This window comes from Sorangium sp. So ce448, assembly GCF_051520915.1.
GTDB lineage: Bacteria > Myxococcota_A > Polyangia > Polyangiales > Polyangiaceae > Sorangium > Sorangium cellulosum_B.
Map to the genome: position 1 here is coordinate 4228528 of NZ_CP150343.1, position 115343 is coordinate 4343870.

The 115343-nt window shown below is 72.2% G+C and carries 94 protein-coding genes (2 of these 94 only partly in view); 46 read left to right on the forward strand and 48 right to left on the reverse strand.

Translation table 11 applies throughout. The features are described 5' to 3' along the window. Together WMF45_RS16145 and WMF45_RS16150 are read right to left on the reverse strand one after the other, a co-directional pair. On the reverse strand, positions 1–1280 hold the 5' portion of the coding sequence (locus WMF45_RS16145; RefSeq protein ID WP_437717776.1) for a UDP-glucose dehydrogenase family protein. Its footprint begins 22 nt before the window's first position; only the first 1280 of its 1302 coding nucleotides appear in the window; it begins with the start codon at positions 1278–1280; its stop codon lies beyond the left edge, outside the window. 182 nt (positions 1281–1462) lie between these two features. Continuing rightward, entirely contained in the window at positions 1463–3151 is a 1689-nt protein-coding gene (locus tag WMF45_RS16150; protein WP_437717777.1) for a L,D-transpeptidase, read from the reverse strand. 393 nt (positions 3152–3544) lie between these two features. On the opposite strand from WMF45_RS16150, the gene WMF45_RS16155 reads away from it, so the two are divergent. Both WMF45_RS16155 and WMF45_RS16160 read left to right on the forward strand, forming a co-directional pair. Next, a complete protein-coding gene (locus WMF45_RS16155; RefSeq protein ID WP_437717778.1) occupies positions 3545–4666 on the forward strand; it encodes an AAA family ATPase in 1122 nt (373 codons plus the stop codon). Next, positions 4659–5411, forward strand: a complete 753-nt coding sequence (locus WMF45_RS16160) for a hypothetical protein (RefSeq protein WP_437717779.1) — start codon at positions 4659–4661, stop codon at positions 5409–5411. Before WMF45_RS16155 ends, WMF45_RS16160 begins: the two co-directional genes overlap by 8 nt. On the opposite strand, the gene WMF45_RS16165 is transcribed toward WMF45_RS16160, so the two are convergent. From WMF45_RS16165 to WMF45_RS16180, 4 genes are all read right to left on the reverse strand, one after another. Then, positions 5356–6813: a hypothetical protein gene (locus WMF45_RS16165; RefSeq protein WP_437717780.1), complete on the reverse strand. Its 1458-nt coding sequence runs from the start codon at positions 6811–6813 to the stop codon at positions 5356–5358. The genes WMF45_RS16160 and WMF45_RS16165 overlap by 56 nt on opposite strands. Positions 6814–6952: 139 nt before the next feature. Then, positions 6953–7357, reverse strand: coding sequence for a hypothetical protein (locus WMF45_RS16170; RefSeq protein WP_437299832.1), 405 nt, complete (start codon positions 7355–7357; stop codon positions 6953–6955). A gap of 147 nt (positions 7358–7504) precedes the next feature. Continuing rightward, on the reverse strand, positions 7505–8263 hold the full coding sequence (locus tag WMF45_RS16175; RefSeq protein WP_437717781.1) for a CDP-alcohol phosphatidyltransferase family protein: 759 nt from the start codon (positions 8261–8263) through the stop codon (positions 7505–7507). Positions 8264–8351: 88 nt separating this feature from the next. Next, on the reverse strand, positions 8352–9557 hold the full coding sequence (locus WMF45_RS16180; RefSeq protein WP_437717782.1) for a serine/threonine-protein kinase: 1206 nt from the start codon (positions 9555–9557) through the stop codon (positions 8352–8354). A gap of 75 nt (positions 9558–9632) precedes the next feature. On the opposite strand from WMF45_RS16180, the gene WMF45_RS16185 reads away from it, so the two are divergent. From WMF45_RS16185 to WMF45_RS16210, 6 genes are all read left to right on the forward strand, one after another. Further along, on the forward strand, positions 9633–10364 hold the full coding sequence (locus WMF45_RS16185; protein WP_437717783.1) for a 2TM domain-containing protein: 732 nt from the start codon (positions 9633–9635) through the stop codon (positions 10362–10364). A 39-nt stretch (positions 10365–10403) separates the two neighbouring features. Next, entirely contained in the window at positions 10404–10589 is a 186-nt protein-coding gene (locus WMF45_RS16190; RefSeq protein ID WP_437717784.1) for a hypothetical protein, read from the forward strand. A 381-nt stretch (positions 10590–10970) separates the two neighbouring features. Further along, positions 10971–15443, forward strand: coding sequence for a DEAD/DEAH box helicase (locus tag WMF45_RS16195; RefSeq protein ID WP_437717785.1), 4473 nt, complete (start codon positions 10971–10973; stop codon positions 15441–15443). 210 nt (positions 15444–15653) lie between these two features. Continuing rightward, entirely contained in the window at positions 15654–16541 is an 888-nt protein-coding gene (locus WMF45_RS16200; RefSeq protein ID WP_437717786.1) for a hypothetical protein, read from the forward strand. Between the two features lie 164 nt (positions 16542–16705). Next, entirely contained in the window at positions 16706–17974 is a 1269-nt protein-coding gene (locus WMF45_RS16205) for an efflux RND transporter periplasmic adaptor subunit (RefSeq protein WP_437717787.1), read from the forward strand. Between the two features lies 1 nt (position 17975). Beyond that, positions 17976–21296: an efflux RND transporter permease subunit gene (locus WMF45_RS16210; RefSeq protein ID WP_437717788.1), complete on the forward strand. Its 3321-nt coding sequence runs from the start codon at positions 17976–17978 to the stop codon at positions 21294–21296. A gap of 27 nt (positions 21297–21323) precedes the next feature. On the opposite strand, the gene WMF45_RS16215 is transcribed toward WMF45_RS16210, so the two are convergent. From WMF45_RS16215 to epmA, 3 genes are all read right to left on the reverse strand, one after another. Beyond that, complete coding sequence (locus tag WMF45_RS16215) at positions 21324–21716, reverse strand: DUF423 domain-containing protein (protein WP_437717789.1); 393 nt, start codon at positions 21714–21716, stop codon at positions 21324–21326. A gap of 65 nt (positions 21717–21781) precedes the next feature. Further along, the gene (locus tag WMF45_RS16220) at positions 21782–22333 is read right to left on the reverse strand and encodes a hypothetical protein (RefSeq protein WP_437717790.1); all 552 of its coding nucleotides are present in this window, start codon (positions 22331–22333) and stop codon (positions 21782–21784) included. Then, on the reverse strand, positions 22330–23655 hold the full coding sequence (epmA, locus tag WMF45_RS16225; protein ID WP_437717791.1) for an EF-P lysine aminoacylase EpmA: 1326 nt from the start codon (positions 23653–23655) through the stop codon (positions 22330–22332). Before epmA ends, WMF45_RS16220 begins: the two co-directional genes overlap by 4 nt. Positions 23656–23935: 280 nt before the next feature. On the opposite strand from epmA, the gene WMF45_RS16230 reads away from it, so the two are divergent. After that, entirely contained in the window at positions 23936–26149 is a 2214-nt protein-coding gene (locus tag WMF45_RS16230; RefSeq protein ID WP_437717792.1) for an MYXO-CTERM sorting domain-containing protein, read from the forward strand. Between the two features lie 136 nt (positions 26150–26285). Here WMF45_RS16230 and WMF45_RS16235 read toward each other — a convergent pair whose 3' ends face one another. The 7 genes from WMF45_RS16235 to WMF45_RS16265 form a co-directional block, all read right to left on the reverse strand. Next, positions 26286–26759: a hypothetical protein gene (locus WMF45_RS16235; RefSeq protein WP_437717793.1), complete on the reverse strand. Its 474-nt coding sequence runs from the start codon at positions 26757–26759 to the stop codon at positions 26286–26288. 44 nt (positions 26760–26803) lie between these two features. Further along, on the reverse strand, positions 26804–27460 hold the full coding sequence (pgsA, locus tag WMF45_RS16240; protein WP_437717794.1) for a CDP-diacylglycerol--glycerol-3-phosphate 3-phosphatidyltransferase: 657 nt from the start codon (positions 27458–27460) through the stop codon (positions 26804–26806). Then, a complete protein-coding gene (locus tag WMF45_RS16245; RefSeq protein WP_437717795.1) occupies positions 27450–29144 on the reverse strand; it encodes a tetratricopeptide repeat protein in 1695 nt (564 codons plus the stop codon). The genes pgsA and WMF45_RS16245 overlap by 11 nt, the downstream gene beginning before the upstream one ends. A 37-nt stretch (positions 29145–29181) precedes the next feature. After that, positions 29182–29907, reverse strand: coding sequence for a 1-(5-phosphoribosyl)-5-[(5-phosphoribosylamino)methylideneamino]imidazole-4-carboxamide isomerase (gene hisA / locus WMF45_RS16250; protein ID WP_437717796.1), 726 nt, complete (start codon positions 29905–29907; stop codon positions 29182–29184). 74 nt (positions 29908–29981) lie between these two features. Continuing rightward, on the reverse strand, positions 29982–30953 hold the full coding sequence (locus WMF45_RS16255) for a hypothetical protein (RefSeq protein WP_437717797.1): 972 nt from the start codon (positions 30951–30953) through the stop codon (positions 29982–29984). A gap of 97 nt (positions 30954–31050) precedes the next feature. Next, entirely contained in the window at positions 31051–32628 is a 1578-nt protein-coding gene (locus WMF45_RS16260) for a protein kinase domain-containing protein (protein WP_437717798.1), read from the reverse strand. A 107-nt stretch (positions 32629–32735) separates the two neighbouring features. After that, positions 32736–33119 carry an SUMF1/EgtB/PvdO family nonheme iron enzyme gene (locus WMF45_RS16265; RefSeq protein WP_437717799.1) on the reverse strand — a complete coding sequence of 128 codons (384 nt, stop codon included), beginning with the start codon at positions 33117–33119 and terminating at the stop codon, positions 32736–32738. Between the two features lie 232 nt (positions 33120–33351). On the opposite strand from WMF45_RS16265, the gene WMF45_RS16270 reads away from it, so the two are divergent. From WMF45_RS16270 to WMF45_RS16285, 4 genes are all read left to right on the forward strand, one after another. After that, positions 33352–34194, forward strand: a complete 843-nt coding sequence (locus tag WMF45_RS16270) for an SIR2 family NAD-dependent protein deacylase (RefSeq protein WP_437717800.1) — start codon at positions 33352–33354, stop codon at positions 34192–34194. Between the two features lie 20 nt (positions 34195–34214). Then, positions 34215–34772, forward strand: a complete 558-nt coding sequence (locus tag WMF45_RS16275) for a non-canonical purine NTP pyrophosphatase (protein ID WP_437717801.1) — start codon at positions 34215–34217, stop codon at positions 34770–34772. A 135-nt stretch (positions 34773–34907) separates the two neighbouring features. Next, the gene (locus tag WMF45_RS16280; protein WP_437717802.1) at positions 34908–35945 is read left to right on the forward strand and encodes an aldo/keto reductase; all 1038 of its coding nucleotides are present in this window, start codon (positions 34908–34910) and stop codon (positions 35943–35945) included. Between the two features lie 89 nt (positions 35946–36034). Further along, positions 36035–36784: an HAD-IB family phosphatase gene (locus tag WMF45_RS16285; RefSeq protein ID WP_437717803.1), complete on the forward strand. Its 750-nt coding sequence runs from the start codon at positions 36035–36037 to the stop codon at positions 36782–36784. A 72-nt stretch (positions 36785–36856) separates the two neighbouring features. Here the strand turns inward: WMF45_RS16285 and WMF45_RS16290 are convergent, their stop codons facing one another. Then, positions 36857–37333 carry a pyridoxamine 5'-phosphate oxidase family protein gene (locus tag WMF45_RS16290; RefSeq protein WP_437717804.1) on the reverse strand — a complete coding sequence of 159 codons (477 nt, stop codon included), beginning with the start codon at positions 37331–37333 and terminating at the stop codon, positions 36857–36859. A gap of 383 nt (positions 37334–37716) precedes the next feature. Between WMF45_RS16290 and WMF45_RS16295 the strand changes: the two genes are divergently transcribed. Next, positions 37717–38649, forward strand: coding sequence for a sensor histidine kinase (locus WMF45_RS16295; RefSeq protein WP_437717805.1), 933 nt, complete (start codon positions 37717–37719; stop codon positions 38647–38649). Between the two features lie 10 nt (positions 38650–38659). Here WMF45_RS16295 and hisH read toward each other — a convergent pair whose 3' ends face one another. Then, positions 38660–39337, reverse strand: a complete 678-nt coding sequence (hisH, locus tag WMF45_RS16300) for an imidazole glycerol phosphate synthase subunit HisH (protein WP_437717806.1) — start codon at positions 39335–39337, stop codon at positions 38660–38662. 3 nt (positions 39338–39340) lie between these two features. Beyond that, positions 39341–39928 carry an imidazoleglycerol-phosphate dehydratase HisB gene (hisB, locus tag WMF45_RS16305; protein WP_437717807.1) on the reverse strand — a complete coding sequence of 196 codons (588 nt, stop codon included), beginning with the start codon at positions 39926–39928 and terminating at the stop codon, positions 39341–39343. 168 nt (positions 39929–40096) lie between these two features. Between hisB and WMF45_RS16310 the strand changes: the two genes are divergently transcribed. The 4 genes from WMF45_RS16310 to WMF45_RS16325 all read left to right on the forward strand — a co-directional run bounded on the left by WMF45_RS16310 (position 40097) and on the right by WMF45_RS16325 (position 45307). Then, positions 40097–41710, forward strand: a complete 1614-nt coding sequence (locus WMF45_RS16310) for a protein kinase domain-containing protein (protein WP_437717808.1) — start codon at positions 40097–40099, stop codon at positions 41708–41710. Then, positions 41707–42801 (forward strand): PEGA domain-containing protein, encoded by a 1095-nt coding sequence (locus WMF45_RS16315; protein WP_437717809.1) that lies wholly within the window; start codon positions 41707–41709, stop codon positions 42799–42801. The genes WMF45_RS16310 and WMF45_RS16315 overlap by 4 nt, the downstream gene beginning before the upstream one ends. Further along, entirely contained in the window at positions 42798–43706 is a 909-nt protein-coding gene (locus WMF45_RS16320; RefSeq protein ID WP_437717810.1) for a hypothetical protein, read from the forward strand. The genes WMF45_RS16315 and WMF45_RS16320 overlap by 4 nt, the downstream gene beginning before the upstream one ends. A gap of 752 nt (positions 43707–44458) precedes the next feature. Then, a complete protein-coding gene (locus tag WMF45_RS16325; protein ID WP_437717811.1) occupies positions 44459–45307 on the forward strand; it encodes a hypothetical protein in 849 nt (282 codons plus the stop codon). 19 nt (positions 45308–45326) lie between these two features. On the opposite strand, the gene WMF45_RS16330 is transcribed toward WMF45_RS16325, so the two are convergent. Together WMF45_RS16330 and WMF45_RS16335 are read right to left on the reverse strand one after the other, a co-directional pair. Further along, positions 45327–47423, reverse strand: coding sequence for a thrombospondin type 3 repeat-containing protein (locus WMF45_RS16330; protein WP_437717812.1), 2097 nt, complete (start codon positions 47421–47423; stop codon positions 45327–45329). 89 nt (positions 47424–47512) lie between these two features. Next, positions 47513–49267, reverse strand: coding sequence for an OmpA family protein (locus WMF45_RS16335; protein WP_437717813.1), 1755 nt, complete (start codon positions 49265–49267; stop codon positions 47513–47515). A 175-nt stretch (positions 49268–49442) separates the two neighbouring features. On the opposite strand from WMF45_RS16335, the gene WMF45_RS16340 reads away from it, so the two are divergent. Both WMF45_RS16340 and WMF45_RS16345 read left to right on the forward strand, forming a co-directional pair. Next, positions 49443–50453, forward strand: coding sequence for a PEGA domain-containing protein (locus WMF45_RS16340; RefSeq protein ID WP_437717814.1), 1011 nt, complete (start codon positions 49443–49445; stop codon positions 50451–50453). A gap of 5 nt (positions 50454–50458) precedes the next feature. Next, entirely contained in the window at positions 50459–52420 is a 1962-nt protein-coding gene (locus WMF45_RS16345; protein ID WP_437717815.1) for a hypothetical protein, read from the forward strand. 154 nt (positions 52421–52574) lie between these two features. Here WMF45_RS16345 and WMF45_RS16350 read toward each other — a convergent pair whose 3' ends face one another. From WMF45_RS16350 to WMF45_RS16365, 4 genes are all read right to left on the reverse strand, one after another. Beyond that, a complete protein-coding gene (locus tag WMF45_RS16350; protein WP_437717816.1) occupies positions 52575–53624 on the reverse strand; it encodes a hypothetical protein in 1050 nt (349 codons plus the stop codon). Between the two features lie 28 nt (positions 53625–53652). Next, positions 53653–55167: a peptidoglycan-binding protein gene (locus WMF45_RS16355; protein ID WP_437717817.1), complete on the reverse strand. Its 1515-nt coding sequence runs from the start codon at positions 55165–55167 to the stop codon at positions 53653–53655. A 104-nt stretch (positions 55168–55271) separates the two neighbouring features. Next, a complete protein-coding gene (locus tag WMF45_RS16360) occupies positions 55272–56207 on the reverse strand; it encodes a hypothetical protein (RefSeq protein ID WP_437717818.1) in 936 nt (311 codons plus the stop codon). Further along, positions 56197–56826, reverse strand: a complete 630-nt coding sequence (locus WMF45_RS16365) for a peptidoglycan-binding protein (RefSeq protein ID WP_437717819.1) — start codon at positions 56824–56826, stop codon at positions 56197–56199. Before WMF45_RS16365 ends, WMF45_RS16360 begins: the two co-directional genes overlap by 11 nt. A gap of 128 nt (positions 56827–56954) precedes the next feature. On the opposite strand from WMF45_RS16365, the gene WMF45_RS16370 reads away from it, so the two are divergent. From WMF45_RS16370 to lon, 3 genes are all read left to right on the forward strand, one after another. Continuing rightward, entirely contained in the window at positions 56955–57530 is a 576-nt protein-coding gene (locus tag WMF45_RS16370) for a hypothetical protein (RefSeq protein ID WP_437717820.1), read from the forward strand. 83 nt (positions 57531–57613) lie between these two features. Next, positions 57614–58465 carry a hypothetical protein gene (locus tag WMF45_RS16375; RefSeq protein ID WP_437717821.1) on the forward strand — a complete coding sequence of 284 codons (852 nt, stop codon included), beginning with the start codon at positions 57614–57616 and terminating at the stop codon, positions 58463–58465. Positions 58466–58517: 52 nt separating this feature from the next. Beyond that, positions 58518–60932, forward strand: coding sequence for an endopeptidase La (lon, locus tag WMF45_RS16380; RefSeq protein ID WP_437717822.1), 2415 nt, complete (start codon positions 58518–58520; stop codon positions 60930–60932). Positions 60933–61003: 71 nt separating this feature from the next. Here lon and WMF45_RS16385 read toward each other — a convergent pair whose 3' ends face one another. The 4 genes from WMF45_RS16385 to WMF45_RS16400 form a co-directional block, all read right to left on the reverse strand. Then, entirely contained in the window at positions 61004–65050 is a 4047-nt protein-coding gene (locus WMF45_RS16385) for a UvrD-helicase domain-containing protein (protein ID WP_437717823.1), read from the reverse strand. After that, positions 65047–68190, reverse strand: a complete 3144-nt coding sequence (locus tag WMF45_RS16390; RefSeq protein WP_437717824.1) for a PD-(D/E)XK nuclease family protein — start codon at positions 68188–68190, stop codon at positions 65047–65049. Before WMF45_RS16390 ends, WMF45_RS16385 begins: the two co-directional genes overlap by 4 nt. Positions 68191–68697: 507 nt before the next feature. Continuing rightward, positions 68698–69528 (reverse strand): hypothetical protein, encoded by an 831-nt coding sequence (locus WMF45_RS16395; protein ID WP_437717825.1) that lies wholly within the window; start codon positions 69526–69528, stop codon positions 68698–68700. Between the two features lie 167 nt (positions 69529–69695). Next, positions 69696–70298, reverse strand: coding sequence for a bactofilin family protein (locus WMF45_RS16400; RefSeq protein ID WP_437717826.1), 603 nt, complete (start codon positions 70296–70298; stop codon positions 69696–69698). 241 nt (positions 70299–70539) lie between these two features. Between WMF45_RS16400 and WMF45_RS16405 the strand changes: the two genes are divergently transcribed. After that, positions 70540–71919 carry a hypothetical protein gene (locus WMF45_RS16405; RefSeq protein WP_437717827.1) on the forward strand — a complete coding sequence of 460 codons (1380 nt, stop codon included), beginning with the start codon at positions 70540–70542 and terminating at the stop codon, positions 71917–71919. 34 nt (positions 71920–71953) lie between these two features. Here the strand turns inward: WMF45_RS16405 and WMF45_RS16410 are convergent, their stop codons facing one another. Beyond that, positions 71954–72529, reverse strand: a complete 576-nt coding sequence (locus tag WMF45_RS16410; RefSeq protein ID WP_437717828.1) for a DUF99 family protein — start codon at positions 72527–72529, stop codon at positions 71954–71956. A gap of 61 nt (positions 72530–72590) precedes the next feature. On the opposite strand from WMF45_RS16410, the gene WMF45_RS16415 reads away from it, so the two are divergent. Further along, positions 72591–73265 (forward strand): hypothetical protein, encoded by a 675-nt coding sequence (locus tag WMF45_RS16415; RefSeq protein ID WP_437717829.1) that lies wholly within the window; start codon positions 72591–72593, stop codon positions 73263–73265. A 59-nt stretch (positions 73266–73324) separates the two neighbouring features. Here WMF45_RS16415 and WMF45_RS16420 read toward each other — a convergent pair whose 3' ends face one another. Then, on the reverse strand, positions 73325–74293 hold the full coding sequence (locus WMF45_RS16420) for a COX15/CtaA family protein (RefSeq protein WP_437717830.1): 969 nt from the start codon (positions 74291–74293) through the stop codon (positions 73325–73327). A 190-nt stretch (positions 74294–74483) separates the two neighbouring features. On the opposite strand from WMF45_RS16420, the gene WMF45_RS16425 reads away from it, so the two are divergent. The 7 genes from WMF45_RS16425 (at position 74484) to WMF45_RS16455 (ending at position 81163) form a co-directional block, all read left to right on the forward strand. After that, entirely contained in the window at positions 74484–75647 is a 1164-nt protein-coding gene (locus WMF45_RS16425; RefSeq protein ID WP_437717831.1) for a diguanylate cyclase, read from the forward strand. Between the two features lie 22 nt (positions 75648–75669). Continuing rightward, positions 75670–77133 (forward strand): sigma-54-dependent transcriptional regulator, encoded by a 1464-nt coding sequence (locus WMF45_RS16430; RefSeq protein ID WP_437717832.1) that lies wholly within the window; start codon positions 75670–75672, stop codon positions 77131–77133. Positions 77134–77334: 201 nt separating this feature from the next. After that, positions 77335–78606 carry a TolC family protein gene (locus WMF45_RS16435; protein WP_437717833.1) on the forward strand — a complete coding sequence of 424 codons (1272 nt, stop codon included), beginning with the start codon at positions 77335–77337 and terminating at the stop codon, positions 78604–78606. Between the two features lie 120 nt (positions 78607–78726). Next, positions 78727–79518, forward strand: coding sequence for a cytochrome c biogenesis protein (locus WMF45_RS16440; RefSeq protein ID WP_437717834.1), 792 nt, complete (start codon positions 78727–78729; stop codon positions 79516–79518). Positions 79519–79522: 4 nt separating this feature from the next. Then, a complete protein-coding gene (locus WMF45_RS16445) occupies positions 79523–79801 on the forward strand; it encodes a CcmD family protein (RefSeq protein WP_437552714.1) in 279 nt (92 codons plus the stop codon). Further along, positions 79801–79944, forward strand: coding sequence for a hypothetical protein (locus WMF45_RS16450; RefSeq protein WP_012235483.1), 144 nt, complete (start codon positions 79801–79803; stop codon positions 79942–79944). Before WMF45_RS16445 ends, WMF45_RS16450 begins: the two co-directional genes overlap by 1 nt. Before the next feature lie 79 nt (positions 79945–80023). Next, on the forward strand, positions 80024–81163 hold the full coding sequence (locus WMF45_RS16455) for an acyl-CoA dehydrogenase family protein (protein ID WP_437552715.1): 1140 nt from the start codon (positions 80024–80026) through the stop codon (positions 81161–81163). A 22-nt stretch (positions 81164–81185) separates the two neighbouring features. Here the strand turns inward: WMF45_RS16455 and WMF45_RS16460 are convergent, their stop codons facing one another. Together WMF45_RS16460 and WMF45_RS16465 are read right to left on the reverse strand one after the other, a co-directional pair. Next, positions 81186–82151, reverse strand: coding sequence for an FHA domain-containing protein (locus WMF45_RS16460; RefSeq protein WP_437717835.1), 966 nt, complete (start codon positions 82149–82151; stop codon positions 81186–81188). A gap of 259 nt (positions 82152–82410) precedes the next feature. After that, on the reverse strand, positions 82411–82560 hold the full coding sequence (locus tag WMF45_RS16465; protein WP_157906681.1) for a hypothetical protein: 150 nt from the start codon (positions 82558–82560) through the stop codon (positions 82411–82413). Positions 82561–82899: 339 nt separating this feature from the next. Here WMF45_RS16465 and WMF45_RS16470 point away from each other — a divergent pair, with 339 nt between their 5' ends. Continuing rightward, complete coding sequence (locus WMF45_RS16470; protein WP_437717836.1) at positions 82900–84108, forward strand: protein phosphatase 2C domain-containing protein; 1209 nt, start codon at positions 82900–82902, stop codon at positions 84106–84108. Then, complete coding sequence (locus tag WMF45_RS16475; RefSeq protein WP_437717837.1) at positions 84105–84830, forward strand: pseudouridine synthase; 726 nt, start codon at positions 84105–84107, stop codon at positions 84828–84830. Before WMF45_RS16470 ends, WMF45_RS16475 begins: the two co-directional genes overlap by 4 nt. Here the strand turns inward: WMF45_RS16475 and WMF45_RS16480 are convergent. The 6 genes from WMF45_RS16480 to argJ form a co-directional block, all read right to left on the reverse strand. After that, positions 84796–85899 (reverse strand): dipeptide epimerase, encoded by a 1104-nt coding sequence (locus tag WMF45_RS16480; protein WP_437717838.1) that lies wholly within the window; start codon positions 85897–85899, stop codon positions 84796–84798. The genes WMF45_RS16475 and WMF45_RS16480 overlap by 35 nt on opposite strands. 25 nt (positions 85900–85924) lie before the next feature. After that, positions 85925–86536: a TlpA family protein disulfide reductase gene (locus tag WMF45_RS16485; protein ID WP_437717839.1), complete on the reverse strand. Its 612-nt coding sequence runs from the start codon at positions 86534–86536 to the stop codon at positions 85925–85927. Positions 86537–86556: 20 nt separating this feature from the next. Further along, a complete protein-coding gene (gene fabZ, locus WMF45_RS16490; RefSeq protein WP_012235490.1) occupies positions 86557–87024 on the reverse strand; it encodes a 3-hydroxyacyl-ACP dehydratase FabZ in 468 nt (155 codons plus the stop codon). A gap of 41 nt (positions 87025–87065) precedes the next feature. Continuing rightward, on the reverse strand, positions 87066–87662 hold the full coding sequence (locus WMF45_RS16495) for an OmpH family outer membrane protein (RefSeq protein ID WP_437717840.1): 597 nt from the start codon (positions 87660–87662) through the stop codon (positions 87066–87068). Positions 87663–87710: 48 nt separating this feature from the next. Beyond that, on the reverse strand, positions 87711–88586 hold the full coding sequence (locus tag WMF45_RS16500) for a hypothetical protein (RefSeq protein WP_437717841.1): 876 nt from the start codon (positions 88584–88586) through the stop codon (positions 87711–87713). A gap of 318 nt (positions 88587–88904) precedes the next feature. Continuing rightward, positions 88905–90080, reverse strand: a complete 1176-nt coding sequence (gene argJ, locus WMF45_RS16505) for a bifunctional glutamate N-acetyltransferase/amino-acid acetyltransferase ArgJ (protein ID WP_437717842.1) — start codon at positions 90078–90080, stop codon at positions 88905–88907. A 125-nt stretch (positions 90081–90205) separates the two neighbouring features. On the opposite strand from argJ, the gene WMF45_RS16510 reads away from it, so the two are divergent. From WMF45_RS16510 to WMF45_RS16540, 7 genes are all read left to right on the forward strand, one after another. Beyond that, positions 90206–91822, forward strand: coding sequence for a hypothetical protein (locus WMF45_RS16510; protein WP_437717843.1), 1617 nt, complete (start codon positions 90206–90208; stop codon positions 91820–91822). Between the two features lie 9 nt (positions 91823–91831). Continuing rightward, positions 91832–92692, forward strand: a complete 861-nt coding sequence (locus tag WMF45_RS16515; RefSeq protein ID WP_437717844.1) for a hypothetical protein — start codon at positions 91832–91834, stop codon at positions 92690–92692. A 153-nt stretch (positions 92693–92845) separates the two neighbouring features. Further along, positions 92846–95113 carry a DUF2169 family type VI secretion system accessory protein gene (locus WMF45_RS16520; protein WP_437717845.1) on the forward strand — a complete coding sequence of 756 codons (2268 nt, stop codon included), beginning with the start codon at positions 92846–92848 and terminating at the stop codon, positions 95111–95113. 79 nt (positions 95114–95192) lie between these two features. Next, entirely contained in the window at positions 95193–96653 is a 1461-nt protein-coding gene (locus WMF45_RS16525) for a serine/threonine-protein kinase (RefSeq protein ID WP_437717846.1), read from the forward strand. A gap of 148 nt (positions 96654–96801) precedes the next feature. Then, entirely contained in the window at positions 96802–97470 is a 669-nt protein-coding gene (locus WMF45_RS16530) for a hypothetical protein (protein ID WP_437717847.1), read from the forward strand. 197 nt (positions 97471–97667) lie between these two features. Continuing rightward, positions 97668–97916: a hypothetical protein gene (locus tag WMF45_RS16535; protein WP_437717848.1), complete on the forward strand. Its 249-nt coding sequence runs from the start codon at positions 97668–97670 to the stop codon at positions 97914–97916. Between the two features lie 464 nt (positions 97917–98380). After that, positions 98381–99244, forward strand: a complete 864-nt coding sequence (locus WMF45_RS16540) for a glycoside hydrolase family 11 protein (RefSeq protein WP_437717849.1) — start codon at positions 98381–98383, stop codon at positions 99242–99244. Positions 99245–99294: 50 nt separating this feature from the next. Here WMF45_RS16540 and WMF45_RS16545 read toward each other — a convergent pair whose 3' ends face one another. Together WMF45_RS16545 and WMF45_RS16550 are read right to left on the reverse strand one after the other, a co-directional pair. Beyond that, positions 99295–100104, reverse strand: a complete 810-nt coding sequence (locus WMF45_RS16545) for a fumarylacetoacetate hydrolase family protein (protein WP_437717850.1) — start codon at positions 100102–100104, stop codon at positions 99295–99297. A gap of 136 nt (positions 100105–100240) precedes the next feature. Further along, a complete protein-coding gene (locus WMF45_RS16550; RefSeq protein WP_437717851.1) occupies positions 100241–100963 on the reverse strand; it encodes a class I SAM-dependent methyltransferase in 723 nt (240 codons plus the stop codon). Positions 100964–100992: 29 nt separating this feature from the next. Between WMF45_RS16550 and WMF45_RS16555 the strand changes: the two genes are divergently transcribed. Beyond that, positions 100993–101661, forward strand: a complete 669-nt coding sequence (locus tag WMF45_RS16555) for a DUF2293 domain-containing protein (protein WP_437717852.1) — start codon at positions 100993–100995, stop codon at positions 101659–101661. Between the two features lie 27 nt (positions 101662–101688). On the opposite strand, the gene WMF45_RS16560 is transcribed toward WMF45_RS16555, so the two are convergent. Further along, positions 101689–102306, reverse strand: coding sequence for an HAD-IA family hydrolase (locus WMF45_RS16560; protein ID WP_437717853.1), 618 nt, complete (start codon positions 102304–102306; stop codon positions 101689–101691). A gap of 321 nt (positions 102307–102627) precedes the next feature. On the opposite strand from WMF45_RS16560, the gene WMF45_RS16565 reads away from it, so the two are divergent. Then, positions 102628–103824, forward strand: a complete 1197-nt coding sequence (locus WMF45_RS16565; protein ID WP_437717854.1) for a vWA domain-containing protein — start codon at positions 102628–102630, stop codon at positions 103822–103824. Between the two features lie 85 nt (positions 103825–103909). On the opposite strand, the gene WMF45_RS16570 is transcribed toward WMF45_RS16565, so the two are convergent. From WMF45_RS16570 to WMF45_RS16595, 6 genes are all read right to left on the reverse strand, one after another. Next, positions 103910–104974 carry an LNS2 domain-containing protein gene (locus WMF45_RS16570; RefSeq protein WP_437717855.1) on the reverse strand — a complete coding sequence of 355 codons (1065 nt, stop codon included), beginning with the start codon at positions 104972–104974 and terminating at the stop codon, positions 103910–103912. Positions 104975–105023: 49 nt separating this feature from the next. Beyond that, the gene (locus tag WMF45_RS16575) at positions 105024–106202 is read right to left on the reverse strand and encodes an acyl-CoA dehydrogenase family protein (RefSeq protein ID WP_437717856.1); all 1179 of its coding nucleotides are present in this window, start codon (positions 106200–106202) and stop codon (positions 105024–105026) included. 117 nt (positions 106203–106319) lie between these two features. Beyond that, on the reverse strand, positions 106320–107768 hold the full coding sequence (locus WMF45_RS16580) for a serpin family protein (protein WP_437717857.1): 1449 nt from the start codon (positions 107766–107768) through the stop codon (positions 106320–106322). Positions 107769–107880: 112 nt separating this feature from the next. After that, positions 107881–108693, reverse strand: coding sequence for a hypothetical protein (locus WMF45_RS16585; protein WP_437717858.1), 813 nt, complete (start codon positions 108691–108693; stop codon positions 107881–107883). 300 nt (positions 108694–108993) lie between these two features. Next, positions 108994–109701, reverse strand: coding sequence for a hypothetical protein (locus tag WMF45_RS16590; RefSeq protein WP_437717859.1), 708 nt, complete (start codon positions 109699–109701; stop codon positions 108994–108996). Positions 109702–109818: 117 nt separating this feature from the next. Next, complete coding sequence (locus WMF45_RS16595) at positions 109819–111483, reverse strand: aminotransferase class I/II-fold pyridoxal phosphate-dependent enzyme (protein WP_437717860.1); 1665 nt, start codon at positions 111481–111483, stop codon at positions 109819–109821. 393 nt (positions 111484–111876) lie between these two features. On the opposite strand from WMF45_RS16595, the gene WMF45_RS16600 reads away from it, so the two are divergent. The 3 genes from WMF45_RS16600 to WMF45_RS16610 form a co-directional block, all read left to right on the forward strand. Next, positions 111877–113238 (forward strand): sigma-54-dependent transcriptional regulator, encoded by a 1362-nt coding sequence (locus tag WMF45_RS16600; protein ID WP_437717861.1) that lies wholly within the window; start codon positions 111877–111879, stop codon positions 113236–113238. Positions 113239–113333: 95 nt separating this feature from the next. Next, positions 113334–114653, forward strand: coding sequence for a PhoH family protein (locus WMF45_RS16605; protein WP_437717862.1), 1320 nt, complete (start codon positions 113334–113336; stop codon positions 114651–114653). Positions 114654–114722: 69 nt separating this feature from the next. Next, positions 114723–115343: the 5' portion of a tyrosine/phenylalanine carboxypeptidase domain-containing protein gene (locus WMF45_RS16610; protein ID WP_437717863.1), read on the forward strand. Its footprint extends 489 nt past the window's final position; only the first 621 of its 1110 coding nucleotides appear in the window; its start codon is at positions 114723–114725; the stop codon falls past the right edge of the window.

A 115343-nucleotide genomic window follows, 5' to 3' on the forward strand; every position in this document is an offset into this window, starting at 1 on the left:
TAGACGAACCCCATGCCGCGGAGCTCGTCCGGCTCCCAGATGTTGCGCCCGTCGAAGAGCGCCGGGGAGCTCAGGATGCGCTTCAGCCGGTGGAAGTCCGGGCGCCGGTACTCGTGCCACTCGGTGACGACGACCAGCGCGTCCGCGCCCTCGGCCGCGCCGTACATGCCGTCGCTCAGGAGGATGCGGTTCCCGTAGATGGCGCGCACGTTCGGCATCGCCTGCGGATCGTGCGCCTGGACCGTCGCGCCCGCCTCGAGCAGCGCGTCGATGAGCGTGAGCGCCGGCGCCTCGCGGATGTCGTCCGTCTGCGGCTTGAACGCGAGCCCCCAGACCGCGATCGTCTTCCCCTTCAGCGCGCCGTCGAAGTAGGCGCTCACCTTGCTGGCGAGCAGCCGCTTCTGCCGCGCGTTGATCCGCTCGGTCGCCCGGACGATCTCCAGATCGTGCCCGACGGAGCCCGCGGTGTAGAGGATGGCCGAGAGGTCCTTGGGGAAGCACGACCCGCCGAACCCAGGGCCGGCGAACAGGAACTTCGTGCCGATGCGCGGGTCGGCCCCGACGCCCTTGCGCACGAGCTCGATGTCCGCGCCGACCTTCTCCGCGAGCACGGCCAGGTCGTTCATGAACGAGATGCGCGACGCGAGCAGCGCGTTGGCGGCGTACTTGGTGAGCTCGGCCGAGCGCGCGTCCATGAGCTGGATGCGATCGCTCGCCCGCACGAACGGGTTGTAGAGGTGGCGCAGGATCTCGCGGGCCTTCGGGTCGTCCGATCCGATGATCACGCGGTCGGGCTTCATGAAGTCGTTGACCGCGTCACCCTCCTTGAGGAACTCCGGGTTCGACGCGACAGCGAACGGCTGGGTGGCGTTCGCGCCGATGATCTGCCGGAGCCGGTCCGCCGTCCCGACGGGGACCGTGCTCTTCGTGGCGATCACCTTGAAATTGTTCAGGTTCTTGCCGATCGTCTCGCCGACGGCCTCGACGGCGGAGAGGTCGGCGGAGCCGTCGTCCGCCTGGGGCGTACCGACGGCGATGAAGACGATCTCGGCGTCGCGGATGGCGGCGGCGACGTCTGTGGAGAACCGGAGCCTGCCGTCGCGGGTGTTCTTCGCGATCAGCACGTCGAGGCCGGGCTCGTAGATCGGCACCTCTCCGCGCTTCAGCATCTCGATCTTGGCAGCGGACACGTCGACGCACGCCACGTCATTCCCGAAATCCGCGAACCCCGCGCCGGCGACGAGGCCGACATACCCTGTTCCCACGACGGCAAGCTGCATGGGCGGGACGCTACCACGACCCCGGCGCCGTTCGAGCCGGCAGTCGCACGGAGTGTGGCCTCCGATCGATCTGTCCCGCTCCTCTCGCGTGCGAGCGCGCCGAGCGTTCGCGCTGCCCTTGCCTGCCCGAGCCGAGGGGCTGCCGGGCGCGTGGTGGTCGTGGCGCCGTGGCGCCGCGCGGCTCAGGGGTGGACGAACACCACGGTGCCGGTCAGCGAGCGCGCTGCGCCGTGCCATCCCGGCGGGACGGCCGGCTCGGTCCAGAAGAACAGGCGGCGGGCGTCCTCTGGAGACAGGTTGATGCAGCCGTGGCTCTTGGGCCGGCCGAACTTGTCGTGCCAGTACGCGCCGTGCAGCGCATAGCCCTCCTCGAAGTACTGCACGTAAGGCACGTCGCGCAGCTCGAACTCCTCACCGACGGTGTCCGAGTCCATGGTGCTCGTGACGAACTTCGTGTGAATACGGAAGATCCCGCGCTTGGTCGCGGTGCTGGACTCGTGGTCCTCGAGCCCCGCCTCGCCGCTCGAGATCAGCGTCGCATAGACGGGCTTCGTGCCCTCGTAGGCGACGAGCACCTGCTTCGTGATGTTGACGTCGAGCCACTTCTCGCCGTTCTTGCCCCAGGCAGGCATCTTCTTGGCAGGGTCGATGCGGCCTGCGTGGCGGTCGTCGACCCAGTCGCCGTCCTTCGTCTCGTAGTGCAGCTTGCCGCCGAAGAACTGCTGTTTGCCGGTGAGGGGCACGGCGGAGCGCCACTCGAGCTCTCCGCCGTCGACGAGCTTCTTGCCCTCGACGCGCCATCGCTTGCCGCCGGCGCGGCGCACGAGCGCGAACGGGAAGTCGATGTCCTTGCCGATCTCGACGCCGTGGAACTCGGAGCCGCGGATGGGGCGGAACCTGTCGGCCGGGACGACGCGCAGATCGGTGGTGACGTTGTAGCGCCGGCCCTCGTGGAGGAACGACTCGAGGAAGGCCATCCCGTTGCGCCGCGAGACCTCGTCGATCTTCACGGCGTCGCTCGTCTTGATGAGGCCGGAGAGGTTGGGGGCGCGCCGGCCGTCGCGCAGATACCAGGGGATCTCGCGATCGGTGATGCGCTGCGCGAGCGCGTCGAGCGCGGGCGGGGCGGGCTCGGCGCTCCATTTGAGCCAGACGTCGAGGCCGTAGGTGGCGCCGCTCTCCTCGTCCTTGGCCCAGCGATCGAGGTGCTTCTTGAGGCTCGGCTCGAAGCGCGCGACATCGTCCTCGGTGGGGATGCGCGCGTAGGCCGGGCCGCCGCGCGTGACGGTCCCGTACATGTACGGGAGCTTGTGGGTGACGTCGGGGCGGCGGGCCGTGGCGCGGACGATCTCGTCGTTCAGGTCGAGCGTCGCATCGGGGCCGACGCACACGTACCCGAACGGCTTGATCTTGCGGAAGCCCCCGGGGCAGCCGGACGTGCCGGCGGGCTCGGGATCCGTCTCCACGACCGCGCCGGCGCGCAGGAAGCCGACGGGCTTCGCGTCGGCGCTGGGCCGCGCAAGGACGCGGGTGAGCATCGAGGTGCTGGCGAGCCGCGGGCGGCCCTCGGGGATCGGCGCCGGCGGGGTGGCGACGCCGCCGAGCGAGACGATGGGCGGGCCCTCGGGCAGGCCGGGCGGCGGCTCGTCCTCGGCCGGGGCGGGGGAGGCGGGAGAGGAGCTGGAGGCAGGGCCCTGCGCGGCGGCCTCCTTGGCGCTAGCGCTGCCGGGGGCCTCGAGTGGCGCGTCGGGGGTGCTCCCGGACCGGGGCTGGCCGCAGCCCGAGAGGAGCGCACCGAGGGCGAGGAACGCGAACGCAGGGCGGCGCGCCGCGGGTGAAGCTGCGGCGCGCGGTCGGGGCGGCGTGTCCATGGCGCGGCGACGGTAATGCACGGGAGGGGGAGGAGGGCCAGTTTTTGGCGGCGCGTGTTCTGTGGGCGGTTGGCGCGCCTCTCTCCAGGTCCTGGAGGAATGGCGGCGCCACACCGCGGACCGTGACGCTGAGATGCGCGGCACGTGTGCACGATGACGGACCGACGCCGAGCGGGGCGCCGTGCGACGAGCCAGCGCCGCGCAGCGGAATAGAGCCGCGTTTCAGGGCAACACGCCGCGGCGGGAGCGATCTCGCTCCTCCGCGCAGCGAGAAGCCGGGCGATCTCGTTGCTGGAGGAAGCCGGAGGGCGAGCAGGTCAGGCGGGCGAGGTGGCCGGGATGGACGGGGTCGTCTAGGCTCCCGGGGCCCGCGGAAGGCTTCGGTGCACGCCCATGATCGAGACCGTCAGCTTCAAGAATTTCAAAGCGCTGCGGGACATCCGTTTCCCGCTCGAGCGGTTCACGGTGCTGGTAGGGCCGAACGCCTCTGGGAAGACGAGCGTGCTTCAAGGGCTGGCAGCTCTCCACGCGGAAGACCCGTGGTCAGCTCTGGAAGGTGAGCGACATCCGTCCGTGGTCCGCTCTCACGGCACCAGCGATCCGATCGAGATTCGATGCACGGGCACCTGGAGGGGCAAGGCGGGCTCGATCGAGCTTCGTGCAGAGGAATACGACGAAACGCACTGGGGAAGGTACGTGACCGTTCACTACGGTGACCACGAGCTCACCTATCCGGGAGGTAGCTCTCATTTGTCAGAGGACGATCGAGAGGCGATAGATGCTGTTCGCCCTCCGGCGGACCTGCTCAGGCTCGACGCGACCAAGCTTGCCCAGCCGTCCTACAGCGCCTCGCTCGTGCCGCGAATCGATCCGGACGGCGATGGCCTGGCCGCCGTGCTCGCCGAGATGCTCATCTCGCGCGCGGACGACTTCCGACGTGTCGAGGAGGCGCTGCGTGCAGTCATTCCGTCCGTGGAGAGGATCCGCCTGGAGAGGTCAGCGGTGAGGCGGCCCGAGGTCCAACGGGTGACCATCAACGGCCAGACGACGACGAGCACCGTAGAGCGCGAGTACGTTGGCCATCGTGTCGTGCTGGACACGCGCGGTGCGGCCGGTCTACCAGCCCATGCCGCGAGCGAGGGGACGCTTATCGTGCTGGGTATCTTAACGGCGATCATCGGTCGTAGGAGCGCGCACTTGCTCCTTATCGACGACCTTGAGCGTGCGATCCACCCGAGGGCCATCGCCGATCTGGTCGGGCAGATCCGCAAGCTGCTCGACGCGCTTCCTGACCTGCAGATCGTCGCGACGAGCCACTCCCCCTACCTCATCGATCATCTCGAGCCTGAGGAGGTTCGACTGATGAGCGCCGACGAGACCGGCGCCGTGAGGTGGGCCCGGTTGAACGATCATCCGCAATTTCAGCGCTGGAAGGAGTTCATGCGCCCAGGGGAGATCTGGAGCATGGTCGGCGAGGAATGGGTGCGCGATCGAGGCCCGCAGCCCCATGCCTGAGCAGGCGGCCTACTCGATAGCGATCGTCTGTGAAGCGGACGCCGACCGGCGCACGGCCTGCGTGCTGTCCGATCGAGCGCTCTGCGAAAATGTCGACTGGATTGACTCGGAGACGATCGACTTCCTTCGCAATTATCACGGTATCTGCCGGCAGGATTCTTACCTGAAGTGGACGAGCATGAAGGGGATGGCGAGGGAGCGGCATGTCGTCGCGCACGGGTTCTCCGGCGGAAGACCGCGCGAACCAGACGCAGCGATGGCCGAGCAGGCCCTGAAGCTCCTCGCCACGCTCGGCTCTCCTCCAGATGTTGTGATCCTCACGCGTGACGCGGACAAGCTGAGCCGACGTCGCGAGGGCTTCGAGCAGGCGCGGGACTCACAGCCGTGGCCCTTCGCGGTCGTCATCGGCGTCGCCAATACCAAGCGAAAGTGCTGGATCCTCGCTGGCTACGAGTCTCGCGACGACGCCGAGAGAGCGCTCCTCGAGCGCGAGCACAAGGATCTGGGTTTCGACCCCCGCTTGGGCGCCGAGCGGCTCACGGCGAGCGAGGAAGGCGCGAAGCGCGATGCGAAGCGGGTGCTCCATGCGCTCACGGGAGGGGATCCAGAGCGGGAGGAAGCATGCATGAAAGACCCTCCCTTGACCACCCTGAAGCAGCGAGGCGCCGCGACCGGGCTCATGGACTACCTCACGGAGATCGAAGAGCGCCTCGTGCCCCTGTTCGACCCGGTCGCGAAGCGCTGACCATCGACCTTCCCGGCTCCCTTGGCCGAGGCGCGGCGCCGCGCCTCCACGCGGGGCGCGGCGCCGCGTCGTCGCGCACGATCAGGGTGAACGGATACCGCTCTTCACGTCTCGCGTCGGGATCGTAGGCGCCGGTGGGCAGCGCGGTCACCACGAGCGTTCGTTTCCCGTCGGCTGCGAGCTTCAGCTCCGCGGAGCCGGACGACAGATCCAGGACCTCGCCATCCGAGTCGGGCGTCAGCCCGGGGACGGCCTGGACGACGAAGCGGCGCCTCGCGTCGTCGGGCGCCTCGAGCGACACCCGGAGCGATCGTGGCGTGTCCGTTCCTGCCGAGAGCTCGATATAGCTGGTGCCGAGCAACATCGGCGCGCGCTCGCGGACGTCGATCCTGCCCGGCCTGGCCTCGACCTGGGCCGCCAGCGAGAGCTTCGCCGCCGCGAGGTTCTGAAGGCCGCCCGCGAAATGGCGGAAATGGCGGTCGTCGATGTGATCGCCGGTGTACCAGCGCCAGCGCGCGAGCTCGGGGACGGCCTCGACATAGCTCATGCCCGCCGCCTCTCGGAGCATCGAATCGAGCGCATCGACGAAGTCAGGCTCGTTGGGCTGCGCGCCGTCGCCTGTGGCGGGGGCGTCGCGCGACCCGAGCCACATGCGCGAGACGAACCGCGGATCGCCGTCGAAGAACCGATCTTTGAGGTAGAGCAGCACCATGGAGGCGCCGTACATGGACCATGTCTCGTAATGGTCGTTGTGGTCGATCGCCCATTCCGGGTGCCTCTGGAAATCGGCCAGGCCCTCATCCGCATAGCGATCCGCGCGGACCTGGTCGAGGAACGTCGCCGACATCTCGAACACGACGGGGCTCTCGCTCCAGTCGTCCGCGGCCTGCGAGGCGTGCGCCATCTCGTGCACCACGGTCTCCTCGAGAGCGGAGCCGCCGTAAGGACCCCACGGATCGACGATCATGTAGGGGTGCCGGTCGTCCCATGAGGTCGACGGCTCGCCCCCGAGGACGTCGACGAGGCAGCTGCGGTGGCCTCTCCACACGAACACATCGAGCGCGTCGTCCGGCCCGCACTCTCCGCCATCGCCGATGGGCGGGCGCATGCCGATCTGGCGCACATGATAGTCCCAGCCCTCCTCGACGAACGCGAGGACCTGGCGCGCGGTGTCGCGCTCTTCCGCCTTGTAGTGGTGCACGAGCACGGGGAGGGTCGAGGATCGAAGGGAGAAAGGGAACATCTCCTCGAAGTCGGCTCGCCCACAGATGCTCTCGCCTTCCGGCAAAGGGTGCTTGTACTCCGAAGGTGTGGCCGGGGTCCTGTCATCGCCCTCTGTGCCGCAGCCTACGGGCCCGAGGCCGAGGGTGAAGCAAGCCAGCCAGGGAAGGGATCTCCGCATCGAGGCGCTTTAACCGAGCCTCCGGGAAGCTTGCAAGGAGCGGTTGCCAGCATGGCCGCGCCGCGCGCGGCGCGCGAAGTGGAGCAGCACCCGGCTGCGTGCGCGCCAAAGGTGCTGCCCTGTCACCGCGGCAGTCGTGCTAGGCGGACTGGTCGAGCTCTCGCAGGATGTCGCGGAGCGCCTGGGCCTCCGCGCGCTCGAGGACCAGGGGCGCCGACACGCACGTGGGCGCGTGGTCGCGATACTCCACGGGCTGGAAGGCGGCGAGCGCACCGGACGCGGTATAGGCGAGATCCAGGCGCACCGCGGAGGTGTCCGGCTCGCCCTCCCCATCCAGAGCGAAGGGGAGCTTCGCGATGGCGGCGAAGTCCCGCCTCTCCAGGGCGGCAGTGAGCGCTCCGATCGGGCAGGTGAAGTAGCGGAACCCTTCTTCCACCTTCTCACCCGTGGGCGTGTACACGGTCTCGCTCAGGATCAGCCATTTGCGGCGGGTGGCGAAGCGAGGGTCGGCGCGCATGAAGTCGGACAGATCTTGGATCTCCATCGCGCGTTCATACCGCAACCGGGCCCAGGATCTCCACCAGTCCGTCAGGGCGGATCATGCAGTTCGGTCATCGCACACAGGAACGCAGGGTAGTCGTCTCGACGCATTCGCCCGATGACATGGCCCTACGGCGGGGGCGATGAGGGACTACGATCGTCCGAACCTGAGCAGCAGCCCGAGCCAGCCCTTCGCCAGGTAGAGGAGGTTGATCAGCACATACATCCAGAAGAACACGTCGAGCCGGTCCGCGAGCGCGAACGCCCAGATGTGGCTCGGGTAGTGGTTCAGGAAGCGCAGGAACGTCATCACGAGCGCCGCCGCCCGGGCGGCGGGCGACCGGGGCCGCTCCCCCGTGGCGGTCTCGTAATAGGCGGAGACCGAGGTCTCCTTGCCGCTGATCTCCGGGCGGCGGACGAAGTTCGTGAGCGAGATCGCCGAGGCGATCACCGCGACCCCGACGACGCCGGCGAGCAGGAAGCGCGGGTCTCCGCCGGGCCAGCGGCCGCCGTCCAGCCCGAGGCCGCCGGCGCTGAAGAGGCGCATCGAGAGGGCGCCCGAGAGGAGCACCGCCTTGAGCTCGTCGGTGAAGAAGTCGAAGAGGTGGCCCTCCTTCGACGCGAGCTGCTTGTGGCGCGCCAGCATCCCGTCGGCGCAGTCGAGGAGGTAGCTCAGCTCGAGCACGGCGATGGCGACGAGGCCCCCCGCCGCCGTGGGCAGCGCGACGAGCAGCGCCGCCGCGACGACGAACACGGCGAGGTTGAGCAGCGTCACCTGGTTCGGCGTGATCGCGGTCCGCGCGAGGAGCGCGACCACGCCGCCGGCGAGCGGGCGCATCAGGTAGGTGTTGAAGAGCTGATCGTGCTTCTTCCGCGTGGCCAGGTAGATCCGCTTCGCTTCGCCGAGCATGGCCGGCGCATCCTAGCCGAGCGGCTCCCGTCTTGCTCGGGCGGCAGCGGCGCTTTCGCCCCGGCTGGCGGACCCGCCCGCCGCCAGGTCAGCGCCGCGCCGGGCGCGAGGCGGGCGCGGCCGCGTCGAGCGGCTCGTCGCTCCAGTCGACGGCGATCGAGTCCTCCTTCGCGGCCTCGGGGCGCACCCACTCCTTGGTGATGGAGCCGCCGCTCACGGGCGGCTCGTCGCTCCAGTCGACGGTGATGCCCGTGATGCCCTCGACAGCGGTCGAGACGCTCGCGGGCCTCACCGGGATCGTGGCGGGCCCGCTCTCGTCCGCGGCGCCACGGGGCGACGGCTGCTCTCGCAGCGTGATCGCGTCCGGAGCGAGCGCGTGCGCGAACCGCGACGCGCGCGGGGGCGGCTCGCTGCGCAGGAGGGCGCGCACGTCCTCCAGCATCTGGCGCGCGTCGGGGTAGCGCTGGTCGCGGTCGAAGGCGAGCGCGCGATCGACGACGAGGCACACGTCGCGCGGCGCGTGCGGCGCGCGCTGCGCGAGCGGCGGCGCCGGCTCCCTGCCCATCTTCAGCAGGAGGTCGAAATCGGTGCTCGCCTCGTGGACATGGCGGCCGGCGATCAGCCGGAACATGGTGGCGCCGACCGCGAAGAGGTCGGCGCGGGTGTCGATGTCGCGGCCCTTCGCCTGCTCCGGCGGCATGTACGGCGTCGTGCCGAGCACCAGGCCCATCCGCGTGAGCTCCCCCTGGAGGCTGGAGTCCTGGCGGATCCGCGCGAGCCCGAAATCGAGGACCTTGATGCGCGGGCCGCCGCCGTGCGCGGGCGTGTCCCCTGCGCCGTCGCCGACGACGTACAGGTTGGGCGGCTTGATGTCGCGGTGGATGATCCCCTGCGCGTGCGCCGCGGCGAGCGTGTCGAGCACCTGCGCGGTGAAGCGGAGCACCTCCGCCAGCTGGAGGCCGCCGAGGCGGCGCTCGCGCTCGGCGAGCGACTCACCCTCGAGGAGCTCCATCACCAGGAACGGCGCCCCGTCCTCGGCGACGTCGATGTCGCGGATCTCGACGGCGCCCGGGTGGCGGAAGCGGTTCGCGGCCTGGGCCTCGCGCTCGAACCGGTCGCAGATCTCCTTCGACTTCGCGGCCTGCGGGTGCAGGATCTTGAGCGCGTCCCGGCGGCCGATCCGGTGGACGCCGACGTAGACGGCGGCCATGCCGCCGGCGCCGAGCAGCCGCTCCAGCGTCCACTTGTTGCGGATCGTGGTCCCCACGCGTTGTGAGGCGGTTTCGCTGCTCATGGGGTCCTTGCCTTCATGGAAGCGGCGCGGACGCACGCGGTCAAGCGTATGCTCCGCGCGGTCGCGAGGAGAGCGATGACGAAACCGGGCAAGCAGAGCGGGCGGCAGTACAGCGAGGCCGAGGTGCGGGCCATCCTGGAGCGCGCCCTCCGGGACGCGCAGACGCGCGACGTGAGCCATGACGAGCTGGTCGCGGCGGCCGAGGAGATCGGCATTTCCCGGGGCGCGATCGATGCCGCATCGCGCGACATCGAGCAAGTCCGGGGCGAGGGGGCGGCGCGCGAGGCCATCCTCGCGCGCCGGCGCAAGGGGTTCCGCTCGCACCTGTTCTCGTACCTCCTCGTGAACGCGTTCCTCTTCGCGGTGAACGCGCTCACGGACGGGCCGTGGTGGTTCTTCTGGCCGCTGCTCGGGTGCGGCCTGGGGCTCGCCTTCCACGCGCTCGTCGCGCTCTCCAGCGACGTGTCCCCGCGGCAGATCGGCCGGGAGCTCGAGCGCAGCGCCGCGCAGGCGCGGAAAGAGCAGCAGCGGCGGCTGAAGGAGCAGCGCAGGGCCGAGCGGCTCGAGCGCAAGCAGCGCCTCGAGCAGAGCGCGGAGGATTTCGGGCACGCCGTCGAGGAGGGCGTCGCGACGCTGCTCTCGCGGGTCGCGCAGGAGATCCGCGGGAGCGCTCCGCCGCCGGCGCCGGTCGAGGGCGCGTCGAAGAGGTCGCGGATCGCGCCGCTCGACGCGGACGAGGCCGAGTCGGAGGAGCTCGGCGACGAAGAGGCGGATCGCGCGGCCCGGCGAGGCCGCGGCGGGCGCTGACGGCGCGGCGCCGCACGTGTGGCGGTAACTTTTTGGATCGTGACGGCGTCGCGCGCCGCCTCGCTGCCGGTGAAGCTCGTCGGCGTCCCCGCCGGCGCCTTGCTCTTCGCCTACAGCTTCGTCTCGCCCTTCTTGCCCCCGACGGTGCTGGCGCCGGCGTCGATCTTGATGATGGTCTGGTTCGCGCTCATCGCCTGGCAGAACGGCAGCCAGCGGCGCGTGTGACGCAGCCGCGCGTCAGAGCTCGGGGAGATTCGGCACGGTAGGGTAGGGGGCCAAACGCCTTTGCGGTGGGTAGGGGGGGTAAACGCCTTTGCGAAGGCAAGTGCCCACTCGCCCCAACGTTCGATTGCCTTGATCGCATCTCCCACTCTGACCAGGTCTGACCGGACTCCGCGTCGAAGACGGCGCGCTGAAACGGCGTCCAGCAGTGCGTTTTCACTCCTTCATCCGGAAGGCCAGAAGAGAACCCGACAGGCATCTGTCGATATCTTTCGTCGAGCGCTCGCCCAGGTCGCCGCGGGCCTTGGCCCAGCGCCGCTCCCGCACGCCAGCCGCCGCCCCTCTCGCTTTCGCCTCTCCCCCCGGCGGGCTACCCTCGACGGGATGTTTCACCCCGTCGTCGACCGGTGGTTTCGTGACCGCTTCGGCGCCCCCGCCCCTGCCCAGGAGCGCGCCTGGCCGGTCATCGCGGCCGGCCGCGACGCGCTGATCAGTGCGCCGACCGGCGCCGGCAAGACGCTCGCGGCCTTCCTCTTCTGCCTCGACCGGCTCGTCCGCGACGCGGCGCGAGGCGCGCTCGAGGACCGCACGGATGTCCTTTACATCTCGCCGCTGAAGGCGCTCTCCCACGATGTCCACCGCAACCTCGAGCAGCCGATCGCCGAGATCTCCGCGGCCATGGAGGCGGCGGGCCTGCCCGCGCCGGGCATCCGGGCCCTCGTGCGGACCGGCGACAGCCCCGCGCAGGAGCGGCGCGCCATGGCGGCCCGGCCGCCGCACGTGCTCGTCACGACGCCGGAGTCCGCGTTCATCCTGCTGACCAGCGCGTCGGGGCGGCGCGCGCTCTCCGGGGTGCGCACGGTGATCCTCGACGAGGTCCACGCGATCGCAGGCGACAAGCGCGGCGCCCACCTCGCGCTCTCGCTCGAGCGGCTCGAGGACCTCGTGATCGGCCAGGGCGGCGCCCGGCCGCAGCGCGTGGGGCTCAGCGCCACGGTCCGCCCCATCGAGATCGCCGCCCGGCTCGTCGCCGGCGCGCGCGAGCTGCCCCAGATCGTCGACGTCGGGCAGCGGCGGGATCTCGATCTCGCCATCGAGGTGCCCCGCGACGAGCTCGGCGCGGTCTGTACGCACGAGCAGTGGACCGAGATCTACGACCGCATCGCGACGCTCACGGAGGGAGCGCGGTCGACGCTGGTGTTCGTCAACACGCGCCGCCTCGTCGAGCGGGTCGCGCACGCGCTCGGCGCGCGGCTCGGCGAGGACGTCGTGGCGGCCCACCACGGCAGCCTCTCGCGGGCCCGGCGCCTCTCGGCGGAGCGGCGCCTCAAGGCCGGGGAGCTCCGGGTCGTCGTCGCGACCGCGTCGCTCGAGCTCGGCATCGACGTCGGCGCGGTCGACCTCGCCTGCCTCGTCGGCTCGCCGCGGTCGATCAACGTCGCCCTCCAGCGCATCGGTCGCTCGGGCCACGCCCTCGCCGCGACGCCGCGCGGGCGGCTCTTCCCGCTGACGCGCGACCAGCTCGTCGAGTGCGCGGCGATCGTGCGCGCCGCGCGCCGCGGCGAGCTCGATCGGATGACGTCGCGCGAGGGGCCGCTCGACGTGCTCGCGCAGCAGATCATCGCCGCGTGCGCCTGCGAGGAGCGGGACCAAGAGGGGCTCTACGCGCTCGTCCGAAGGGCCGCGCCTTACGAAGGCCTCTCGCGCCGCGACTTCGACGCGGTGGTGGCCATGGTCTCGGGCGGCGCCGCCGCGGCGGACGACGGCGCGTCCGCGGCCCGTGGCGCGCGGCAGCGGGCCGGGTCGCTCGTCTACCGCGACGCGATCGGCGGCCGGCTGCGCGGGCGGCGCGGCGCGCGGCTCGCGGCGCTCACCTCGGGCGGGGCGATCCCCGACATCGCGGCCGTCGACGTGGTGGTCCAGCCCGACGGCACCAAGGTCGGCACGCTCGACGAGGATTTCGCGATCGAGTCGTCCGGGGGCGACGTCTTCCTGCTGGGCAACACCTCCTGGCGGGTGCTCCGGCTGGAGGGCGGCCAGATGTGGGTCGAGGACGCCCACGGCGCCGCGCCGACGGTGCCGTTCTGGCTCGGAGAGGCGCCGGCGCGCACGCCGGAGCTCTCGGCCGAGGTCGCGGCGCTCCGCGCCGAGGTCGCCGCGCGCCTCGACGAGGAGCGGGCCGAGGGGGCGCGGCCGGCGGCCGAGCGGGGCCAGGGCGGCGAGGAGGCGCGGGCGGCGCGGTCCCGGGCGGCGCGCTGGCTCATGGAGGCGTGCGCGCTCGACGCGCGCGGCGCGCTGCTCGTGCGCGACTACATCGAGGCGGGGCGCGCGGCGCTCGGCGCGGTCCCGGGCGGCGCGACCGTCGTGGTCGAGCGCTTCTTCGACGAGGCCGGGGGGCAGCAGATCGTCGTCCACACGCCGCTCGGCGGCCGCGTGAATCGCGCGCTCGGGCTCGCGCTGCGCAAGCGCTTCTGCCGGTCGTTCGACTTCGAGCTCCAGGCGGCGGCGACCGACGACGGCGTGCTGCTCTCGCTGTCCGCGGAGCACGGGATCCCGATCGACGAGGTGCTCGATCTGGTCCGTCCCGAGGGCCTCGAGGAGGTGCTCGTCCAGGCCGCTCTCCAGGGCCCGATGTTCCGCACGCGCTTCCGCTGGGCCGCGTCCCGCGCGCTCGCGCTGCTCCGGTTCCGCGGGGGCCGGCGGGTGCCGCCGGCGCTCCAGCGCATGCGCGCCGACGACCTCCTGCTCTCGATCTTCCCCGAGCAGCAGGGCTGCCAGGACAACCACGGGCTCTTCGCGCACGTCGATCCGCCGGATCACCCGCTCGTCCGCGAGGCGCTGCGCGACTGCCTGACCGAGCTGATGGATGTCGAGGGGCTGCGCGCGCTGCTCGTCGGCCTGCGCAGCGGGGCGATCCGCGTCGTCGCGCTCGACACGCCGGAGCCGAGCGTCTTCTCGCACGAGATCCTGAACGCGAACCCCTACGCGTTCCTCGACGACGCCCCGCTGGAGGAGCGCCGCGCGAGGGCGGTCCGGGTGCGGCGCGGGCTCCCGGCGGAGGTCGCCGAGCGGCTGGGCGGGCTCGATCCTGCGGTCGTCGCCGAGGTGGTCGCCGAGGCGCGGCCGGACGTGCGCGACGCGGACGAGCTGCACGAGCTCCTGCTCGACCGGGTCGCGCTCCCCGCGGAGGAGGGGATCCGGAGCGGCCTCGCGAGGCACTTCGAGGCGCTCTGCGCCGCGGGGCGCGCGGCCGAGGTGGGCGCTGCGCCGGGCGCGGGCGTGCCGCGCGCGCCGCGCTGGGTGGCGACCGAGCGGCGGCCGCTTGTCGAGGTGATCTGGCCGGAGGCGGTGTTCGCGCCCGACGTCGCGGTGCCGCCCGCCGTGCGCGGCGCCGCCGGGGCGGTCGATCGCGGCGCCGCGATCACGGCGCTCGTCCGCGGCTTCCTGAGCGCCGCGGGGCCGATCTCGACCGAGGATCTCGCGTCGCGGCTCGACGTGCCTGCGTACGAGGCGCTGTCCGCGCTCGCGCGGATCGAGCTCGCCGGCGGCGCGCTGCGCGGGCGCTTCCTGCCGAGCGCGCCCTCGCGGCCGGCGCAGGCCGCCGCGGGCGGCGGCGATCCGTCGCAGGCCGCCGCGGGCGGCGGCGATCCGTTGATCGAGTGGTGCGACCGCCAGCTCCTCGCCCGCATCCACCGCCGCACCGTCACCGGGCTGCGCAAGGCGATCGAGCCCGCTACCGCGGCGGAGCTCCTCCGGTTCCTCCTGGCGTGGCAGGGCGTGCGGCCGGGCACGCAGGCGCGTGGGCCGGGAGGCCTCGGGCGGGTGATCGAGCAGCTGCAGGGCTTCGAGCTCGCCGCCGGGGCGTGGGAGCAGGCGGTGCTGCCCGCGCGCGTGGCCGGCTACGACGAGGGGCTGCTCGACGCGCTCTGCCTGTCCGGCGAGGTGGCGTGGGGCCGCGTGGTCCCGCGCGACGCGGCGGCGCCCACGCGCGCTGCGCCGATCACGCTGGCGCTGCGCCGCGATCTCCCGTGGCTCCTCGCGCCGCGGGAGGCCGAGGGCGCGCCGCCGCCGGCGTCGCTCTCCGAAGCGGCGCAGGGCGTGCTGTCGTTCCTGACGCGCGCGGGCGCGTCGTTCTTCGACGACCTCGCTGTCGGCGTGGGCGGCGCGGGCCGCGCGGGCCGCTCCCGGGACGAGGTCGAGGAGGCGCTCTGGGAGCTCGTCGCCGCGGGGCTCGTGACCGGCGACGGCTTCGCGGCGCTTCGCTCGCTGCTCGGCGGCGGCGGCGCGGCCGTCGCGCTGGGCGCGGGCCGCCTGCGCGTCGGGGCGCGCCGGGGCGGCCCCGTCGCGTCGGGCAGGTGGTCGCTCCTGCGATCGCGGCCGGACGCGTTCGCGTCCGCTGCCGGCGAGGGCGCCGAGGGCCCCGACGCTGTCGAGGCGCTCGCGCACCAGTACCTCCGCCGCTACGGCGTGGTCTGTCGCGAGCTGCTCGCGCGCGAGCCGCGGCCGCCCGCGTGGCGCGACCTCCTCCGGGTCTACCGGCGGCTCGAGATGGCGGGTCAGCTCCGGGGAGGGCACCTCGTCGCCGGCTTCGTGGGCGAGCATTTCGCGCTGCCCGAGGCGCTCGACGCGCTCCGCGCCGTCCGGCGAGAGCCCCTGTCCGGCGAGATCGTGCAGCTCTCGGCGTGCGACCCGCTCAACCTGGTCGGCATCGTCACGCCGGGGCCGCGGGTGCCGGCCGTGCTCGGGAACGTGGTCATCTACCGCGACGGCGTGCCGCTCCTGCCCGTGGCCGCGGCCGCGCCCGCGCCGGGTGGGCCGGGACAGGCGATGTCCGCTGCCGCGGGAGCAGCGATGTGAGGGCGGCGGCCCAGCCTTCTCGCCTCGCCGGTGGAGAGAATTCAGCGCCAAGGCGCCAAAATGCACGACAATTGTTCTTTCGTTTGCGCCTTTGCGCCTTTGCGCCTTTGCGTTGAATTCTCTCTCCCGATCTCTGGCCGGACTCCTGGCGGGTCAGCACGCGCCCTTGACGCTCGACCGCATGGCGCGAGCTGCCGTACGCTCACGCCAATGGCCAGCGAAAAAAAGAAGAAGTCACGAACCGAGGCCGCCTCGGACGCGGACACGCAGGGCGAGAAGCCCTCCGCTGAGCCGCAGCGCGGCGGCAAGAAGAAGAAGTCGACGCTCACGGCCGCCCAGCGGCAGGAGCTGCTCGATCTCGATCCTGCCTATGAGGCGCCGATCGACCACCCCGTCTCCGATACGTTGCAGGAGGCGCGGGAGCTCGAGGTCGCCTTGAGCAAGCTCGGCAAGGAGATCTACAAGAAGAGCAGGCTCTCGAAGGACGTCGGCACCTCGATCTCTGCCCGGCGCGACCTGCTAACCGCCGCCGAGTCCGCCTGGACCGAGGTCCGCACGCTCCCGCTCTCCTCGGACCTGCGCGCGCAGCGCAAGGACGCGGAGGCCCTCAAGCGCGACGCCATCGCGGCGCTCCGCTACTTCCTCGCGGCGGACGAGGAGGTGGAGCGGCGCATCGACGGGATCCTCCTTGGCACCGGCGTCGCCGACCTGGTGAGCGATCTGAGCCAGCTCGCCGAGCTCCTCGAGCAGCACCGCGACGCGCTGGCCAGGGCCGATCTTCCGAAGCGCGCCCCGGAGCGCGCCCGTGAGCTCGCCGCGGCGCTCAGCAGCGGCGCGGCGGAGCGCGCCGTCGATCCCGGGGGCAACGCCGGGATGGCACTCCGGAATCGCGCCTTCTGGTGGCTGCGCGAGGCCATGGACGAGATCCGCGCCGCAGGCCGCTATGTCTACCGCGATGAGCGCAAGGTGCTCGCGCTCTTCCGCACATCGAGCGCGCGTGCCCGCGCGCGTCGGCGCGCAGTGAAGCAGGATGAGCCCGAGACGACCGGATCGAGCCCGACACCGGCAGCGCCTGAGCCTGAGCCTGAATCGACCTGACGGCAGCGATCCGACACGTCGAGAGCCCGATCCCAGCCACTTTCGCGAAGCGGACACCGCTGCGGCGTGCTCGAGCGCACGTTGCGCTCCAACCTTGATGCCGTCACTATCCTGCGGCGAATACGCGCTCGGGGGGGCGTTCCTGGTCATCCGAGGCCGCCGCCATGTGGACTGTCCTTCCCGAGCTTCGCCAGCCCGAAAACTCCCGTCACCGCGCCTCCGGCCCGCCAAGGGGGCTCTGGACATCGGCGGTCGCGTTCGCGGCCGCTCTGCAGTGCCTCGCATGCAATCAGGGAGCGTCTCAGCCCGGCGGCGCGAAGGCGGAGAAGCCTGCGGCCAGCGTCAAGGAGGTGACGCTCGCCCCCGTGACGGAGCTCGTCATGGAACAGGCCGTCGACATCTCGGGGACCCTCGACGCCGACGAGCAGGTGACGCTCGGGGCCAAGGTGGCCGGGCGCCTCGCCTCGATCTCGGTCGACCTGGCGAGCCCGGTCCAGCGAGATCAGGTCATCGCTCAGCTGGAGGCGCGGGACTACGAGCTGCGCATCGAGCAGGCCACGGCCGCGCTGGCGCAGAGCCGCGCCCAGCTCGGCTTGCCCCCGGACGGGCCGGACAGCGAGCTCGATATCGAGGGCACGGCGGTCGTGAGGCAGGCCCTCGCGACGTTCAAGGAAGCGCAGGCCAACCAGGTCCGGGCGCGTGGGCTCGCCAGGGAAGGGCTGATGTCGGGCATGGACCTCGACGCGGCCGAGGCGGCGGCGGTCCGCGCGGAGACCGCCGTGCAGTCGGCGCGGGAGGAGGTGCGCATCCGCGAGGCCGCCGTCCGCCAGCGGCGCTCCGAGCTGCGCATGGCGCGGCAGCAGCTCGCCGACACCCTCGTGCGATCGCCGCTCGATGGCGTCGTCCAGGTGCGGAGAGCGAACGTCGGCCAGTACCTCGCCGCGGGGGCGCCGATCGTGGACGTCGTCCGGATCGACCCGCTGCGGCTGCGCGTGGCCATCCCCGAGCTCGAGGCGGCCGCGGTGCGCGCGGGCCAGCCCGTGCGCGTGACCCTCCAGGGAGACAGCGCCACCTATCCAGGGACGGTCGCGCGCCTCGCGCCCGCGCTCGACCCGCAGAGCCGCACCCTGCTCGTGGAGAGCGACATCAAGAACCCCGGCCACCTGCGGCCGGGGAGCCTCGTCAGCGCGCAGATCGTCGTGAGCTCGAGGCCGGTGCCGACCGTGCCGGCGACCGCCGTCGTCCGGTTCGCCGGCCTCGCGAAGGTCATCACGGTCGAGGACGGCAAGGCGAAGGAGAAGCTGGTCACCACCGGAAAGACGTCGGGGGATCGGGTCGAGATCGTGTCCGGCGTCGCGGCGGGGGAGTCCGTCGTCGCAAAGCCCGGATCGCTCCAGCAAGGGCAGCCGGTGCGCGTGGTGGAAGGGGGCTAGGGTGCAAGCGCTCGCCAGGATCTGCATCCAGCGGCCCGTCTTCGCCGCCATGCTGACGCTCGCCCTCGTGGTGGTCGGCGCCGTGGCGTACTTCAAGCTGGGCGTGGATCGCTTCCCCGCCGTGGACCTGCCGACGGTCTCGGTCCGCACCACGCTCCCCGGCGGCGCGCCCGAGGACGTCGAGTCGGAGATCTCCGAGGAGATCGAGGCGGCGGTCAACACCGTCGAGGGGATCGCCGAGCTCCGCTCGATCTCGACGAGCGGAACCTCCGTCGTCGTCGCCACGTTCAACCTCGACCGGGACATCGACTCGGCGGCGCAGGACGTCCGCGATCGCGTGCAGGCGGCGCTGCGCCGGCTCCCGGTGGGCACCGATCCGCCCGTCATCGCGAAGCAGGACAACGACTCGACCCCGGTCATGTCGATCGCCCTCTCGGCCGATCGATCGATCCGGGAGCTCACCGAGCTGGCCGACAAGCTCGTGCGGGTGCAGCTCGAGCGGTCGTCGGGCGTCGGCGAGGTGCGCGTCGTGGGGGGGCAGCAGCGCGCCATCAAGATCTGGCTGAACGCCGACCGCCTCGCCGCGTACGGCCTGCCGATCACCGCCGTCCGCGACGCGATCGTGCAGCAGAACGCGAACATCCCCGCGGGGAACGTCACGGGCAAGGAGGAGGAGCGGACGCTGCGCACGATGGGCCGCATCGAGGACGCGGGCGCGTTCAACGATCTGGTCGTCGCCACCGTCGACGGGCGGCCCGTCCGGGTGCGCGACATCGGCCGCGCCGAGGACGGCACCTACGAGCAGCGCTCGCTGGCCCGCCTCGACGGCAAGCCCACCGTCGTCCTCGACGTCGTGCGGCAGTCGGGCGCCAACACGGTCGCGGTGATCGAGGCCGTGAAGGCCAACCTGGCGAAGCTCTCCGAGCAGATGCCCGAGGACGTGCGACTGGAGGTGATCCGCGATCAGTCGGGCTACATCTACACGGCGCTGCACGAGATCAACGTGCACCTCGTCCTCGGCAGCATCCTCGCGTGCGCGGTCGTCCTGCTCTTCATGCGGTCGTGGCGGTCCACGATCATCGCGGGCGTCGCCATCCCGACGTCGGTCGTCGCGACGTTCGGCATGATGTGGCTGCTCGACTTCACGCTGAACAGCGTGACGATGCTGGCGCTCGTGCTGATGGTGGGCATCGTCATCGACGACGCCATCGTCGTCCTCGAGAACATCTTCCGCTTCGTCGAGGAGAAGAAGATGGACTCCTTCGAGGCGGCCAGGGCCGCGACGCAGGAGATCGGGCTCGCCGTGCTCGCGACGACGCTGTCGCTCGTCGTCATCTTCGTCCCCGTTTCGTTCATGTCGTCGATCTCGGGGCGGTTCCTGTTCCAGTTCGGGATCACGGCCACGGTCGCGATCCTCGTGAGCCTGCTCGTCAGCTTCACGCTGACCCCGATGATGAGCGCGCGCCTGCTCCGCGAGGAGGGCGCCCGCGCGCACGGGGCGGGGGAGGCGGGGGGGCCGGGCGGCGGGGGCGGGGCGGCGACGCGAGAGGGCTTCTACGGGAGGCTCGAGGCCAGGTACACGCGCGCCCTCGCGTTCGCGATGCGGCACCGGGGGCTCGTCGCCGTCTCGGGCGCGCTGGTGATGGCGTCGGCCGTGCCGCTCTACGGGCTCGTGAAGCAGGAGTACATCCCCTCGGGCGCGGACGACGCGGAGTTCGAGATCCGCGTCACGGCCCCGCTCAGCGCGAGCATCGGCGCGATGGACGACGTGATGCGCCAGATCAGCGATGACGTCCGCGGGGTGCGCGGGGTGCGGAGCGTGCTCGCCACTGCGGGCGGCGGCTTCGTGGGCGGCGTCAGCGCGGGCGAGGCCTTCGTGCGGATCGCCCCGCACGACGAGCGCACGTTCTCCCTGACACGGCTGCTCCGGGAGACATTCTCCGGCCATCCGTGGCGCGCCTTCAAGGACAACACCTCGCAGAAGGACGTGATGCAGGAGGTGCGGCGCAAGCTGCGCAAGTACTCCGATCTCCGGATCTCGGTGCGCAACGTGCCGTCGTTCAACATCGGCGGCGGGAACTTTGAGATCGACTTCGCGATCCAGGGCCCCGACATCGAGCAGCTCGAGCGTTACGCGAACGAGCTCCGCGAGCGCTCCGCGCAGCTCGGCGGCATCGTGGACGCCGACGTGACGCTGAAGATCGACCGGCCCGAGCTCCGGGTGCTCATCGAGCGCGATCGCGCGGCGCAGCTCGGGGTCCGGACGCAGGACATCGCGACCGCGCTGCGCCTGATGGTGGGCGGAGATCAGGCGGTCTCGCGCTTCCGGGACGAGGCCGAGAACGAGAACTACGACGTGCAGCTGCGCCTCATCGAGGAGGATCGCGATCGGGTGGCGGCCGTCCGCCGCCTCTACGTGCCCCGGACGGCGCGCGCGCAGGCCGCGCCGTCGCCGGGCGGCGCCGGCGGTGCGACGGCGCCCTCGGCCGGGACGCCGCTGCTCCGGGGCGACCTTGTGCGCCTCGACAACCTGGTGCGCATCGAGGAGGCGAGGAGCCCGTCGCGCATCGACCGGCTCGATCGCCAGCGGGTCTCGAGCCTGCGCGCCGGCGTCGCCCCCGGTTACGCGCTCGCCGACCGGCTGGAGGCGCTGCGCGGCGCCGCGCGGGAGATGGACATGCCCGCGGCGTACACGACAAGCGTGCGCGGCCGCGGCGCGGAGCTCGAGCGCACCTTCGGCGAGTTCATCTGGGCGTTCCTCCTGTCGATCGTGCTCATGTACATGATCCTGGCGTCGCAGTTCGAGAGCCTGGTGCACCCGGTGACGATCCTGCTCTCGCTGCCGCTGTCGGTGCCGTTCGCGCTGCTCAGCCTGTGGGCGACCGGGAACACGCTGAACCTGTACTCTGCGCTCGGCTTCCTCGTGCTGTTCGGCGTGGTGAAGAAGAACTCGATCCTCCAGGTCGACCACATGAACAAGCTGCGGGGCGAGGGCGTGCCGCGCGAGGAGGCGATCCTCCAGGCGAACCGAGATCGGCTGCGGCCCATCCTGATGACCACGCTGGCCCTGGTCGCGGGCATGCTCCCGCTCTGGCTGGGCACGGGGCCCGGGGCCGAGGAGCGCCAGACGATCGCCGTCGTGGTCATCGGCGGCCAATCCCTGAGCCTGCTGCTCACCCTGATCGTCACGCCGGTCTCGTACTCGCTGCTCGACGATCTCGCGCGCAGCGAGCGCTGGGGGCGTGTCCGGTCCCGCGTGGCCTCCCTCCGCGAGCGCGCGTCCGCGCGGTTCGGCCGGCTCTTCGCGCGCAGGACGACGTAGGCGCGGCGGCGCCCGCTGCCGGGCGCCTCAGCCCTTCGCCAACCCGAGCGCGGCCACGGCCACCGCGCCCCAGCCCGCGAGCAGGAGCAGCCCGCCGAGCGGCGTGACCATGCCGAGGACGCGGACGCCCGTCACGGTCATCACGTAGAGGCTGCCGGAGAAGAGGAGCACGCCGCCCGCGAAGCAGAAGCCGGCGACGGTCGCCGCCGTGCCGCCGGTGCGCGCGGCGAGGTGGGCGGCGAGCGCCAGCGCGAGCGCGTGGGCCAGGTGGTACTGGGCGCCCGTTTGCCACCAGGAGAGGCGCAGCGCGCCGTCCGGCGCCGCGTCGAGCGTCGCCTTGACCCCGTGGGCGCCGAAGGCGCCGAGCGCCACCGCGAGGAACCCGTAAACGCCCGAGAGCAGGAAGAAGAGACGTTCCATCGGGCGCGGAGCTTAGCCGATGGCCGGAGCTCGTCACGGGGGCGCTCGGCTGGGTGCGCCGCGCTTCAGCCGCCCGCCGCCCCCCGCCGCGGGAAGATCGTCCCCCGGATCTCCGCCATCGACGCGCCGAACGTCGTCGCGAGCCGGCCGAGGACGAGGCGGTTCAGCCGGCCGTCCGGCGGCGCCTTGACCGCGATCACGAACGCGACGTCGATGGGGGTGCCGGCGTGCCTCGCCGCCCGCTCCGCGAGCGCCGCCGCGGCGACGTCGGACAGCTCCTCCCGCCGTGCCACGCGGATCTTCACGTAGAGCGCCGCCCGCATCAGCGTGTGGTAGCCGTGCATCCACGCCATCCAGCGCTCCTCCGGGCCCCCGGCGAGGGCCCGTGAGAGCGCGTCGCGGCGCCGCTCGATCTCGTCGAAGGGCAGGTTGTCGAGCTCGTTCAGCGCGCCGGGGAACTCCCCCGCGAGCGCGCGGAACACCTCCTTGCCCGGGATCGGCTCCCCGGCCGCGCGCGCGCGGCGGAGCTCCGCGAGCGTGAGGTACTTGCGGGCGAGCTGCGACAGGACCTCCGGGGAGAGGCGCGCGTCGCCGTCGGGGACCGCCGCGCCGGTCACAGCCAGCCGTGAGGGAACGCGAGGACGTCGCCGATCGACGCGGCGCCGAGGCACAGCGCGACGAGGCGATCGACCCCGAGCGCGTTGCCCGCCGCGGGCGGCATCCCCTCCTCGAGCGCGTCGAGGAAGCGCTCGTCGATCGGATAGACCGGCTTGCCCTGGGCGGCCCGCGCCGCCTGATCGGCGAGGAGCCGCGCGCGCTGCTCGACCGGGTCGGTCAGCTCGCCGAAGCCGTTGCAGAGCTCGACGCCCGCGACATACAGCTCGAACCGCTCGCAGACCTGCGGATCGCTCGGCTTGAGCCGCGCGAGCGACGCGAACGGCGCGGGGAAATCGACAAGGAACACCGGGTGGGGCAGCGCGGCGATCGCCGGCTCCACCGCGTCCACGAGCAGGCGGAAGAAGCGCTCCTCGTCGCTCGACGCGAGCGCGATCGCGTCGTCCGCGGGCACGCCCGCCCAGCGCGCGAACGCCTCGCCGATCGAGATCCGCGGGAACGGCCGCTCCAAACGTACCTGCTTGCCGGACGTCGAGATCGTGCCCTCCGCGCCGAGCGCGCCCGCGACGCGCTGCACGATCGCCTCGGTGTCGGCCATCACCTCGTCCACGCCGGCGAAGGCGCGGTACCATTCGAGCATCGTGAACTCCGGGTTGTGCCTGTCCCCGAGCTCCCCGCGCCGGAAGCAGCGCGCGAGCTGGAAGCAGCGCGGGACGCCTCCCGAGAGCAGCCGCTTCATCTGGTACTCCGGGCTCGTGATCAGGAACGTCGGGCGCGCCGCCTGCACAGCGAACGCGTCGAGGTGCAGATCGAGCCCGGGGGACGGGACCATGCTCGGCGTCTCCACCTCGAGGAAGCCGCGCTCGGCGAACAGCGCCCGCACCGCGGCGAGCGCCGCCGCGCGCTGCGCGAGCGCCGCGCCGCGCCCGCGATGGATCACGCGCTCCGTCTCGCTCGACGGCGGCGCGGCGGCGCCCGAGCGCGCCCGCGGCGGTCTCCGGGGTGCGATCCGCTCGACGAGCCGCGCGGACGCGAGCGCGCGGTCGGTCGGCGCCGGCGCCGGCGCGCCCTCGACGATCGCGAGATCGCCGACCTCGAGCGGTGGCGCGGGCGCGCCCTCGAGCGCGACGCGCAGCGCGCCGAACGCGTCGCCGAGGACGACAGCGCCCTCCGCGACCTCGAGCACGCGGCCGCCGACGCGAACCGTGCCGGGCAGCGGCGCACCGGAGGGCCCTGTGGGGCACGGGGGACAGGCGGAGACGATGTCGCTCGGGGCGAACGTCGCCGGGAATCCAATGGAGGTGTTTGTTTCAGAGAGAGCCACGGGAGCCTGCGTTGAAGGTGCCGGAGACATACCACGCAGGTTGACCAGGGAGGTCACGTAACGAGGCAATCGCGGCCACAACTCCTTGATTTTCCGCGAGGACGTCGCGTCGCTTCTCCTTGATGAGCCAACGCAACTCGTTACGTTGGTCGCGCTCGTCGGTCCGGCCCTGCCGCGCCTCACGCGAGCGCTGCTTGCAGAAAGCCAGCAGAAATCCAGCCGGAGAGATGAACCCATGAGACGACTGCCGCTCTTGCTTCCGTTGACCGCACTCGCAGCCTTGGCCGCTGCGGGGCCCGCCGCCGCGTCGGAGTGGCACACGCTACGGCAGGGCTCGCCGGCAACGGCGCTGTCCTTCCGCGGCACGGACGGCGCGCGGGGCGCGGCGGAGGCGGCGCTGAAGCACGCCGCTTCGGACCTCCGCCTCCAGGGCGTCTCGCTGCGTTACCAGAGCGAGCTCGTCGATGGCGATCACCGCACTGTCCGGTTTGGGCAGGTCCACGCCGGACTGCCCGTGCTCGGCGCCGCGGTGGCCATCGACCTCACCCGGGAGAACCGCGCGGAGGTCGTCGTGCTCGACGTGGCGCGGGACCTGTCGGTGGCGACGACGCCGACTCACGGGGAAGAGGCCGCGCGGCGCGCGGTCGAGGCGACCTACGGGATGACGCTCGCGGAGCGGCCGAACGCGGCGCTCGCGGTGTTTCCCGAGGCGGAGACCGGCGGCAAGCTCGTCTGGGTCGTCGATGTCCGGTCGGATCGCGGCGGGGAGCGCTACCTCATCGACGCGCACACAGGCAAGCTCGTCCACAGGCGCTCGCTGGCCGTGCACGTACGAGGGCGCGTTTACCCCATCAGCTCGGCGGTCACCCCCGAGGTCCAGGATCTCGAGCTCAGCGGCCTCGACGCGGCGGATCCCCAGACCTTGAGCGGCTGGAACGGCAACTTCAAGGTGGTGAATTACGTGGATGGCGACCTCACCAACGGCGTCCCGCTCACCCTGGAGCAGAGCGTCGAGCCGAACGCAGGGGAGGACTTCCTCTACGATCCGCCCACGAGCGCGGAGGATGCGCACGACCAGTTCGCGCAGGTCGGCATCTATTACCACCTCACCCGGATGCGCGATTACTTCGTGTCGACCCACCAGATCGACATGGGGGCGCCTGGCTGGAAGCTCGTCGCGGTCGCCAACATGCTGGAGGCGGGCCGGCCGATGGACAACGCGTTCTTCTCGGGAGAGGGCGTGAGCGAGCCCTTCCGCGCGCCGAACCTGATCGCCATCGGCCAGGGCTCGTTCTTCGATTTCTCGGACGACTCCGACGTGTTCCTCCACGAGTTCACCCATTACGTCTCCGCCAACGCGGTCGGCTACAATGGGGGGCAGTTCGCGATCAACGAATACGGGCTCTCCCCGTGGGCCGGCAGCATCGATGAGGGCATCGCGGACTATTTCGCCTGCACCGTGAACGGCGACTCCACGCTCGGCGAGGCGACGCTGGCGCCCTTCGGCATGGCGCGCGACCTCGCGAAGGACAGCAAGACGTGCCCCGGCGATCTGGTGGGCGAGGTGCACGAGGACGGCGAGCTGATCGGCAGCCTCGCGTGGTCCTTGCGCGAGAAATTCGGGGCCAAGGTGGGCGACAAGCTCGTCTGGGGCACGGTGACGCTGCTGACCCCCAACGCCTCGTTCGGCGATTTCGCCAAGGCGCTGAAGCGGGCGACCGGCAAGCTGGTGACCGCCGGTGAGCTCACGGAGGCGGACGCCGGCGCCGTCGACGCGCTGCTCGAGAGCCGGGGCCTCGACGACTGCGAGGAGGTGCTCGATCTGACCGGGGGCAAGTCGCAGACGACGAACATGTTCGGGATCGACTCGCTGGTCTTCGGCTCGGGGGCGTCGTGCGCGGATTACCGCTCGCAGCTCAGCCTGCAGAGCCTCTTCCACTTCAAGAGCAAGCCGGATCGGGCCGCGAAGGGCGTCCGCTTCACCGTGGAGCTCGATCCCGACCGTGGGAACGACGTCGAGTGGAGCATCTACGTGAGGGCCGGCCGGCACGTCGGCTTCACCCTGGGAGAGCTCCTGCCGGAGGCCACGAAGTACGATTACAGGGTCGAGGGGATCACGGAGACGGACGGCGAGATCGTCATCGACGAGACCTCCGATCCGCCGTTCGATCCCACGAAGACGTACTACCTGGTGATCGGCCACAAGAACTGTCCGTCCTCGTCCGTGACGGTGGAGAGCGAAGATCTCGGGGTGGAGCCGCCGGTCGATCCGACGGAGCCCGTCGAGCCGGAGCCCGCCGGCTCCACGGGCGGCGCGACGCCGGACCCGACCGATCCGATCGAGGATCCCGAACCGGAGACGGTCGTGGGGTGCGCTTGCCGCGCCGCCGAGCCGAGCGCGCCCGTCGCGCCGTGGACGGCGCTCGCCGGGGTCGCGCTCGCCGGGGCTGCCGTGCTCAGGCGGCGTGCGCGGGCGCGCCGCGAGCTGGGCTGAAGTGAGGGACTGAGGCCGCTGGCGTCACGCGGCGGGCGGCGCATCGACGCGCGCCGCCTGCCCTCGACGCAAGCGCGAGGCCTGGAGCGCTCGCGCCTGTCGCCTCCGGGTGGGTGCGGGGGCTGCCTTCGCTGCGCTAGCGCCCGCCCGCGCCGCCGGTGCCGCCCGCGCCGCCGGTGCCGCCACCCGCGCCACCGGTGCCGCCACCGCCTCCGCCCGTACCACCGGCGCCACCCGTACCGCCCCCGCTTCCGCCCTCGCCCGCGCCGCCGGTGCCGCCCGCGCCGCCGGTGCCACCGCCGCTGCCTCCCGTGCCGCTCGTGCTGCTCGTGCTGCTCGTGCTGCTCGCGCCGCTCGTCGTCGGATTCTGGTTGGGATCGCAGACCTGCGTGACCGCATCCGGCCTGCAGCAACGATGTTGTTGCTGCTGCTGACCGATGCCCATGCACTCGAGGCCATCGGCGCAGTCATCGTCGCCGTTCGCGATCTCGCAGGGCTCGCCCTCTTGCTGCCGGCTGCAGCTCGCGGCGGAGGCGACGATCGCCGCGGCGAGCGCGGCCAGGAGGAGCGCGGGGCGCAAGGCGTTGCGCGATGTCTTCGGGGCTTTCACGCGCGCTGGTCTAGCAGAACCAGGCGGGCTTGCCTATTGCCCATCTACTGCGGAGGGGCCGGCCGGTTCTTGGCGTCGATGGCGTCGATGAACAGGCCCATGTACTGCGCGGCGCTCGTGATCGAGAAGATGAGTGATAGATAGATGAGCAGCCGTCCGACGTGCACCACGTCGACCTCTCCGAAGTCGACGCCGAGGTGGATGTGGTACGGGTAGCCGAGGATCAAGCAGACGATCCCGATCATCTGCAGCGCTGTCTTGATCTTCCCGCCGTCGCCCGCCGCGATGACGAGCCCCTCGGTCGAGGCGATGGAGCGGAGCGCCGTGATCGTGATCTCGCGCGAGATGAGCAGCACCACCGCCCACGCCGGGATCCGGCCCATCGGCACGAGCCACACGAGCGTGGCGGCGACGATGAGCTTGTCGGCGAGCGGATCGAGGAACTTGCCGAGCACGCTCACGAGGCCCTGCCGCCGCGCCAGGTAGCCGTCGAGCATGTCGGTGATCGCCGCGAGCGAGTAGACGCCCGCGGCCCAGAAGCAGTCCCGCGGCGCGCCCCTCGACAGGAGCAGGAGGACGGCCGGGATCATGAGGATCCGGGCGAACGTGAGCAGGTTCGGGAGGTTCCGCGCGTCTTCCCAGAGCGTGCGCCGCCGCTGCGCCTTGATGCCCCGCAGGGACGTGCCCGCGCTAGCGACCATCGACGAGGACCATCCCCTCTCCGCCGAACGTCACGAAGCCCTGCATCCCTCCAGGCGCCTCGGAGGCGGGCAGCGTGCGCGGCAGGAGCCGGCCCATCCACCCGAGCACCGCGGTCGCGCGCGTCGACGTCGGCCGCGACGGGGTGATCTCCAGCGCGGCGGCGCGCTCGGGCACCGACAGGACCATGTGGCCGCGGCCGCGGAGCTGCACCATCGCGACCGCCTCGCCCTCGCCGGCCGGCAGGCGGCCGTTCTCGTAGCCGATCGGCAGATCGAAGCCGACGAGGACGTCCTCGCGCAGGTAGATGGACTCTTCCCCGAGCGTCACCGGGTGGAGCCGCCGCCCCTCCGGCGCGCCGAGCACGAGCTCGCAGCGCCCGCCGATCTCGATGAAGGGCGTGCTCGGCCCGCCGAGCGGCTCGTCGAAGATGCGCCCGCGCGCCTGCCGCTTCAGCACATGCGTGGCCGTCCCGGAGTGCACGCTCATGGTGCGCAGCGCGTCGAGCCGGGCGACGAAGCCCTTCGCCGACTGCACGAGCACGACGCCGGTCGGGTGCCGCGTGACCGCGGCCTCGCGCGGGAAGACCAGCAGCCGCTCGCGCGCGAGCGCCGAGAGCGTCTCCAGCGGCGGCGCCGCGGACGGCGTCGCGGCCGGCGGCGTCGCGGCGGGCGCCGCCGTGGGAGGCGGCAGCGAGGACGACGACGGCCGCCCCGCCGCCTTCTTGCTCGCCGCCGCCGCGTCCGCCGCGCCGCCGCCGGCCGCGACGGCGATCGCGAAGCGGCCCGTCGCGGAGGGCTCCTCGGGCGCCACCGTGCTGCGGCGCACGGTCGGCGACACGCTCCCTCCCGGCGTCGCCTGCACCGCCGGCATCGACGGGACCGTCGGCGCCGCGCCGACCCTCGGGCCGGGAGCCTTGCCCGCGCCGGGCGGGTTCGTCGCGCCTCCCGCGCGGCTGTCCGCCCCGAGGCTCTTGAACGACGGCGGCGCCGGGATCGTCGGCATCATCTCGCGGCCAGGCTCGATGGCCGACCATGTCCCTGACGGGATGCGCGGCAGATCCGAGTCGTGCCGGAAGCCCGCGCCGGCGCGATCGAGCGCCTGCACGGCCTCGCCTGCGGCGCGCTGCACCTCGACCTTGGCCTCGACCGGCGGCTGATCCTCGGTGTCGGGAGGCTCCATCGAGTAGCGGCCGGTTGCGCCGCCCGTCATGTCGAGCAGGCGGCGCGCCATCGCGTCGTGGCCGCCCGCCGCGAACGCGTGGCTCGCGCGCTCGTAGTCGCCCATGCGCTGGAACGCGAGCCCCAGGTAGCCCCACGCGCGCTGGTGCTTCGGGTTCTGCTCGAGCGCCTTCTCGAGCTCGGACCGCGCCTGCGCGGGCTGCCCGGTCTTGAGGTACGAGAGCGCGAGGTTGATGCGCGGCTCGACCGCCTCCGGGTGGGCCTGGATCAGCCGCTCATAGATCGCGATCGCCCGCGGGTAGAGCCCCAGGCGGAAGTAGACGATCCCGAGCAGGTCTTGCCCCTTGGGATCGCTCGGCTGGAGCGACAGCGCGCGCTCGAGCTCCGCCTTCGCGGCGTGGACCCGGTTGTCCTGCAGGAGCTCGCTGCCCCGGTGCAGGTGGAACAGGAACTCCTCCGCCGCGACTTCGCGTGAGGAGGGCCGTGGGTCGTCGCGCTCGTGCATTGTCGGGGGGATCGTACACGAAAACGCACACACGCCGTCAGGCGCTCGCCGCCTCGATCGCCTCGGCGAGCGTGAAGGCCCCCTCGTAGAGCGCGCGGCCCACGATGACGCCGCTGACGCCGGGGATCTGCGCGAGCGCGCGCAGGTGAGCGAGCGATCCGACTCCTCCGGAGGCCAGGACGGGGAAGCCGCACGAGGCGGCGAGCTCGCGGGTGGCTTCCAGGTTGGGGCCGACCTGCGTGCCGTCGCGGGAGACGTCGGTGTAGAGGAGCGCCGCGACGGGGGCGCCGGCGAGCGCGCGGGCGACGTCGAGGGCGGTGACCGAGGAGACCTGCTCCCAGCCCTGCACGGCCACGCGCCCGTCCTTGGCGTCCACGGCGACCACGACGCGCCCCGGGAAGCGGCCGGCGAGGTCGCGCACGAGCGCGGGATCGTTCACCGCGGCGGTCCCGAGCACGATGCGCTCGGCGCCCAGCGCGAGGTAGCTCTCGGCCGCGGCGGCGGAGCGGATGCCGCCGCCCACCTGCACGCTGCCGCCCTCCGCGCCGAAGGCCGCGATGACGGCGCGGACGGCGTCGGCCTGGACGGGCAGGCCGGCGCGGGCCCCTTCCAGGTCGACCACGTGCAGCCGAGCGCAGGCACGGCGGAGGCGAGCGGCGAGCGCCGCCGGGTCCTTGTCGTAGACGGTGACCTGATCGTAGCGCCCTTGATGGAGGCGCACGGCCTGGCCTCCGAGGAGATCGATGGCGGGGATGAGCTGCACGCGGCGGGTCTAGCGCGCCTCTGCGCCGGTGGGTAGAGGCGGCGAAGGTCGCGAAGGTGAACGGCCCCGCCGCGTCACCACGACCCGCTCGCCCCGAGCACGACCCCCTCCGGGCCTGCCGCGAGCACGCCTGCGCGGATCCGCCTTGACGTCGCGCCGGCGGTCATGTCGCTCTGCTTCGGCTCGGTCAGGTAGAGGACCGCCGCCGCCCCGAGCCCGGCCAGCCCCACGCCGAACCCGATCGTGCTCACGAGCCCGGTGGTGCTCGCGCTCTCCGCCGCGTCCAGGCCCGTCTGGTCGCAGGCTGTCGGGTCGCTCAGGCCGATCCCGCTGCCGCAGTGCTCGCGGACGACGCTCTTCTTGCCGAGCGTGAGCGCGCCCGTCACCCCGCCGAGCACGAGCCCCGCGACGCCGACGCCGCCGGCCGCGTACACGGCCGCCTGCCGGCCTGAAAGGCCCTCGGCGGACGGCGCCGGGGCGCCGCTCACCTGCAGCTCGACGCGCTTCTTCTCGCCTTGAGCGAGGTGGATCCGCGTCTCCTGGACAGGCCCTCCCGGCGCCTGCGTCGACACGACGTGCGCTCCCGGATCCACCGGCACGCTCGCGCCCAGCGCGGCGCTGTCCACCGCGCGACCGTCGCGCTTCACCACCGTCCCCGCGGGGGCTCCGGGCGGGAGGGAGAGCGCGAGCTCCGGCACGAGCGGGGCCAGCTTCTCGCGCTCCTCCCGGGCGACCTTGGGTCGCTCGCCTTGCCGGCGCTTCTGCTCCGGCGTCAGCTGCTCGTGGAGCGCAAGGTACTCCCCGAAGTGCGCGAACGCGCTCGCGACGCGGCCCCACCTCGACTCGCAGATGGCCAGCGTGAAGAGCGCCCCCGGCTTGGGCTCGAGCCGGTGGCTCTCGGCGATCGCGTTGCAGCCCGTCTCGTACTGGCCCGCTTCCATCTCGGCGAGGCCCCGGTTGAAGAGGGCTTCCGCGGCCGCGCTGTCCTGCGCCGCGGCGGGCGTCGCGGCGGCGAGCGGCCAGAGGACGAGAGCGAGAGGAGCCATCCGGCGCAGGCGACGTGTCATGTTCTGGGGCATCCACAGGCGAAGGTGTCGACGGGTGTCGGCGAGGATCGGACCGGCAGCGCGGCGGACATCGGCCTCAATCTCGTCCGAGCAAAGGGACTTTGGGGCGAGAGGCGGCGCCTGTTCGCCCGGTCGAAGCGGGCCTCGGCGCCACCTTCGGGGGAGCGCCCGCCGCCCCGCGCGCAGCCGGCCCCGCGCTGGCGCTCGCGCTGGTCGCGGGCGGGGTGGGCTCCGCGGCGAGCGCCGGCGCGGAGGCGCTGGGCGCCGGCGCGGACGGCTCTGCCGGCGGCGTCGCGCTCGGCGCAGCGGTCGGCGCAGCGGTCGCGGCGGCGCTCGCCGAGGCGGCGTCCGGCGCGGGGGCCGAAGGCGGCGCGGCCACCGCTGGATCGGCCTGGGCCCCGGCGCGGATCAGGAGCCAGGTCCCTGCGCCAAGCACCCCGAGCCCGAGGACGACTGCGGCGGCGACGAGCGGGGCTCGGCTTGGCGCGATCGGCGTGGTGTTCCCTGAAGGGACGGACGTCACCGACGTCTCCATGGTCGCCGCGAGGGGCGCGACCGGGGAGCGAGACGGGTGCTCCGGCCCCATCGGGCCGACGCTCGTCGCCACCGGCGGCATCATCGCGGGCGCGGTGATCGCGGGCGTGGTGAGCGCGGTGATCGCGGGCGTGGTAAGCGGGGTGATCGTGGGCGCGGTGAGCGCGTGCGCCGAGGGGCTCGCCACGGCCCAGGGCGGCGTGGTCGGGCGGGGTGAACGCCCGCTGCTGGCCGGGGCGAGGCCGAGCAGCTCGGAGAGCGCCTGCGCCGCCTCGCTCGCGAGGCGGAACCGCGTCGCCGGATCGACGGCCGTGGCCCGAGCGAACCAGCCATCGAAGCTCTGCGGCAGCACCACCCGCTGCGACATCGCCCGGTGGACCGGCGGCTCCTGCGGCCCGTGGACGGCCACGAGCGCGAACGCGATCACGTCGTTCGCGCTGAGCGCCTCCGGGCTCCAGTACGGCGTCCCCACGAGCAGCGTGTACGCGATCATCCCGAGCGCGTAGATGTCCACGGCGCTGGTGAGCTTCGTGTCGGTGCGGAACTGCTCGGGCGCCATGTAGATGGGCGTCCCGAGGCTCCGCGTGATGCCGGCCGCCGTCCCGCCCTCGGCGAGCAGCTTCGCCACGCCGAAGTCGAGGATCTTCATGCGGGGCGTCCCGTCGTCCCGCTGGGTGACGAACAGGTTCTCCGGCTTGAGATCCCGGTGGATGATGGACGCCGCGTGGGTCCGGTCGAGGGCCGACGCGGTCTGCTGGAGGTACGTCGCGACCTCGCCGGGAGGCAGCCTGCCGAGGCGCTTGAGGCGCTGGCCGAGCTCCTCGCCGCGGAGCAGCTCCATCACGAGGAACGGCATGCCTGTCGCCTCGTCGATGCCCGCGTCGAAGACGTCGACGATGTACTCGCTCTCGATGTCCGCCGTGATCTGCGCTTCGCGCTTGAAGCGGCTGCGCATCTCCTCGCTCTGGAAGAGGTACGCGTGCATCACCTTCAGCGCCCGGCGGCGGTTCGTCTCGATGTGCACAACCTCGTAGACGGACCCCATCGCGCCCACGGCGAGGAGGCGCGCCACGCGATAGCGGTGCGCGAAGACCGTTCCGTCCGCGAGCGTGCCCGACACGGCGGGAGGGTCGCGCGCGGCGGCTGTCGCGTCAAGGATCCAGGGACCCGCGAGGGGCGCGCTGCGCGGAGCCGCGGCCGCGACGCTGCGACGTCCGACCGCGCGCATCACCGCGCTCGTGCGCACCGCAGCCGTACGCCGGCGAAGTGGCCCGTCGGCGGGCGCTCCTGGAAGGCGGAGGTGAGCAATGTCTCCTTCCCGCTGCGCCAGCCCCCGCCCCAGATCATGTGGTTCGTGTCGGGGGTGAGGACGGCGCAGTCATCGCACTCGATCGGGTCGTCCGCCGCGAACGAATCCAGCACCCACTCCCACACGTTTCCCCCCAGATCCGCGTGTCCCCACCGCCCGTCTCCCCGCGGCGACCTCGACCCGCCCGGCTGGAGGTCCGCGATCTCGCACGTTCCATCGAGGCCGCAACCGTACACCGCGTAGCTCTCGTCGGGCTCCGGGGCGCTCTCCGGGCTCGACCATGCGCGGGATTCTACTGACATTTCGCCTCGCGAGAGGGCCCGCTCGACGCCGCTCTGCCGCCGTGGAGAGGGAGGTGCGACCGGCGCCCTCCTCCGCAGCGCCGGGCTCTGCCGCGTGTGTCCTGAGGCATCGTGGCTTCTGTCCTTGCGCGCCGGCCGACCTCCGCGCCGACATCCGCTCGGGGCGAGGCGCTCCGGCCCGGCGGGCGCTGGTTGCACGAGGTCGTCGGGCAGTTACCATCGCTCGCTGAAGATGGCTGTACTCACGCTTGAGCAAGCGGCGATCCCGCTCCGGCAGGCGTACCGGGAAGGTCGCCTCATTCCCTTTCTGGGCGCGGGCTTCTCTGCCCCGCTCCGGCTGCCGATGTGGAAGGAGCTGATGGGGTGGATGGGCGCCGCGCTCGGGTTCGAGCCAGCGCTCTTCGAGCTGCACGGCCTGCCCCCGCAGCTCGCCGGCTTCTTCGCCCGCGAGTTCGCGGGCGGCCTCGACAGCTTCATCGCCGAGATGCGCGCGCGCTTCCACGCGCGCGAGGTCGACGAGCGGCGCAGGAGCTCGTGCCAGCACAAGGCCCTGGCGCGCCGCGACTTCTCGACCATCTACACGACCAACTTCGAGCACCACATCGAGGAGGCGCTGCGGGACGCTGGCAAAGAGGCCGTGGCGCTCGCCAGGTTCGACGACTTCGCGCGGTGCCCGGCGCAGGGGGCGTGCCACGTCATCAAGTTTCATGGAGACCTCGACTGGCCCGAGACGGTGGTGCTCACCGAATCGCAGTACTTCAGCCGCCTCCGGCTCGAGGCGGCGCCCGATCAGCGCCTGCGGGCCGATCTGCTCAGCAACAGCTTCCTCTTCCTCGGCTACAGCTTCGGCGACGTCGACATCCGGTACATCTGGTACCGCATGGAGCAGATGCGCATCGAGGGCAGCCCGCAGCTCGCGAGGCGCGCCTCGAACCGCCGCGGCTACTGGGCGACCTTCGGCGCCGGGCTCGTCCAGCCGGCGCTGCTCGAGGACTGGCACATCGACGTGATCGAGCTCGACCCGAACGACAAGACGAAGAGCGTCGTTGACCTGCTCGACGCTCTGGACGGGTGAGGGGACGGGTGAGGGGACGCGTGAGGGCGGTGATCATGGTCTATTTCGTCTCGTCGAGCCACCGCAAGATCGCGGACATGACGTATGTATGGAAGGACGCCCCGACGCCGCTCCGCGTCCTCCGGCTCGACGTGCCCCAGATCCTCTCCTCGGATCTCGACACCGTCGTTCGCGAGGAGGCCCTCGCCGCCTACCGGCTCTCCCTCGTGCCGCTCTTCGTCGAGCACGGCGGTCTCTTCATCGAGCACCTGAACGGGTTCCCGGGCCCGCTCGTGATGCCGTTCTGGGAGCGGCTGCAGGACCGGATTTGCTCCCTCATCCCTCCGGGGCAGTCGCGCGCAGCGCACGTGGTCCAGAAGGTGTGTTACTGCGACGGCCGGACGCTGCGTGTCTACACGGGCAGCGTCCTCGGCGAGATCGCCGTCGAGCGGCGGGGAGACGAGGGCATCCACTGGGAGCCGATGTTCATCCCGGCCGGCGACACGCGAACGCTCGGGCAGATGCCTCGTGACGAGCGCCTCCGGTGCTCTGCGAGCGCGGAGGCGCTGCGGGCGTTCCGGTTCGATCTCGGGCTGTGATCACGGTGGTGCTTGACTTCCGGATCGCTTTGGAGTTCCTAACCGTCCACGACCGCGGCAAGGGGGCGAGAGCCTGATGTCCGGCGCTCCTCTCCCCCGCGCTGAGGTTGTCCCCATTTGGCGCGGAGGCGATTCATGGAGTTCAGACAGCTCGGCGGGTCAGGGTTCAAGGTACCGGTGCTGAGCCTCGGGACGGGGACGTTCGGTGGCTCCAACGAGTTCTTCCGGGGGTGGGGATCGAGCGACGTGGCCGAGGCGACTCGGCTGGTCGACGTCTCGCTCGAGGCCGGGATGAACATGTTCGATTCGGCCGACATCTACTCCGACGGGCTCGCCGAGGAGATCCTCGGCCACGCGATCAAGGGCAGGCGCGACAAGGTCATCATCTCCACGAAGGCGACCTTCCGGAGCGGCAAGGGCCCCAACGACGTCGGCTCGTCGCGGTATCACCTGATCCGGTCGATCGAGGGGAGCCTGCGCCGGCTGCAGACGGATTATATCGATCTCTTTCAGCTGCACGGCTTCGACGCGGTCACGCCGCTCGAGGAGACGCTCGGCACGCTGGACGATCTCGTGCGAGCGGGGAAGATCCGCTACCTGGGCTGCTCGAATTTCTCCGGTTGGCACCTGATGAAGTCGCTCGCGGTGTCGGAGAAATATGGTCTCTCTCGGTACGTGGCCCACCAGGCGTATTATTCGCTGGTGGCGCGCGACTACGAGTGGGAGCTCATGCCGCTGGCGCTCGATCAGAGGGTCGGCGCGGTGGTCTGGAGCCCGCTGGGCTGGGGGCGGCTCACGGGGAAGATCCGGCGCGGGCAGCCGTTGCCGGAGGTCACCCGGCTCCGGAACAAGCTGTCTGTCGAGGGGGGGCCGCAGATCGACGACGAGTACCTCTATGGTGTGGTCGACGCGCTCGACGCGGTGGCGAAGGAGACGGGCAAGACCGTCCCGCAGATCGCGCTCAACTGGCTGCTGCAGCGGCCGAGCGTCGCGAACGTCATCATCGGCGCTCGTAACGAGGAGCAGCTTCGACAGAACCTCGGGGCCGTCGGCTGGAACCTCGCGCCGGAGCACATCGCGAAGCTGGATGCCGCCAGCAAGGCGAAGCTGCCCTATCCCTACTTTCACCAGGCCGGGTTCAGCGAGCGCAATCCGTTCCCTGTCGCGCTCTGACGGTCGCGGCCTGGCCGGGACCGGCGGCTGATCCTGCGGAGGCCCGGCTCGGGGGCGCGCGCCGCGCCCTCGCCGTGGGAGGCGATCCCGTGGCGAGGGCCGGTCAGCGCAGCACGGCGGTGGCGTCCGGCGTGGCGGCGTGCAAATCAGCGGTCGTGCTCATTCTTTGCGACTTCGACGGGACCATCACCCGCGACGACCTGACGAACCGGATCTGGGACGCCCACCTCCGCTATGACTGGCGGCAGGTGCTGCTCGCGCCTGCCACCTCCGGCGAGCTCACGCCGTTCGAGCTCCTCCGCCGCGGCTACGCCGACGTGGATCGCCCGGCCGCCGAGCTCCTGGCCGAGCTGCGCCCGCACGCCGGGCTGCGGTCGGGCTTCGAGGATCTCCTGGCCCTGTGCGCCCGCCAATCGTGGGTTTTCCACGTGATCAGCCACGGCTTGCCGTTCTACATCCGCGAGTTCCTGCCGCCGGGCACCGCGTTCTCTTGCTTCGATGCCGTCTTCGATGGGCGCTGGCGCGTGACCGTGCCGGAGACGGTGCCGCTCGGTCCCGGCGAGGACTTCAAGATCCGCGTGCTCGATCAGCTGAAGGCGGCCACCGGCGAGACCTCCACGGTCTACATCGGCGACGGCCGGCTGGACTACCCCGCGGCGCGGTGCTGCGATCGCGTGTTCGCGGTGCGGGACAGCGCCCTCGACGTGCTCTGCTCCCGCGAGGGGACACCGTGCACACCCTTTGACAGCTTTGCCGAGATCTGCGCGGCGCTCGAGGGCGGCACCCCTGACGGGGAGCGCGCGCGGCGCCCGGCCGACGCTGCGCCGACACCTGGCTGAGCCATCCGAGGTTCATCCAGCCCAGGGACCCTCTCGCTTCGGGGTACGCCCGCTCGCCGCCGCAGGCGCGGCTCAGATGTGCTTCGGCGGGTTCAGCTTGTCTTCCGCCGACCTCCGCTGGACGAGCGCCTTGGCCTTCTCGTAGAGGACCCGCAGCCGCCCGCCCTCGGGCTCCCAGTACTCGGCGCGCTCGACGTAGAGCTTCAGGAGGGCGGCGTGAGGGTGGGTGGGGCCGGCCGGCAGCCACGCCTTCCACGAGGGCTTCCAGAGGCTCCGGATCTTCTCCTCGTTCCTCTCGATCGTCGCGCGCGCCGAGATCGAGATGTACGCCCGATCCCGCGGCCTGTAGCAGCAGACCGCCACCTGGTGCTCGCGGGTGATCTCGCCTGTCTTCGCCGCCTCGTCCTCCGTCACGAACCAGAGATCGCAATCCATCAGCTCGGCCGGCTCCTGGATCTCCATCGGCCGCCCCCGCATCAGCCCCTCGGGGGTCATCGTGACGAGCATCGCGGTGTCGAACTCCCTGAGGAGCGCGTGCAGCTCGCTCATGGATCCGCGGATCTGAGCCCTGGCCTCCGGATCCGTACTCCGGTGTTGCTCTCCACTCTGGTGTTGCATGCGGACAAAGCTGCTCCGCGGACCCTGGCCCGCAAGCAGGGGTGCGCCCTGACCCGTGTACCGCAGCAGCCTGGCGGCGCTCCGGCGTGACCCGATGCGCCGCGCGCTGCAGAATGGCCCAGGCAGCTCGGCTCACCACCGCTGGTTTTTTGCGCAGTGGACGGCGTGATGCGACGCCTTGACGCGCGTCCGCTCGGCAGATGGGGCGCTCTCCTGCCGCCGGAAGTGGCAATCTGCGGGCCCTCCTGGGCCGGCACACTCCATGCCTTCGCGGGCGCGGGGGCACACCACAACTCCGCCCAGCAGGCTCTGCCATGACCGCGTTTTTGGACGACTTCGACCCTCGTATCCCCGCTGTCCCGATCCGGGACGACACCGCCCGGATCCGGGAAGATTTCCTCGTGCTCGCCGCGCACGAGATCAGGACGCCCGTGACCTCGCTCCTCCTGCAGCTCCAGCTGACGAAGCGGATGAGCCAGCAGGAGCCGGAGAAGACCCCGGCGTGGGCGGCGGCGATGCTGGCCGTCTTCGATCGTCAGCTCGGCCGTCTCGCCCGGCTCTGCGACGACATGTTCCAGGCGAGGCACGGCGGCCTGGCGCACGGCGCCCCGACCCGCGAGCCGGTCGATCTCGTCGGGCTCATCCGCGAGGTGGTCGCGACGGCGGTCGCGCACCGGCCGGCCGCGTGCGGCGCCATCTCGGTCGCGGCCGAGGGCCCGGTGATCGGCTGGTGGGACCGGTCCCAGCTCGAGCGCATGGCGTTCCACCTGATCAAGAACGCGCTCACCTTCGGCGAGGGCAAGCCGATCTCGATCGAGGTGCGCGCGACGCGCGCGCGGGCGCGGCTCATCGTGCGCGACCACGGCATGGGGATCGCGCGGGAGGACCAAGAGCGGATCTTCGCGCGCTTCGAGCGCGCCGTCCCGGTGGAGCGCTTCGGCGGCCTGGGGCTCGGCCTGTACATCGCGCACGTCGCGGCGCGCGCGCACGGCGGCGCGATCCGGGTCGAGAGCGAACTCGGCTGCGGCGCGGCGTTCATCGTCGATCTCCCGCTCGCCCCGCGGCGGCCGCAGCGGGTGAGGGCGGCGCGGCGCTCCTCGTCGATCTCCTCGCCGATCCCCCCCTCGCGCCGGGCGCGGCGCGGGCGCGGCGCGGGTGTGGCGCGCGCGCCCGAGCTTCCCCTGGGCGCGCACCTCAAGCTCGCGCAGGTCAAGCAGGTGCACCAGCGCCTGCTCCGCCCGCACTGACGCGCGCGGGTCAGCCGTTCAGGAAGCGGGCGAGCAGGCGCAGGCCGGCGGCCTGGCTCTTCTCGGGGTGGAACTGCGTCGCCGTGACGTTGTCCCGCTCGATCGCGGCGGTGACGCGGTGCGGGCCGTGCTCCGTCGTCGCCGCGACCAGCGCGGGATCGAGCGGGACGGCGTGGTAGCTGTGGACGAAGTAGACGAAGGGGCGCTCGCCCGCGAACACCGCGAGCGGGCCCGCCACCTCGCGCGCGAACGCGATGCGGTTCCAGCCCATGTGGGGGATCTTGATCCCGACCCAGGGCTCGCCCGGAGCTGCGTCCGCTCCGGCCGCGCTCGGCTGTGGGGTCAGGCGCTTGACGGTGCCGGGGAACACGCCGAGCCCGCGCGCGCCCTCCGCCTCCTCGCTCCCGTCGAAGAGCGCCTGCATGCCGAGGCAGATGCCGAGGTAATGCGTCCCCTTCCGGATCTGCGCGCGCAGCGCCTCGCCGATGCCGTTCTGCAGCGCCGCGGCGCAGTCGCGGAAGGCGCCCTGGCCGGGCACCACCACCTTGTCGGCCCGGCCGATGATCTCCGGGTCGCCCGTGCGCGTCACCGCGCACGGCGCGCCGGCGTCCTCGGCGGCCTGGAGGAGCGCCCGCTCCACGGAGCGCAGGTTGCCCATCCCGAAATCGACGAGCGCGATGGCTTGCATGGCTCAGAGGCTCCCCTTGGTGGACGGGATGCCGGCGACGCGCGGCTCGATCCGGGTCGCCTTCATCAGCGCCTTGGCGAACGACTTGAAGCAGATCTCGACGATGTGGTGCAGGTTGTCCCCCTCGATGAGGCGGACGTGGAGGTTCGCGCCGACGCCGCGCGCGAAGCCCTCGAAGAACACCGGGGCGAGCTCGACGTCCCAGGTGCCGAGCTTCGCCTTGGGCAGCGGCACGCGCCAGACGAAGTACGGCCTGCCGGAGAGGTCCAGCGCGCACTGCGCGAGCGCCTCATCCATGGGGAGCGTCGCCTCGCCGTAGCGGGCGATGCCCGCCTTGTCGCCGAGCGCCTTCTGCACGGCCGTGCCCAGGGTGATGCCGCAGTCCTCGGTCGTGTGGTGGCCGTCGATCTCGACGTCGCCCACGGCGTGGATGGTGAGGTCGAACAGGCCGTGGCGGGCGATCTGATCGAGCATGTGCGTGAGGAAGGGGAGCGGCGTCTTGATCTCCGAGCGGCCCTGGCCGTCGAGATCGATCTCGATGCGGATGTCGGTCTCGCGCGTCTTGCGCTCGACACTGGCGATGCGGGGCATGGCGCGTAGGGTAGTCGCCCTCGGCCGCAAGGGAAGCGGCGTGATCCCGATGACGTGGCAGGTAGCGCGGCAATGGCCTTGGATGCGAGCGCCGGATCGCATAAGGTGGCCCCCTGGATAACGTGGCGGTGGTGGCGCCCTGGAGGCAGCCCCAGCGCGGGAGCGTCCGTGAGCTCACCGGTCACCGAAGGTCAAATTCTATCGGGAAAATACCGGGTCGAGCGCATCCTCGGGCAAGGGGGCATGGGCGTCGTCGTCGCCGCGTTGCACGAGAAGCTCCACCAGCGGGTCGCCATCAAGCTGCTCCATCCCGGCGCCAACGACGAGATGGTGGAGCGCTTCGTGCGCGAGGCGCGCGCGGCGGTGCGCCTGAAGAGCGAGCACGTCGCGCGCGTGCTCGACGTCGGGACGCTCGAGACGGGCGCGCCGTTCATGGTGATGGAGTACCTGGAGGGGAGCGACCTCCAGGAGACGCTTCGGCAGCGCGGCCCGCTCGATCTGGAGGAGGCCGTGAGCTACGTGCTCGAGGCCTGCGAGGCCATCGCCGAGGCGCACGCGGCCGGCATCATCCACCGCGATCTCAAGCCGGCGAACCTCTTCCTCACGCGCGCGGCGGACGGCACCGGCATGGTGAAGGTGCTCGACTTCGGCATCTCGAAGGCGCTCGCGGACCCGTCGACGGCCGGGGCCGAGCCGGAGCTCGGGCTGACGAAGACGGCGATGGTGCTCGGCTCGCCGCTCTACATGGCGCCCGAGCAGATGCGCTCGGCGCGCTCGGTCGACGCGCGCGCCGACATCTGGTCGCTCGGCGCCATCCTCTACCAGCTGCTCACCGCGCGTGTCCCCTTCGACGCGAGCTCGCTGTCCGAGCTCATCCTGATGATCAACACCGAGTCGCCGCCGCCCCCGACCACGTTCCGGCCCGACCTGCCGCCGGGCCTCGAGGCGGCGATCCTGCGCTGCCTCGAGAGGGACGTCGCGAAGCGCTTCAAGTCGGTCGCCGAGCTCGCGGGCGCCATCGTCGATTTCGGGCCTCCGCTCGCGCTGGCCTCGCTGGAGCGGATCGAGCGGACGCTGGGGCTCGTCCCCGCGGTCTCCTTCCGGGATCGGGCGAGCTCCGTGCGCGAGCGCATGAGCACGCCGCCCGCATGGCAGACGTCGCAGGACCGCGTGAGCGGCGTCCCCGCGGCGACCGCGCGGCACAGCGCGGCGCCGCCTGCCGGCGCGACGGCGGGCGGCGGGGTCGGCGCGGCCGGCCACACCGCCGGCCCGGCGGGCACCGCGCCTGGCTGGACGGCCGGGGGCGCCGCGCCCGGGCCGCGCTCGCGGAGCGGCGTCGTGCTCGCGCTGGCCGTGGTGGCCGCCGCCGTCGTGATCGGCGGGATCCTGCGCTTCGTCACGTTCCACGGCGGCGCGGGCGCTCCTCCCGCCGACCCGTCCGCCGTGTCGGCGACCGCCTCCGCCGAGCCCTCGGCGCCCGCGACGCCCGCCCCGCCCCCGCCTGTCGCGCCTCCGGAGGTGACAGCGGAGCCGCAGCCGCCGGCGACCGCGGCGCCGTCAGCGATCGTGTCCCCGGTGGCCACCGCGGCGCCGCTGTCGACCGCCGGGCCGAAGGCGCCGTCGAGCGCGACGCCGGTCGCCACGAGCCCTCGGCCGAAGCCCACCGCCGCGCCCTCGGCCCCACCGGCCGCGACCGCCGCGCCGAGCGCGACCGCGACCGCGACCGCCGCACAGCCGGGGAGCATCTTCGATGTGCTGAACGACAAAGGTAAGCCCAGATGAGTTGGCCAGGAAGCGAACGGCTCCCGCTGTGGAGCAGCCGGAGCCTGCGCGCCGGCGCCGCGGTCGCGCTCGGCGGCGCCGTGCTGACGGCCCTCGCGCCCGCGGGAGCGCAGCCGGCGCCCGCGGGGGCGCAGCCGGCGCCTGCGGGGGCGCAGCCGGCGCCTGCCGCGGGCGCGTCTGCCGTCCAGGGGCCGCTGTCCGCGACGCTCACGGGCGAGGCCAAGGCCGAGTACGAGGCGGCGCGGATCCTTTTCAACGACGGCGACTACCGCAACGCCATCATCAAGTTCGAGCGTTCCTTCGAGCTCTCCGGCGACCCGCGGCTGCTCTGGAACATCGCCCTCTGCCAGAAGAACCTGAAGCGCTACGCGCGACTCCTCGGGACGGTCGAGAAGCTCCTCAGGGACGCCGGCCCTCAGCTCGGGGAGCAGGATCGCAAGGACGCCGCTGCGCTCATCGAGGCGACGAAGGCCTACGTGAGCCGGCTCGATCTGAAGGCCAGCGAGGCGGGGGCGACGGTCTTCGTCGACGGCGAGGAGGTCGGCCAGACGCCGCTGAGCGAGCCCGTGCTGCTCGACGTCGGCACCCGGAAGATCCGGGTGACCAAGAAGGGCTTCAAGGACGTCGAGGTCTCCCAGCAGGTGACGGGCGGCGGCGAGGTCCCGGTCACGGCCACGCTGGAGAAAGAGGTTCATCAAGGGCGCCTCATCGTCGCGGCGGCGCCGGACGCCGTCATCTCCATCGATGGTCGCGTGGTCGGCCGCGGCGGCTACGACGGCCCTGTGCCGAGCGGCGGCCACGCGCTCCGCGTCACGGCGTCCGGCATGGTGACGCACCAGTCCGAGGTGATGATCCAGGACAACCAGACGCGCCGCGTGCAGGTCACGCTGGTCCCGCAGCCCAAGCAGGGGAACGTCGAGACCTGGCTCTGGATCGGCGGCGGTGTGCTGGTGCTCGCGGGCGCGGTCCTGGTCGCCACGGGGGTCTTCGGCCCGGAGCCGCCGGTGGACGGCCGCACGTCGCCTGGCTCGGTCTCCCTGTCCCGGCAGGGCGGCGCCAAGTTCACGATCCCCTTCGGGGGTGGCCGATGAGCGCCGTCGCCCGGGCGGCGCTCGCCGCGGTCGTCGCTGTCGCGGCCTGCGGGTGCTCTCCGCCGGACGAGATCATGCTCGCCGTCTCGACGGATCTCGAGATGCCCAAGGACTTCGGCGCCCTCCAGGTGCAGGTGTTCGAGGGCGGCACCCCCAGGTTCTCGGCGACCTACGAGCGGCTCGGCGAGTCCGACGCCGCCGCGCGCTTGCCGGCGACGATCGGCTTCTACTCCTCGAGCGGCGGGGGCGACTCGATCCGGATCAAGGTCAGCGCCCTCCTCGGGGACGAGCTCGGCGCGCCGCGCGTCCTGCGCGAGGCGGTCACGAGGATCCCGAAGAACCGCGTCGCGCTGCTGACGCTGCCGCTCAATTTCCTCTGCGACGACTCGGGTGAGAGCGACGGGAGCGGCGGCGTGGTGAACAAGCACTGCTTGGAGGGGCAGACCTGCGTCGCGGGGGCGTGTGCATCGAGCGAGGTCGATGCGGGCGCGCTCCCCGACTACGCGCCCGGGGACGTCTATGGCGGCGGCGACGGCGACGGCGACGGCGATTGCTTCGACGTGACGGCCTGCTTCCAGGGCACGACGCCTGCGGAGGTCGACGCTGCGTGTTCGATCGCGGGCGAGGCCGGGGTCCCGCTGAACGTGGCGCTGGAGACCGCGGCGGGCGACGGGATCTGCGATGACGCCGAACGTTGCCTTGTGGCGCTCGACGCCGGCAGCGCCGATGGCTTCCAGGTGGCGGAGGACGGGCGGATCCAGCTGCCGACCGCCGTCTGTGATCAGGTGGCCGCCGGCAGGATCGCGGCTGTCGTGACGTCGCCGGTGACGGCCGCGTGCGTCCAGAAGACCGTGGGTCTGCCGACGTGCGGGCCGTGGTCGGCGTCGGGCTCCGCGAAGCCGTGAAGACGCCAAAAGAACGCCAGAAGACGCCAAGAAAAAACACAAAAATTCTGGCGTCTTCTGGCGCTTCTTGGCGTCTTTGGGCGACCTCACGGTTCAAAAGCACCTACCCTTGGCCGAAGTACCCCTCCACCCACTCGAACGCTCGCCGTCCGGCGTTCCGGCAGGTCGAGATCTGGGAAATCGGTCGATATCGATGTGCCGTCGAGAGCGTGACCTGACAGGACGCTTGTCGTCTGGCGTTCCGACAGGTTGCGATGTGGGAAAGCGGTCGATAGCGACATGCCGTCAAGGCGGTGACCTGGGCTGACACTCGTCGTCCGGCGTTCCGGCACATCGCGATCTGGGAGGACGCTCGAACTCGGGTGTCCCGTCGAGAACGTGATCTGAGCTGACGCTCGTCGTCAGGCGCTCGCCCAGAACGCGATCTGCCCGAGCGCTGGAGCTCGACGTGCCAGCAAGATCGCGATCTTCCCAGGACCTTGCCGCGAACGGGGTGCCCAGGTCCACATCTGGGCTTCCCTTCAAAATTACGCTGCGCGCCAGATCGGGGCCGCCTTCCCCCCGGCTCCTGTGAGCCTCGGCTCATGACGGGCGCCGGTGAGGGCCGCCACGTCGGGTCGGTCACCCCGAGGCGCGCCTTGGGGCCGCGCTGCGCGCTCCGCGGTTGCTCCTGTAATCGGGTGTCATCGACAGGACACGAGACCGGCGCTTCCCTGGCACGACGCGCTGTCCCCCACGTGGAGGTCTGTCCCATGTTGAAACACCTGATGATTGAAGAGATGGTCGCCCTCGTCGCTCCGTGGATCGAGGATGCCCAGCGGAAGCGGCTGTTCCTGTCGATCCCGGAGATCGCCGGCCTGCACGACAAGGTGGCCGAGGTCCACGGCGCCGTGCTCGCGGTTCGCCCGAGCAGGACGGGCGTGTCGGCCGGGATGACGGCCTTGAGCGACGAGCTCTCGAAGGTCGACGAGCGCCACGATCACCTGGCCAAGGCGGTCTCGTACGGCATCGACGCGCACCGCGAGCACTGTCTGGCGGAGGAGCCGCCGGACGTCGGGGGGGCGGAGGCGTGTGATCAGGCCCAGGCCAGGCTGTTCCCGACCGGGCTCGCCATCATCAAGGCGTCGCCCACCGCGGAGTCGGGCAACACGGCGCGGATCGCCCGGCTCCTCGACGAGGAGCCCTCGACCGCCGCGTTCCTCAAGGCGATCCCGGCGCCGGGCAAGACGACGCTGCTCCACACCGTGCAGCGGTGGATCGCGTCGGGCAAGGAGCTCTCGACGATCGAGCACCGGCGGGACGCGCTCGCAGCCAAGGAGAAGACCGCGCCGGTCGTGAACGCGACGATCCTGGCGGCGCGCAATCAATGGCTCCGCGTCGTCGCCGCGGTGCTCTCCAACCTGGAGATCTCCAGCGCTCCGGCGGAAGCCATCGAGACGATCCGCGGCCCCGTCCTGAAGGCGTCCGAGCGAGCCGGCAGGCGCTACGCCGGCGGCAAGGCCGGGGGCGCCGGCACCGAGGGGCCTCGCCAGCCGGCGGCAGCGGGGGAGGGGGGCGCCGCCGCCGGGGGCGCGCTCGGCGTCAGCCCGTCTGTGGAGTGACGCAGCCGGGCGGTGCGCGTCATCCGCGCCGCCGCCGCCACCGCGCGAGGAGCGCCGCGGCGGCGAGCCACGCCGCTGCCGAGCCCGCCGCCCCGTCAGTGCCCGCCGCGAGCCCGCAGCCGTTGCCGTGCGCCCGGGGGTCGCCGCGCAGCGGCCTGGGGGTGGCGCCCTCGCCGCCCGAGCCGTCCTCGCCGCCGTGGCCTCCGCCGCCGCCCGCCCCGGCGTCGCCGCCGCCCGAGCCCGCGTCGGCACCGCCCGAGCCCGCGCCGCCGCCGCCCGCACCGTCTTCGCCGCCCGCGCCACCGCCTCCGCTGCCGGCGTCGTCGGGCACGCAGCCGCCGGCCACGCAGGTGCCGCCGGGGCAGCGGGCGCCCTCGTTGGGGAAGAGCGCGCACTCGCCGTGCCTCGGGTGGCACCGCGCGGAGGTGCAGACGTCCCCGGAGGGCGCGCACACGACCGGATCGGCGCCCTTGCAGACGCCGCCGTCGCAGGCGTCGGTCCGGGTGCAGGGGTCGCCGTCGTCGCAGGGCGCGCCGTCGGACTTCGCCGGCGCGCCGCAGTCGCACGCGTCGCCGACGTGGTCGCCGTTCGCGTCCTCCTGCCCTTCGTTCGAGAGGAGCGGGCAGTTGTCGTCGGCGTCGGGCGCGCCGTCGCCGTCGTCGTCGTCGTCGCACCGGTCGCCGTAGCCGTCGTCGTCGCCGTCGCTCTGGCTCGGGTTCGCCGTGAGCGGGCAGTTGTCGCCGCCGTCGGGCGCGCCGTCGCCGTCGTCGTCGCCGTCGCACGCGTCGCCCTCGCCGTCGCGGTCGAGATCGGACTGCTCGGGGTTCGGGATGGAGAGGCAGTTGTCCACGCCGTCCTCCACGCCGTCGTCGTCCCTGTCCAGCGCGTTCAGGTCGCACGCGTCGCCCCGGCCGTCCGTGTCGGCGTCGGCCTGACCGGGGTTGGGGACGAGCGGGCAGTTGTCGGCCGCGTCACCCAGACCGTCGTTGTCGTCGTCGTCGTCGCACGCGTCGCCGATCTCGTCCGGCGGCGACTCGTCCTTGTTGTTCTCCTGCCCCGCGTTGGGCGCCGACGGGCAGTTGTCGACGTCATCGGGCACGCCGTCGCCGTCGTCGTCGGGATCGCAGGCGTCGCCCGCGCCGTCGCCCTCGAGGTCCGACTGATCGGGGTTCGGCGTGAGCGGGCAGCTGTCGTCGCCGTCGAGGACGCCGTCGCCGTCGTCGTCGGGATCGCAGACGTCGCCCGCGCCGTCGCTGTCGGCGTCCGCCTGAGCCGGGTTCGGCGCGGACGGGCAGTTGTCGTCGAGGTCCTTCACGCTGTCGTCGTCGCCGTCGTCGTCCACGTCCCAGTTGACGACGAAGGCCCGCTCGGCCACCGACATCCCGGCGAGCGCCGGCGCCGGGAGCGCGTCGAGGTGGGCCGCACCCGCGTGGGAATCGGCCCGGCTCGCGCGCTGGCCGCCGAAGTGCATGACGACCCGCGTCTCTCCGGGCGGCAGGTTCAGGGTGAACTCGACGGCGGGCCCCTGCGTTTCCGCGCAGTCGAAGGTGGCCATCCCGACGCTCCTCGGGGCGATCGCCGCGGAAGGCCCGTAGAAATTGAAGAAGAGGCTCGGATCTCCCGCCATGTCGTTGGCGTCGTCGGTGGCGAGCCATCGATCCGCGGGCGTGAACTCCAGATCGCCGGTGTGCGACTGCGTGATGGTGGTAGCGCTGTCGGCTCCGACGTTCGTCTCGATCCGCACGACCGTTGCCCGCTCTCGGGCGGTGGGGTTGTGGAGGATCTCCAGGAAGCGCGCCCAGCCCTCGTCGGTCGGCACGTACAGCTTCCGGGTGACCTCGAGATCGCCGAGCAGCGCCGGCCCGTGGACGAGCTGCCGCCCGTCCATCTCCTCCACCCGTGCCGAGGCAGGAAAGGCGACCCCGTCCACCCGAAGCAGCATGCCGCTGTCGAAGGCGTCATCGGTCCCGTCGCTGATCACCCCCTCCGTCCCGACGTCCCACCGGAAGTTGAGACCATCGACGAGCGCCTGAACGGGCCCTGTGACAGCGCACTGCGCCGCCGCGCTCCGCGGCGCCGCCGCGAGGGCCAGCGCGGCGCCGACTGCTGTGGCCATGACGGTTCGCTTCATCATCACTCTCTCGCTCCCCGGGCCGCGCCTGACGGCTCAACCGCGCTCGTCAGCGCTCCGACGTCGCCCGCCGGCTATCTCTTCTCCAGGACGAGGAGCTGCACGCGCCGGTTCTTCTCCCTCCCGGCCGCGCTCCTGTCGTCCGAGATCGGCTGGCTCGCCCCGTATCCCTTCGCGACCAGCCGCTCGGCCGCGATGCCCTTCCCGACGAGCCACCGGCGCACGGCCTCCGCGCGAGCGGTCGAGAGCGTCTCGTTGAACCTGGCGTTGCCGGCGCCGTCCGTGTGCGCGGAGACCTCGATCTTCACCCACTCCGGGTGCTGCTCGATGACGTCGCGCACCTCGGCGAGCACCGCCTCGCTCTTCGGATCGATCGGCGCCGGGTCATTCTTCAGCACGCGGAACACGACCGGCTCCAGCAGCACGATCTGCTCGCCCTGCACCCGCACCCGTGTCGGGCAGCCGCTCGAGCCTGCGTCGCCGCTCGCCGGGCCCTTCTCGCGCGGGCACGCGTCGGCGTCGTCGGGCAGGCCGTCGCCGTCCTGGTCCGTGGGCTGGCGAGGAGCAGGGGGGCAGCCAGGGCGCGTCGCGCCGCCCGCCGCGTCGCCCTTCTCTGTCGGGCACGCGTCGAGCGCGTCGGGCAATCCGTCGCCGTCCTGGTCCGCGGGGCAGCCGCGCCGCGACGGGTCGCCGCCCCCGGAGCCCGCGGCCGCATGGGGGCAGAGGTCGTCTTGATCGGCGACGCCGTCCTCGTCCTCGTCCTCGACGGGGCAGCCGTTCCTCTTCGCATCGGCGCTGGCCGGGCCGTGCGCGTACGGGCACGCGTCCCGCGGGCCGGGGATGCCGTCCATGTCCGGATCCGCGTTCGCGCCCACGTCCGCCGCCGCGCCGGCGGGCGGCGGCGCCGGGGGAGCCCACGCCACCGTCCCCATCGCGCGGAACGACGGTGTGCCGATCGCGTCGCCGATGCCCGGACCGGCGGCCGCCCCGACGACGAGGCCGGCGAGGGGGCGGAACCGCGCGCCCAGCAGGAACTCGGCGCTCGTCGTCCTCTCCACCTCGACCCGCTCGCGCGCGGTGAGCGACAGGGAGCCGCCCTGGAGCATCGTCTCGGCGTACGCCTCCGGGCCGAGCTGCAGCCGCTCGTCCCAGAGGAGCACGCCCGCGCCGCCGCCATAAGCGAGCGTCGAGGGGCTCTCGGAGCTCCGCATCACCGCGCCGGCCGCGACGCTCCACACGACGCGCGCGACCCGCCCGCCGAGCAGGAGCTGCGGCGTGACGCGGACCGCGCCCTCGCCGACGTATGCGTCCGAGCTGCCCGTGGGCAGGTGCAGGGACGCGCTCGTGCCGATCTGGAAGGGGTCACCGTCGTCGCCGAGCAGCCGGACGCGCACGCCGAGACGCAGATCGCCGAGCGCCGGGGAAGAGGGCGCCTCGGGCGCGCCTGCGCCGGCCGCCGCGGCGGCGCCGTCGCCGCTCTGGGCGAGCGCGAGCGGCAGCGACGCCGAGACGAGCAGCCGATCCCACAGCGAGAGGGAGCCGCCGACGTGGAGGAGCGACTGGCTTCCGACGATCGCCCGCTCGGGCGAGGCGCCGCCTCCGAGCGTGAGCGGATCCTCCGCGTGGTCGAACAGCACGAGGCCGCGCGGGACAAGGTGCCCTCCGATGAACGGCGACGGCACACCGAAGAGCGGATCACCCGCGGGTGTCGGCTCGAACCGGCTGAGCGCGACGGCGCCAGGCCCCTCCGCGCGCGCGGAGGACGGGCCGAGGGCGATGCCGATCAGCGCGCCCGCGAGCGCCGCGCCCACCGTGATGAAGCCTCTCATGGGCGCCGGATGGTATCCCCGCCACCGCGAGCGGAGCAAAGGCGATTTGTCCGAGACGTTTCCAACAGTTGCTCGTGCGGCGCGTGCATCGGGTAGCATCGCGGTGATCCGAGGTGGAGAGTCGGAGAGTCGGAGCGCGGCCATCGCGGCGTGCCTCCGCCAGCAAGGAGCATCGATGCGAGGGAAGCACCTGGGCCATTGGGGGCGCGCCATCGCGGCCGCGCTCGGCGTTTGGCTCGCGGCGAGCGTCGCCGCGGCCCAGCCGGCGCGCTCCGCGCCCGCCGCGACGCCGCCCGCCGCGACGCCGCCGGCGGAGACGCCGCTCGCGGAGTCGCTGACCGGGATGGCCAGGGCCGAGCACGGGGCGGGCGCGGCGCTGTTCGACGACGGTGACTACGCGGGCGCGCTCGCGCGGTACGAGCGCGCCTACGAGCTGTCGCGCGATCACCGGCTGCTCTGGAAGGTCGCGCTCTGCCAGAAGAACCTGCGGCGCTACGCGAAGATGATCGCGACGCTGCGCCGGATGGAGGCCGAGGCGGGCGCCGCGCTGTCGGCCCGCGACAAGCAGGACATCGCCGACCTGATCAAGGCGGCCGGGGCGTTCGTGTCCTTCCTCGCGATCACGGCGAGCGAGCCGGGGGCCGCGGTGTTCGTGGACGACGAGCCGGTCGGGACGACGCCGCTCGCCGCGCCGGTGCCGATCGACATCGGCGAGCGCCGCATCCGCGTGTCGAAGCCGGGCTTCGTCGATTTCGTCCGGCAGGTGAAGGTCGTGGGCGGCGACAGCGTGGCGCTCGTGGCGCGGCTCGACCGGGCGTTGCACCGGGGGCGGCTCGCCGTCGCCGCGGGGCAGGACGATCTCATCGCGATCGACGGCAAGGTGGTGGGCAAGGGCCGCTGGGAGGGCTCGGTGCAGAGCGGGACCCACGCGCTGCGGGTGACGGCGCCGGGGATGACGCCGCACGAGGCGCAGATCCTGGTCCGCGACGACGAGCGCCGCCGGATCGACGTGTCGCTGGAGCGCGCCGCGCAGCGGGGCGGCGCGAGCAAGTGGCTCTGGATCGGCGGCGGCGCGGCGATCTTCGCGGGCGCGCTCGTCGCGGGCTCGCTGCTCTTCGAGCCGGGGACGCCGGCGGAGCAGGGCAGCCTGGGCACGGTCCCGCTCGGCTTCGGAGGGAGACGTTGATGCGGATGAAACGGACGAAGCGGACCAGGTCGGTGTCGGCGGCGGCGTTGCTCGCGCTCGCGGCGGCGGCGGGGGTTTCGGCCTGCGGCGGCGAGAAGGGGCAGCTCATGGTCGTCTTCCAGACGGACATGTCGCTGCCGAAGGACATCGATACGGTCCGGATCGAGGCGACGCTCGACGGGTCCGTCGTCTACGACGAGACGTTCGAGCGGCTCGGGAGCGAGGGGTCGATCCTCCTGCCCGCGACGCTGGGCTTCCTCACGCCCGACGACCCGTCGCAGGCGCTCCGGGTGCGCGTCATCGCGAGCCGCGGCGGGAAGGACGGGGTGCGCCTGCTCCGCGAGGTGCTGACGACGGTGCCCGAGGGGCGCACGGCGACGCTGCACATGCCCATCCAGTTCCTGTGCGACGGCTCGGCCGAGGTCGAGCGCGACGCGCAGGGCAACGCGCTGCGCGACGCGGAGGGCAACGTGCTCGTCAAGAACAGCTGCCCCGAGGGCCAGAGCTGCGTCGCGGGCTCCTGCGTGCCGCGCGAGGTCGACTCGAGCGAGCTGCCCGATTACGAGGCTCTGGCCGTGTTCGGCGGCGGGACAGGCGACGGCGATGGGCTCTGCTTCGACACGCTGAAGTGCTTCGCCGGCGCCGCGTCGGCGCCGGTCGATCTCGAGGCGTTCGCCGCGGACGGCACCGTCTGCCGGGCCGCCGCGCCGAGCGGCGACGTGAACGTCGCGCTGCTCACGCAGGGCGGCGGCATCTGCGGCGAGAGCGCGTGTTTCGTGCCGCTCGACGCGGAGAGCGACGCGGGCTTCCGGGTGGAGGAGGGCAACGTGCTCCGGCTGCCGGTCGAGGTGTGCCGGCGGGCGCAGAGCGGCAAGCTCGCGGGGCTCGCGATCGCGGCGGCGGGCGAGGGGCAGTGCCGCAGGAAGGGCACGGATCTGCCGACGTGCGGCCCTTGGTCGGCGCTGCTGGGCGGCGAGTCCACGAGGCCTGACGCGTCGGCGCCGGTCCCCATCGCTGTGGCGCAGGTCCACCCTGTGTCGCTGCGGGTGGCGGCGGGGGGCGTGACGTGGATCGCGGGCGCCACGTTCGACGGGGAGGGGATGGCCCAGGAGGACGGGGAGCTGAAGACGGCGCCCATCGGCGGCGGCGATCCGCGGATCCTCGGCGCGACGCAGGCCTCGCCGCGGGATCTCGCGATCGACGAGGCGCGGCAGGTGGCCTTCTGGACGAGCGCGGAGGACGGCACGCTGAGCGTGGTCCCGCTCGCGGGCGGCGAGCCGCGCGTGCTGCTCGCGGATCTGGAGCAGCCCGAGGGGCTCGCGCTCTCGGGCGGCGCGCTCGCGTGGACCGAGCTCTGGGGAGGCGGCGTGTTCCGGGCGCAGCTGAGCGGCAGCGGCGCGGAGGTCGCGCTCGGCGCGCCGGAGGACCTCACGCCGCCCGGCACGGCGTTCTCGTCGCCCTACCGCGTGGCCAGCGCGGGGGACACCGTGTGCTGGACGTACCAGGGCACGCTGGGCAGGACCGACGGGGCGGTGGCGTGCCGCGTGGGAGAGGCCTCGGTGACGATCGCCGCGGAGCAGCTCACGCCGCGGGAGATCGCGCTCGACGTGGACGGGGAGGGGAACGCGGCGGCGGTCTACTGGGCGAGCTTCGAGGGCGGCAGCGTCTTCCGGGCGGATCTGAGCGGGGCGGAGGTCGGCGCGCCCGAGGAGATCGCGTCGGATCAGGGCCAGCTGAACGGCCTCGCGGTGGACGAGGGGCACGTGTACTGGACGCGGCGCGACGCGGGGACGGTCGTGCGCATGCCCAAGGGCGGCGGGGAGCAGGAGGTGCTGGCCTCGGGGCAGGCGCGGCCGGGCGACATCGCGGTGGACGAGGCGACCGTCTACTGGATCAACGAGGGATCGCCGGACGGCAGCGACGGCGCGCCGGTGAAGGACGGGGCGGTGCTGAAGCGCGCGAAGTGACCGGGGCGACCTGAGCGCCTGGCTCGCCCTGGCCAGCGCACCGGTTCACCGCGCAAGATCCCGGCTGTCCAGCGGGCTCGACCCTACCCGGCGGAGTCGAGCTCGCCCTCGGCCTGCTCCGCGCGTCATCGAGGTGACGGCACCTGGCTCCGTGTCATGGCCTCAGGTACTTGTCGATGGTGTCTCGCACCACGTGCCCGACCGGATCGAACCCGGAGGACTCGAAGAGGAAGTTCTGCCACACAGCGACGAACTCGCGGCCCGACGCGTGTTGGATGATCGAGCCCTCCGAGTAGACGTTGCTGCCGCCGTTCACCGGCTTGAGCTGGGCGAGCCCCACCTTCGTGTGGGTCACCGTGAAGTTGAGGGGCGGCGAGGCGCGGTCGATGAAGACCTCCGGCACGGCGACCGCCTTGGCCAGGAGATCCCTCATCTCACCGCTGCTGATGCCGCCGACCAGCGTGCCGTCGTACATCAGCGTGTACATCCGCGCGAGGTGAGTCGCGGTGGTCGCCTGGGCGACCTTCCCGTCGTTCACGGAATCGATGCGGAAGTAGGGGTACTTGGCAGTGTAGTCCCCCGCCAACCAGATACCGGTGTTGGTGGCCGCGTCGAAGAAGCCTCCCGACGCGAGCGCGCCGTTCAGATAGCCGTAGCCGGATCCGTGCACGCACTGGGCGGCGCTGCCGTTGTCGCTGATCGCGATCATCTTCTCAAGGTGGCCCTGGAAAGCGCTCGAGAAGTTCACGGTGAAGCCCGGCCCCGGGCTCAACGGGAGGACGTCAAACGTGCTCGCGTACTGCGGTACCGCGTGGAACTTGAGGACGCCCTTGAGCGCCGGTATCGATGAGACCCGCGTCAGGATCGCGGGATCGAGGTACAGCGCTGCGTCCTTGAGCAGCGCCGCCTTGGTCGTGCTCCCGCCGAGCTCCGCGGCGATGTCTCGCAGCGTGCGGCGGAGCTCGAAGGCCGAGTACATCGCCGCGACCTTGAGCAGGCTGGCCGAGAAATGTACCTCGTTGCCCCTGAAGTGTGCAATCGGGCGAGAGCCATCGGGCTCCAGCGAGACGATCGCCACGGCCGTCCGCCAGCTCGTGCCGGGCCCGGCCGCGACGGCGTCGTCGAGCGCCTTTTGGAGCTTGGCGTTCGGCCTCAGCGGGTCCGCATACGTGTTCGGGAAGGGTGGCGTCTTCAGCGCCAACACGCGCGCAGGCACGGCAGGGACGGGCCCCCTACCCACGGTCGGCCTCGTCGAGCGATACCACCGGCGTCGCGAGCGTGCCGTGCGCCGCGACGAGCGCGAGGTGCGTCGACTCGTCGAGCGTCCCGGTCGCGGAGAGGCCGATGTCCCATTGAAATGCGCGTACCGCGGCGTCAAGAGGATCGGTGTCAGGATAGCCGATGTTGTGCAATCGCTTCCTGGCCTGCTCCTCGATCGTGCCGATATCGTAGTTCACGTACAGCTCCAGGCGGAAGGGCGGTGGCCCCTCCATCTCGTCCATGCCCCGGTCCTCGGTGCGGCCCCACTCGACGAGGCAGCGCTCCGGGACGCCTGGCACCGTGATCGTCGCCACCCCGTCAGGCGCGCGACCGACGCGCGAGCGACCGGCGGCCTGGATCCGGTAGGGGGCGCCCGCGATGAGCTCCGCCCAGCGGTTGCGGAGGGTGATGGTGATCTGGGTGTACGTCCGACCCTCGCACGGCGAAAAGCGCGCGAACCGGTCGTACCAGGTGCACGCCATGGTGCGGTGATCGTTTCGATACTCGCGAGCTTCGAGGTCCGGGCGGCGGCGCTGGTCTCCGTCGGGCCAGAACATCTTGCGGCAGGCGGCGGAGCCCTCGTCGGCGCGGGGGCACGGCCAGGCGCTGGCGGTGACCGGAATATCGCCGGGGAAGAGGAACACCATCGCGCGACGGTTTGACGCGTTCCGCGCGTCGCGCTCGGCGCGAGGAGCCGCACCGGAGTCGTACTTCCGCTGATCGGCTTGAGAGATGACGAGCACGGGGTTGAATTCGCTGCACCCCTGGTGCGCGCCCTTGCCCAGCGGATCCTCGCCCCGACCGACGAACCTGTCGAGCGTCATCGAGAACGGCTGTCCGGCGGCATCGGTGCATACCGCATCCATGTAGGCCGCGAAGAGCTCTGCGCGCGTCTTCGGCCCGGCGTCCCCGTCCGTGGTGAGCCCACGATCGGCCTGGAAGCGCCGCACCGCAGCGATGGTGGGGCCGTCTTCGATGCCGCTTGGATCTCCCGCGTAGTAAGGACGCTCCGGATCGGCAGCGGGGTCGAGCAGCGCGCCCAGCATCATTTGCACCGCGCGAGTCCCCCAGCGGTCGTTGCCGAGCGGCTCTTCATAGAGCTTCTCCCAGAGGGCCACGTCGCGGGTGAGGAGCCCGTAGAGCGCCTGGGCGCGGCGAACGCTGAGGCCTCGGTTGTAATCGTCGAGGCCTGACGCGTCCGCGTGGCCGAATACCGCCGCGAGCGATCCTTCGTTGGCGCGCAGGAGCGCCGCGAACCGAGGTGCGCTCGCCCGCACCCCCGGCTTGAGCAGCGAGGAGTCGAGATCGAACAGCGCCTCGTTGAGGCGCCAGCACGCGATGGGCGCGATCGATGGGCGCACGGTATTGAACCGCGTGTCGGTCGCCGGTGCCACGTAGAACGGCAGCCTCACGCGAGGGCCCTGGGTCGAGACCAGCGCGTCCTGCGTTGCAAAGCCTTCCGGATCGTCGTCGAGCCACTCTGTCATGCGATGTTCACTCAGGAGACCACGCTTCGTCGGCGGGTCGGGATTGACGCTGTCGCGTTGCGTGTGGCTGCAAGCGTGTCAACGCGAATTCTTGAATCTGTTACTCAATGCGGCGCTGGCATCCAACGGTAACCGCCCTCCTGGACGACCTGATCCGAGTTCTCGTGGGCCCACTCGATGCCGGGCGCGCCCTCGCTCGGAGCGGCGAACACGAGCGGCCACTCTCGCATCGAGTAACGGACCGGCCAGCTTGCCGGGGTGCCGTCCACCGCGAGATCACAGCGCAGCGCCTCGACCCGCGATCGCGATGCGGGCTGCCAGCGCGCTGTCGTCTTTTCATCGCCGTCCGTCTTCTTGCCTGGGATCAGGGCGGCGCCCGCTGAAAGAACCGAGACATGGTCGGGGCGGCATCGGAGGCCCAAGGCGCCTGGCATCACTCCGCAGCCGGTCTCGGCGGGGCCGGCCGTTGCGGAGAGACGATAGGAGCGTGGGTCCTCGGACGCGCGCGCGCCGGTGTATACGGTCATGGTGGGCGCGGGCCACCGAGTCTCGTCGTTCTCGTCACCATTGAGTGACATCCCGAGCTGCGTGGGAGGCTTGCCGACCTGGCAGAATACCTGCAATCGCGCGCGCGTCGCGCCGCGGAAGAGGACCCACGTCAGTCGAGTCGGCGGGTAGCGTAGCGCTCCGACAAGGACCTGCCGGAAGACCCGGCGATCGAGCGTCGCGTCGTCGAGCGCCTCGGCCGCTACACTCGGCTCTGTCGTGAGTCCGGCCCCCGCATCCGTCGCGGTCGTCGGTGCGGGCGGCGCCGATGCGTCCGGCACGGCGTCCAGCGCAGCATCGCGCGTCGGGTTCGGGGGCACCGGAGGCACGGCCACCAGCGGCGACCGACTGCCGCTGGGCGGCGGCTCCGATCGCGTGCTGCCGCATCCACCGAGCGCCGCCAGGGTAATCAGGACGTAGCAGCGAGCGAGGCGTCCTCTCGCGGTGCGGCGTCCGGACGCCGAGCCGCGCCGTGCGCCGCGCTCAGCAGCCATAAGCATCTTCGACGGCTGCCTCCAGCGACGGCGTGCGCTCGCCATCGACCGTCAGCCCGTGATCGTACTGGAAGAGCTCGATGGCGAAGCGGAGCATGTCTTCGTCCGCGTCGCCAGGATCGCCCGCCCAGTAGCCCATCGCGTTCAGCCGCGCCGAAAGCCCCGCCGGCGCTTCGACCGGATCGAGGTGTCCGATCGCGAGATCGTACCCCACCCCTCCGTACGTGAGCGTTGCCCGCCGGGCGTCGCGCGGGATCCGCTTACGAACGACGCCGTCACCGTCCGTCGTCATCTCCTCGGCGATGCCGTCGACCGCGAGCTCGCAGCGAGCGCCGTGAAGCGCCTGATCTCGCCAGTCGAGCAGGCGCACCGCGAGCTGGAGCCACGTGCTTCTCAGGACGAAGCGGTGCATCCTCCCTGTGCTCGCCTCGACCTCCTTCGCATCGGCATCGGGGATCGCGAGCGTATCGCCCGGCGCGAGGACGTACGGCGATCTCCGTTCCCGGCTGAGCTCCGCGTTGTCCGGGTGCTGCCAGATCACATCGTCGTTCGCGAAGCCGTAGTGCGCTGCGATGGACGCCAGGTGCTCTCCCTGGCGGACGACGTGCTTCTGAGGCATTCGGCCGAACCTACCAGGGCCCTTTCGGAGCGGCAACCCTGCACGTCATGCTCTCGGGCTCTGCGTCGGCGCTTTACCCCGCCGGCACAGCCAGATACATTTGTGCTTCGGAGGGAGCTGATTCAACAATGCATCATAGCTGGCATGTCGGCTGCTTCCCCGAGAAGGTGTGGATCGTACGGCGCCTCGGTGGGTCGCTGCCCGAGGGGGCTGAAGTGCTTTCCGCGCTGGAAGCGACGTGGCGCGTGGACGCGTGGTTCACCGACGAGACCTGGGGCAGGTTGCTCCTCATCGACATCTGCGAGGCGCTCGGCCATCCCGTGGCCGTGGGCGTCGGGCTCGATCCGGGCAGGCTGCGAGCGCGGCTGCGGGAGGCGTTCGCCGACGGCAGGCTCCACGCGTTCCGCGTGCGACGTGTCTCGGCGGGCGCGGCCCTCGTCACAAAGCCCGAGTCCTCCAGGGGCGGGGTGCCCGACCCTCCGGCTAAGGGAGACAAGGACTGGATCTCGATCCAGCTCATGGACGACGGAGCTCCGCCGAAGCCTGTACCGTTCATGAAATATCGTATCGAGCTGCCCGATCAGTCGGTTCGTGAAGGGCTGCTCGATCAGAACGGGCAAGCGTTGCTTCAGGGGATAGATCCGGGCACATGCAAGGTATCGTTCCCGCAGCTCCACGGCGACGACTGGCGCCCCGTCGCCTAGGTCCGCCCGCCCGGAGTCCGGCCAGGGATGGCCGGCCGTGCAGGGCCTGCGCGCTCGCCGCCGCGTGTGCTATGGCGCGATCCGTGAAACGCACGGCGCTTCTCCTGCTCGCCCTCGCGCTCCCGGCGTGCGGATCGAGCTACGCACAGCAGGGCCCGAGCGACACGCTCCGGGCCTACGCGCAGGCGCTCCAGGAGGGGCGCGTCGACGCGGCCTACCGGCTGCTCTCGGACGAGGCCAAGCGGTCGATGTCGCTCGAGGCCTTCCGGCGCGCGGTGCGGGACAACCCGGACGACGCGCTCGAGATCGCCCGCGCCATCGCGCGGCCCGCGGCCGATCCGGTGGTGACCGCGACGGTCACCATGCCGAACGGCGAGGAGCTCCTGCTCGTCTTCGAGGGCGGTCGCTGGCGGCTCGACGCGGCGGCGGTCGATCTCTACGGTCAGGCGACGCCCCGGCAGGCGCTGGTGGGGTTCCTGCGGGCCTTCGAGCGGAGGCGCTACGACGTGATCATGCGCTACGTTCCCGACGCCGAGAGGGAAGGCCTCGTCGAGCCCGTGGGCGCCGCGCCCGATGAGGCAGGCGCGCCCGGCGAGGCGGGCTCCGCGCGCGCCGGCGGCGAGGGCCCGGCGCAGCCCGCCGGACCTGGAGCCGCGCCGGCGGCCGCGGGAGCTGACGCGGCGCAGAAGCCTGGCGGTCGGCCCGGGACGGTCAAGGCCGCGGCCGCCGCGGCGCAGCTGACGCCCGAGAAGCTGAAGAGCGCCTGGGAGGGGCCGCAGAAGGAGCAGATCAACCGGGTCGTCCAGGCGATCAAGGCGGCGCTGCCGACCGCGACCATCGAGGAGACCGGGGACAGCGCGTCGATGGCCTATGGCGCCGGCGGCACGGTCGCTTTCACGCGTGAGCACGGGGTCTGGAAGATCAAGGACTTCTAGCGGCGCGCCCGCGTCATGGCTTCGAGAAGAGCGCTGTACTAGGGTTGTCTGCATGCCGACCGGCGATCCTTCTTCGCGAACGCCTCCCTCGCCCGACGCGGATAGCGTCCCGATCCTCCCGCTGCGCAACTCGGTGCTGTTCCCGATGTCGGTCGTGCCGATCAACGTCGGCCGGCCGCGGAGCGTGCGCCTGGTCGAGGATCTCCTCGGCCGCGAGCGCGCGCTGGTGGGCGTGATCAGCCAGAGGTCGCCCGACGTGGACGAGCCGACGTTCAAGGAGCTCTACTCCGTCGGGACCGTCGCGCGCGTGGTGAAGGTCATCCGGCTCGGCCCGAACAACTACTCGGTCGTGCTGAACGGGCTCGGCCGCTTCCGCGTGAAGTCGGCGTTCTCGCTGGAGCCGTACATGCGCGCGCGGATCGAGCGCATCCCGGAGTCGCTCGTGCGCGACGTGGAGCTCGAGGCGCTCGGCGCGGGCCTGCGCGAGGCGACGCGCGAGGTGCTCGGCCTGATGCCGAACCTGCCGCGCGACACGGCGGGCATCCTCGACAACGTGCGCGAGCCGGGCGCGCTCGCCGATCTGATCGCCTCGAACTTCCCGCAGGCGCAGGCCTCGGTCGGCGACAAGCAGGAGATCCTCGAGGCGTTCGACGTGAAGGCGCGCGTCCGCCTCGTGCTCGCGATGGTCGGCCGCCAGCTCGAGGTGCTGCGGGTCAAGAAGGAGATCTCCTCCATGGTGCAGGAGGAGATGGGCAAGTCGCAGCGCGAGTACATCCTCCGGCAGCAGATGAAGTCGATCAAGGAGGAGCTCGGCGAGGGCGGCGACGACGACGAGATCGAGGAGCTCCGCGAGCGCATCCGGCGCGCCAAGGTGCCGGCGGAGGTCGACAAGGTGGTCCGCAAGCAGCTCAGCCGGCTGCGCTCGATGGCGCAGCAGTCGGCCGAGTTCAACGTGACCAAGACGTACCTCGAGTGGATCGCGGATCTGCCGTGGTCCAAGACGACGGTGGACAAGCTGAGCGTCGAGAGCGTGCGGCGCTGCCTCGACGAGGATCACCTCGGGCTGGAGAAGGTGAAGAAGCGGATCGTCGAGTACTCGGCGATCCGGCAGCTTCGCACCGACAAGAAGGGGCCGATCCTGCTCTTCATCGGGCCGCCCGGCGTCGGCAAGACGTCGCTCGGCAAGTCGATCGCGCGCAGCATGGGGCGCCGCTACGAGCGGATCGCGCTCGGCGGCGTGCGCGACGAGGCGGAGATCCGCGGGCACCGGCGCACGTACGTGGGCGCGCTGCCCGGGCGCATCCTGCAGGCGCTGAAGAAGGCGGGGACCAAGAACCCGGTGCTCGTGCTCGACGAGGTCGACAAGATGGGCGTCGACCTGCGGGGCGATCCGGCGGCGGCGCTCCTCGAGGTGCTCGATCCGGAGCAGAACTCGACGTTCCAGGACCACTACCTCGACCTGCCGTTCGATCTGTCGCAGGTGATGTTCCTCGCGACCGCGAACAACTGGGACGGGATCCCGGGGCCGCTCGTCGACCGCATGGAGGTCATCGAGGTGCCCGGCTACACGCGGACGGACAAGCTGGGGATCGCGCGGGAGTTCCTTGTGCCGAAGCAGCTGTCGGCGCACGGGCTCACGGACGAGCGCCTGGAGTTCACGGAGCCGGGCATCGAGGCGGTCGTCGACCACTACACGCGCGAGGCCGGCGTGCGCGGCCTGGAGCGGCAGATCGCGGCGGTGTGCCGCGCGACGGCGGTGAAGGTCGCCGAGGGCCACGACGTGCGCGAGGTGGCGACGCCCGAGCACGTGGAGCAGGTGCTCGGCCCGCACAAGCACCGCCCCGAGATCGCCGAGCGGACGCTCCAGCCCGGGGTCGCGACCGGCCTCGCGTGGACGCCGGCGGGCGGCGAGATCCTCTTCATCGAGGCGACGAAGATGCCGGGCAAGGGCAACGTGGTGCTCACCGGCAACATGCGGAACGTGATGCAGGAGTCGGCGAGCACGGCGGTGAGCTTCGTGCGCAGCAAGGCCGATCGGCTGCACCTCGATCCGGAGTGGCTCAAGGAGATCGATCTGCACGTGCACATCCCGCAGCACGGCACGCCGAAGGACGGGCCGAGCGCGGGCGTGACGATGTTCGCCGCGGTGGCGTCGCTGCTGCTCGGGGCGTCGGTGCGCAGCGACGTGGCGATGACGGGGGAAATCTCGCTGCGCGGGCGGGTGATGCCGGTCGGCGGCGTCAAGGAGAAGCTGCTCGCGGCCCACCGCGCCGGGATCCGGCACGTGCTCATCCCGGCGAAGAACCGGCGCGACCTCGAGGACGTACCGCAGGACGTCAAGGAGCAGATCAAGATCACGATGGTGTCGTCGATGGAGGAGATCCTGCCGCTCGTGCTGGAGCCGCCGCGGCGCGCTCCGGCGCAGAGCGCGTCGCAGGAGGAGGTCGAGGAGCAGGCGGGGGTGTAGCGGCAGGGCGCTCCACGAGCGCCTTCCCGCCTTCGTTCGATTTCGAGCGCGCTCCGGGGGCCGCGGCGATGCTAGCCGTGGCAGGCCCGCACGAAGCCGCAGCGCAGCTTGCGGCACGCCTCGACCGGGACGCCGTCGAAGCGATCCTCGGCCCTCGCCTCGGCGAAGCGCTCGGCCAGCCGGGCGAGCTCGCGCTCGAACCGCGCGTGCTCGTCGTCGGTGAGGGTCCCCATGGGGCCCGACGCCGCGAGCCACACGGGCTCGACCTCGGCGCCGACGAAGAGCACGCCTGCGCGGACGGGGCGGTCGGGGTGGCGCCTCCTGAGCGCGAGCGCAACCGCGCGCAGGCGGAGCTCGTACGGCGAGAGATCCGCCCGGGGGCGCGCGCGCTTGTACTCGACGACGTCGACGAGGCCGCCCGGGTGCAGGACGGCGAGATCGACGGCGAACGAGAGCGCGAGCCTCGCGCCGCGCCGTCGTCCGGCGCGCTGGGGCTCGACGTCGAGCACGAGCGCCTCCTCCCGGAGGAGCGACGCCTCCTCGGCGCGCACCTGCCGCGCGTAGGGGCCGTCCAGGAAGCGCGCGACACGCTCTGCGGTGCGCAGCACGTCCGGGCCGTGCGGCGGGAACCCTTCGAAGGTGAGGCGGGCGACGACCTCCTCGGCCTCGGTCGGCTCACCCCAGCGCGCGCGCGGCCAGCGCTGGAGCACCCGGTGTACGGCGCGACCGGGAGGGCGAGGATCCGCGCCGTCCTCGAGCTCGACGCGCTCCTCGCCCGGGAGCTCGGGCGGGCCCTCGACGTCGAACAGGCCGAGCTGGTCCCCGCCGGCAGGCTCGCCGATCCCGAGGAGGTGGCGCAGCCGGAAGCGGCGCGGGCACGCCTGGAACGCCGCGAGGGACGCGGCCGCGACCAGCACGGTCTGGGCGCGCGCCGGCCCTGTCGCCGGCGGCGCCCGGGGGGCCGGCGCGGCGCGCGCGTACGCGTCGGTGCCAGGCGCGGGCGCCTTCGCCCCGGCGAGCAGCGCGCTGGCGTCGAGCGTCGCGCGGATGGCGCCGGCGAGCGGCGTGGAGGCCTCGAGGCCGAGGTCCGCCGCGGCGCTGCGGGGCTCGCCGTCGGCCTCCGCTGTGGCCCGGGGTTCGGCGTCGACCGCCGCCTTCAGCGTCAGCCACGCCGAGCCGCTCCGTGGCTTCGCCTCGGCGCCGACGAGCACCAGCTCGCGCCGGGCGCGCGTGATCGCGACGTACGTGAGCCGCTGCCGCTCGGCGCGCTCCCGCGCCCGCACCTCGGCGCGCGCCGCCTGGAGCGCGGGCGTGCTGACGGGCAACAACGGCCCGCGCGCCGACGCCTCCGCGTCGTGGAGCGAGCCGGTCCGCGACCGCCCGTCGATGATCCGCGCGAAGTGGCGCACGAGCAGGGCGGCAGGGCGGTCCCCCGCGGCGGGGACGTAGCTCAGGCCAGGCTGAGCCGCGCGGGGCTCCGCGTTGAGATCCAGGAGCACGACGGCCGGGAAATCGAGCCCCTTGCTGGCGTGGATCGTCGTGAGCCGCACGGCGTCGTCCTCGGGCGAGAAGACAGCGGCCTCGGGCTCGTCCGCCTCGTCGCGGATGCGGCGGTCGAGCCAGCGGACGAAGCTCGCGAGCGAGCCGCCACGGCGGCGGGCGATGGAGACCAGGCGGTCGACGTTGCCGAGGCGGGCCTGGGCGCGAGGGAGCGCCGCGATGACGCGGTCGAGATCGAAGGCGGTGACCGCGGCGCGGATCGCCTCGCCCGGCGTCGAGCGGAGCGCGGCGCGGCGCAGGCCGGCATAACGGGCGCGGAACGCCTCGAGCCGCTCGCGATCGCCCGCGGGGAGGCGCGCGAGGACGGGGAGCGGGCGCCCGTCGTCGAGCTCGGCGTCTTCGGGCGAGGGCGACCAGACACCTTGCGCCAACGCGGCGGGCCAGCGGCCGAGCAACGGGACCGCGAGGCCGCGGCCAGGAGGCGCGAGGAGCGCGAGCGACGTGTCGGAGAGCGCCACCACCGGGCCGCGGAGGACGGTCGCCAGGGCCAGGCGATCGCGCGGATCGAGCAGGAGGCGGAGGATTGCGGCCAGATCGCGGACCTCGGCCGCGTCGAAGAGCGCGCGGCCGGCCACCACGTACGGGATCTCGAGGCGCGCGAGCGCCAGCTCGACGAGCGGGATCGTGCTCCTCCGACGGGTGAGCACGGCGACGTCGCGGAAGCGCAGGTCGCCAGTCGCGGCGCCGTCGCCGCCCGCGCCGCGGACGCGCCGCGCGATGTACGCGGCCGCGATCAGCGCCTCGCGCAGCTGTCCGCGCGCGTCCCGGACGAGGGCGTCGACCCCGTCGGGAGCGCCGCCGCCGTCGCTGACGAGCACGACGTCCGTCGGGCCCTCCGCGGCCCTGCCCGGCGCCGCGACCAGGTGCTCGGCCGCGCTGTAGGCGATCTCGAACTCGCGCGGCGAGGCCCGGGGCGCGCCCGCGTCGCCGTCGTCCGCGCCGCCGTCGCCCGAGCCGCGATCCTGGGCGAAATCGCGCGCGGAGAAGGCGTTGATGAACGCGAGCAGCTCGGGCGTCGACCGGCGGCTCTCGCGGAGCGCCACGAAATCGGCGCTCGGGTCCGGCGACCAGAGCGCGGGCGCCAGCTCGAGCGCGCGGCCCGCGGCGGCGCCGGCGAGCTCCGCGCAGACGCGGCAGAAGATGGAGACGTCGGCCCCGCGGAACCCGTAGATGGATTGCTTGCGATCGCCGACGAGGAACAGGCCATGACCGGACAGGCTGGCCGCCGTCGGGGCCGCGCCGGCCGGACGCGAGAGGGCGGCGTCGTCCCGCTCGCGCAGGAGGTACACGAGATCGCGCTGCACAGCGCTCGTGTCCTGGAACTCGTCGACGAGCAGCACGTCGACCGAGCCGCGGACCGCCGCGCCGATCGCCGGATCGTCCCGCAGGCCGTCGCGGGCGGCGCGCAGGAGATCCCCGAACCCGAGGCCGCCCTCGGTCCGGCGGATCGCCGAGAGCCGCTCGCGGATCTCCTCCAGCAGCTCGATGATCCGCGCCTCGCGGCGCGACAGGGCCGGGGCCTCGCGGAGGAAGCCGAGCAGCTGCTGCGCCTTGTCACGGTGCTTCTCGCCCGGCAGCGCCTCGCGGAAGGCGATGAGCGCCTCGTCGGCCGGCGTCGACTTGCTCTTGTGCGGCTTGCGCTGCGTGAGGAGCTCGATGAGCGGGGCGCTCGCGGCGCTCGCGGGGAAGGGCGCGCCGCCGTCCTCGCGGCCGAGCGCCGCCACGAGCGCCGCCGCCGGCGCGCGGAAGGCGGCGCTGCCGAGCGCGGCGCTCCCGGCGGCGAGGCGGCGGAGCTCCCGCGCGAGCGCGCCGGCCTCGGCGGCGTGGTCGGACACGGCGAGCCGGCGCGGCGCGAGGCCGTCCTCGTCGAGCCGGTCGAGCAGCCGCGTGACCTCGCTCCGCGCGGCCTCGACGCCGCCCGTCGCGGCGATGAGCGCGCGCGCGGCCTCGGCGCGCTCGCCCCCCTCGGCGAGCGCGCGGCTCAGCGCCTCGTCGACGGCGAGGTCGCTGAGCGCCTGCGCCTCCTCCTCGTCGAGGATGCGGGCCGTGGGCGAGAGCCCCATCGCGATCGCGTGCCTGTCCACGATCTGCTTGGCGACGCCGTGGAGCGTGTCGATGCGCGCGGCGGGGAGGCGGGCGATCGCCTCCTCCGCGCGCTTGCGCAGCTCGGCGACGGGCAGCGACGCGCCGCCGCCGGCGCCGGGGAGGCCGGCGACGGCCGCCTGCCGCGCCCGGAGGATGTCGGCGAAGGGGATGTCCGCCTCGCCGTTCCAGCGGGCGATCTCGCGGAGCGATCGCTCGACGCGGTGGGCGATCTCCCGGGCTGCGGCGCGCGAGAACGTCGTCGCGACGATGCGGTCCGGCGGCACAGGCGGCGCGGCGGACGCGGCGTCGGGCAGGCCGAGGGAGGTGAGGCCGAGCGTGAGCAGCACGTAGAGCGCCGTGAGGCGGTGCGTCTTGCCGGTGCCGGCGCTCGCGGCGACCACGACGTTGCGGCGGAAGGCGTAGATGAGCGCGTCGCCCCCGGCGAGCTCCGCGCCGCGCGGGGCGTCGCTCACGCCACCTCCTCCGCGGCCTCGTCGCTCGGCACGACCGCGGGGCGGCGGCACACGTCGCGCGCGTCGCACCGCGCGCACATCGTCGAGAGCGTCGGCCGCGGCGCGGCCTTGCCCTCCCAGAGCGCGACGACAGCGGCCCGCGCCGTGCGCGCGGCCTCGGCCCAGCCCTCGGCGAGCGCGCGCTGCTCGTCCGCCGTGCGCGGCCACAGCTCGATGAGCCCGCGCTGGCGCACGCCGATGTAGACGGCCCGCACCTCCTCCGCGCCCAGCGCGCGCGCCGCGATGGCGCTGTACAGCGGCAGCTGGAGCGCCCTCCGCCGCTCCTTGGCGTCGGGGAGCTTGCCGGTCTTGTAGTCGACGACCCGCACGACGCGCTGGTCGGTCGATCGATCGAGCCTGTCGATCTGGCCGTCGACCCACAGGCTCGGGCCGTCCTCCTCGTCGGACAGCGGGGGGAGCTCGAGCGGCTGCCACGGGGGCGGCTCTCCGGCGCCGAAGCGCCGCTCGGCCAGGAAGAAGCGGAGCTCCGGCGACGCGTCCTCCCCGTCTCCGTCGAGCGTGCGGGCCACGACCTCCATCACGTCCGCGATCGCCTTCTCGACGGCCTCGCGGCGGAGCGGGGCCATGGGCGCCGAGGCGCCGAGCGCCGCCTCGGCCGCGGCGCGCGCCGCCGCGAGCTGCTCGGCCGGATCGCGCTCCGGGCCGAGCTCGCGCAGCGCCTCGAACGAGGCCTGCAGGGCGCGGTGGATCAGCGTGCCGCGCTCGCGCGCGTCGGCCGACTCGGCGAGATCCTCGGCGCGGCGCACGTGCAGGACGCGGCGGGCGAACGCGGCGAAGGCGCAGCCCACGGCGCGCTCGATGTGGGTGACGGCGATCGGCCTGTCGGGGTGCGCCCCGCCGATCGCGGCCCTGAGCTGCGCGGCGAGCGCGGGATCGCGGTCGACGAGGACGCGGCCCGTGTGGAGGTCGATCGGCGCGCGCGGATCGAGGAAGAAGTCCGCGCGGGCGCGCTCGATCCGGATCCGCTCCGCGAGGTCCGCCGCCGGCCGCCCTCCGCCCGCGAGGGCGATGAGCTCCGCGTCGCGCGGGCCGAGGGGCGCCGCGTCCGGGGCGACGCGCGAGGCGGGCTCCGTCCGCTGGGGCGCGCCGGCCCCCGCGGCCGCGATGAAGAGCGGGTGCGGCTCGTTCGGCTCGCTGTCGTCTACGCCGCGCGTGTAGCAGAGGGCGACGCGCCGGGCGCCGGCGAGCGCCCAGCCGAGCTCCGCGCGCTGGGCCGCCTGGCGCTCGCGCCCCGACGCGGGGCGGCTCGGCGCCGGCAGCCGCCCGCGGAGCGCCTCACCGAGCAGCGTCTCGTCCGCGCCCGGGCTTCCGCCGTAGGCGCGCGCGTCGAGCCCGGTCACCACCACCACGTCATGCTCGAGCGCCGTGAACCCCGCGGCGACGTCGATGCGCACAGCGCCGGCGCGGCCGGCGTCGCCGCGGGGCCCGGCGCCCTGCTCGGCCGCGGCCCGCTCGAGCTCCGCGTAGATCTCGGCCGCTGTGGCGGGGCGCTCCTCGCAGCCGAGGTCGTACGCGGCCCGCGCGAGCGCCTCGGCCTGCTCGCGGATCGCGCGCGCAGCCCGGGCGCCCTGGCCCATCGCGCCCATCGCCTCGAGCGCGAGCGCGCCGCCGCTCCGCCGCTCGCCGCGCAGCGCGGCGCGGAGCTCCTCGATCCCGGGCTCGCCGAAGCCCAGCTTGTCGAGGAGCGACAGGAAGCGCCGCACGATCTCGGGCCGCGTCGTCGCCTCGCCGATCCAGCGGGCGCTGGCGAGCAGCCGCTCCAGCGCGTGCGGCATCCACGCCTCGTCGTCGCCGTCCTCGTCGCCGTACGCGCCGCCCAGGACCTCCAGGCCCAGGGCGAGCTCCGGGTCGCTCAGCGCCTCCTGCGCGGTCGCCGGCGCCGGCCGCGCCGTCCCTGCGCGGCGGTCCGCGCGGCGGGCCGCCACGACCGAGATGAGGCCGTCGATGAGCAGCCGGCCCGTGCGATCCACCTCGACCGGCACGTCGCGCAGCCGGTGGGCGAGGTCGGTCGAGCGCCGCTCCGCCTCGGCGGCGGACGTGCGGTCCATCCAGGCGCCGGCGTGGACCCCCGGGGCGCGGAGGATCTCGATCGCCTGCTCGCGGCGCACCGGCCCGACGGCGAGGCGCAGGATGGCGAGCGCGACGCGCCCGTCGGGGCAGCTCGCGGCGGCGCGGCCGCGCGGCTCCGACGAGCGGACGCCCGCGTCGGCGAGGGCGGCGCGGAGGGGCTCGAGCGCGGCGTCGTCGAGCGCCGGCACGACGACGGCGATCCGCTCCGGCGGGATCCCGCGGCCGAGCGCGGCGGCCACCTCGGCGGCGGCGGCGCGCGCCTCGCCCTCCGGGGTCCTCGCCGCGATGGCGGCGAGCGGCTCCGCTCCGCCGTCGGGCACCCACGCGATCTCGGGCGCGTCCTCGAGCGAGGCCCAGCGCCGCTCCAGGGCGTCGGCGACCGGCGCCGCGCCGTCGTCCGGCAGCGCGGGCAGCTCGACGGTGACGCCCGCGCCGCCGCGGGCGCGGACCGCGGCGTGGAGCGCCTCGACCCAGGCGAGATCGTCGGGCTCCCAGGCCACGGCGCCGCGGATGGTGACCTTGCGCGGGAGCGGGAGCGCGGCGGCCGCGCCGGCCGAGCGGAGCGCCCGCGCGAGCAGGGACCCCGCGCAGCGCGGGTCGACGAGGCCCGCCGCCCGCAGGGCGGCGTCCGCCCGATCGAGGACCTCGGCGATGGCGATCGCGTACGGGGTCCCGAGCGCCCGCAGCTCCGCCGGGGAGGTCCCGGCGCGCCGGAAGCTCCCGAGGGCGCGGTCGAGGGCGTGCGCGAGCGCGACGCGCGCGGCGGGCTCGGCCGGCTGCCGAAGTCGATCCGGCGGCAGGGCGTCGAGGGCGAGCCGGGTGGCGAGGCGGGTGGTGTGAGGGCTCGCTATGGCGGCGTCCGGCGCCAGCAGCGCGAGCGCCTCGGAGACGAAGCTCCACCGTGAGCGGATTTCCTGGTCCGCGCTGCGCGCGTCGCGCAGATCGAGAGAGGCGAGCTCGCGTTCAACGTGCCGCTCGGTCGGGACAATGAGGAGCGATGTTCTGCTCACCACCGCGAGACGGCCGAGCGCCGCTCCCGGGAAGCGCAGGCGCCCGCCACGGCAGGGGGCTGAGAGGGCGCCGGCGCATCTGAATGCACGTCCAGCAAGGGGTACCTCACGGCAGACGCTTTACTTCATGCATCCGTCCCCTCGCAACCTCCGCCGGGGGCGCGCCGTGTTGAAAAAATCCCGCGGAATGTGGGAATTCTTGTGGGCAAATCGGAATGCGTGTTGAAAAACCTGTTGGGAACCCCGGACGGTCCAGGCCGTAGCCTCCGTAGATCTGCGGAATTGCACCCGGCGAGCGCGCGCCGGAGCACGCCCGGGGCGCTCCGGGGTTTTCAACAGGCTCAGCGCTGGGCGGCGGCGATCGGAGGCGACCGGGCGTCACGACGGGAACGCGAGCCGCCTCGGTAGACCGAGCGGGAAGGGCGGACGGAAGTAGGGAAGGGGAGAAGGGGTGGCTGGGCGCTCTGTCGCGAGGCGCCCTGTCGGTTGGGTCGGTTGCGGGGAGAGCTAGCGGCGCGCCACGTCCTTGTCGCGGCGGACGCTCGTGTCGTTGGCCGGCGGCAGATCGGCCACGCTCGCTGGCAGCACGGCGGGGGCCGCCGTCACGCTGCTCTGGTCGTCGCCTCGCGCGGCGGGCGCGGCGCCAGCGGACGCGGCAGCGGACGTGCTCGCTGCGGCGCCCGGCGGGATGTCGGTGGCGGCGGCGGTGGTGGCCCCGGCGCCGGGGGGCGCCTCGGACTGTGCGCGATTCCGCACAGCGGTCACCGCCTTGTCGGCCGCCTTGACGAGCTGTGTCGTCACGACCGAGGGTGGGAAAGGGAGCTTCGGGGCGACGAAGAGCTCGAGCTTCAGGATCGTGTGGTGCTCATCGACGGCGCGGAGCCGCCAGCGGGCGCGGAAGTCGGCGACGTTGCCGCGCTTGTGGCGGCCGGAGATCACCTCGTCGGCGCCGTCCTTGATGGGCGGCGACATGTCGGCGACCGTCCAGATGTGCGCGGCGCCGTTCAGGATCGGCACCTGGAGATAGACCTCGCTCGTGCCCTTGCGCTTCGTGAGCACGCGGCTCTGGTCGAAGGGGCCGATGAACGTCTTGTAGTTGCCGTAGGAGGTGATGATCTTCCGGACCGTCGGCAGGGGCGCTTTCACGAGGATCGCCGCGCCCCCGGTGTCGATCGCGGCGACGGGCCCGGTGGTCTTCAGCGTGTACCGGAGCGCCTTCCCGAGCGACGCGAGCTTCTCCGACTCGGCGTCGGCGGCGCGGGCCGCGCGCGGCGAGAGGGAGAGGGCGAGGACTGTGAGCGAGAAGGCGATCAAGGACAGGGACCACAGTTTCTTCATGGACTCTCCTGTTCGAGCGACGTCCGTCAGCGCGGGCTCCCCCCCACGTCGCGGACATGCGCCTCGGGCGGCGAGACCGCAGCCCCTCGCTACATGTAACTCCGTCAGCACGCGGCCGCACGCCTGCGCACTACAGAAAACATGCTTTCTTCGGCCGAGGTCGGAATTCAGCGGTCGGCGTCGGCGCGCTTCGCGTTCACGCCGCGTTGCGCGCTGTCGTCGGTCGTGGGCGTGGTGGGCGCGGCGCTCGCGGCCTGTCCCGCAGCGTCGGCGTCGGGCTCGGACGACGACGCGGGCGGCCGCAGGGGCCGCTCACCTGGCTCCTCGTCGAGCGGGGCCATCTTGCAGGAGCCGTCGAACTGCACGCCGCGGTCGATGAAGATGGCGGGCGCGTGCAAGGCGCCGGTCACCTTGGATGGAGCGTAGAGCTCGATGGCATCGCGGGCGCGGATGCTCGCCTGGACCTCGCCGCCCGTGACGATGCACGTCACGACGTGGATCTCCCCGATCACGAGCGCCCCTTCGCCGATCACGAGCACGTCCTCGCCGCGGATCTCGCCGCGGAAGCTGCCGTCGATGCGCACGCGGCCCTCGAAGAAGAGCTTGCCTTCGAAGTGCGTACCGCGGCCGAGGAGGGCGTTGATCTCGGTGGGCCGGTGGCCCCCGCCGTCGTCACCGCGGGGGCTTCCTGGGGATCGCGGCGAGAGGGGCGAATCCCTGTCGCCCGGAAAGGACATCGGCTCCATCGCCCGCTGGCTTACTTCAGGCATCGTCACATTCGCAACGGGGGTGCGCGTCAGCCCCGTAACGGGCGCGCGGCGGCGGCCGTGGTTGTTGAATGATTACCAATGCTTGGGTGGTCCTTGCGGCAGGGTACGTTTTCTGCAGAGAGGGCGGACCGAGCAGGTGTCCTGGCGCGCTGACCGCCGGGGGCGCGCGGAGTGGGGCCGACGTTTGGCCAAGCGCGCGGTGGAGCGTGAGGGTCCGAGGCGACCAGGAGAGGGAGTGGAGATGACGTTCCGATCGTTGCTTGTGGCTGCCGGTGTCCTGGGCAGCATCTCGGTGGCGTCCGCGCAGACGCCGCCCGCGCCGCCGACAGCTCCGCCGGTCGATCCCACGCCGCTCCAGCCGACCGAGCAACCGGCCGCCCCGCCGGCAGCGCCCGGCGCGCCTGCTGCTGCGCCCGGCGCGCCTGCTGCTGTGCCCGCTGCCGCTCCGCCCACGGAGCCAGCACCCCCCGCGCAGCCTCAGCCTCCGGCGGAGCCGCCGTCGCCCCCGGAGCCTCCGCGGCCGGACGCAGCGGCGGTCTCCCCGGTTGTGCAGTGGAATCAGGCCACCGCGGCGGACGCCGTGCAGGAGGAGGACGAAGAGACGACCCTGCGCTGGCGCGGGACGAGCTTCACCTGGAACCAGGCCGGCAGCACGACCCTCTTCGGCGTCGGCGGCGAGTACACGCCCGATATCCAGGTCTACGGCTGGGACTTCACGCTGCGGCCGAACTACTACCTGCTCGATCGCCCCAAGGAGAAGGTGTCGCTCTCTGCCGAGATCGGCTGGCTCGTCGAGCTCACGAACAGCGACACCACCGCCACGTACCGGGAGCCGCAGCTCAAGGACATGTCGCTCGGCGCCCGGTACAGCCGTGCGCTCTGGGAGAGCGGCGGCGCCAACAAAGGCGAGTACAAGACGGATGCCGCCATGCGGCTGCGTGTGATCCTGCCGACCTCGCCGCAGAGCTGGAACTCAGGCGACTACTTCACCGTGTCGGTTGGCCCGCAGGTGATCCAGAAGATCAAGTTGCTCGGTTCGAAGGCCGACGGACTCAACCATGTGACGGCGACGCTCGGCGTGACGTACGCCCACCTGTTCTCCCGATCGATCATGCGGGTGAACCCCGACATCCGACGACTCCGGCAGAACCCGAGCGGTGAGAGCGAGCTCGACGAACAGCTGAGTGGGTATGCTCAGGTCCTCAATCGCCTGACCACGAGCCTCGATCTCGACGTGCCGCTCTACAAGGACCTCTCGCTGGGGGCGAGCTTCGGGCTGCTCAGCCGGTTCAAGCCCGAGCTCGGAGAGGGATGCATCGAGATCAGCACCGGCTGCGCCCCGTATCGCTTCGACGGGGCCACCTACCTCCCGAACACGGCGTTCGACATCAACGTGAGCTACCCGGTCTACGAGGTTGTCGACCTCACGCTCGGCTACAACAACACCACGGCGCAGCTCGGGGAGGACGGCCAGCGCAGGAACTTCTTCTACAGCCCTGACGCTCAGTTCTATCTCGACATCAACGCCAACCTCGACGTCATCTACTCGAAGGTGACAGGCCGCGGGAAGAAGGCCGAGAAGGCGGGCACCGCCAGCGCTCCGCGCCGGCAGGCGCTCTGACGCGCGCGAGCCGTCGCGGCTCGTCAGCGTCCACTTACGCGCGCCCGCGGCTCTCGCCGGTGGTCAACCCGCCGGCGATGAGGTGCGCGGCGCGCAGGGGCTCGGGGAGGCGGCCGTTCACCGAGAGCCGCGCGATGAGCGCGCTCGCGTCGTCCAGCGAGATCCCGGCGCGCTGCACGTGCACGCCCGCGACCGGCTCCATCGGGCCGGCGCGCTGGATGAGCGCCCACTTGCGGCGCCCTCCCCGGACGCGCGAGAGCAGCGCGTCGCGGATCGCGTCGAGGTCCGGGAGGCGCCGCGCCACCACCACGACCGGCAGCGCGAGGGCTTCGTGCAGCGCCGCGAGATCGACGACGTTGAAGCCCGCCACCGCGATGCCCTGGAGCATGACCACCTGCGCCTGGGGGTAGAAGCGCGAGCCGCGGATCATCGCGGCGATCGCGGGCGTGGCGTTCCGCCCGTCGCGCCTCACGCGGGTGGAGAGGACGCCCTCGAGGCGCAGCCCCGAAAAGACCGTCCCGACGACCTGCACGTCGCCGCGGTGGTCGCGGGCGAACGGCGCGTCGTCGACGCCGATGACATGCGAGAAGCGTGGAGCGCGGGCCGGCACACGCGGAGCTTACCGTGCTGCCGTCTTTGCCGGGCCAGGCGCTCGTGCTGTACTTGGTCGCATGCGACCTTCCAGGCACCTCTCGCTGAGCCTCTCGCTGGCCCTCGGCCTCGCCTCGTCGCTGGCCGTCGCGCAGGGCGCCACCGCCCAGCCGGCCCCGAAGGCCTCCACGGCGCCGGAGAAGGCCGCGGCCCCGCAGAAGCCGGCGGTCAACAAGCCGCGCGGCGGCAGCGCCGGCGCGCCGAAGCGCCCCGGGCGCGCGCGCAAGCCCAAGAAGGACGCGCAGGCGAGCCTCGCCGGGCGGCCGGTCGCCACCTTCCCCGGCTTCCGCATGCTCCCGACCGGGGGCTCGCGCGTGTTCGTGCAGATCCACGGGGGCAAGGTCGACGTCGCCGAGTCGAAGGCCGCCGGACGCCTCGTCTACCGGCTGAAGGGCGCGGGGGCGATCCAGACGAACCGCTTCCCGCTCGTGACGTCGTTCTTCGCGACCCCGGTGACCCAGGTGCAGCTCGTCGGCCAGGGCAACGATCTCGACATGGTGATCGACCTGCGCACCCAGGCCGACGCGACCTACCGCGTGCTCGAGACCGATCAAGGGATGGTGCTCCAGGTCGACTTCCCCCCGTCCGTCCCCGAGCAGCGCTCCGCGGCGCCGGCCGAGGGAGCGCGCAAGCGCTCGGAGCGCCGCACGATCTCGCAGGACCCCGGGAGCGACGAGGAGAGCTCGGATCTCTAGAGCACCGGCTGGCCGCGGCGGGGGCCCGGGACGCGGCCGAGCTCACCGCGGGAGGGCAACTAGGTGGCGATGGCCTCCCGCCGCGCCTTCTCCCCGGGCGGGCCCGCGTCCGCCGCCGAGGCCGACTCGCTCATCGCCGCCGCGGCGAACGTGACGAGGACCATCCACAGGAGATCGGCGAGCAGGAGGTGGACGAGCTGCATCCACACCGGCGCGAGCAAGAAGAGGTTGAGGAGCCCCGCGCCGATCTGCAGCAGCACGAGCGCTCCGGTCGCCGCCGAGAGCCGCGCGACCTCGGGCGAGGGGCGCCGGGCAGCGACGGCGCCGCGGGCGAAGAGGAGGTAGACGCCCACGGCCGCCGCCACGGTCGGGTGCAGCACGCGCAGCTGCAGCAGGAAGTGCGCCGCGGGCGAGAAATCCTGCGCCAGGCCCTCGCGGAGCGACGCCGCGGCGAAGAGCGTGTCCCCGAGCGCGGCGATGGCCCCGGTCACGCCCACCGCCAGGACCCCCGCGAGCGCGGCGCCGAGCAGCGCGCCCGTCACCCCCTGGCCGCGCAGGCGCACGCGCCGGCCCCCGCGCGCCCAGTAGAGGGTGCAGGTCATGGCGCCCACCAGCAGGAACGTGTTGATGAGGTGCACGGCCATCCAGATCGCGCGGGCCGCCGACGCGTCGTGGGCGACGTACTCGAGCAGGACGATCCCGGCGCCGACCGCCGCCTCGGTGATCATGAACAGCATCGACGCGGCCGCGCCGCCGCGCACGGGGTGGCCCGACGGGTACGCGACGAAGGCCCAGACGAGCTGCAGCGCGACGAGCAGGAACGCGACGCCCGAGGTGGCGCGGTGCGTGAACTCGATGAAGGTCGCCGCGCTCGGAGAGCGCGGGATGACGTCGCCGTTGCACGTCGGCCAGTGGCTGCCGCAGCCGGCCCCCGAGCCGGTCGCGCGCACGAACGCGCCCCACAGGATCACGCCGAGCGTGAAGGCCAGCGCGAGCGCAGCGAGCTTCCAGAACCGCGCCTGAGTCATGCCGGGTCCTTACCGCGAAACCAGCGCGACGGCAGCCCGCGCGAGATCGGCGATGCAGGGGCGACTTGCCCGGGCAACCCCCGCGATTGCCTTCGCGATTGCGCGCGACCGCGCGCGCCCTTCGGCGAGGCGGCGTCCGCCGCAGCGCGATCTCGTTGCGCCCGGCCCCGGCTGAAGGGAGGATGGGCCGGTGCCGAACAGCGACGAACTCCGAAGCGCTCCGCTCTCGCCGATCGAGCTCCCGAGCGGTCGACCGGCCAGGATCGTCGTCGCGGACGACGACCGCCTCGCGCGCCAGATGCTGGCGAGCATCCTCCAGAAGGCGGGCTTCCAGGTCGAGGCGGTCGACGACGGTCAGGAGGCGATCGAGCTGATCGGGCGGGGAGGGGTCGATCTCGTGCTCCTCGACATCGTGATGCCCCGGCTCACCGGCCTCGAGGCGTGCAGACTGCTCAAGAGCATGACCTCCGAGTCGTTCCTCCCCGTCGTGCTGGTCACCGTGAAGAGCGACACGGCGAACCGGGTCGAGGGGCTCAAGATCGGCGCCGACGACTACGTCTGCAAGCCGTTCGAGGAGGAGGAGCTCCTCGCGCGGGTCGGCGCGATGCTCCGGATCAAGCGGCTGCACGACCAGGTCGCGGCGCAGCGCGCCTACCTGGAGCAGCTCTCCATCCACGACGAGATGACGGGGCTCTACAACTACCGCTACCTCTTCACGCGGCTCAACGAGGAGTTCAAGCGCGCGGAGCGCTACCACGAGCCGTTCGCCTGCGTGCTCGTCGACATCGATCGGCTGAAGGTGATGAACGAGACCGGGGGGCGCACGCTCGGCGACGCCGTGATCCGGCGCGTGGCCGATGGGATCCGCCGCTCCGTCCGGGAGGTGGACGTTGTCGCGCGCTACGGCGGCGAGGAGTTCCTCATCGTGCTGCCGAGCACCCACTTCGCCGGGTCGCTCACGGTGGCCGAGCGGATCTGGCGCGAGGCCGCCGGCAACCCGGTCGAGTTCGGCGGAGAGGCGAGGCCGTGCAGCGTCTCGATCGGCGTCGCGCTCTACCCCTCGCGCGACGTCCGCTCCAAGGACGGGCTGATCCGCGCCGCCGAGAGCGCGCTCAACCAGGCGAAGCGCGAGGGCGGCAACCGGATCTGCGTCTTCCAGCAGCACGGCCAGATCTACACGCCGGCGGCGAGCGGCGAGCCGCAGTCCTCGCCTCCGCCGGGGAAGCTCCGCCGCTCCAGCGATCCCGCCTTCGCCGCGACGCACGCGGCGCCTGCGGCGACCGACGAGCCGAGGGAGCCGCAGACGCGCCGGGGCACCGACCTCCCGCCCTTCGTCTCACGCAAGCCGCTGTAGTCCCGCCCCGCCGCTCCGCCTCGTGAACGCCGCAGATCGCGCCCGTATCCTCCTCGTCGACGACGAGCCGGCGCTGCGCCGCGGCCTGGCGCGCGCGCTGGTGCGCGACTTCGACGTCCTCACCGCGGAGGACGGCCCCGCGGCGCTCGGGCTGCTCGCGACGACCCGCGTCGAGGCGGTGCTGCTCGACCTGGCCATGCCGCGTATGAGCGGCGCCGAGGTGCTCGATCGGATCAGGGCGACGTACCCGGACGTCGAGGTCGTGGTGATGGCCGGCCACGCCGACCTCGACGCCGCGATCGCGGCCGTGCGCGCCGGCGCGTACGGGTTCGTGACGAAGCCCGTCGACGCGGAGGCCGCGGTCTCGATCGCGATCGAGCGCGCGATCGAGCGCCGGCGGCTCGAGGGCCGCGCGCGGGCCCTCGAGGAGCGGGTCGACGAGCACGAGCAGCTCGGCGAGGTGATCACGAGCTCCGCGGCGATGCAGGACGCCTACAGGAAGGCGCTCGGCGTGGCGGCCGTCGGCGCGCCCCTCCTGCTCATGGGCGAGCGCGGGACGGGCAAGGAGCTCGTCGCGCGCGCCGTCCACCGGCGCGGCCCGCGCGCCGCGCGGCCGTTCGTCGCCGTCGACTGCAGCGCGCTGCCGGGGTCGCGGGCCGAGGACGAGCTCTTCGGCGAGGGCGGCGACGCCTCGGCGGACGGGCGCGCCCGCGGGGGCCTGATCGAGGCGGCGGACAAGGGCACGCTCTTCCTCGACGAGGTCTCGGCGCTGCCGCCCGGGGCCCAGGCCAGGCTGCTCCGGGTCCTCACGCACGGCGAGATCGCGAGGGCGGGGGGCGAGCCGCGCCGCGTCGACGTGCGCGTGATCGCGTCGACGTGCGAAGGCCTCCGCGAGCTCGCCTCCGTCGGCCAGCTCCGGGAGGATCTCGCGTACCGCCTCGGCGTCATCGTCGTCGAGCTGCCGCCGCTCCGGCGGCGCAAGGAGGACGTCGCGCTGCTCGCGAGCCACTTCCTGAACCGGTGCGCGCGCAGGCACGGGCGCGACGTCAAGCGGATCGGCCCCGAGGCGGCGCGCCTGCTCCGCGAGCACGCGTGGCCGGGCAACGCGCGCGAGCTCGAGAGCGCCATCGAGCACGCCGTGATCTCCGCGCGCGGCGAGGCGATCCTGCCCGCGGATCTGCCGCCCTCGGTGTCGGGGCGCTCCGGGCCGCCGCTTCGCCCTCCGAGGGACGCGCTCGTCTTGCCGGCCGAGCTCTGCGATCTCCCGTACGCGGAGGCCAAGGAGCGCGCCGTCGACGCGTTCGATCAGATCTACGTCGGGCGCCTGCTGGAGCGCACGGACAACAACCTCAGCGAGGCGGCGCGGCAGGCAGGGATGGATCGCTCGAACTTCCGGAGGCTGAAGAAAAAGGTCGCGTCGCGCGGAGACGAGCCGGCGCAGGGGGAGAGCGACGGGGCGCGGCCGAGCAAGGGCGGCGCGGGCTGACGCGCGGACACGTCGCCGGTCGCACGTCGCGCGCGCACGTCGCAGAAGCGCGCGGCCGGCTCGTGCTACGTTGCGCCGAAAATGGCCCGACGCGCTGCACGAGCTGCCCTTGCTGCCGCCGCCGTTTCCCTCGCGGTCCGGCTCGCGCCGCTCCCTGCCGCGGCCGCCGACGTCGGCGGGGCCCCAGGACGGCGAGCGGCGGTGGTCCACGATCTCCCCGGCGTGCTCGCGCTCGCCGACCGCAATCACCCGAACGTCGCCGCCGCGCGCGCGAAGCTCGACCAGGTCCGCGCGCAGCTCGACGAGGCCCGGTACGCCCCGTTCTCTCAGTTCAAGCTGACGGGCGGCGTCGCGCTCGCGCCGACCGTCCGCGGGAACAACGTCTTCAGCCCGAACACCGACGTCTCGCTCACGTCGAGCCTCGGGGTCGGCTGGCGCGTGAACATCGACGGCGTCATCCCGCTCTGGACGTTCGGGAAGATCACGAACCTCTGGGACGCCGCCGAGGCGAACGTCCGGGTGAACCAGGCGAGCGTCGAGAAGGAGCGGGACGCGGTGCGGCTCGACGTCCGCAAGGCCTACTTCGGCCTCCAGCTCGCGCGCGACTCGCGGAGCCTGCTCGTCGACGTGAGGGCCGAGATGGACAAGGCCCTCCGGCGCCTCGAGGAGCAGGTCGAGCGCGAGGAGGGCGATCCCATCGAGCTGCTCAAGCTGCAGACCTTCGGGGCCGAGCTCGAGGCGCGCGGGGCCGAGGTCGACAAATACATCTCGGTCGCGCTGGCGGGGCTGCGCTTCTACACGGGCGTCGCGGATCTCGACATCCCCGACGTCCCGATCCGCCCGCCGAACCACCGGCTCGGTCACGTCACCCGTTACCTGACCGCGGCGCGCCTGTACCGGCCGGAGCTCGCGCAGGCGCGCGCCGGCTTCGACGCGAGGTCCGCGCAGGTGCGGCTCGCGCGCGCGCAGCTGTTCCCCGACATCGGCATCGCCCTGCAGGTCGGGGTGAGCGCCGCCCCGGAGGTCGCGGATCAGCTGAACCCGTTCACCAGCGACCCCGGCAACTTCTTCCACTACAGCGCGGCGCTCGCGCTGCAGTGGAAGCTCGACCTCTTGCCGCAATCGGCGCGCATCCGCGCCGCCGAGGCGCAGCTCGAGGAGATGGCCGCGACGCAGCGATTCGCCATGGGCGGGGTCGCGACCGAGGTCGAGACCGCCTATGCCGAGGTCGTGGAGGCCCAGAAGCGGCTCGACGCGTACACCAAGGCGGCCAAGTACGGGAAGCGCTGGCTCGTGATGGTGCAGCAAGGAATCGACGTCGGGACGATGGCGGACAAGGATCTCATCGATCCAGCCAAGGCATATGCCACGAACCGATTCAACCAGCTGAACGCGACGATGGATCTCGACATGGCGATGTCGCGGCTGGCGAAGGCGACCGGCTGGGACGCCATCGCGCCGGACGGCACCTGAGCGAGGGGGCGGCCGCGCTGAGGCACGCGCTGCGTCGCTCGGGCGCCGCTCGGGCGCCGCTCGGCTCAACGTCACCCCGGCTTGAACGCGACCGTCCTTGGCAGTACGGTGCGCGACAGCATGGGAGCCAACGTCAACGTCGAGCGGGCGCCGCACAAGGTGGCTTTGGCAGCGAACGGTGATGCGGCGCGGCGCGCGGCGAGCGGCGCATCCGCGGGCGCCAGCATCGCGTTTTACGTCCTGCTCGCGGCGTCGGCCCTCGCCATCATCGGCACTCTCCACTTCGTGGCGTACGTCGTGCCGACCGAGGCCTCGATGGGGATCGTGCAGAAGATCTTCTACTTCCACGCCCCCGCCGGCTACGCGATGTACATCGGCGCGACCATCTGCTTCATCGGCTCCGCCGGCTACCTCGCGCGCGGCACCCAGCGCTGGGACTCGCTCGCGAAGGCCGGCGCCGAGGTCGCCGTGGCGATGGGGCTGATCGTCCTCGTCACCGGTCCGCTGTGGGCCGCCAAGGCGTGGGGCGTGTACTGGACGTGGGATCCGCGCCTCACGACGTCGCTGCTCAGCGTGCTTATCTACATCGCTTACGTCGTGCTCCGCGCCTTCACCGGCGACAGCGACGCCGAGCGCAAGTTCGCGGCGGCCCTGGGCGTCCTCGGCGCGGCCAACCTGCCGATCATCCATTATTCGGTGAAAATGTGGGGCGGTAACCACCCCACGGTCATCACGGGCAAAGGCGGCGGGCTCGGGCACCCTGACATGAAGATGGCGCTCGGCTTCGGCTTCCTCTCGTTCACCCTGCTCACCCTCGCGCTCGTGTGGGCGCGTTACCGCGTCGATCTCGCGTCCGCGCGGCTCGCGGAGCTCGAGCAAGAGGCCCTCGAAGCCGGCATCGGAGAGGACTGACAACATGCAATCCAATCATTCCTTGTTCTCCCATGCGGCGTTGCAGCAGCCGACGAGCACCACGACGGACGACCGAGCGCAGGCGTTCCGCCCCGTCCAGGGGGGGAACGACATGCAGAGCGGAGAGAAGCTGCTGGTCGAGGCGTACGCCGCGATCTGGCTCATCCTCTTCGCGCTGGTCTTCGTCTCCTGGCGCCGGCAGAAGCAGATCGACCGGCGCATCGACGCGCTCGAGGCCGCCGTGCAGAAGGCGCGGGCTGGAGCGGGCCAGGGGGCGAGCTGATGCCGAACCTGGGGGAGATGACCCCGCAGCACGCGCTCTACATCCCCGTGGTGCTGATGCTTGGGCTGATCGTCGGCTACATTCTGGGCAGCCGCGCCGTTCGTGCCGAGCTCGAGCGACGCAGGCGCAGAATGAAGGAGTGACGGGGGCGCAGGCCCTCGTCCCGCGTAGCTGGCCGGCCCGCTGAGCGCCGTCCCCGCCCCACTAGCCGGAGGTCACAAGGTGGTCGATTTCTCTGTGAGCGAAGAGCACAAGGCTCTCATCGATACGGCGCGTCGCTTCACGAAGGAGCGCATCCTCCCGATCGCGGCCGAGTGCGATCAGAAGTCGTACTTCCCGATGGATGTCTTCGTGGAGGGCTGGAACATCGGCCTCGTCAACCCGACCTGCCCGGCCGAGTACGGCGGCCCGGGGATGGGCGAGCTCGAGAACGCCCTCCTCGCCGAGGAGCTCTCGTACGGGTGTACCGGGATCCAGACGAGCTTCCTCGCGAACGGCCTCGCGCTCACCCCCATCAAGCTCGCCGGCAACGAGGATCAGAAGAAGAAGTACCTCGGCATGCTCACCGCGGAGCCGATCATGGCGAGCTACTGCACGAGCGAGCCGGACGCGGGCAGCGACGTCGCGGGCCTCAAGACGCGCTTCACGAAGCACGGGGACGACTACGTGCTGAACGGGCAGAAGTGCTGGATCACGAACGCGAGCTACGCGCGCTACTACGTGATCTTCGCGACGTCGAACCCGGAGCTGCGCCACAAGGGGATCGCGGCGTTCATCGTCGACCGCGACACGCCCGGCGTCCGCGTCGGCAAGAAGGAGGACAAGCTCGGCCAGCGGGCGAGCGACACCGCCCAGGTGTTCCTTGATGATGTGAAGGTGCCGAAGGCGAACCTGCTCGCGCCCGAGGGGCAGGGCTTCAAGCTCGCCATGGAGACCTTCAACCAGACCCGCCCCGACATCGGCGCGGCCGCGACGGGCCTGATGCGGCGCTGCGTCGACGAGTGCGTGGCCTACGCCAAGGAGCGCAAGACCTTCGGCCAGCCGATCGGCAACCACCAGCTCATCCAGTGGATGCTCGCGGAGATGGCGATCCGCGTCGAGGGGACGCGCCTGCTCTACCAGAAGGCCGCGTGGAACCTCGATCACGGGGTGCGCGACCCGATCGTCTCGAGCTTCGCGAAGGCCTACGGCGCTGACAGCGCCATGCAGACCGCCGTGGACGCCGTGCAGGTGTTCGGCGGCAACGGCTACGTGAAGGAGTACCCCGTCGAGAAGATGATGCGCGACGCGAAGGTCCTCCAGATCTACGAAGGCACGAGCCAGATCCAGCGCCTCGTCATCGCGCGCCAGCTCCTCGCGTAGCGCGCCGCGAGGGCGACCCGCGTCAGGTCTGCGGGTGCCAGATCAGCGTGAGCTCGGGGCCGAGCGTGAGCGCGAGGCCCTCGGCGGGCACCATCACGCGGCGGACCTTCTGGCCTGCGAACCTCGTCCCGTTCGTCGAGCAGAGATCGAGGGCCATGATCTCCGCCCCGTCCCGCAGGAGCAGCAGGTGGGTCCGCGAGATGTGCGTGCTCAGGACGGCGCGCAGGCCGCGGTCCAGGCAGTTGTCGGCGCGCCCGAGCAGCACGCCGTCGTCGAGCGCCTGCTGGGGCAGCTCGACCGCGGCGCTGCGCTCGCTCGATTGCAGCGTGAGCCGCACGTACCCGCTCTTCGCGCGCGGCGCCACCATCTCCTCGATGTGCGAGACGGGGCGCACCGACGTGATGTGCGAGATCTCTCCGCGGGCGAAGCGGTGGCTGGTCGTGATGCCCTCGGTCGCCGGGGGCGGCGCGGCGCCCTCGCTGACGGCCTTGCTCGCGACGCTCTCGAGGCCGCGCGGCGGCTCGCTCATCCCGCACGAGCTCACCTCGAGCACCCTCGACGAGGCGCGCGGCCCGACCGGGAGCCCGCCGACCACGTGCTTGCCGATGCGCACGAGCAGCGGGCCGCTGACGACGATCGACCGCCGCGGCACGTCGTCGTCCACGAAGAAGGGGATCGAGGTCTGCAGATCCATGAGCCGCAGGCCGAAGCCGCCGTCGGGGAGGTTGCAGCAGGTGGCGACCAGGTGGCGCACGCAGACGTCGTCGCCCGACGCGAACTTCATGTCGCAGCGCGGGTGCGAGCCGAAGACGGCATATGCGCTGCTGTTCGCGGGCAGGTCCAGCCACGCGACGTCACCGCCTGACACGCGGAACAGCCGGTACCCCTCGCTCATCGGCGACTCGGGAGGGTTCAGCGCCATCACCGCCTCGGCGGTGGAGAGCGCGCGCCGCATCGTGGCGACGTCGATCCGCGGTTCTACCGTCATCGCGCGCTCCACGAGCGGCGCGAGGTCGCGCGCGTCGCGGTCCGCGTCGGACCGCCGAGCTCGAGCGTGAACGGCGGAGTCGCTGCGCAGGCCTCCGGCAGAGCCGCGGCAGGAGCGAGCGTGGTGGATGTCAGACAGCGGCGAGGCCTCATGCGGTCGAGCCGAATCCTACCGGAATTTTTCGTCTGGGGCTCTTTCGCTGCGCGCCCCGAATCTGCTGTGGCCGGCGGGGCTCGGGTCGAGACGACGGCTGTCCGGTTCAGCTCACGCCGACGCTGACCTCCGCAACGAGCTCGCCGCCCCAGCGCCAGAAGGCCACCGAGCGGCTGAACAGGACGATGACCTCCAGCCCGAGCCCTCCGCCGAATTCGAGCCGAAAGCGCCCGACGTCCACCTCGATGAGTTGCATGCTCCCCGAAGACGCGAGAGTCGGGCCAACCGTGGATCCGTGCGCGTTGCACGCTGGTGTGTCCGCCGGAGGCACGGCCTCGCCTCGGCCGGTGCGCAGGGCGCGCCGGCCCGCGTCAGGGAGCCAGGGCGAGGCCCCGCTGCGCGCCGCCACGCCAAGGGGGGGCAGCGGGCGGCAACGTGGCGCGCGCTCGCGGCAGGGACAGGGGCGAAGGGGCGAGCGCCGGCCGAGCGCCGGCCGAGCGCCGGCCGACGCTGGCGAGCGGGCGTGGAGCCGCCGCGCGGTCGCCGGCAGACGCGCCATTTTGACGCCGCCCGCACGGTGTCTATCCTGGTCGCGGTGTCCCGGATCCTCCCACGCTTCGACTATCGCATCGAGTTCGCCGCATCGACCGATGTCGGCCTCGTCCGCCCGAGCAATGAGGACCGGATCCTCTGTTGCCCCGAGCTCGCCCTCTTCGCCATCGCCGACGGGATGGGCGGCCACGCCGCGGGCGAGGTCGCGGCTCAGATCGCCGTCGACACGGTGCGCGGCGAGGTGCTCCGTCCGCCCGCCGCCGCCATCCTCGACGCGTACGTGGCCGACCCGAACATCGAGGCGCGGCGCGAGGTGTTCGCGCTGCTCCGGCGCGTGACCGAGGCCGCGCACGCGGCCATCCTGGAGGCGCGCCGCACGGAGCCGAGCTACCAGGGGATGGGCACGACGCTCGATTTCGTCGTGCTCGCGCACAGCCGGGCGTTCTTCGCCCACGCCGGCGACAGCCGCGCGTACCTGGTTCGCCCGACGACCACCGTCCAGCTCACCCAGGACCACGCTCTCTACGATACGCTCCGCGCGGCCGGAAACCCGACCCCGGCCAGGAAGCCGCAACGGAACCCGCTCGTGAACGCGATCGGGCTCGCGGGCACCGTCGCTGTCGACACCGTGTTCGTCGATCTCTCGCGCGGCGACCGCATCCTCCTCTGCACCGACGGGGTGCACAACGCGATCGACAGCGAGGCGTCGCTCTCCCGCTTCTGCTCGAAGGGCGGGCCCCAGGAGGTCGCCGCGGGCCTCCTCGGCCACGCGCGCGAGCGGGGGGGCCACGACAACGCGAGCGCGATCGTCATCGACATCAAGGAGCGCTTCGTGAAGCGCGCGGACGACGCCGGCCCCTCCTCGCGCGATCTGTCGGTGCTCTCCGCGTGCCCGCTCCTCGCCGGCATGAGCCCCGCGGCGGTGCTCGGGGCGCTCGCGGCCGGCGTCGAGGTGGAGCTCTGCGCGGGGGATCGGATCCCGCGCGACGTCGCCAGCGATCTGGTCGCTTACCTGGTGCTCGACGGGGCCGTGAATCTGCCGGACGGGCGGCGCGTCGGGTCCTCCGGCCTGCTCTTCCCGGAGTCGCTCGTGGGCGCGCGGCGCAAGGGCGAGCTGCCCGTCGCCGCGGCGCGGACGCGGCTCATCCGGATCCGCAAGGACGATTTCGCCGAGGTCTGCGAGCACGACGCGGAGCTCGCGGCCGCCCTGTACCAGCGGCTCGCGCGGTACCTCGCGCTCGGGACGGGATGAGCGCGGCCGAGATGCAGCTCTCCCTGCTCCACCTGGACGATCGCGTCGCGGCCTTCGCGAAGCCGTCCGGGCTGCTCGTTCACCGCGGCTGGGGCGACGCGCCGGTCGTGTTCGTCGACCTCGCCGAGCGCGCGCTGGGCCGGAAGGTCTACCCGGTCCACCGCCTCGACCGCGCGACGAGCGGCGTGCTGCTCGTCGCGCTCGACGCCGCGGCCGCGGCGCTGCTCTGCGCGCAGTTCGAGCAGGGCCTCGCGCGGAAGCGCTACCTGGCGCTCGTGCGCGGCGTGCCCCCAGAGCGCGGGTGCGTCGATCACCCGATCCCGCGGCGCGAGGGCGGGCCGCGCGTGCCGGCCGTCACCGACTTCGAGCGCCTCCACGCGCTCGAGCGTTACGCCGTCGTCGAGGCGCGCCCGCGCACGGGCCGCCTGCACCAGGTGCGGAGGCACCTCAAGCACATCAGCCACCCGATCATCGGCGACGTGAACTACGGCAAGGGCGAGCACAACCGCCTGTTCCGCGAGCGGTACGCGCTGCACCGCCTCGCGCTCCACGCGGCCGAGCTCGCCGTCGCCCACCCCGAGACGGGCGCGCCGCTGCGCCTCGCCGCGCCGCTGCCCGACGACCTGCGGGGCCCGTTCGATCAGCTGGGCGTGCCGGCGTGGATCGGCGCCGTCGGCGACGCGACCGCTAGCCCGCCCCTGGAGAGCGGCGCTTCGGGGTGACGCTATGGCCGGCGCGGATCCCCTCGAGGGAGAGCGCCGAGCCTCGCTGGACGAAGCCGCCGTCGAACGGGTTCTCGGCGAGAAACAAGGGCGTGTCGAGATCGACGAACGAGAACCCGCCGAGGCCGGCGGCGAAGCACGCCGACGCCGTCATCGCGAGCACCGACTCGACCATCCCGCCGATCATGAGCCCGAGCCCCGCGGCGCGGGCGACCGCCGCGATGTCGAGCGCCTCGGCGATGCCGCCCTTCATCAGCTTGATGTTGACCACGGTCGCCGCGCGCTCCGCCGCGACGCGGAGCACGTCCTCCGCGGAGGCGGCGCTCTCGTCGGCGGCCACGTCGACGCCGGCGCGCCGCGTGACCTCCTTCATGCCGTCCCAGTCGTCCCGCGGCACCGGCTGCTCCAGCAGCGCGACGTTTGCGCCGAGCCGGCGCGCGTGCGCGACGAGCGCGAGCGCCTCGCCCGCCGTGAGCCCGCCGTTGCCGTCGAGGATCAGCGACGCCCCGGGCGCGGCCGCGTAAATCGCCTCGATGCGCGCCGGGTCCGACGCGGCGAGGCGGCCGCCGACCTTCACCTTGAGCGCGCGGAAGCCCATGGCCGCGGCGCGCCGCGCGGCCTCCCCCGCGCGCTCCGGCGAGCCGGTGGTGATGGTGATGTCGGTCGTGAGCGCCGTCCCGGAGCCGCCGAAGAAGGCCCAGAGCGGCATGCCCGCGCGCTTCGTGAGCGCGTCGAGGATCGCTGTCTCGATCGCGCAGCGCGCCGCGCCCGCGCCGCCCCCGGACGCCTCGCGGAGCGCGCGCGCGACGGCGCGCCACGCGCGCGCGTCCGAGCCCACCACCGCCTCGCGCAGGGAGACGGCGGCGGCGCGTGACCCGTCCTGCGTCTCGCCGTTGAACGCGGGCAGCGGCGCCGCCTCGCCGAAGCCGAGCGTCCCGTCGGCGAGCTCCACGGTGACGAGGAGGTTCGCCGCGCGCTCCTGCGCGCCGCCGGCGATGCCGAACGGCTCGTGCAGGGGGATGTCGAGCGCCTCGACCGAGACGCGCCGGATCAGGGTGGGGGTCGTCAAGACGAGCGTCGCCTCCTCGGCAGCGTCAAGGGGATCGGCGGCCGCCGCCGGCAGGCGGCGGAGCCGCCGCCGGGCCGAGCAGCGCCTCGATCTCCCGGGAGATCTTGTCCGTCTCGCCGTCCTCGTAGCCCGCGTGGACATGGCGCACGACGCCGTCCCGATCGACGACGAACGCGGTCGGCATCCTCCGCGGCCTGTACGCCTTCTCCGCGCGCTGGTCCTTGTCCCAGAGGATCTTGAACCTGACCCCCGCCTCGTCCGCGAACCCCGCAATCTGCTCCGTCGAGACGTCCTCGGGGGCGTCGAGGGAGACGGCGAGCACGGCGAGATCGCCGCCGAAGCGGTCGACGAGCTCCTGGTACCTGGGGAACGATCTTCTGCAGGGGCGGCAGTAGGTCGCCCAGAAATCGACGATCACCACCTTGCCGCGCGCTTCCTTGAGCGTGGAGGGCCCCTCGCCGCTCACGACCTCGGCCGCGAGCTCGGGCGCCGCCGAGCCGATCAGGCCGCCGCCCGCCTCGGGCGCCGGCGGAGCGACGGGCGCGGCGCCGCCGCAGCCGCCTGCGAGCGCGAGGGCGAGCGAGGCGCAGAGGGCCGCGAGGACACGGGCGAACGACGGCGATGAACTGGGCCTCATGATGCGATCTCCCTCCCCGATCAGGGCTCGCGATCCACGATGGAAGCGAGCATCTCTCCCTCGGCGCAGAGCGTCCCGTCGACGCTCGCCTCGCCGCGCAGCTTCCAGACGTTCGAGCGGTGGTGCAGCACCTCGGCGTAGAGATCGAGCCGGTCGCCGGGCGTCACGGTGTGGCGGAACTTCGCCTTGTCGATGCCAAGGAAGAACATGAGGTTCGACGTGGCGTCGAACGGATCCGACGCATAGGCGAGGATGCCGCCGAGCTGCGTGAGCGACTCCAGGATCAGCACCCCGGGCATGATCGGCCGCTGGGGGAAGTGCCCCTGAAACCAGGGCTCGTTGTAGGCGACGCACTTGTAGCCGCGGATGCACTTGTTGGCGGTGATCTCCGTCACCCGATCGACCATCACGAGGGGGTAACGGTGCGGCAGGATCGACAGGATCTGATGGATGTCGAGCGTGACGGGCGCTTGGGTTCGCTCAGGCAAGGCCGGCTCCTTTCCGCGGTGTGGAGCGCGCGGGCGGCGCGCTACTTCGCGTCGTCCTTCTTCTCTGCCTTGTCGCCGCCCGCGTCGTCCTCGCCGCCGCCGGTGTTGTAGAGCTGGATGACCTGCTCCGTCAGATCGAGATCGGCGCGGACGTACGGGGCCGCTTGCTTGTCGAAGATGATCTCGTAGCCCGACTTCTTCGCGATCCTGCCGACGATGAGCATCATCTTCTTGAGGATGGGCCCGGTGAGCTCGCCCTGCTTCTTCTGGAGCTCCTTGTTGTAGTCGACGAACACGGTCTGGAGCTCGACCATCTGGCGCTGCCAGTCCTCCATCCGCTTCTGGAGCGACTCGCGCGAGAGCACGCGCGACTGCTTCTCGATGTCCTCGCGCGCCCGCTGGAGCTCGGTCTGCTTCGCGTCGAGCTCCTGCTGCCGCCGGTCGAAGAGCTTCTTCAGCGTGGCCTGCGCTCGGATACCGTCCTCCGTCTGCATGACGGCGTGCTGCACGTCGACGACGGCGATCCGGGTCTCGGCGGCGGCGACGCTCGGCACGGCGAGGGCGAGCGAGACGGCGGCGGCGCGGGCGATCCGGGCGAAGAGCGACGCGGGCCGACGGACGGGAGAGCGGGAGACCATTGGAGGCGATTACCTGCCGCGTGACGGACGGTCAAGGTGTGCGGGGGATCAGAGGCACTTGCCCGAGATGCAGCTCTCGCCGTCGGGGCAAGGCTCGTCGAGCGAGCACTCCGGCGCGACCTCCTCCCGCGTCTTGCAGAACCCGTCCTCGCAGCCGACGAAGCGGCTGTCGATGAGCTGGCAGGCCCGGGTGTTCTCGCACGGGTAGTGGCAGTAGCCGTCCTCCATGCACTCCTGGCCCTGCGCCGCGCAGGCCTTGGCGCCGCAGCCGGGCTGAGGCGAGGGGTCGTTCATGCACGCGCCGGTGGCCGCGTTGCACACCTCGCCGGGCGCGCAGTCCGCGTGCGTCGCGCAGCCGGTGGTGCAGGCGCCGTCGACGCAGACCGCGCCGCCCTCGCACGGGGCCGCGTCGCCGCACTCGGGGTTCGCGGGGTCGGGGACGCAGACCCCGCGGTCACAGCGCGTGCCGGGCTCCGTGCAGGGCGCGGCGTTGGAGCAGCCATCTCTGCACTCGCCGTTCACGCACACCCTGCCGTCGCCGCACTCGTAGCTGAACTCGCACGCCGCGATGCAGAGCCCGTCGACGCACCGCGTGCCGTCCTCGCATGCGCTGTCGCCGTCGCAGGGACACGTGGTGAGCTCCGCGTCGCACTCGGCCTCCGCGCCCCCCGCGCCGCCCTGGCCCGCGCCGCCCTGGCCCGGGTCTGCCGGACCCGCGCCGCCCTGACCCCCGCTGCTGCCGGTGTCGATGTCCGGCTCCACGGGGCGACACCCGTAACCGTCGCAGAGGAAACAGTTCTCGCCATCGGGGTCGCACTGGAGCGACGCGTCGCCACAGCCGCCGCAGCCCGTCGCGGTCGCGCCGATCATCAGGAACAGCGCGCCTCGACCCAGGATCTTCGCAAGGGGGGAATGAAGAAGCATCGAAGTCCTCCAGCGGCGGCCGGCACCGGCGCGGCCTTCCCGCACGACTACCATGACGCGCGCTAACACGCAGCGTGCCACGGGGCGGCAGGAGCGGAGCGCCGGGAAGCCCGACGAGGCGCTCATTCTGTGAACCTGCGTTCACCTGCGCTCGTCGCGCGAGGTTCACTGATCCGCGGGGGTCGCGCGGTGGGAGGCGGGGGACGGCCGGCGCTCGGGGCCCGGGCGCGATGGGGAGGGCCGCAGCAGGCGCTTCCGGTCAGGGCGAAGGTGCGGAGGCGCTCGCTGCGAGCAGCCCGGCCGGTCACCCCGTGAGGATCAGGAGCGGTACCCGGCGTTCACGTCGACGTAGCCGTGTCCGAGGTCGCTCGTGAGGTACGCGAAGTCGCCGGGGCCGCTGCCGAGCACGAGCTCGATGACATAGGTGTCGCGCGCGAGCACCTCGTTCGCCTTGAGCTCGGCTTCCGCCCCGATCGGCGCGCCGTTCCGCACGATCGGGATCCCGCCGACGAGGATCTGGGCCTCGCGCGGGTCGAAGGGGACGCCTGCGCGGCCCGCGGCGGCGAGCAGCCGCCCCCAGTTCGCGTCCTTGCCGAACAGCGCGGTCTTCACGAGCATCGACGTGGCCACCGTACGCGCGACGGCGCGCGCACCGTCGCGCGTCGCGAGCCCGCGGACGCGGATCTCGGCGACGTGCGTGCTGCCCTCGCCGTCGGCCACCATCGAGCGCGCGAGCTCGCCGCACACCTCGGTGAGGCCCGCCGAGAGCTCGTCGCGCGACACGCGGCGCTGCGACGCGCCGGAGGACAGGAGGAGCACCGTGTCGTTGGTGCTTGTGTCCCCGTCGACGCTGCACGCGTTGAACGTCACGTCGCACGAGGCCGCCAGCGCGTCGCTCGCCTCGCCGGCGTCGAGCACGGCGTCGGTGAACAGGAAGACGAGCATCGTCGCGTGGGGCGGGCCCACGTCCGGGTGGATCATCCCGGCGCCCTTGCCGATGCCGAGCAGCGTCGCGCCGGCGCCGAGCTTGCGCTGCGCGAGCTTCGGCCAGCGGTCGGTCGTGCAGATCGCCTGGGCGAAATCGAGGTAGCCCTTCGGCGACAGGCGGGCCGACAGCTCGGGGACACGCTCGATGATCCGGTGCGCCGGCAGGACGGCGCCGATCACGCCGGTCGAGGCGGGGAGCACCTCGTCCTCCGAGGCGCCGATGGACTCGGCGACGGCGCGCGTCGTATCGAGCGTCGCCTTCCAGCCTGCCTCGCCCGTGCACGCGTTCGCGCACCCGCTGTTGGCGACGACGGCGCGAGCGCGCCCCGACAGGACGCGCTGCATCGCGATGTCCACGGGCGCCGCGCGCACCACGTTCCGCGTGAACATGCCGGCGACGATCGCCGGCTGATCGGCCACCGCGAGCGCGACGTCGATGCGCCCGTCTTTCCGGATCCCGGCGCTGATGGCGCCGAAGCGAAAACCTGCAACTGGCTCGAAGCTCATGAGGGCGCGGAGTCTACGCACGAACGCGCGCCGGGAGAAAGCGACAAGCGGATGGCGCGCGCCCCGGGGGATGAGACGCCCGGAGGCGGCCGAGCTGAGCGCGGCAATTGCAATGCTCTGCCCCGATGATCTCGGTCCGGATTGTCGACATCAAGGGCCTGTATCTGCCGGGCTTTCCCGACAGCACGGCGCCGCCGGGGACGACGCGGGCGGCTGGATACAAGCCAGGTTACAAGAGCCTCGATAACCGGGGACGCGTCTACATCAACCGAGATCTCGATGGGCAGTGGGCAAAGAATACGCAGCTCGTCGAGATCACGGTCGAGGTGACGAGAACCGAGGGCGAGCTGCCAGAAGGAGCCCGGATTCGCTGGAGCGCGCGCGATCCAGACGATCCCTCGAATGAGCGGCCGGAGGTGCACCCGGACTGGGCGGCCACCCTCGACGAGAACGATTACGACGCCGCGGGGGACTATGTGGGCCCGGCTGAAGACGACAACGAGGGAACGCAGGACAGGGCACCTGGCTGGGAAGAGGTGGAGGGCTACGCGCTGTCCGACGTGACGGAGACCAGCGCGAGCACGGCGGTCGTGGGGGGGCGGAGCACGATCCGGCGCCACATGACCGACATCGCCGGAGACAACCTGATCGTGCGCGCCGAGCTCGACGCCGGTGGCGTCGCCGAGGCGGCCGGCGACGAGACCGGGATCATGACGCTCTGGCGCCGGATCGACGTCGAGTACATCCGGATGGAGAGCGCGCCCCCGGTCCCCGTGGAGCAGGCGCCGGAGCACTTCGAGCCCGTCTTCACCCAGCTCGATTTCACCGAGGCGCGCGTGATCCAGGACCTGCAGCAGATGGCGCTCGACGCGGGCACGCTCGGCGAGATGGCCTCGCGCTTCGTGAGCGAGCACTTCGAGCACGCCGGGGAACCTGGCTGGTTCTGCCTGATCGCCGCGCTCGAGCCGCACCCCGTGCCCGAGGTCCGGGGCGACCTGCTGTTCTCCGGGAGCGTCACGATCCTGGACGGCGGCGAGGGCGAGCGGCGCGGCGAGTACGTGGAGATCCCCGGCGCCCACCCGGAAGCGAGCTACGTCACGTTTCGCTGGGACGGCTGGCAGATGAGCTTCTCGGTCGCGAGCGCGGCGATCCTCGACGACCCGCCGCGGACCCGCCTCTGGCTCGCGCCGCACGACATCCAGAGCCAGTTCACCGCGGGCGACGGGTCCCTGGCGCACGCGTACGAGCGGCGCCTCTTCTTCTTCCCTCGGGCCCGCCGCAGGGACGGGGCGTGGGAGCCCCCGGGCTACGGCATCCCCGCGCGCGTCGAGGCCGACGTGCGGGGCTCAGGGGCCGCCTACACCGCCGGCATGAGCCCCACGATCGACATCGGGCCGGCGAGGTACTTCGCCGGCAGGACGATCCTCTTCACCCATCACAGGGCGTGGTGGGACCCCGAGGGGGCGCAGCCCCGGCGCGGCTACGAGCAAGCCACGCTCCACACGATCGTCCACGAGCTCACGCACGCGTTCGGGATGCCGCACAAGTGCGGCTACTTCGATTACCGGCAGCCGCGCCGGACGACGTGCTGCATGAACTATCGGTCCCACTGGATGGTGGACGCCGACCAGCAGCTCATCCCCGGGACCGACGGGCGGGTCGGCAACGACCTGTGCGGGCGCCACGTGAAGGAGACCCGGCGCGTGCGCCTCGAGAACAACAGGGGACTTCGATGGAGATGAGGGGCTGTCATGTCCGATGAACACGCGCGGAGCGCCGGGGACCCGGTCGGCCCGCCTGGGCTGGTGCTCCGGTCACTCGATCACGATCGCCGCTATGTGCTCGGTTTCCCCCTGCACGTGGCCATCACGCTGTGCGCCGACCGCCCTGGGGCCTGCATCCTGCGGCTCCCGCGCCCGAGCTGGGCGGGCAACGCCGGCGCGATCGGCGTCCGCCTCGCGCGGGCGGGCACGGGCGAGGAGGTCGTGAGGACCGAGCCCGCGCCGGTCGTGCTCCCCGAGCACGGCACGCCGGTGTTCCGCCTGTGCCCGGGCGAGTGCAGGCGCATGCTCATCGATGTCTCGTCGTACCTCCCGGCGGGGCTCGATCCCGGCCAGTACACGCTGGCGATCGTCTACGTCGGGCCGCCGGACCGCGCGGAGAGCGCGCCGGCGCCGATCGAGCTCGCGGCGCCGAGCCCCGAGGAGCAGCGCGAGCTCGGGCGCCTGGCGCCCGAGGCCGCCCGCGCCGGCTCCTGGGGCCGCTGGACGAGCCTCCCTCCGGAGGGCGGCGCGGTGCTCACAGGCCGCGTGGAGCCGGGCGATCCGCTCCGCTTCGACAGCGTCCTGCGTTATCTGTTGTACGGACCGCAGCCGCTCGGTGACGTGGATCCGGCCCTCCTCGACGTGCTCCGCGGCGTCTACGAGCCGGAGGCCCACGCGCTCCGCGCCGAGATCTACGCCGCGCGGGGAGACGCGGCGCGCTTCGCGGAGGCGGCGGCGTTCATCCGGGCCACCTATCCGGGGCTCGCCTGGTGGGTCGAGCGGATCGAGGCGGGGCAGAGCGAGATCGGCTTCGTCCGGGCATGCCGGGCGAACCCGTGCGGCGGGTGAGCGGCGGCTCCGGTCCACGCTCGCCCACGCCCGCCCACGCCCTCGCCGCCCCGCCGGCTCCACACGCAGATCACGCGATTGCAACGCGATGTTCACGTTGAGCGGGTTCAATGGTCGCCGAGCGATGCTTGACGCGATGCGAACCATGGCAAGGTGCTTCTGCAGAAGGACGCGGTCGTGAGCGCGCTGCCGCCCGACGCCGTGACGTCGCTCCCGGGCGCCGAGGCCGCCGCCGTCTCGTGGCGCACGCAGGGCCAGCGCTACATCACGATCATCGTCAAGGCGAGCTTCGCGTTCACGCCCGGCGCGGCCATGTGGCGGACGGAGCCGCAGGAGATCCTCCGCGCCGAGGTCCATCACGGCAAGAACCCCGCGCGGAGCGTGCGGTTCACCGGCGATCTCGCGCCCTACCTGGGCCGCGCGGACGTGCTCTTCACGGGCGACGCCCACGCCCCCGAGGGGGCGCATGTCGAGCGCTTGCCGGTGCGGCTCGCCGTCTTCGGCGCGGGCGGCTGCGCGCTCGACAAACGCCTCCTCGTCCGCGACAAGAAGCCGTTCCAGCGGATGCCCCTCGTGTACGAGAAGGCAGCGCGCGGCGCGAACGGGTGGGAGAACCCCTTCGGCATCGACGCGAGCGACGGCGAGGCCAGGGTCCTCGATCCCCGGGACCCCGCGCGGCCCGCGGGGCTCGGCCCGATCGCGCGCGCCTGGCCCGTGCGCAAGCGGCTGCTCGGCAAGACCCGGCGCGAGACGCTCGAGGGCCCGAACGCGGAGATCCCCGCTGGCTTCGACTGGTCGTACTTCCAGGCGGCGCCCCCGGACCAGCGGATCGACTATCTGCGCGGCGACGAGTCGATCGTGCTCGAGAACTTGCACCCGGCCGCTCCCCGGCTGGAGATGCGCCTGCCCCGAGCGCGCGGCGTGGCGCGGATCCACGGGCTCGCCGCGCCTCCTGCGACAGGGGGCGACGTCATCGAGCTCAACGCGGACACGCTCCGGATCGACGGCGCCGAGCAGCGCTGCACGGTCGTGTGGCGTCAGATCGTCCCCGTCCCCGACGACCATGCCCTCGCGGCCGTGCGGATCGCGGCCGGCGTCGCGGTCGACGGCGAGGAGCTCGCGTGGCCTGACCTACGCCCCGGGTGGGCCTCCGGCGCCGCGGGAGCGGTTCCGGGTGCGCTCCCGATCGGCCCGCAAGGGACCGTGCACATCGAGGACGCGCCCGGCCAGGCGCGCCGGCGGGACGGGGATCCGGGGCGCACCATCCACCTCTCGGACGACGAGATCGAGATCATCGACCTGATCCAGGGCCCGTCGCCGCTGCTGACGGTCGCGCTCTCCGACGAGCTGGGCGAGGCGGCGGTGCGCGCGCCGGCGCTTCCGTTTGCGCCCGCGCCGGGATCGGCGAGCCAGAGCCCGCCCGATCCGGCGCGACCGCAGATCCATGCCGTCGTGACCGCAACGCTCGCCGACGAGCTGAGCGAGGCGGCGGTGCGCGCGCCGGCGCTTCCGTTCGCGCCCGCGCCGGGATCGGCGCGGCAGGGCCGGTCCGAGCCAGCGCGACCGCAGATCGATGCCGTCGCGAGCGCGACGCTCGCCCTGTCGAGCGAGGAGGAGGTGCGCGTCGGCGAGCGGCCCGCGATCCCGTTCTTCTTCGACCCGAGGCCCGCGCCCCTCCTCGAGCTCAGGGCGCCCATCCCCGGCGCGCCCTGGTCTGGCGCGCTCGCTTCACCGGCGCCCGGCCCGCCCATGGGGCTCGCGACCCTCGCGCTGGAGGATGCTCCGCCGCCGTCCGCCGAGGTGTTGCCGCCGCCCGTCGAGTCTTCGTCCTACGCCGCCCCGGCCTCGGGCGTCCTCGCGCGTGAGCCCGAGCGGCCGGCCGCGTCCCGCTTCTTTCACGTCCTCCGGCGCGAGGACGAAGCGCCCTCCGGGTCGCTCCCGCCGCTCGGCGACGCCGAAGAGGTGAGCCTCGAGCGGTGCGCCATCGTCACGGCGGAGCTCGCCGAGAAGCCGGTCCCCCGCGCCGACGTGCTCAAGGCGCACGGCCTGTCGGAGGCGCGCTGGGCAGAGGCCGAGCGGCGGTGGCGGGACTCGATGACGGAAGAGGCCAGGCGCCGCGAGCGGGCGCTCCGCGACAGGTTCGACGCGGCCTACGTCGGCGCGTGGGAAGCCGTCTGTGGCCCCCTGCATGCGGCTGACTATGCCCGGCTGATCGTGGCGACCGAGCGCAGCGGGGACGCGGCGACGCTCGGCCACCGCGCGATCCGACGCACCGTGTGGGTGCGCATGAAGCGGCTCTGGGCCAGGCGCCTCGCCGACGATCCGCGCCTCAGGGCCCGCGTCGAGGCCGAGATCGCGAGGCTGCGCGAGGCGCCCCGCCAGCGCGTGAAGGCCGGCGCTCCCGCGGCGTACGCCGTCTGATCCGCGTCGCGCGCCGTGCCCCTTGACCGCGGCGCCCGGGGTTCCGAACATCATCGCTGGTGCAAGCGATGGTCCGTTCATGATCGACGCGTCGACGCTGGGCAAGGAGCTCGCGGGCCGGTACAGCGTGGAGGGGTTGCTCGGCGTGGGCTCGATGGGCGCCGTCTTCCGCGCGCGCCACCTCGCGCTCGCGCGGGTCGTCGCGATCAAGGTGCTCACCGGGCACACGGATCCGAACGCCGGGGAGCGGATGCTGCGCGAGGCGCGCATCTCGGCGCTCATCAAGTCGCCGCACGTGGTGAGCTGCTACGACTTCGGCTTCCTCTCGAGCCGTTCGCCGTTCATGGTGATGGAGTACGTGGGCGGCCCGTCGCTGGCCGCGAGGCTCCAGGATGGGCCGCTGCCGCTCGACGATCTGCGGCGCTACATGCTCCATGCGGCGCGGGGGATGGCCGCCGCGACCGAGCTCGGCGTGATGCACCGCGACCTGAAGCCGTCGAACATGCTGATCGCCCCGTCAGGGGAGCTGAAGGTCGCCGACTTCGGCCTCGCGCGCCTGACCGCCACGACGGGGCCCTCGGCGCTCCGGGAGCAGCCCCTCACCGCGATGGGCACCGTGCTGGGGACGCCGTTTTACATGGCGCCGGAGCAGGCGTGGAGCCCGCAGGAGAGCGACACGCGCGCGGACATCTACAGCTATGGCGCGTCGTTCTACCACGCGGCCACGGGACAGCGGCCGTTCGAGGAGCAGGAGCTCCTGCCGCTCCTGCTCGCGCACCGGCAGGACATCCCGGCCCGGCCGCGGGCGCTCCGTCCCGAGCTCGACGAGGACGTGCAGGCCGTCCTGGAGCGCTGCCTGGCCAAGGACCCGAAGGACCGCTTCCAGTCCTTCGACGAGATCGACACCGCCCTCGTGGGCGCCCAGAGCACCCGCTGGGGGGACCCGCACGACCTGACGCTCCGCGTGTACATGGAGCAGTACAAGCGCTTCCGGCCCGCCCTCCTGTCGGGCGGCCCTGCGGGGCCGGTCACGGCCTTCCAGTTCCACGGGGACAGGACGCTCTCGATCGTGCGCGCGAACATCGCAGGCGTGTCGGCCGACGCGCTCGTGAGCGCGGACGACGGGCAGCTCACCATGTCGGGCGGCGTGGCGCTCGCGCTGAACCACGCGAGCGGCGGCGTGTGCCACATGGAGACGCGCAAGTACGTTCCCGTGCGGCACGGAGGGGTGGTGGTCAGCTCCGGCGGCAGGTTGAACGCGCGGTTCGTGTTCCACGCGATCACGCTCGACTGGGATCACGTGGCGACCTACAGGCCGACGCGCGATCTCATCCTGCGGCTCCTGGAAGGGTGCTTCTATCACGCGGACACGATGAAGCTCCGGAGCATGGCGCTGCCGCTGCTCGGGGCGGGGCGAGCGGGCTTCTCGCCCGCCGAGTGCCTCGACACGATGGTCGAGTTCCTCGTGAAGGCGATGCTCCTCGGCGGGACAGGGCTGTCGCACGTGACGATCGTGCTGCGGGAGGGCGCCGGGGTCTGAGCGAGCGCCCTCTCGGGAGGTCGCGCTGCCCCTCCGGCACAGAAAGGCTCACTGGGGCACGCGCGATCTTCTGCGACACGGCGAAACCACGCAATCTGCGGGATCCCTGAGCCTGGACCAACCTTTGCTATCCGCGGAGGTGATGCGCATGTCGAGGATCCTGGCGATGGTTTCGATTTGTTTTCTGGCGTCCGCCTGCGTCGATTCGACGACGGTGGGCCCGGGCGGTCCCACGAGCAGCTCCTCCGGCGGCAGCGAAGGGGGGGACGGCGGCTCCGGCCCGGGGCCCGGCGGCGGCGCGGTCGATTGCTCGGCGTTCGAGGACGACGAGCCAGGACCGCAGGTGACGTTCACGGTGACCAACAACCGCGCGACGCCCATCTATCACCACAACGACAATTGCTCCGACCGCTTCCGCGTGGCTCCGGAGGGTGGGCAACTCGGCAATGCGGAGCTCTCGAACCTCGAGATGACCTGCGAGGAGGTCCAGACGGCAGAATACTGGCCGCTCGACTGCCACGACGGGAGCGTGATCGAGATCGCGGCCGGACAGAGCGCGACGTTCGGTTGGACAGGCGTGCTGTACGAGCGCCAGCAGATGCCGAGCGCCTGCGCGGTTCGGCCGGACAATCCATTCGTCGCGTTCTGCCAGCGCGCCGTCGCCGTGCAGCCCGGAGCGCTCGAGATCGCCATCGAGCTCTTCGGCGCGGCCAAGTGTGAACTAAGCAGCACATGCTTTAACCCCAGCGCACCGTTTACTGTCAGGCAGGATTTCACGTACCCGGACGACACGGCGGTTGCGATCGCGATCGACTGACGTCGCCGCCTCGCTCAACGGTCGATCGGACTCAGGGAGATCCCTCATCGGGATCGACATCGGGAGCATAACAGTTCGCGGTACCTCAACGAGGGTGGGCCAGGCGCGCCGCGTGGAGCGAGGGGGGCAGAGATGGCGCGGTCCCGGGCTCGACGTCCTCGCCGGGATCGCAGCGGTCATCGACGCTTGGTGCGTGGATGGGTGGGCGGCTTGCTGCGCGCGGGGTCGGCTTCCAGCGCGTCAATACCTCGGAGGTGGAGGGCAGACCCGCCTTCGGCTGGGTGTGGCGCTGGCGCTCCAGCGGGATGGTGGTGGCCTATCCGGAGATCCTCTGCGGCGAGAAGCCATGGAACGCGCCCACCGCTGAGGTATCGCCGATTCTCAGGAGAGTGAACGAATCCGGGTTCGATGATGCTTCGATGATCGAACCCACGCGCGCAGCGTGACTGTGATCTTGCAAGACGCCGCACCGCGAAGCGGTCGCGATGAAGAAAGGACCCTCGACTTTCGCCTCCTGATCGTAAGAGTATTCCACCCTCCCTTGACGGTCCGGACCTCTCTCCGCCGGGGGCCGCAGTCGGTCGCGGGATCGCGCAAGGGCCGACTCCGAGTGAGGGTACTGTCGGGATTATTTGCTTCTTGCAGCTGCGCGTCCGAGTGGGTCTTGCTTTCTCCGTGGTGATGCCCGGCCCCATCACACGGCGTATTCGAGTGTGAGCATCTGTCTGGCGAGCGTCGTGATCGCCGGGCATGTGGTCGGCGCAGGCCCGCGGGTGCATTCGTGAACACCGCGAACACGAGCGCGCTGGTCGAAAAATTTGAATCTTGACCCATGGTTCGAGGGTACGCAGGCGTCTCGATGGTTCAGTAATTCATCTCGAGCAGAAGCCTGCGGCTTCGCCGGTCCATCATGGAGAACCTTTCAATGCGCATCGCTCCGTTGCTCGGCTACTTATCCGCTTCGATGGCATGCGGCCTGCTGGCGTGCAACGCCGAGCGCATCGTGGGCGAGGACCTCGACGTCCTGGACTCCTCGTCGAGCAGCTCGTCGTCGTCGAGCAGCGGCTCGATCTCGTCGACGAGCAGCAGCTCGGGGACGGGCGGCGATGGGGCCGGCGGGGGCTCGTCGTCGAGCAGCAGCTCGGGGACGGGCGGCGGCGGGGCCGGCGGCGCACCCGACGCGTGCACGACATCCGAACCGTCGGTCTGCAGCAATCAAACCGGCGACCACTGCGGCTTCACCTATCAACTCTGGATGGACCGGGGGACCGGCTGCCTGACCAGCACCGCGGATGGCTTCAGCGTGGAATGGAGCGATATCAACAACTTGCTGGGCCGCAAAGGCCGGAGGCCCGGGTCGGCGAACCAGATCGTGACCTACGAGGCTGACTTTCAGCCAAACGGCAACGCCTACCTGGGTGTCTATGGGTGGACGAAGAAGCCGGACGTCGAATACTATATCGTCGATGGCTGGGGCACATGGCGCCCCCCTGGCGGAACAAGAACCATGGGCACCGTCACGAGCGACGGAGGCGTCTATGACATCTACAGAATCGATCGATCCGATGTGATTGGGATCGATGGCGTCAATGCCCCTCCCCAGTTCTGGAGCGTTCGCACGCAGAAGCGCACGAGCGGAACCATCACCGTCGCCAACCACTTCGACGCATGGCAGAGTCTGGGGATGAACATGGGGACCTTGAGCGAGGTCTCGATGTTCGTGGAGGGATATCAGAGCAGCGGAAGGGCTGAGGTGAGCTTTTCCTTGAGATGAGCGCCGGGGTCGGAGCGTCGCTCCGGCCCGCCCGCGGGCCGCTCGCCGAGCTAGCGCCCGTTCGCGCCGTCTCCCCGCGCGGCCACGGACACCCGCAGCGCGCCGATCCCGCGCGCCTCGGCCGTGGCGCCGGCGATGTCGATGACGAGCTCGTCGCCGGACACGATCGGCCCCACGCCCTGGGGCGTCCCGGTCGCGATGACGTCGCCAGGCTCCAGCGTCATCACCCGGCTGATGTACGCGACCAGCTCGGCCACTCCCCAGATCATCTGCGCCGTCATCCCGTCCTGCCGCACCTGGGAGTTCACGACTGCCCGCACGCGGAGCGCCGCGGGATCGAGCGCCGTCTCGATCCACGGCCCGACGGGGCAGAACGTGTCGAACCCCTTGCCCCGCGTGAATTGCACGTCCTTCCGTTGCAGATCCCGCGCGGTGATGTCGCCCAGGCAGGTGTACCCGAGCACGTGATCCAGCGCCTCCTCCGGCCGCACGGCCCGGGCGCGGCGGCCGATGACCACGCCGAGCTCCGCCTCGTGCTCGACTCGCTGGCTCTCCGGAGGGAGCACGATGGACTGGCCAGGACCGATGAGCGCCGACGGCGGCTTGAGGAAGAGGAGCGGCTCGACCGGGACGTCGTTGCCCAGCTCCTGCGCGTGCGCGGCGTAATTGCGCCCCACACACACGATCTTCGTGGGGGCCACGGGACAGGCGAGGTCGATGTCGGTCCACGCCACGGCCTCCCCCGTGGTCTTGCCGCCGAGCCAGGGCGGAGCGTCCAGGACGAGCGCGGCTGCGCCGTCGAGGCGGGCGAAGAAGGCTGGGCGATCCTGATCGGGAGGCGCGAGGCGAGCGAAGCGCATGGCGCGAGCAAAGCGCGATCTTCGCGTCGCGGCAAGCCTTGGGGAACCCGCGCACCGCGACGTACGAGCGCCGGGCGCCCGCCGGCGCGGAGCTCGTGCGTCATGGTCGTCGCGCGACGTCGGCGGCGGGCCGCCGTCACGGAGGAGGCGCCGCGACGCCTCGACGTCGCGCGACGAGGCGAGCCTCGTGATGCCCTTCCTCGAGCCACCCTTCCTCGTAACGGACCACCTCGAGCGCCTCGCCGAGGAGCCCCGGGAGCTCGCCGTCCTCGAGCAGCCAGCGCGCGCTCGGGTGCGCGTGCCGCAGCAGGTTCGACCGCGTCGGGTGCACGACGACGAGGTGGCCGCCCGGGGCGAGCTCCGCCGCGCAGGCCGCGAGCCTGCGCTCGAGGAAGTAGAAGATCAGGAGGAGGTCCCACGGCCCGGCAGGGAGCGGGTCGCGCTCCACGTCGAGCGCCACCGTGCGCAGCGCGAGCCCCTCTCTGGCCGCGGCGGTCCGCGCGATGCCGAGCCCGACCTCGGAGATGTCGGCCAGCGTCACGTCGAGCCCGCGCCGCGCGAGCCACAGGGCGTGACGACCCGCGCCGCCCGCCAGGTCGAGCGCGCGCCCGCGCCGGGGCAGGAGCGGATCGAGCGCCGTGAGCACGGCGGACGGCTCCCCCGGATGGCCGCCACCCTCGCGGTAGCGGGCGTCCCACCTCGTGCGATCGTCGTCCGACACGCTGTCCTCCTGTCCTGTTGGCCGCGCCGGGGCGAACACCGGCGAGCGCCCCTCGCTGGCGCGGAGCGTACCATCCTCCAGCGGGCCGCTTCGGCGCGGGGCGACGGCGCCGGCCGGCGTCTTCTGGACGCGCGGCATGACCTGGCCTAGCACGCCGGCGGTTCGCCATGCCCGAGTGCCTTACCCTGGCCCCGACCCCGGATCCCCGCCGCTTCCGCGCGCCCGACGGCGCGCTGCTCTCGCCACCCGAAGGCTGGGTGTGCCTGCCCCCGGGCGACGCCGGGCTCACCCGCCGGGTGAAGCTCGCGGGCCCGTCCTGGATGGTCGTCGAGAAGCGCGGGAGGAAGACGTTCTCCCAGGGTCTCTGGGCGCCTGCCGCCAACGTCGAGGCCGCCCGCGCGGCGCTCGAGGCCGAGCGCAGCACGCCCGCGTACGCGAAGAAGCGGGAGGCGGACGCCCGGCGGAGGGAGCGCGACCAGGAGGAGTACGTGCGCGAGTTCGAGGCGGCCGTGGCCGCGTTCCTCCGGTTCTCGCCGCGCTACGCGGCGCTCGCGCGGGCGGTCGCGACCAAGGTGACGCTGCACGCCACGCCGGTCGGCAGCGGCACCGTCGCCCGCACCGAGCGGATCCCGGTCGCGCAGCGCGCCGAGTCGGCCGTGATCGCCTGGATGCGGCACCAGACCACGGCCTACGACTCGATGGCCATCCCGCGCGTGAAGGGGATGCGCCGCGAGGTGCGGCGCGAGCTCGCGCAGATCTCCCGCGCCATCCTCGATCTCCATCGCGGCGACGCGCCGCACGCGGGCGCGTCGTGCCCGCTCTGCGCCGCGCTCTGACGCGCGGGGCGACGCAGCGCGAGCGCGTCACCCGCCGAGCAGCCCCTCGGCGACCAGCCGCGCGCGCAGCCCCGCGGCCCCGTCGAACACGTGCGCGCGCATCCCGATCGCGGCCGCCGCCTCGCAGTTCTCCGCGCGATCGTCGACGAACAGGCACTCGCCCGCTCCGACCCCGATGCGCGGCATGAGCCGATCGAAGAACTCGCGCGCCGGCTTGCGCACGCCCAGGTGATGGCTCGAATAGACCCCCTCGAACAGGACGTCGAGCGCGAACGCCTCGCGCACCTCCTCGACCCACACGGGGTAATTGCTCGCCACGAACCTCAGCGCGCGGCCCTCGAGCGACGCGACGATCTCCCGCACGCCGGGCAAGAACCGATATCCCGCGCGGCGCACCCGGTTGAACGCGTCGAGGTCGAACGAGAACCCCTCGGCGCCTTCACGAAAGAACCGGCGAGCGAACTCGGCCTCATCGATCTCGCCGATCTCGAACGCAGGCCAGCACGTGGGGTCGCGGTGCTTTGCAATCTCGGGGGGCGCGGCGGGCGCTGCGGGCGCGGCGGACCGGATCGCCGCGGCGAGCGCCTCCCGGTACGGGTCGTAGAGGACGGTATCCATCAGATCGAAACACACTGCGCGGACCATCAGGCCCGAACCGTAGCACCGGCGCGCGCCTGTGTGCGCACACAGGTCACAGAGGCGCACAGGCGTGCGGCCACACGGGTGAGTTGCGCTGAGGGCGCGCGAGCCAATGCGAGCCAGCGCGAACGAACCGGATGTCACGAAACTGATACGAACTTTGAGAAAGCGCATCTCGCCATGCGCTGCGCGATGGCTTATACTGGGCATGGGTGGCGAGTTCTCAGGAGCATGGTCCGGCGACGCGCCGGCTCCTGAGATCGCGTTTGGTGGTCTGCCGTTCTACCGGCGCGCAGCGCCGGTACTTACTTAAAAAGGAGTCAGGCCATGAGATTGCCTGCGATGGGCATTGCCTTGTTCACGGTCGCCGTGGCCAGCGCGGCGTGCGGCGGCGGTGACGACGAGAATCTCAATCAGAGCGGCTCGGGCGCCGGGAACAGCTCGGGTAATGGGAGCGGAGGCGACGACGGCGGCTTCGGTTCAGGGGGGGTGACCTCGGGCAGCGGCGCCGGCTCAGGCGGCCTCAGCAGCGGCGCAGGCCCTTCGACCGGGGCCGGCGAGGCGTGCGCCACGCAATCGGCCCAGGCCGGGCTCCAGCCCGTGTACCTGGCTGTCGCGTTCGATGTCTCAGGCAGCATGGGGATGAACGACAGGCCCTCGCACAGCAAGGAGCTCAAGTGGGATCCCGTCGTCGCCGCGACCAAGCAGTTCTTCAAGGATCCGGCGTCCGCGGGGCTCACCGCCTCGCTCACGTTCTTCCCCGGCGAGCGGCGGATGTGCGACGCCGGAACCTACCGCACGCCGGACGTCGCGATGACGCCGCTGCCCTCCGAGGCGTTCGGCAAGGCGATCGACGATGTCACGCCCGAGACCAACAACGACTGGGGCATGAGCACGCCGACGGCGTTCGTTGTCGACGGGACGGTGACTTTCATCGAGGCGCAGCGCCAGGAGAACCCCGGGAAGTACGCGCTCGTGCTCGTGACCGACGGCTACCCGCAGCGCTGCAGCAGAGACGCGGACAGCATCGAGGCCGTCGTCGAGCGCGTCGAGGGGGCGCGCCAGGACAACGTCCCGACCTACGTGATCGGGGTGGCGAACCCGCCGGAGGACGAGCCGGGGAACGTCGACAACCTGCGCGACATCGCCGTGGCGGGCGGCACGGGGAAGGCGTTCATCATCGAGACCGGCAACCCCGACGCGACCGCGACCGCGTTCAGGGCGGCGATCGACGAGATCCGCGGCGCCGCGGTGTCGTGCAACGTCGCGATCCCGGCCGCTCCCGACGGGCGGACGTTCGACAAGCAGCGGGTGCGCGTGACGTACACGAGCGGAGGGGGCCAGCCGAAGGCCGTCGCGTACGATCAGGCGTGCGGGAGCGCCGACGCCTGGCGCTACGACAACCCGTCGAACCCGACGCAGATCGAGCTCTGCGAGAGCGTGTGCGGCGCGATACAGTCCGATCCAGAGGCGTCCCTGGGCGTCGACTTCACCTGCGAGGACGTGATCGACATCCCGCAGTGATCGGTGGCAGCGGCGCTCCCTGATGCGGGCGCGCCCGCCGCTGACGTGGCGCGCAGGCCCGCGTCGCGAGCGCACCCTTCATCCTTCAGGGCGCGCAGGCGACCTGTGGGCTGAAGAGCGCCGGGGCGAGGCCCCGGTAGTCTTCGTGGGGCACGCCGCCGCGGAGATCGCCGCCGAGCTTGTAATAAAAGCACCGCGAGGCGGGGATCCCGGCGGCCGTGTACGTCGCCACGTCGCTCGGCATGTTGCCGAAGCCGAAGGAGGGCACGATGCCTGTGCGCGCCTTGAGCCATCCGAGCTCGATCGTCTTGTACTTGGCCGCCGCGCCGCCGAACGCGCCGGTGACGCCGATGGTTGTGTGGAGGATGCCCGGCGGGAAACCCTGCTCTCGCAGCCAGACCCTCGTGCTGCCCACGAGCCACTCGGGGCGCGCTGTCACATAGAAAAGGTAGATCCCGCTCTCGGCGAGGGCGCGCATCGCCTCCGCCGCGCCGGGGTGGGCGGCCGGCGGGCCGCCGCCGACGAGCTCGCTGACGACCGCCACCTCGCTCGACGTGAGCGTCCCGTCGACGTCGGTCACGGCCACCTGCGCGCCGGGCGGGAGGATCTCGATGAACAGATCCGCGCTCGTGGCGTCGCCGGCCACGGCGAGGTGGACGCGGTGTCGGCCGACCTCGAGGCGCCGCCCCGCGGCGAGGTCGATGTAGACGCGCCCGCCGGTGTCCGGGATCCCCTCCGTGGTCGGGTGCGGGCGGTCGTCGTCGCTCGTCCGGAAGGTGCCGAGCCGCTCCCAGGCGCCGCTGCAGCCGCGGAGCAGGTAGGCCTCGACGTCCTCGTCCTCGAGATCGTCGTCCTGCGGCCCGTAAGCGAACTTCGCGATGGCCCACTGGGGCCCGTCGGCGCGGGCGAAGAGGTCGCGCCCGCGGTGGCGCGGCCACCCGGCCGCGACGAGCCGCGAGCGCGTGTGCCTGAACCCGCGCGGCAGGGCCGCCGGCGGCGGCGCGTCGCAGGCCGGACGGGCCGGGCAGGCGCCCGCCCGGGGCCGCGGCGGCGCGGGAGCGTCAGCCTGGCGCGGGGCACCGGCGCAGGCGACGAACGAGACGGCGGCGAGGACCAGCGGGGCGAGCGGGGCGGGGCGCAATACGACCACGTATACCGCGTTGTTCGTGGTCGTTGTTCGTGGTCGTGGTCGTCAAGGTTCAGGTCCAGAAGCCGGTCGGCTGCCCCAGGAGCGCGGCGCCGACCTGGCCGAACCAGCCCTCTGCGGCGGCGGCGTGCTGCGAGAAGGTGTGAATGTCCCGGAACCGCCGTTGCACGGGCGAGGCGTTCCGGGCGACTCCGCCTCCGCCCGCCTGATAGCAGGCGTCCACGGCCCGCGCGGTCACCTCCGTCACCCAGGCCAGGGCGCCCGAGATCCGCGGCGCCATCGCGAGGGCGGCGCCCGGGTTGTTCACACACGCGTCCCACAGCTCGTCCCCCGTGTCGCGCAGCAGGGCGCGCGCCGCGCGGACGCTCGTCTCGGCGCGGCCGAGGTTCACCTGGAACAGCGGAGAGTCCGCCAGCTGGGCGCGCGCATACAGCCGCTTCTTGCCCGAGCTCGCGAGCGTCACGACGTCGTCGAGCGCCCCCTGGGCGATCCCCACGGCCACGGCTCCCATGTGGAGCACGAAGTGCAGGACCGGCGCGACGAAGCCGGGCCCCGCCACCGACGGCTGGCCCCGGAAGATATCGAAGGTGTTCGCCTCGGGGCAGAAGGCCCCTTCCAGCGCGATATCGTGGCTCCCCGTGCCGCGCAGGCCGAGCACGGACCAGGTGTCGAGGATGCGCGCCTCGCTCGCCGGGAACAGCATGCCCCGCATCTCTGGCATCTCGCCCGCCTCGCCCGCCGGGCCCATCCGCGGGCGGCCGCCGTCCATGATCACGCAGTTCCCGAACAGCCAGCTGGCGTGCTCGCAGCCGCTCGCGAAGCTCCAGCGCCCGGTGACCCGGTAGCCGCCGTCCGTCGCGTGGGCTTCCCCCTGCGCGTTGAAGCCGCCGCCGATGATCACGTCCGGCCCGCCGGCATAAATGGCGTCGAAGCGCTCGCGCGCCAGGAGCGAGAAGAGGTTCGGGCTCTCTGAGCCGATCATCACGGTCCATCCGGTGGCCCCGTCCGCCCGGGCGAGCGCCTCGAGGACGTCCATCCCCGTGCGCAGATCGACCTCGTGGCCGCCGTGGCTCCTCGGCACGAACATCCGGAAGCAACCCGCCGCCTTGAGCTGGCCGAGGAGATCCGCGGGGAGGCGCCGCGCCTCCTCGATCTCCGCGCTCCGTGAGGCGATCGCGGGGGCCAGGTCACGGACGGCATGCAGCACCTTCGCGGCGTCTTCGTTCTTCATCGCTCGCTCCTCGAGATGGGGGGTGGCGGAGCCCGTGAAGGCTCGGCAAAACGGCTCATCGTACGGCGGTTCTGGCGCTCCGCGCGGACTTTCGGCCCCCGTCCGCCGGGAGGAACGTCATCGCGGGTCGGTCACGCGGCCCATGAACAGCACGGTGCCTGTCGCGACGTCACGGATCAGGAACACGAACGGGTGATCCGCGCGGAACACCTGGGGCAGCGCCGGGGCCGACCGTGTCGTCATGACGACCCCCGTGGCCGCGGCGGCTTCGGTCCCTTCCTCGTTGACCTCCACGAACGCCTTGTGGCGGACCTGGGAGATGAAGAGCGGCTCCGCCCTCGTGATCCCGGTGAAGTCGGCCTTCTTGTCGTCGAACGCGAGCGGCATGCCCAGCGCGCTCAGGGTCGACGACAGCTCGAGCTCGGCGGTCATCTTGAAGCGCGGGAGCGCCACGTCGACCCGCGCCGGATGGAGCGCCTCCACGTACGCCTTGAGCTCCCCCGCCGCCAGGCGCTGCTCCACCTTCGCAAGCCCGTCCACCTGCTCGGGCAGGACGACGACCATGGCCAGCCGGCGCTCGGGGCTCTGCGCCTCGTACGCGAGCTCCAGCACCGACGCGTCAGCGGTCTTTCCAAAGCCCGCCTGGAGCGTCTTGCGCATCATCGGCACGGCAGGCGCCGTTCCGGGCTTGACCGTGAACGGCTCGTTCTTGGTGGCCTGCTTGTCGAACGGCGTCGCCCACTTCCCCTTGAAGTAGACGGCGTTCGTGAGGACGAGCCGTGTGAGACCTGTGATGCTGCCGGCGGGCATCAGGTCCTTGATCTTCCCGTTCGTCTGTTGTTCGACCCATTGATTGATGCGCCCCCGCGCCGGCTCGCTCCCGCCCTTGAAATCGACGAGCTCGATCCCGGCCCCGTAGTGCTGCTGGGTGGTGCTCTGGAACGCGGGCTCGATCGGCAGCCCGGCCTGGCCCCACAGCCGGTTGGCGATCCGGAGCTCGGGCCCCTTGGGCCCGGTCGCCAGCGCCAGCGCCTTGAGGAGCCCGGCGAACGCGGGGTGGAGCGCCTCGGGCGGGAGGGTGAACTCGAGCGTCTTCGCCATCTGAGCCGCGGTCTCGCCGCGGGCGCCGGCGTAGGTCATGGCCAGCGCGGTCGAGATGCTCGCCGGCGAGAAGAAGAGCTTGTCTTTCGTGGCGGCGAGCTTGCCGTAGAGGCGCTGCGCGAACGCGGCGTTCGTGTCCGCGAGCGCCGGGGCCGGCGGCGGGTCGGCCTGCTGAGCGTCCGGCGTGGCGGGCTCGCTCGGCCCAGGGGTCGCCGTCCCGGCGGCCGGCTCCGGGCCCTGACAGACGCGCACCCACTGGCACGCCCCGTTCTGGGCGCGCACGCACTGCGGGGCGCCGCTGGAGCCATCGTCGCAGACGGGCACCGAGAGGGGGCCGCAGTCGGCGGGCCCGCACCAGGACGCGCTCGGGGCCGGCGCGGCCGGCGGGGCGCCGTCCCGGGCCTGACACCCGAGCCCCAGCAACGTGCACAGCGCGGTCGTGAAGAACGAGATCGGTCTGGCCATGGCGCTGCGGTACCAGCGCGCGAGGCCGGCGGGAAGCTCGACCGGAAGGTGGAAGGCGGCGAGGGCGTGCGCCCCTACCGCGCCGGCGGGCGTCGCCGCGCGGCGCGCGCCGTCAGAAGTTGTGGATGAACGTGAACCGGCCAGCGAGCTTGTTCGTCTGGTTGGCCTGGCTCTCCTTCTGCGTCTCGTAGCCGAGGTAAAGGAGCAGCTTGTTTCCCGTGCCGTAGTTCAGCCCGATCACGCCGCCGACCTGCAGGCTGGCGAGGCCGCTCTCGTCGACGTCCGGACCGGCGGTCAATGGGTCGTCCTCGAGCGTGACCTCGTTGAGGTCGACCGTGGCCTCGAGGTGCGGGCCGATGCCGAAGTCGTCGATGGGGTAGTAGAGCAGGAAGTCCCGCGTGTAGACGTAGTTCTGGACGCTCTCGTTGAAGATGCTGGAGAACGACCCCAGGATCCACGACTCGAAGTAAACGGGCTTCGAGTCGACGAAGGTGAACAGCTGCGGGGCGACGAGCGCCGCCGGCTCCATCGTCATGAAGTTGAACGAAAAGCCCACCATCGGGTTGATGATGACAGGACCCATCGTGAAGGCGGGCCCGATGTCGAACTCCGCGGTTCCCAGCGTGGTGAGGTAGATGTCGCTCGAGAGGCTGATGGGGCCGACCTGGTGCGTGGCGCCGGCCCAGAGCTGGAGACCGAGGCTGTCTGCGTCGAAGCGGAACCAGCTCGGGATCTGGCTCGCCTGCGGCGCCGGCGCGGCGGGCTCCGCCGCGGGCGTCGGCGCGGCCGTCGCTCCGGCCGCGGCCGCTGCGCCCGGATCAGCCGGGGGCGGCGCGGGATCCTGAGCCCAGGCGGCCGGCGACGCGAGCAACCCCACGACGCAAGCGAGCGCCGAGCAACATCTCCCCATATCGTTCTCCATCATCGAATTGCCTCCTCTGCGAAGCATGAGGTGAAAGCAACATGAAACATGAGAGCAACATGAAACGTAACGGCAGTCGGCTGACACTAACGTAATGGAGAGCAATTAGGCAAAGCCGATGTGCACGGAGAGCCTCCGAGCGGCGCGCGGTGGCGTGGCCTGCCTGCGCTGGCGCAACTCGCTACGACAGGCGTCGATCGGGCAGGGGAGCGGCTTGAGCCGTTGGCGGCGCTCGATCGGGCGAGGCGCCGATCGCCGAGGCCGCGCAGGGGGAGAGGACCTGCGCCTGGTTTGAGAGGAGGATCACAAGGGGATGTGCTGGATGCCCGCGGCCGCCCCGAGCGACGCCAGCGTGGCTGCCCCGACGAGGAGCAGCGTCATCTTCAGCAGCGTCCCCTCGATCTGGTCCGTGACGAGGCCGTCGACGCCCTGGGCGAGCTCGTCCCGCACCTTCAGCAGGTCGATGCCGCCTCCCTGGTTGGCCTCGTTGCGGAAGCGCGCCAGCGTCAGCGTCTCGATGGTCCCGAGCAGCTGCGCCTCGATCCTGCGCCGCAGGAACCCCCGTACGCCGCCCCCTGTCGGCGCGGCCTGCACCCTGTGGATCACGGCGAGGCGCAGGCGCTTCACCGCCTCGTTGAGCGGGACGCGCTCCACCGCCTGCGCCATCCGCCCGCCGCGGGCGCCCGCCTCGGCCTGCTCGGAGACGCCGAGCAGCCGCTCGAACACGGCGCTCACGAGCGTCCCGCCGAGGCGCTTCGCCCGCACGACCTGCAGGATGCCCGTGCCGAGCGCCCGCTTCCACGACAGCGTGAAGCCGATCACGGCGGAGAGCGCGAGCGCCGCGACGGCCGCCAGCGCTCCGCGCAGCGCCGAGCCGTCGGCCGCGATGGCATACGACGAGGCGGCGAGCACGAGGGCCAGGAACGACATGGCCGCGGCGGTCAGGAAGAAAGAGCGGAGCGCAGGTCCCAGCGCACCGGCGACGCCTTGCGCGAACGGTCGAAGATCCATGACCGCTCAGCTGACCACGCCCGTCGCGCGGCGAAAATGCCGAACGTGGCGGGCGCGCGTCGAACACGTCGAGCGCGGGAGCGGGCCCGTAGGGCGCGCTCCTTCCGGCTCACCGGCTCAGATGACGCCGAACTTCTTGCCGACCTTCTCGAACGCCTCGAGCGCGTGATCGAGGTGCTTGCGCTCGTGGGTCGCCATGTAGCTCGTGCGGAGGACCTGCTGCTTGGGCGGGACGCCGGGCGTGATGAACGGATTCACGTAGAGCGAGTAGTCGTCGAGGAGCGACTTCCACATCATCACGGTCTTGAGATCGTCGCGGATGTAGATGGGGATGACGGCCGTCTCGGTCTTGCCGAGCTCGAAGCCGAGCCGCTGCAGCTCGGTGCGCATGTACGTGAAGTTCTCGCGGAGCTTCTCCTGGCGCCAGGGCTCCTCCTGCATGACCTCGAGCGAGGCCATGGCGGCGGCCACGCAGGGCGGCGCGGCGCTCGCCGCGAAGAGGAAGCTGTAGGCAAAATGCTGAATGTAATCGAGCACCTTTCGCTCACCGACGAGCCAGCCGCCGATCGAGGCGAGCGACTTCGAGAAGGTGCCGCCGATGAGGTCGACCTCCTTCTCGAGGCCGAAGTGCGCGGCGGTGCCGCGGCCCCCCGGGCCGATGACGCCGAGCGCGTGCGCGTCGTCGACGAGGAGCCGCGCCTTGTGCTTCTTCACCACCTCGACGATCCCGGGCAGACTCGCGATCTCCCCCTGGGCGCTGAAGACGCCGTCGGTGATCACGAGGGCGCCCTCGGTGTCGGCGATCTCGGAGAGCGCGCTGTCGAGCGCGGCGGGATCGCTGTGCTTGTAGCGCACCATCCGGGCGCCGGACGCCTGCGCGAGCCGCACGCCGTCGTAGATGGATGCGTGATCGTCCTTGTCGATCATCGCGACGCTCCGCTTGTTGCTGAGCAGCGCCGAGATGGTCGCGATGTTCACCTGATAGCCCGTCGTGAACACGAGCCCCGCCTCCTTGCCGTGGAAGGCGGCGAGCTTCTGCTCGAGCTCGTTGTGGAGGCGCATCGACCCGTTCACGAGCCGCGAGCCGGTCATGCTGGTGCCGTATTTGTCGATGGCGTTCCGCGCGGCTTCCCGCACCTTCGGGTGGGTCGTCAGCCCGAGGTAGTTGTTCGAGCCGAGCATGATCACGGTCCGGCCCTCGAGCTGCGCCTCGGGGCCGTTGTTGAAGTCGAGCGGGCGGAAGAAGGGGTAGACGCCCATGGCGCGGGCGTTGTCCGCGGTCATGAACTTGTACGCCTTCTCGAACACGTCGCGCCCGCCGATCCGCGACAGCGACGTCCGCGCCGCCATCTGGGTCGCGAGCTGCTGCTCGGCCGCCGCGGCCACGTAGGTGCCGGCGCCGTTCGAGCCCGCGCCGTTCGCGCCGACGCCGTTCACGTGCGCGCGGGCGGCGGTACGCTCGCGCGGCGCGTCGCTGCTCGCCGTCTCCTCCACGACCGACAGCCCCGCGCCGCCCGCGGCGGGCTGGCGGGCCGCCGCGCGGGACGGCGTCGCCACGTGGACGCCGGCCTCGTCGTCGAGCGCGGGATCGATGTTCGGGAGCGCGTGCCCGTTGAGCAGGATGTCCCAGGCCTCTGCGGCCCGCTCCCGGGCGGCGCGCAGGCGGTTCTTCGCGTCCATGACCCCCGTGGCGAGCCGCATCACGCGATCGTTGCTGACGACACGGACGACCACGCCCGACGAGGTGAGCTTCTTTGCTTGGTCGACCAGACGATCCTTCATCCTCATGCCCTGGCTCCTCACGCGATCGAATTAAGGGGCGCGGTCCTGTCCGCGAAAGCCGCTCCGGCGTGCAGGATCGAGGCCTCTCGGGCCCCAGCTGGTTCCCTGCGCGTGTCGCCGCTAAAGCAGCCTGCGCGGGCCGCGTCAACTGCCACCACCGCGTCGTCCCGGCGCGCCGCGAGCGCCGCGAAGCGCCGTCGCCGCGCACGCGCATTCCGCGTCGCGCAGGGGCGTTCGCGTGGTGCGCGGCGACGTTCGCAGAGCTCGCCCGCCGGGAGCCCGCGCGCGCTGCGCCCGACTCCCAAACACCGCGGAGGACAGGCTGCGGCAGGGGCAAAGACGCAACTCGTTGCGGAGTGGTGCGCGCCGGTGTAGGAAAAGTTTTCAGGGTCTATGCGCCGTGTCCTAGTCGTTGACGACGAAGAAAACCTGCGCCTCGTTGTGCGCACCTTCCTCAAGCGGGACGGCTACGAGGTCGAGGCGGTCTCGAGCGGCGAGGAGGCGCTCGCGATGGTCGAGACGTTCGGGCCCGACGTCATCCTGACCGACGTCCGGATGCCCAGGATGGGCGGGCTCGATCTGCTGGCGACGCTGAAGGCCAAGGGCAACGAGGCCACGGTCATCGTGATGAGCGCCTACGGCAACGTGGACCTGGCGATCGAGGCGATGAAGGCCGGCGCCTACGATTACCTCCAGAAGCCGTTCAAGGCCGAGGAGGTGCTGCTCACGCTCCGCAAGGCCGAGGAGCGGGAGGCGCTCCGCCGCGAGAACCGCGTCCTGCGCCAGGAGATCCGGCGGGAGAACCTCTTCGAGGAGATCCTCGCGAAGAGCCCGCCGATGCAGGTGATCTTCAAGACGATCGCGAAGGTCGCCGACTACAAGACCACGGCGCTCATCACGGGCGAGAGCGGCGTCGGCAAGGAGCTCGTGGCCCGGGCGATCCACCGGCGGTCGAACCGCCGCGGCGGGCCGTTCGTCGCGGTCAACTGCGGCGCCATCCCGGAGAACCTGCTGGAGAGCGAGCTCTTCGGGTACAAGCGGGGCGCGTTCACCGACGCGGTGAACGACAGGGCGGGGCTGTTCGAGCAGGCGAACCACGGCACGCTGCTGCTCGACGAGATCGGCGAGCTGCCGCTCCCACTGCAGGTGAAGCTGCTCCGGGTGCTCCAGGAGGAGACGCTCCGCCGGCTGGGGGACAGCAAGGACATCAAGGTCGACGTCCGCATCCTCGCGGCGACCCACCGCGACCTGATGGCCGAGACGCAGGCCGGCCGGTTCCGCGAGGACCTCTTCTACCGGATCAACGTGCTCCCGATCGCGATCCCTCCGCTCCGCGAGCGGCGGGAGGACATCCCGATCCTCATGGATCACTTCCTCGCGAGGAACAACGCGCGGTTCGGCATCAACATCCGCGGCTTCGAGCCCGAGGCGCGGCGGCTGCTCCTGGAGTACCGCTGGCCGGGCAACGTGCGGGAGCTGGAGAACACCGTCGAGCGCGCCATGGTGCTCTGCGAGGGCGAGCGCATCGGCGAGGCCGACCTGCCCGAGCGGATCCGCGAGGCGCGCGATCCGATCCAGATGCAGCTGACGAGCGGCGAGCTGTCGATCAAGAAGACGTCCCGCGTCATCGAGGAGATCCTCATCCGGCGCGCGCTCCAGAAGACGAAGGGCAACCGGACCAAGGCGGCCGAGGTGCTGGAGATCAGCCACCGGGCGCTGCTCTACAAGATCAAGGACTACCGGATCGATCTCTGACGACGACGGGCCGGCTGGGACAACAACCGAGCGCGGGCGGCATAACAGCTCTCTTGCGCCCGTCGCTTCAGGCGGCTACGTCGTCCCGCTCCCCCATGAAGAAGAATTACGTTCTCGACGCGAACGTCCTCCTCCACGATCCACACGCGATCTTCAGGTTCGAGGACAACGACGTCATCATCCCGATCTACGCGATCGAGGAGATCGATCAGTTCAAGCGGGAGGGCTCCGAGCGCGGGCGCAACGCGAGGACGATCGCCCGGCTGCTCGACGAGGTCCGCGGCGCCGGGACGCTCGCGACCGGGGTGCTGCTCGAGAGCGGCGGAACGCTGCGGATCGCGATCCCGGAGCGGCGGCCGGAGCTGCTCGTGGGGCTGGAGTCCGGATCGCAGGACAACGCCATCCTGCAGACGGCGATCGACATCCGCGATCGGCACAAGGATCGGCCGACCATCTTCGTGACGATGGACACGAACCTCCGGATCCGCGCCGACGCGCTCGGGATCCCGGCGGAGACGTACGAGAACCAGCGGGTGCACGACCCGGCCATCGAGCAGTCGGTGGTGGAGCTCGAGGTGCCCGGCGCCGAGATCGACGCGTTCTTCCAGAACGGCTTTCTCTCCGGCGCCAACCTCGCGGATTTGTTGCCGAATTCTGCGGTGCTGCTCCGCGACGCGGCGGCGCCGAGCCACACGGCGCTCGGCCGCTTCGACGCGGCGCGCGGGCAGATCGTCGCGCTCCGCGTCGGGCGGGAGGGGGTGATGGGGGTCCGGCCGCGCAACAAGGAGCAGGCGTTCGCGCTGGACCTCCTGCTCGACGATTCGGTCCGGCTGATCACGCTGATCGGCAAGGCCGGGACGGGCAAGACGCTCCTTGCGCTCGCGGCGGCGCTCAAGCGGACGACCGAGGACAACGCCTACAGCCGGCTGCTCGTGAGCCGGCCGATCATGCCGCTCGGGCGCGATCTGGGCTTCCTTCCGGGCGACGTGGACGAGAAGCTGAACCCGTGGATGCAGCCGATCTTCGACAACCTCGAGTTCCTGTTCTCGAACGGCGGCACGAGGCCGGGGCGCGACGCGCGCGGCTTCGTGGAGCTCCTGGAGAGCGGACAGATCCAGGTCGAGCCGCTGACCTACATCCGCGGGCGCAGCCTGCCGCACCAGTACCTCATCGTGGACGAGGCCCAGAACCTCACCCCGCACGAGGTGAAGACGATCATCACGCGGTGCGGCGAGGGGACCAAGATCGTGCTGACCGGCGACCCTCAGCAGATCGACAACCCGTACGTGGACCACGCGTCGAACGGCCTGCTCGTGGTGGCGGAGCGGTTCAAGCGCGAGCGCATCGCGGGTCACGTGGTTCTCGCCAAGGGCGAGCGGAGCGAGCTCGCGGAGCTCGCGGCGAACCTGCTCTGAGGCGGGCGCGGCGCTCTCACGAGGCGGGGGCGCACGGGGCGGGGGCGTACCTGGAAGGAGCGGCGGGCCGTGGCGCGGCGTCCTCGAGCTAGATCGGCCGAGCGGCCGGCGCCTCCGGCGTGGGTGCCGGACGCGGATCGGCTCCTCGGCGCCGCGGCGCGGCGGATCCGCGTCGTCGGGTCGAGCACGCCGGTGAACCTCGTCGAGGAGCTCGCGCGGCTCGCCGCCTCCTGGGCTCGGAGCGGCGGGGAGCTCCCGCGGTTCGCCTACGCGCCAGCGCAGGACCACGGCGATCTCCGGAAGGCGATGGAGGCCGCGGCCGAGCGGCTCGCGGGGCAAGGGGAGCTCGGCGCGGTCTACGCCGGCCGCGCGAGCGAGCTCGCCGCGGAGGCCGCCATCTGCGAGGCCGCGGGCGGGGCCGGGTGCTGGGCGGCCGCGCGCCGCCGCTACGCCGCGCGCGACGCGTTCGACGAGCAGGCGGACGCGCTCGCCGCGGCCTGGGTCGAGCAGGAGGCGGGCGCCGCGTCGAGCGACGAGGAGCGGGTGCGGAGCGATGACGCGCGCTCGCCCCTGTCGCTCGTGTCGCGGATGCGCGGCGAGATCGGGGCGCGGCGCCTGCCCCTCCGGGTCGTGATCGCCGACATCGCGCCGCTCGCCGCGACGGGCGACGGGGTGATCCAGGTCGCGCGG

Coding starts and splice junctions, on each gene's coding strand:
- WMF45_RS16150 (WP_437717777.1), bottom strand. CDS start 3,151: ATGGACACGCCGCCCCGACCGCGCGCCGCAGCTTCACCCGCGGCGCGC.
- WMF45_RS16155 (WP_437717778.1), top strand. CDS start 3,545: ATGATCGAGACCGTCAGCTTCAAGAATTTCAAAGCGCTGCGGGACATC.
- WMF45_RS16160 (WP_437717779.1), top strand. CDS start 4,659: ATGCCTGAGCAGGCGGCCTACTCGATAGCGATCGTCTGTGAAGCGGAC.
- WMF45_RS16165 (WP_437717780.1), bottom strand. CDS start 6,813: ATGCGGAGATCCCTTCCCTGGCTGGCTTGCTTCACCCTCGGCCTCGGG.
- WMF45_RS16170 (WP_437299832.1), bottom strand. CDS start 7,357: ATGGAGATCCAAGATCTGTCCGACTTCATGCGCGCCGACCCTCGCTTC.
- WMF45_RS16175 (WP_437717781.1), bottom strand. CDS start 8,263: ATGCTCGGCGAAGCGAAGCGGATCTACCTGGCCACGCGGAAGAAGCAC.
- WMF45_RS16180 (WP_437717782.1), bottom strand. CDS start 9,557: ATGAGCAGCGAAACCGCCTCACAACGCGTGGGGACCACGATCCGCAAC.
- WMF45_RS16185 (WP_437717783.1), top strand. CDS start 9,633: ATGACGAAACCGGGCAAGCAGAGCGGGCGGCAGTACAGCGAGGCCGAG.
- WMF45_RS16195 (WP_437717785.1), top strand. CDS start 10,971: ATGTTTCACCCCGTCGTCGACCGGTGGTTTCGTGACCGCTTCGGCGCC.
- WMF45_RS16200 (WP_437717786.1), top strand. CDS start 15,654: ATGGCCAGCGAAAAAAAGAAGAAGTCACGAACCGAGGCCGCCTCGGAC.
- WMF45_RS16205 (WP_437717787.1), top strand. CDS start 16,706: ATGTGGACTGTCCTTCCCGAGCTTCGCCAGCCCGAAAACTCCCGTCAC.
- WMF45_RS16215 (WP_437717789.1), bottom strand. CDS start 21,716: ATGGAACGTCTCTTCTTCCTGCTCTCGGGCGTTTACGGGTTCCTCGCG.
- pgsA (WP_437717794.1), bottom strand. CDS start 27,460: ATGGTCGCTAGCGCGGGCACGTCCCTGCGGGGCATCAAGGCGCAGCGG.
- WMF45_RS16245 (WP_437717795.1), bottom strand. CDS start 29,144: ATGCACGAGCGCGACGACCCACGGCCCTCCTCACGCGAAGTCGCGGCG.
- WMF45_RS16255 (WP_437717797.1), bottom strand. CDS start 30,953: ATGGCTCCTCTCGCTCTCGTCCTCTGGCCGCTCGCCGCCGCGACGCCC.
- WMF45_RS16265 (WP_437717799.1), bottom strand. CDS start 33,119: ATGTCAGTAGAATCCCGCGCATGGTCGAGCCCGGAGAGCGCCCCGGAG.
- WMF45_RS16270 (WP_437717800.1), top strand. CDS start 33,352: ATGGCTGTACTCACGCTTGAGCAAGCGGCGATCCCGCTCCGGCAGGCG.
- WMF45_RS16280 (WP_437717802.1), top strand. CDS start 34,908: ATGGAGTTCAGACAGCTCGGCGGGTCAGGGTTCAAGGTACCGGTGCTG.
- WMF45_RS16290 (WP_437717804.1), bottom strand. CDS start 37,333: ATGAGCGAGCTGCACGCGCTCCTCAGGGAGTTCGACACCGCGATGCTC.
- WMF45_RS16295 (WP_437717805.1), top strand. CDS start 37,717: ATGACCGCGTTTTTGGACGACTTCGACCCTCGTATCCCCGCTGTCCCG.
- hisH (WP_437717806.1), bottom strand. CDS start 39,337: ATGCAAGCCATCGCGCTCGTCGATTTCGGGATGGGCAACCTGCGCTCC.
- hisB (WP_437717807.1), bottom strand. CDS start 39,928: ATGCCCCGCATCGCCAGTGTCGAGCGCAAGACGCGCGAGACCGACATC.
- WMF45_RS16315 (WP_437717809.1), top strand. CDS start 41,707: ATGAGTTGGCCAGGAAGCGAACGGCTCCCGCTGTGGAGCAGCCGGAGC.
- WMF45_RS16320 (WP_437717810.1), top strand. CDS start 42,798: ATGAGCGCCGTCGCCCGGGCGGCGCTCGCCGCGGTCGTCGCTGTCGCG.
- WMF45_RS16325 (WP_437717811.1), top strand. CDS start 44,459: ATGTTGAAACACCTGATGATTGAAGAGATGGTCGCCCTCGTCGCTCCG.
- WMF45_RS16330 (WP_437717812.1), bottom strand. CDS start 47,423: ATGGCCACAGCAGTCGGCGCCGCGCTGGCCCTCGCGGCGGCGCCGCGG.
- WMF45_RS16335 (WP_437717813.1), bottom strand. CDS start 49,267: ATGAGAGGCTTCATCACGGTGGGCGCGGCGCTCGCGGGCGCGCTGATC.
- WMF45_RS16340 (WP_437717814.1), top strand. CDS start 49,443: ATGCGAGGGAAGCACCTGGGCCATTGGGGGCGCGCCATCGCGGCCGCG.
- WMF45_RS16345 (WP_437717815.1), top strand. CDS start 50,459: ATGAAACGGACGAAGCGGACCAGGTCGGTGTCGGCGGCGGCGTTGCTC.
- WMF45_RS16355 (WP_437717817.1), bottom strand. CDS start 55,167: ATGACAGAGTGGCTCGACGACGATCCGGAAGGCTTTGCAACGCAGGAC.
- WMF45_RS16360 (WP_437717818.1), bottom strand. CDS start 56,207: ATGGCTGCTGAGCGCGGCGCACGGCGCGGCTCGGCGTCCGGACGCCGC.
- WMF45_RS16365 (WP_437717819.1), bottom strand. CDS start 56,826: ATGCCTCAGAAGCACGTCGTCCGCCAGGGAGAGCACCTGGCGTCCATC.
- WMF45_RS16370 (WP_437717820.1), top strand. CDS start 56,955: ATGCATCATAGCTGGCATGTCGGCTGCTTCCCCGAGAAGGTGTGGATC.
- lon (WP_437717822.1), top strand. CDS start 58,518: ATGCCGACCGGCGATCCTTCTTCGCGAACGCCTCCCTCGCCCGACGCG.
- WMF45_RS16395 (WP_437717825.1), bottom strand. CDS start 69,528: ATGAAGAAACTGTGGTCCCTGTCCTTGATCGCCTTCTCGCTCACAGTC.
- WMF45_RS16400 (WP_437717826.1), bottom strand. CDS start 70,298: ATGCCTGAAGTAAGCCAGCGGGCGATGGAGCCGATGTCCTTTCCGGGC.
- WMF45_RS16405 (WP_437717827.1), top strand. CDS start 70,540: ATGACGTTCCGATCGTTGCTTGTGGCTGCCGGTGTCCTGGGCAGCATC.
- WMF45_RS16415 (WP_437717829.1), top strand. CDS start 72,591: ATGCGACCTTCCAGGCACCTCTCGCTGAGCCTCTCGCTGGCCCTCGGC.
- WMF45_RS16420 (WP_437717830.1), bottom strand. CDS start 74,293: ATGACTCAGGCGCGGTTCTGGAAGCTCGCTGCGCTCGCGCTGGCCTTC.
- WMF45_RS16440 (WP_437717834.1), top strand. CDS start 78,727: ATGGGAGCCAACGTCAACGTCGAGCGGGCGCCGCACAAGGTGGCTTTG.
- WMF45_RS16445 (WP_437552714.1), top strand. CDS start 79,523: ATGCAATCCAATCATTCCTTGTTCTCCCATGCGGCGTTGCAGCAGCCG.
- WMF45_RS16450 (WP_012235483.1), top strand. CDS start 79,801: ATGCCGAACCTGGGGGAGATGACCCCGCAGCACGCGCTCTACATCCCC.
- WMF45_RS16460 (WP_437717835.1), bottom strand. CDS start 82,151: ATGACGGTAGAACCGCGGATCGACGTCGCCACGATGCGGCGCGCGCTC.
- WMF45_RS16465 (WP_157906681.1), bottom strand. CDS start 82,560: ATGCAACTCATCGAGGTGGACGTCGGGCGCTTTCGGCTCGAATTCGGC.
- WMF45_RS16475 (WP_437717837.1), top strand. CDS start 84,105: ATGAGCGCGGCCGAGATGCAGCTCTCCCTGCTCCACCTGGACGATCGC.
- WMF45_RS16485 (WP_437717839.1), bottom strand. CDS start 86,536: ATGAGGCCCAGTTCATCGCCGTCGTTCGCCCGTGTCCTCGCGGCCCTC.
- WMF45_RS16495 (WP_437717840.1), bottom strand. CDS start 87,662: ATGGTCTCCCGCTCTCCCGTCCGTCGGCCCGCGTCGCTCTTCGCCCGG.
- WMF45_RS16500 (WP_437717841.1), bottom strand. CDS start 88,586: ATGCTTCTTCATTCCCCCCTTGCGAAGATCCTGGGTCGAGGCGCGCTG.
- argJ (WP_437717842.1), bottom strand. CDS start 90,080: ATGAGCTTCGAGCCAGTTGCAGGTTTTCGCTTCGGCGCCATCAGCGCC.
- WMF45_RS16510 (WP_437717843.1), top strand. CDS start 90,206: ATGATCTCGGTCCGGATTGTCGACATCAAGGGCCTGTATCTGCCGGGC.
- WMF45_RS16515 (WP_437717844.1), top strand. CDS start 91,832: ATGTCCGATGAACACGCGCGGAGCGCCGGGGACCCGGTCGGCCCGCCT.
- WMF45_RS16525 (WP_437717846.1), top strand. CDS start 95,193: ATGATCGACGCGTCGACGCTGGGCAAGGAGCTCGCGGGCCGGTACAGC.
- WMF45_RS16530 (WP_437717847.1), top strand. CDS start 96,802: ATGTCGAGGATCCTGGCGATGGTTTCGATTTGTTTTCTGGCGTCCGCC.
- WMF45_RS16535 (WP_437717848.1), top strand. CDS start 97,668: ATGGGTGGGCGGCTTGCTGCGCGCGGGGTCGGCTTCCAGCGCGTCAAT.
- WMF45_RS16540 (WP_437717849.1), top strand. CDS start 98,381: ATGGAGAACCTTTCAATGCGCATCGCTCCGTTGCTCGGCTACTTATCC.
- WMF45_RS16545 (WP_437717850.1), bottom strand. CDS start 100,104: ATGCGCTTCGCTCGCCTCGCGCCTCCCGATCAGGATCGCCCAGCCTTC.
- WMF45_RS16550 (WP_437717851.1), bottom strand. CDS start 100,963: ATGCCGCGCGTCCAGAAGACGCCGGCCGGCGCCGTCGCCCCGCGCCGA.
- WMF45_RS16555 (WP_437717852.1), top strand. CDS start 100,993: ATGCCCGAGTGCCTTACCCTGGCCCCGACCCCGGATCCCCGCCGCTTC.
- WMF45_RS16560 (WP_437717853.1), bottom strand. CDS start 102,306: ATGGTCCGCGCAGTGTGTTTCGATCTGATGGATACCGTCCTCTACGAC.
- WMF45_RS16565 (WP_437717854.1), top strand. CDS start 102,628: ATGAGATTGCCTGCGATGGGCATTGCCTTGTTCACGGTCGCCGTGGCC.
- WMF45_RS16575 (WP_437717856.1), bottom strand. CDS start 106,202: ATGAAGAACGAAGACGCCGCGAAGGTGCTGCATGCCGTCCGTGACCTG.
- WMF45_RS16580 (WP_437717857.1), bottom strand. CDS start 107,768: ATGGCCAGACCGATCTCGTTCTTCACGACCGCGCTGTGCACGTTGCTG.
- WMF45_RS16585 (WP_437717858.1), bottom strand. CDS start 108,693: ATGATGGAGAACGATATGGGGAGATGTTGCTCGGCGCTCGCTTGCGTC.
- WMF45_RS16590 (WP_437717859.1), bottom strand. CDS start 109,701: ATGGATCTTCGACCGTTCGCGCAAGGCGTCGCCGGTGCGCTGGGACCT.
- WMF45_RS16595 (WP_437717860.1), bottom strand. CDS start 111,483: ATGAAGGATCGTCTGGTCGACCAAGCAAAGAAGCTCACCTCGTCGGGC.
- WMF45_RS16600 (WP_437717861.1), top strand. CDS start 111,877: ATGCGCCGTGTCCTAGTCGTTGACGACGAAGAAAACCTGCGCCTCGTT.
- WMF45_RS16605 (WP_437717862.1), top strand. CDS start 113,334: ATGAAGAAGAATTACGTTCTCGACGCGAACGTCCTCCTCCACGATCCA.